The organism is Brevibacillus sp. FSL K6-6036 (genome assembly GCF_037964015.1).
GTDB classification, from domain to species: Bacteria; Bacillota; Bacilli; order Brevibacillales; family Brevibacillaceae; genus Brevibacillus; species Brevibacillus borstelensis.
The window spans coordinates 2,568,872-2,684,214 of record NZ_CP150173.1 but is presented as its reverse complement, the minus strand read 5'-3'; the positions used below and the strand labels follow the sequence as shown (position 1 = coordinate 2,684,214).

Below are 115,343 nucleotides of genomic sequence, written 5' to 3'. Positions count from 1 at the left end.
GCTCACATCAACTGGTCTCCATTTTATTTTCGGTTGTGGGCATCGGCTTCATTACCTTTACGGGCGGAGCGGCAAGCGTGGGCTGGGGCGCCATGTTTGGAAATCTCCTCGTATTTTTGGCCGTCATCTCGGAGGCCCTCTTTACGATCTTTGCCAAAAGGCTGTCGGAGAGTGTGACCCCCTTTCAGATGACGGCGGCGATCAATGTGATCAGTCTGATTTTGTTCCTCCCATTTGCGATTGCCGATCTGATCAAGACGGATTTGACTGCTGTACCGTTCCAGATCTGGCTGCTGATGATCTACTATGCCGTCACCGCAAGCGTCCTTTCTTTCGTCCTCTGGTACAGAGGCGTAGCGAAGGTGGCTGCTTCTACAGCCGGCTTGTTCACCGGCTTTATGCCGGTCAGCGCTGCGCTCGTGTCCGTTCTCTTTTTGGGTGAACAGTTCACGTGGGCTCACGGAATGGGCATGCTGTTTGTACTCGGGGCAGTTGTGGCTGGCACCAGAAGCGTCGAGGATCAGAAAGTGAGGGTGGAAAGGTAGCGCCAGCGGCCTGGAGATGGAGTTGTGAAGGTCGAGTCGAGGCGCAGAGAAGGCAACCAGCAAGGCTCACCAGAGCTTTCGAAAGATTCCAAACAAAATCGTCCAGAACCCACTGCAAATAATTTTTTACGGAAAGTCTGCGATTTCGCATCGCAGGCTTTTTTGGGGGCGATGTTTCACCGGCCTTGACAAAATAAGGCTCCACAAATATAATTAGCTAGGTAATTAATTTGTAAAATACGTTATAAATAGAGAACATTTTTGCTAACAGGAGAGGAGCATATACTGTTGAAAAGAGAGAAAACAGCAAAGGGGAAACTTCCGTTGTTTGCGGCCAAGCTGGTTCTGTTTTTACTCGGTTTGGTCGTTTTGTCGATGGGCGCCGTCAGTATGATGAAAGCGGCATTAGGCGCATCTTCTTGGGATGTCCTGCATATCGGCCTGTCGGGTTTGACCGGCTTGTCAGTCGGTTTATGGGTACAGATCGTTGGTATTCTGATGGTCGGAATCGCATGTATTCTGGATCGGCGTTTGCCGCAGATCGGGAGCGTCGCCAACATTTTGTTGATCGGCTTTTTTGTCAACATCTTCCTTGCGAGCAGTATCATTCCGGTTGTGACAGCGCAGTGGGCGCGGTTTGTCGAATTGGTTGTCGGGATTGTTCTGATGGGTATCGGGTCGGGGATGTATGTCGCGTCCCGCTTGGGAGCCGGTCCGCGGGATGGAATCACGCTGTCGCTCGTCCGTATCACCGGCCGATCTGTCCGCCTGGTCCGTACCTGCTTGGAAGGGACGGCGCTCTTTTTGGGCTGGATCGCGGGTGGACCGATATCGTTCGGCACATTCTTGTCAGTATTTCTGGTCGGACCTGTGATGCAGGCATCTCTTCGCTTTTGGACAGTCCAAGTCCGACGTTGGGAGCGCAGGCTGTTGCCTGCTGTCGACATGGATCAGCTTGAGCAGCCCGCGCAAATGGCTGAAAGGGTATCGTAACAGGAGAGTCGACGTGATTTGGCAAGAACTCTCGATTTATTTCGCAGTTGGAGGATGGCAGAAGAGCTTGATTTCTGTTCGAACCTGCATATCTGGAGCGACACGAAAAAAAGCGTCTTGGATGAGCATCCAAAACGCTTTTTTCTGTTTCCATTACCCTTGCAAATCGAGAACTCCTTGGTAAATCAGGGAGAACAGTTCGTCGATGTCTTCTTCTTCAATACAAGAGAAGGCAATGCGCAAGTCGGTCTTGCCCAAAGCGATCGTACCGACACCATATTTCTCAAGCAAATGGGTACGCAATGTTTCCGCATCTACATTCTTGAGCTTGAGACACATAAAGTATCCCGAGTTGAAAGGATAGTACGTCCACACGTCATCAAATTTGCCGCTGTCAAGCAACTGCTTGACCCGGTTGGCGCGACGTTTCATGATCTCGAACTTTTCTTGCTTTTCTTGGTTGAAAGTCGGTGAATTCAATGCGTGCAGGATAAAGGTTTGGGACGGGTGCGGTCCGCTGGAAATCGTCGCGCGGATCATTCCGAGCGTTTTCTGCTCCAGGGCAGCCAGCAGGGCATCGCTTTTTCCGCCGTAGGTGATAAAGCCTACACGGAAACCCCAGACGTATTCTTCCTTGGTCGCGCCGTCCACCTTGATCGGCAGAATTCGCGGATGCAGGTCGCAGAGCGCGCCGAACAGAGACTCCTGCAAGGAATCTTCAAAGAACAGACTGAAGTAGGCGTCATCGGTTACTGCGACGATGTTGATTCCCGCCTCGGCACCAGCCTTCAGCGCTTTGAGAATTTCTTCGGCTTCCTTTTGCCCAGGCGTATATCCGGTCGGGTTGTTCGGGAAGTTGAGGACGACGATCGCTTTGCCCTTCTCTTTTTGTGCCAGGATCGCATCCTTGAGACCTTCCGCGTTGAAAGTCATTTCATCGTTATAAAGCGGATAATAGACCATTTCCGCCCCGCGGCGAATGGAGAATGTCAATTCGTAGTTCTCCCAGTTTTTGTCGGGGATAATGACGCTGTCTCCCGGTCCTGCGTACAAGTCCGCCACGACACTCAGACCGTGCGTCAATGCATTCGTCACGATCGGATTGCTGAAGGTTTTATTTTCCAGAGAAGGATGCTCCTCCAGCATTTTTTTCCTCCAGGCGGCGCGCAGCTCCGGTTTGCCGGCAGGGGGAGCGTACTCGTAAAGGTCTTTTGGTGCATAAGCGGACAACGTGTCCTGGATCGATTTCAAATGCATCGGCTGGCCGTTTTCCAATGCAATCCCGATCGTGGCGTTGTACTTTTTGGCCTTTGATTTCGCTTCGGCAGATTGACTGAGGATGCCTTCCTTCGGGAAGTAAATCAGTCGGCCCAATTCAGAGAGCATGTCGAAAAAGTGCGGATTTTCACGTTGAATTGTCTCGTTGAGCTGAGATGCAAGTGGATGCATGGTTTCCTCCCTCTTCGTTTCCATCAACTTCATGTTTACCATTTAAGATAGCGTATATAAGCGTATTTGTCGATGAAAAAACAGGCGTTCAGCAAAGCGTTTGACGAAAGGGGACCGCTTTGTTACGTTGGATACAAATTGACTCGTTGTCGGGGAGGAGAAGCGAGATGGCTGAACGGATGATCGTGCAGCTGGGGGATCCGATTCTAAGGGAACGATCCAGGCCGGTGAGCCCGATTACGCAAAATGTGTGCAACATTCTGGATGACATGGCGGACACCATCTACGCGACCGAGGGAAGAGCAGGTCTTTCTGCGATTCAGATCGGGATACCCAAGCAGCTGGTCGTCATGGATTGCGGAACCGGCCTGATCGAACTGATCAATCCGGTAATCGTGGACAGCCGGGGTGAGCAAAAAGGAACCGAAGCCTGCCTGTCCATTCCCGGTGTCGTTGGCATAGTCACGCGGGCCCAATATGTAAAAGTAAAGACGCTAACGCGTGCGGGAGAAGAGGTCGTACTGGAGGCAGAAGGATTTTTGGCTCGGTGCGTGCAGCATGAAATCGACCATTTGCATGGCATCCTCTATATCGACTATGTAAATGAGCTGTACGATGGCCGGAAAGGCAAAAAGCTGAAGCCGGCAGACGCCAATCCCATCCTCGCTCATCGGCGTCGTTTGCCGCGTTAATTTGGCCGCAGACAGCGAATCTAGTACGGTACACAGCAAGGAGGAACTCGCAATGAAACGATACGACGTGGTCATCTCTGGATTTGGCTCGGTAGGCAGACAAGTCGCAAGATTGCTTCACGAGCGCAAGGAAAGATACCGGATGGTCTACGATGCCGATGTCAGGCTTGTCGGCGTCATGCGTTCGACCGCTGGCTGCTACGCGGATGAAGGACTGGCACTCGAACAAGTCCAGGCGTTTTCCGCAGAGAAAAGTATGGGAGATAAAAAGAAAACGGGAGCCGACTTCCTGGCAGCATGTCCATTTGACATCCTGATCGAAGCGGGTCCTTCTGATATTGTCACTGGCGGCATGGCCCTCTCCTACATGAGAACCGCCCTGTCCCGCGGCAAGCATGTCATCGCGATCTCCAAAGGGGCGCTGATAGCAGATTACCAGGGGCTCCATGAGGCGGCCAGACGACATGGGGCCATGCTCAAAGTAAGCGGAGCAACGGCTGCAGCTTTGCCGACGGTTGATTTGCTCCAGTACAATTTGGCCGGTTGTGAAGTGGCGCTGATCGAAGGAATATTTACCGGAACAGCCAATTTTGTGCTGAGTGCAATGATGGAAGAAGGCATCTCCATGGAGGAGGCGATTATCCGCGCCCAGCAGATGGGGATTGCCGAGCCTGATCCGCGCTTTGATCTCGAAGGCTGGGACACGGCCTGCAAGCTGACAATTATGGCCAATGCAGCTTTTCATGCAGGCATTCGCCTGTCGGATGTGGCACGGAAGGGCATCCAAGGCATCACACCGGAGCTAGTGCAGAAGTGGAAAGCAGACGGTCTTGTCCCCAAGCTGGTAGGCAGTCTGCGCAAAGTCGACGACACTCTCCAGGCCGCTGTGGACGTGCAGCTATTGTCCGAGACTCACCCGTTCGCCCAAGTCCGCGGGACGACCAAAGCGATTCGTCTGGAAACGGACACAATGGGGGAGCTGTTGGTGGTGGGAGGAAAATCCGACCCGGTGGCAGCCGCAGCTGCAGCCCTGAAAGACCTGGAGCACATCCTTCAGGCAAACCGGGCAAAAGGCTGAACGAATCCCTGAAGAACGAATAGCTTCACATCCCGGGTGCGTATACTAGGCACAGGTCGCACTCAGTGAGGAGGCTTCCCATGGACCAACAACAAAACAATGACAAAGATGTCAGTGTAGAGTTGCAGCAGGTGGGGGCATACCCGACCAAACAGACAATGCATGAAAAAGAGGTACCTTTGCTAGAGGAGCAGAAGTGTGACTGCTGTTCCACAGAGAGCTAAGAGCGTCGAAGCGAAGAGAACGCTTTGACGAGTACCTCTTGAATGTGAAAAGCCGGAGTGGTACCGTTCCGGCTTTTTGCTATTTCCCGCCCCGAAAGGGCTCACGCAAACGGAGACAGCTCATACGGCCCCTTGATCGCAAGCCTCATCAATTGCAGCGCCATGAAGCGGGGAGAATAGCTCATGCCGCCCTCCAGCCACCACATGATGACTCCTAAAAAGGCAGAGGCGGTATAGCGGACAATAATCTCTCGCTGTGCCGTGAGCTTGGTGTCATCGGGCTGGAATTCGTCCAGGCCTTGGGAGATGTAATCGGTGATGACTTCGATCAGGCGAGCAGCGAGTGGTGCCTGGTGATGGGACAGCATTACCTTGTAAAAGGTCGCATGGCGTGCAATCTGTTCAAACAGGCAGACGAACACGGGGTGCGGTTGATCTACGTGCAAGTCTGCTTTTTTCGCATGTTTGGTCGTTTCGCGCAGACTGTCCACCAGCTCCGAGAGGACTTCTTCTGTGCTTTGCCACATCAAATCCTGTTTGTCTCGATAGTGGAGGTAAAAGGTGGCCCTATTCAAAGTGGCACGCTCGGTAATGTCCTGTACGGTGATGGCCTCATACCCTTTTTCCTGTATGAGCGAGGTAAACGCGTCCTGAAGGAGCTGGCGTGTCCTCCTGACCCGCGGATCAATCTTCTTCGGTTTCATCGACATTCTTCCCATCCTTGTTGAACTTTTTCTATGTGATCCACACAACGTTGATCTTCTGTTGATTTATCGTCACTTCGGCGTTTTGTGTTGTTTGCCCATATAAGAAGGGCATTGATATAATTATTTACGACACAGTGTCGATAAAACAACTAGTTGTTTAAAATTTTTTTGAATTTCTTTTTCAGAAATGAAAAAGCGGGAGGATACGACTATGGGTCGTCTAACAGGAAAAGTCGCCATCATTACAGGTGCGGCAAGCGGTATGGGGGCACAAACAGCTCGTCTGTTTGCCCAGGAAGGCGCGAAAGTAATCGCGACGGACATGTCCGAAGACAAGCTGCAAGAAGTGGTGAATGAAATCAAGGCGGACGGCGGGGAAGCCATCGGGGTCAAACACAACGTCGTTTCCGAGGACGAATGGAAAAACGTCATCGCACAAGGTCTGGAGGCATTTGGCAACATTCACGTCCTGGTAAACAATGCGGGTATCAGTACAGATGCTACGATTGAGCAATTTACGATGGAAAACTGGAACAAGGTGATGGATGTAAACCTGACCGGCTGCGTGCTGGGAATGACGCTGGTTTACCCTGAGATGAAAAAGGCTGGAAGCGGTTCCATCATCAACATTTCGTCTACCGCAGGACTAGTTGCTCTGAACTTTACGAATGGTTACACCGCTTCCAAAGGGGCGTTGAGAGCTCTTACGAAAGCAGCAGCTGTCGAATGCGCGAAGGATTCCGTCCGCGTGAACTCCATTCACCCGGGCATTATCGAAACACCAATGACGCAAATGATCACGGCTCCAGAGGTTCGGGGCATTTTTCAGGCGCAAACGCCGCTGCCTCGTCTCGGCAAACCCGAGGATATCGCTTATGGTGCACTTTATCTCGCTTCGGACGAGTCTTCGTTTGTGAGCGGCCTTGAAATGGTCATCGACGGCGGCTGGTGCGCTCGTTAATGAGCCTCTGATCCGGGTGTCGCCATTTTCTCCTTTGATCACAAAAGCCTAGATCGATACCATGCCCACCAGCTTCAGGTGGGCTTTTTTTGCAAGCAGGGAAAAAACCGAAAAAACCGAGTCACTCTGTTGAGCAACTCGGTTCTTCTCTGCAGCCATCAAGGTTATCCGGTAAATTCTTGTACCCAGTAACCATTTTGGTAGCCTACGCCGATTTTCGTGAAATTCGGGTTCATGATGTTTTTGCGGTGACCGTCACTGTTCATCCATTGCTGCATCACTTCTTCAGCGCTGCGCTGACCCATGGCGATGTTTTCGCCGGCAGTCATGTACGATACGCCAAAGCGCTTCATCATGTCAAATGGAGAACCGTAGGTAGGGCTGTTGTGATCAAAGTAGTTGTTTTGATCCATGTCAGCCGCTTTTGCCAATGCTACCTTTTCCAATGCAGCATCGTAAGCAAGCGGAGCCAGACCAGCTTTTGCACGCTCTTGGTTTACCAGATTTGCCACTTCGCGAGCAAACTGGGAGGAAGCGTTGACAGTGTTGCTTGCCGGAGCTTTAGCCGGTTGTTGAACTGGCTTTTGTACCGGCTGCTGAACCGGTTTTTGTACCGGCTGTTGCATCGGAAGCTCTACCCATTGCATAGAGTTGGATGGAAATGCCCAGTTCCATTGGTTCCATTGGTTCGATGGTTGGGATTGTTGCGAAGGTTGGGAATTCATGAAATATGGGAGCCATTGCCCTTGATTAACAACATTTTTTACCGGGCATGTGGCAGCAAATGCTGAAGTGGACATCGAAGTAACAGCCAATCCCAAAGCAATAGCGATGATAGACTTGCCGAATGGTTTCATGTTCTCATCGTCTCCTTTTCTTCGCCTACGAGGTTAGTTGTCGGGTTCGGGCTGAGGATACAACCCTTCACAAGCGTGATTCACCCCAATGCAGAGTGGCTAACTCTACAAAAAGAAGTCCCCCGCACTTCCACTTCTTTGGAAGTTTCGGCTTGTTTGTTTGGCTTAACTAGGATAACAAATAGACTTGAGAGAATGGAACCTGTAAATAATGGCAGACCTTGTTGACGCTTGTTCAGAAAAGGAAATACCGCCGTGTATTTGTGGCATGATTTCCATGACAGGCGGCTGGAGGATTCAGCGGACGGGTGCATGTTGTTGATTTTTTTCTAAAAAATTTGTCGATATCAAAAAAATTGTATCATTTTATTCCGGGATCGTGATAGAATGAGAATATCGAGTGTTGATTAGAATTTTCAGAAAAGCGTGGTGGTACTTTTGTCATTTGTGGAAAAGAGACTTGAAGAGCTGGGGGTAAGTCTGCCCCCGAACCAACCGCCTTTGGCAACCTACGTATCCTGCGTGCGTTCGGGCTGCCTGGTTTTTACCTCAGGAGCCGGCTGCTTTGTCGATGGGAAACCGCTCTATACGGGCAGGCTGGGCAGGGAGCTTACTGTAGAACAAGGATATGAGGCGGCACAGATTACTGTCCTCAACCTGCTCAGCATGATCAAAGCGGAGATTGGCAATCTTGATAAGATTGAGCGGATTGTGAAAGTACTCGGACTGGTGAGCAGCGCAGACGATTTTTACGACCAGCCCCAGGTTATGAACGGGGCTTCCGATCTGCTGGTGAACGTTTTTGGCGACAGGGGGAAGCATGCCCGCTCTGCCTTGGGCACATCCGTTCTGCCCATGAATCTGCCTGTGGAGATTGAAATGGTCGTAGAAATCAGGGAAGAGGAGAGATAAACGCATGTTCGTTACATTGGAGCAAATCAGGCAAGCCAGGGCCAATCTCGCGGGTGTCATCTTGCCGACACCTATGCAGTATTCGCGCACTTTCAGCGAATGGTCAGGCAATACCATCTACGTAAAATGCGAGAATCTGCAAAAGACAGGGGCGTTCAAAATCCGCGGCGCGTACAACAAGATCGTGAGCCTGACAGACGAGGAAAAAAGACGGGGTGTCGTGGCCTTTTCTGCAGGCAATCACGGCGCAGGCACTGCCTACGCTGCCCAGATCCAAGGGATTGCAGCTACAGTGGTCATGCCGACCAATCCTGTACCGAGCAAGCAAAATGCGATCCTTCATTACGGCGCCAAAGTAGTAGATGGAGGGAGCACCTCCATTACCATGTATGAAAAAGCGCTGGAGCTTCACCAAAGCGAAGGTCTTGTACTGATCCATCCGTTTGAAGACATGCATATTATCGCAGGGCAAGGCACGATCGGCCTGGAGATTTTGGAAGAGCTTCCCGACGTTGACGTGGTCATCGTTCCGGTCAGCGGGGGAGGGTTGATATCGGGCGTGGCGGCTGCTTTGAAGGAGACAAAGCCGGCCGTGCGCGTGATCGGCGTGAATAGCGAGGGGGCCATGGCGATGTATGAATCGCTTCGGCACGGCTGCCCGTTTGAAGTGGAAAAGGTGGATACGATCGCGGATGGATTGATGGCCAAAAAGCCGGGAAAGATCACGTATGCACACACGACAAGATACGTCGACGAGATGGTATTGGTCTCCGAGGAAGAGATTGCAAGGACGGTGGTGAGCCTTGCGGAACGGGCCAAGATGGTAGTAGAGCCGTCCGGTGCGGCCGCTTTGGCAGCAATGATTCACCATCGGACTGCACTCAAGGGAAAAAAGGTAGTCGTGCTGGCTTCAGGCGGCAATGTAAACATGAAGCTGCTCGCTGAGCTGGTCGAAAAGTACACGCAACAAATCCCAGTATAAACAGGGTGGTGCTGACGTGAGGCGAAAAATATACAATGTAAGAATAATCGACGTTGTACATTTGCGGCAGATTGAAAGAGGAACGGTTGTCTTTGACGAATCCGGAATATTGCATGTCTCTGAGGCAGGCAATGCGGAAGTGGCAGACTGGGAGTTCGACGGAACGGGAATGACGCTTTTGCCCGGCTTGATCGACTGCCATGTGCATTTGGGCATGGACGCTTCACCTGATCCCTTCAGGCAAATCAGACTGGATTCCGCAGCGGACACGGCGTTTCGGGCTCATCAGCAAGGAAAACAGTTTCTCGAGGCTGGCATCACGACAGTACGGAATGTGGGTACACGATACAATGTAGATATTTCCTATCGAAATGCGGTTGAGCGAGGCTTTGTCGAGGGGCCGCGCGTCTACGCATCCGGCCAGCCCATCGTCATGACTGGCGGGCACTGCCATCCAATGGCGATTGAGGCTGATGGGGTTGACGAGGTGAGAAAGGCCGCCCGAAGCCAACTGAAAGCGGGAGCAGATCTCTTGAAGCTGATGGCCACGGGCGGTGTCCTAACAAAAGGAACAGAGCCGGGCTCCACGCAGCTTTCAGAGGCAGAGCTGCGCTGCGCTTGCGAGGAAGCTTCTCATGCCGGAAAAACAACTGCAGCTCATGCGATTGGTTTGGAAGGAATCAAAAACGCCATTCGTGCAGGCGTTACGACGGTCGAACACGGAACGGTACTCGATGACGAGGCCGTCCAATTGATGATCGAAAACGGAACGTTTCTGGTTCCGACCCTGATTGCTGCGACGCTGATCCTGCGCCAGCCGTCTGAGAGCGGAGTGCCTGAGGAGTTTGTCCGCAAGGCAGAGCCGTTTGTCCAGATCCATCGGGAAAGCTTCCGCAAAGCGCTTCGGCACGGAGTGAAGATTGCTGCAGGCACAGACGCCGGTACCCCTTTTAACATCCCAGGGTATTTGGCGGATGAATTGCAGCTCATGCACGAGGAAGGAATGCCAGCGATTGAGACGATTCGGGCCGCGACGCTGCAGGCAGCTGCATGCATGAAGCTGGAGGACAGAACGGGTTCCATTGAGGCAGGAAAATGGGCAGACCTGCTGCTTGTGGAGGGAAATCCGGTGGAAAACCTGCTTTCTCTCAAGCGAGTAAGGCAGGTGTATAAAGGGGGTAAGCTTTGCGTACACCACCGGTAAACAAGCAGGCCTCGTTGACGATTTGCCCAGGAGACGCAGCCGCATTCTCCCACATAAACACGCTAGGAAATGAGGTTTCACACATGAGTTCATTGCATCCCATTTTGGCCAGTTATATTCCTGTAGTTGAGGGCCTGGCTCGAACGATTGGCGACCACTGTGAAGTCGCCCTGCACGACATGACCAACCCCGAGGCTTCGATCATTGCCATTCACAACAGCCATGTAAGCGGCAGAAGCCCGGGAAGCCCGGTGACCAATCTCGGTCTGAAGCTGCTCCGTCAGGGCGAGCAAGGGCATGACTTCATTCTCAACTACAAGCACGAAGGGATTAAAGACAAAATCATCAAATCCAGCACGATTTTTATCAGGGACGAGCATCAAGCCATTATCGGTTGTATCTGTATCAATCTGGACGTGACCAGCCTTGTGATGGCCGAGTCTATTCTCAAAGGAATGGCTTCTTTTCAGCAGGAGCCAAGTGAAGAAAAAACGGAAGAACGCTTTGCTCCCACTATCTCCGAGTTGATGGACCAAATCATTGAGGAATGCATCCGCAAAATCGGCAAACCCGTCCCCTTTATGCAGAAGGAGGAGAAAATTGCCTTTATCGGTCTGCTCGATGAAATGGGGCTGTTTTTGATCAAAGGCGCTGTGCAGCACGTAGCCGACCTGCTGGATGTTTCCAAGTACACGATCTACAACTACGTGGAGAAAACGGGTAAGCAGCCTTCGTAAATTGAAAGGGAAGGGCGGGGAATATGATGGCGGCACCTGTTACGCAACAGACGAATGCAAGTAAAAAAGGATTCTTTTTGAAATTCCTTGACCGTGTGGAAGTGCTTGGCAATAAATTGCCGGATGTAGTCACACTGTTTCTCGTCATAATCGCCGCCATTTTGATCCTTTCCGCTATCGCTGCCGCACTCGGATGGTCGACGGTGAATCCCACCAATCATGAGCGGATCGCCGCAGTCAACCTGCTTAGCAAAGAGGGGATCGTCCGCATTCTGACCGAGATGGTCAACAACTTCACCTCATTCCCGCCGCTCGGCTTGGTTCTGTCGGTCATGCTTGGCGTCGGATTGGCAGAATCAACCGGCTTGATCGGCGCAGCGATGAGAAGGACTGTACTGGCCTCCCCGCGTTCGTTGATTTTGCCGATTATCGTCCTTGTCAGCATGTTGGGACACGCCGCCGGAGACGCGGCCTTCATCGTTATGCCACCGATCGCTGCGATGATTTTCACCATGCTCGGCCGGCATCCGATCGCAGGGCTTGCTGCCGCATACGCTGCTGTAGCCGGCGGCTTCAGTGCCAATCTGGTTGTTTCCGTATTGGATGTGACGTTGGCAAGCTTTACGCAGACAGGGGCTCAAATGATCGATGCGAGCTATATGTCCAGCCCTGCGATGAACTTCTATTTTATGGTGGCTTCCACTTTGATGCTCGTTCCTTTGACCGTATGGATCACTGTCAGGATTGTGGAGCCAAGGCTGGGAAGCTATACACCACAAGCTCAACAAAATGCTGTGGAAGCACAGGTGACACCGGAGGAAAAACGAGGATTGCGCTGGGCCGGTATTGCTTTGTTCGTCTGCGTGGTCATCCTGTCAGCCGTCACCATACCGAGCGGTTCGCTGCTTCGCGACCCTGATACCGACTCGCTGATTGTCTCTCCATTTATGAAGTCGCTCGTTCCCATTTTGCTCTTTTTGTTCGGGATTCCCGCTGTCGCCTACGGTATTGGAGCCGGTGTGATTCGCTCGGACAGAGATGTGGCCGAACATTTGGGAAAGACGATGTCCGGAATGGGCTATTACATCGTTCTGGCATTTGTCGCCTCGCAAATGATCGCGTATTTCAACTGGAGCAATCTCGGTCCGATTATTGCGATCGAGGGAGCTGCTTTTCTGCAAAACATCGGCTTGACAGGCCTTCCGCTGCTGATCCTGTTTATTCTGTTCGTCGCTCTTATCAATCTCCTCATTGCAAGCGCGACAGCGAAATGGGCAATTCTCGCGCCGGTCTTTGTCCCCATGTTTCTGCTGCTGGGGTACAGTCCCGCTTTCACCCAGGCTGCCTACCGCATCGGTGATTCGATCACCAATCCGATCACACCTATGCTGCCGTATTTTGCGATCTTGCTTACTTTTGCCAACAAATATCAGAAAAATCTGCAAATGGGAACCTTGATCTCAATCCTTCTGCCGTATTCGTTATTCTTCGGGATTTTTTGGCTGCTCCTGTTTGCGCTATGGTACCTGTTAGGCATGCCGCTTGGTCCGGGCCACTTTATCAAGGGATAAGAGTTTGGGAGGAAAGGTCCTCTCTGAGCAAGATGCCTCCGAACCAAACAGATTGGCAGCCGCCGTCAAGAAAAACAACCAGCGAGACAGTCTAGTCCGCTGGTTGCTTTGGTTCGTTTCCGCCATTCTCGTGATATTGTTTCCAGGCAGTCAGCCCGCCTTCGAGCGAGGTGGCATCGTAGCCTTTTTCGCGCAAGAGCTCAGCCGCTTTTCGCGCCTTGTTTCCGCTCGTACAGATCGTGATGATCTGTCTATCCGTTGGCAGTTCTTTCATTCTTTCCTGAATGTCTTCGTCCGGTTCGACCATCTTCAGATACGGGAGGTTCTCCGTCGGCACGCCGTAATCGTTCAAGCTTTCTGCACGATATTTGTCTTCATCACGCACATCGAGCAAGTATAGCCTCTCTTTGTTTGCAAGGCGGACAAGCAAGTCGCGGACCAGGATTTTTTGTTCCATGTATCAATCTCCTGTTCTTTGTTTGAAGTCTTTTGGCAAATCCTTCAGGCCATTCCATTTTACCATGCGGACGGCTTTATTTGTGACTTAACCCATAATGGGGGTGCATGAACATATCGTGTCTATTAGGTTGGAAGCAAAAATTCGTTTGTTTACAGTGGAAAGGGTTTAGATAGAACATGACTATATAGCTCACTGGCACAGAAGCGGAATGATCCAAAAGAAATCATGAATGTTTCGGGAATGATCTGCCGTAGGTATGAAAGGGAAACGGAAAAACAGGGGAATCCTGAAGTTGCTGCTGACGTGCCTCCATCCTACAATCGCCAAAGGCATTGAAGACTGTTTTCCAGACAGGAGGAAACAAGCGTGAGCTATGTAGAGCTTGCCAAGCAAGTGGCGAAAGAAGCGGGTACGATGATCAAAAACAGGCGCGAATCCCGATTTACGATAGAAGAAAAAGGCAATGCCTTCGATGTGGTCACAGAGCTTGACAAAGCATCAGAAAGCCTCATTCGCAAACGGATTTTGGAAGCGTACCCTGACCATGCATTTTTAGGGGAAGAAGAGTCCTTTGCAAACCACCATTCTTTTGTAAAATCGCTAGCAAAGGCAGACGAGACTCCTTTTCTTTGGATCGTCGACCCGATTGACGGAACCAGCAACTATGTGCAAAGAATTCCGGGCTTCACCGTTTCCATCGCCCTGACCAGCAAAGGAGAAGTGATTGTCGGCGTCGTTTACGACCCGAGCCAGGATGAATTGTTCTGGGCGGAAAAAGGAAAGGGAGCGTTTGTCAACGGGAAAGAGCTGAAGGTCGCCGGCACCGAGGATGTAGCCAGAAGCGTGATTGCGACGGGCTTTCCCTCAACACCGCTGATGCGTGAAGCGGTGTTGAAGGGGATAGGAGAGCTGGGACCGCGCTGCCAAACAATGAGGGTGCTGGGGTCCGCCGCTCTCCATCTCGCTTATGTCGCAGCGGGGCGCTTGACCGCTTTCTGGGAATATGGATTGAATGCTTGGGATGTGGCGGCAGGAACACTGCTGATCACGGAGGCAGGGGGACAGGTAACCGACATGGCAGGAAATTCCTACAAGGTCAGCACGCCTCATGTTGTAGGAAGCAATGGCCAGATTCACCGAGAGCTGTTGACGCATTTGCATCCGATAAGGTTGGATGTGTAGCAGAACAGATTGATCAAAGAGATGAGACCAGAGTTTGTTTCAAAGGAGAGCCGGAATCCTTGCGATTTGCTTTTTCATTCCAATTCAGTTACTATGAAGAGACTTGAATGAGCCTCTTTTGAATTTCTGATTCACACTGGCGCGGTCTACGGAGCCGCAAGGATGGAAGAGAGGTAGGGCTTTCGTCGTTTTGGATGTTTGAACAATAGACGAAACCTTTTTGGACCAAATATAGTAATGAAGGCTGTAATTCACCTTTTGGATAATTATTTCTTCATTGCTTTGTGTGCGTGTGATTTTCATGTACATGAAGGAGCTTGGATTGGCATATACTACTGTTGGAGGTTGGTTACAACAATGCAAACGATTGGAACAGTAAAATGGTTTAATGCAGAAAAAGGTTTCGGGTTTATTCAAGTAGAAGGCGGGGAAGACGTTTTCGTACATTACAGTGCGATCCAGGGAGAGGGCTTCAAATCCCTGGATGAAGGCCAGCGTGTCCAGTTCACTATTACCCAAGGGAATCGCGGACCTCAAGCTGAAAATGTAGTGAAAATATAAAAGCCCCACCCAAAAAAGCAACTGTCTTTGAGGCAGTTGCTTTTTTGCGTCTTTTTTCGTTCTTTGGTTCCTCTGCATCTAGGGCAAGAACTGTAGCTGTTTAGTCGGATGTGATGACGATGGTGAGAGGAATCTGAAAATAATTCCGAAAAAACGGAACAATTGGATACACGTTATGGTAAAATTCTCTTCCACAATGTTTGAAGAGGGGGTACTGGCACTGAGATGAACGATATTCTGCAAGCCTTTCGGGAGAACATTCCCGCACTCGCTCATGCGAGTGACATCCGCCGAATTGCCGAAGGGTTTTCACCTGATCAAAAATACGTGGTCAGCTATGACGACGGAACCAAATTGCTGTTGAGAACGGCCGACTTGAAGCAGTACGAGCGAAAATACGCGGAATACGGGATCATGGAAGCGATCCAAATGTACGGAGCGAAAAGCCCCCAGCCTATAGACATCGGCAGGCTTGAGCAATCAGAGTTGTGCTACTACTTGCTCAGCTATATCGACGGAGAAGATGCAAGAGGTGCCATTCCCGATTGCCCACCGGAGAAGCAATACCGGATCGGCTGGGACGCCGGGCAGGACCTTGCCAAATTGCATCAGCATCCCGCCCCCCATTCGATTTCCTCTTGGTATGAACGAGCGACGAGAAAGCACCATAACTATGTGAAGGCGTATAAGACCTGTGGAGTGAAAATGGAAAACGACGCCCGGATAATCCGCTTTATTGATGAACACCAGAAGCTCCTGAAAGCCCGGCCCAACAAGTTTCAACACGACGATTTTCATGTTGGCAACATGATTGTCCATGAAAAGCGGTATGCCGGAGTAATTGACTTCAACCGTTTCGATTGGGGCGATCCGATTCACGATTTCTATAAATTGGCACTCTTTAGCAAGGAATGCAGCATTCCCTTTTCGGTCGGACAAATAGAGGGGTATTTTTATGAAAGGGGAATACCGGCTGACTTTTGGACACTGTATGCAGTCTATGCCGCCATGTCAATCTTTTCCGCGATAGTCTGGACGGTCCGTGTAACCCCCGAAAAAGTAGACGAAATGGTCGAACGACTGCATAGCCTGTGCGAGGATCATCGCTATTTCGAGACCTGCAAGCCTGATTGGTTTAAGGAATAATCTCGTCTTGGCTGGATTTGGTTTGGGGTTCGGCATTGAAAAAATGTTTAGGTCCATGTTTCAACTCTCCCAAAAAGAGGTAAAGCTTACTATAGGATAAAAAGGACGTATAAGTTTCACGGTTTATGCCGAAAATTTACCTTGTCTATGTTATAGTAAAATGGGGGAAAGGAAAGAACGCCTTTTCCTTACAAGAGGATTGATCATGTGGAGACTAACGTACAAAGAGACCTGAGCAGTTATATCGGACGGGTTCTACGCGATCACTTTGGAAAAGGCCCCGAATCTGTCTTTGTCACCTTGGGACATACCTTTATTACCTGCTATTTGCGGAATTTCCTCTCGCCAATGGAGCGCGTCCTGCTCGAACAGGACCAGATCGTCACCATTCTGCAGACGAGAGATTTGCTTATGAAAAATTTGCTTCCGGAGATCACGGCGTACTTGAAAATAGCCACGGGCGTGGAGATTCGGGAAGTTTATTACGATTGGGGCTTACATAACAGGTCGGGTATCATTGTCGCGCTTACTTCGGAGCCGCTGCCGCACGCAGGCGAAATTGCGGAAGCGTTTACGGGTAAGGAGCAGTTGCATGAGGAAATCGAAAAGATAAGCATTCAAGTGGAAAAAATCCCGGAAGAGATGTTCTCATACAAACTGAATACGAGGACCATCCTCGTAGTCCGCAACGGTATTTTGGTGGCCATTGAAAAAGAGTTCATCCGGCTCGGCTTTTCGGAATCGCTGCGGATCGCCAAAAGGCAATTGGAAAAAGGTATGCTTCACAATGATCTCCATTTTGAGTCGATACTTGGGACCAAGGTTGTCGATTTATTTGTAGACTGGGATTTCGGAAGAGATAAAAGTGTCATCGTATTTATCGTCAATCCAACCTCATAATTCGGTGGAAATGAACTAGACATGACAAATGAGCTAGACATGAGCCGGAATGGCAGCTGCCCAGGCTGACTGTTCCGGCTCTTTTTTTAATTGAAAACTACCCTTTTAAAAGGAATGAAACGATGGAAAGCGTAGTTCAGCAAACAGAGATCAGCAGCTATATTGGGAAAATCCTTCGGGACAACTTTGGGAAGGGACCGGAATCCATTTTTGTATCGATCGGACATACTTTTATTACCGTCTATATCAAAAACTTCTTGTCTCCTATCGAACAGGTGTTGTTGGAACAAGGCCAGGAAACCACAGTTAACAGTATCAGAGACTCACTCATGCAAAAGCTGTTGCCGGAAATCAAAACGTACATAAATAAAATAACAGAAAGAGAGATTACCGAGTTTTATTACGACTGGAATTTCCATCGAAAGTCGGGGCTTTTTTTGGGGATTGCTTCCACGCCTTTTTCATACAATCCTTCCTTTTCAGAGCTTTATGAAGGAAAGGAAGCTTTGCATCGCGAGATATACCTGCACCATGAGCAAGTGCAGAGAAAACCGGAGAACCTCGTTTCCTACCAATTGCATGCGAGATTGATTCTGCTTATACAGCAGGGTGTATTTGTCCAGATCGAAAAAGAATTGATCCGGCTTGGACACGAAGGCATTGTCCTTTTGGCGAAGAAAAATGTGGAGAAGCAGTTTCTAGGCAAAAACAGCCATATTGAAAGTGTTCTGAACAGAAGGGTCATCGAATTGTTCGTTGCATCCAATGCAAGGATGGACAAGAGTATTATCGTGTTTATGCTGAGTGCTCCGTAAAGCGAAAGAGAGGAAGATGCAGCGGCTGGCCATCATGAAAACTCCGGGCAAATCAGAGGAAGGTTCTCGCAAATTGCTTGTCACAATCGAGATTTGGAAGGAGCGATATTCGTTGAAGTTTGGTGCTGATGTGGAGAACAAATCACTGTTTTTACAGACATTTACATATTCTTCGATTGGAATGGCTTTGGTCTCCTTGGATGGGCAATGGATGAAAGTAAATCAATCCTTCTGCGACCTGATCGGCTATACAGAGGAAGAGCTCTTGTCCCGAACCTTCCAGGATATTACCCATCCCGACGATCTCGCGGCAGACCTTGATTACATGCAACAGCTGCTGGAAGGGAAGATCGAATCCTATCAGATGAGAAAGCGCTACGTTTTGAAACAGGGTCGCGTGGTTTGGGTGCTGCTGAACGTCTCCATGGTCCGGGACGACTGCGGGCGCCCGCTCTATTTTCTCACACAAGTGCAGGATATTACCGCTTTGAAAAGATCGGAGGGTCTTTTGCTTGAAAACGAGCGAAAATTGACCGAGGAGCTTTTGCGAAATTCGGAAAAGCTGACGATAGCCGGCCAGCTAGCGGCGGGCATTGCACATGAAATCCGCAATCCATTGACATCGCTGAAAGGATTTTTACAGCTCATCAAAAAGGGACCAGACTATAAAACAGAGTATCTGGACATTATGGAAGCGGAGCTGGACCGGATCGAAGTCATTGTCAACGAGCTTTTGCTGCTGGCCAAGCCAACAGATCGAAAGTTTGAGGAGAAAGATGTTAAATCAATGCTGCAAAACGTCATTACATTATTGGAAACGCAGGCTCTTATCCATAATGTACAGATACTGACCGCGTTTACCCCCGGCGTCACCATTTACTGCGATGAAAATCAGATGAAGCAAGTGTTCATCAATCTGATGAAAAATGCGATTGAAGCAATGCCGGGCGGCGGGAAGCTCCTGATCCAGGTCAAGAAAAAACAGGAGCTTGCCGTTATCCGCTTTATCGACCAAGGGTGCGGGATTCCTAAAGAAAAGCTGAAGCAAATCGGTTCTCCGTTTTATTCCACCAAAGAGGACGGAAACGGACTCGGCCTGATGGTCAGCTATAACATTATCGAAAACCACCACGGGAAAATCCATATTGAAAGCGAGATCGGGGTAGGATCGACGTTCACCGTCAGTCTTCCTATCTATACGCCGTCGCGGCTCCATCCTGCGTTCCATTAAACTCGACTCTGTTTGCCTTTTCGGCGCTTCTTGAAACTCCCGCCCTTTTTTGCCTATAGCACAGAGCTATTTAACGTAGAGGCTGCCCTTCCCTAGAAATATCTACGGATAGGTCGGCCTCTTTCTTATGATGCCAATCATTGAAATGTATGGCTGAATCAAATCAACGAAAAGGACAGCAGTTCAACCTTCAAGTCGATCGGCATGGGATGGATTTAGACAACACCAATTTTCCAGTAACTCGCTGCAACTGTTCTGTAATGAGAAATCATCCTAGAAGGAATGTCTATCATGTAGCGGTTATTGATAATGTTTGTTACATAAAGCATAATATAGCAATAGTTGTTCGAGATGGAGAGAGATTTCAGAATTGTACGACAAACAATATACACCCTCAATTTCAAAGAGTGTTGAGTCAAATGGAAAAAGTACGAGCTTCTCGGCATTGACCAAGAAAGATGGCAAAGTGAACGCCCAAAACGATTTCTTCCGTTTACGGGGGCAAATTCGAATCCAATCTTTTGGCGGAAAAGGAGCTGGAAAACATGCAAGCATTGTTCCACTATAATTGGATGGTCAGAGATGAATGGCTGGAGCTGTTGAAGCAACTGCCCCGCGAAGAATTGCTGCGCAGCCGTGTGGGCGGAGCCGGCAGCATTCTGTACACGCTGTTTCACATCGTGGATGTGGAGTATAGCTGGATCATCTTCGGGATCCAAGGCAAACCGGACACTGAGCCGAATTTTGGCGACTACCAGTCACTTGATCGGGTGAAAGATTTTTCCGATTCATGCCGCAGTGAAATCGCATCCTTTCTGGAATCGTGGTCTGGTGAAAATGAACGAGAGAAAGTGACCGTTTCCTGGTCCGAAACAGCGTACACACAAGGAGAAATAGTAAGGCATGTGATCGCGCACGAGATCCACCATATGGGACAGCTGTCCATCTGGGCGAGAGAGCTTGGTCTGCAGCCGGTATCCGCCAATTTTATCGGCAGAGGATTATTGTAAAAGCACTCTGTTTTCCATAACCTTTTTTCCCATAACGAAAAGTGCTATACTTAATGTCGCAAGGGAAATATCCCCTTCGCCAGATTTGTTACGGGAGAGGTTACCAACATGATCATCCAATTCATTCGTTTACGGTAATGTAAGGTACAGATTATGTAATCTCAGTCAAAATGGCTGGGTTTATTTATCTGTGCCTTTTTCATTCACCGAAATACGAATGAATGGGGTGCTTTTTTGTGTCCAATAACAGCAAGAAGATCAAGTCTGCGGGTCTTATTTCAGCGAATAATGGCTTGTTTCGTTGTCCGCTTTGTTCAGGGGCCATGGAGCTGATTCTTGAGAAAAGCCTGCAATGTACGAATCATCATACCTTTGACCTTTCCAGACAGGGGTACGTGAATGTTCTGTCCCACGGCCTCAAAACGAAATACGATAAACAAATGTTCGAATCGAGAAGGAGTCTTTACAAGAGCGGAGTGTTTCAGCCGCTGGTCGATCAGATTGGCGGCAGGATCATCCGTGAGCACGAGTCGACACGCGAGCCGCTGAGGATATTGGATGCAGGATGTGGAGAAGGCTCGCATTTATTTGCTATCCGAGAAAAGATCGTGCAAAGCTCGCCTCACGAGTTGTTGGCAGTGGGGGCTGATATTGCCAAGGAGGGGATCTATCTCGCCTCCAGAGACTATCCGGATATGATCTGGTGTGTCGCCGATATTGCCAATTGCCCATTTGCCAGCCAGCAATTTCATTTCATTCTGGCGATCTTGTCGCCTTCGAATTACGCAGAGTGCCAACGTATGCTCAAAGACGATGGAATGGTGATCAAGGTAATCCCGGAAAGCGGATATCTCCAGGAGCTGCGGGCAATTTTCTATGAGCAAAGCGACAAGCAGTTGTACGCAAACGACAATACGGTCGCGAGATTTACAGAAGCGTTTGAGCTTGTAGAAAGTGAGCGGCTGAAATATAGTTGGAAGCTTGAAAAAGCGCTGGTCGAACCGTTGATTCGGATGACACCGTTATCGTGGGGATGCACGGAAGAGGACTTGCAGAAGGCAAAAGATATGGATATTTCCGAGATCACGATTGATCTGCGGATATTGTATGGGAAGAAAAAATAGTTTTGATCCCGCGGACCGCGGATTGACGCCTGAAAAGGTTGGTTCATGCGACCCGTGTGCGGGAAGTGACCTTGTTGCCATTCGTATATCCAAACATTACAAGCATTCCCGACAGTACTGTCTTTGTCGGTAAGCAATACGTTTGGCAAGGTGCCAATACACGTAAAGACGCTTTTTTCAAGCGTCTTTTTTTCGTTCTTGTTTTTTCAGCTGTTCATTTTGCTTGTTCCAAAAATCTGGCGGCACATATTCAATGAGCGAATAATCTATTTCGTCCCCGCTTGTGGTCGCCAACTGGACGAGCAGTGGCTCCGCTTTGTTTGCAGGCTCTAGATCCCCCGTTTTGATGGTGATCGCGACTGCTCCCGTCCTTTTCGGTTTTCCTACCACAACGACTTGATTTCCTTTTGTATAAACTTGGGTCACTTCTGTTTGAAAGGCAACGATTTACAAGTCCAGTGATTTTTCATTCTGAAACATGGGGATGGAAAGACCCATATTGTGCTCAAAATCGTACCAGCTGGAAAGTCCGATATCGTATGCAGTAAACAACCGATGGAGGGCATAGTGGATTCGGTTCGGCATATAACTCCAGCGCCCGACAGTGCTGTGCCAATGTTCCTCGTATGCAGGGCGCTGATAGGAGGGAAGGCTTACGATCGTTCGATAAGGGAGTTTTTTTCCTGTTTGCACGATCTCATTGATGGGCAGAACGACTGACGGAAAAGCTCCTTCAGGCAAAAAGGGAGGGTCTTGGAGTTTTACCGGTTCGGGTGGCTCCAGCCGTCTTAGGCGCTCTTTGCATGCATTCGCTCGTTGAGCTTCTTCGAGCTTTTTGTCAAACATCTTGATGTACCCTTCGCCGGATTCATTGGCGCTGGATGCAGTGGCAAAAGATATGCTTGCCAGGGACAGGCAAAACAGAAGACAAGTACATCTGCTTTTCATCGACATTGGCTCACCTCAAGCATAGTTTTGCCAATGAAGGAGAGAACACGGACATGTATTTTTTCAGCAAGCTTGTATGTTCCGTTATCTTACCAATGTCATAGCGTGTCTGGTGTCGCTTGCTACGGAATACAAATCGGTTAGTTTATTTTGTTTGCCATTGTTTATAAATTCCTTTACTCATTTCATCCCGATCTTCTCGGCAACATGAGCAGAAGCGGTATGGACGGTCGCCATATTTGTGCAAAGTCTTGGCAACTGGGGGTCATTGAATGCAAACGCTTTGCAGGCGGCAACCCCTTCTGTGAAACGCATGGTGACGGAGTCGGATAGGATTCTATGCAGGGGCGGAATGGCAGATAGTTCATACAGTTGTTAAACCAGTCTGTTTGTTTCAATCATGCGGACCACCTTTTTTCGTTTTCAGGTGTATTTTTTTGGGGGAGAAAAATGGTAACATATTTTGGATATATTTCACAGAAAACCAATACTATCCATGTTATTGCCTGGTTGTAAAAGCACAGTCTGCTAAAGCCTGGAAAAAGATTTCAACCTGGGAGAAAGCAAAGTCCAAGTAATGGAACTTGCTTTTGCGGAAGTGGTCAATGTCTTGAGGCGGACGGTCAGAGAGGGAGGAGAGACGTTTTGGATTTGTTAATCTTCTTGGGATTGTGTGTGGTTGTACTCTATATCGCCTATTTGCTCATTAAAACAGCCGTAAGAAATGGAATTGATGAGTCAACGAAAGTAGCTAAACTTGAGAAGCTTTTAGCCGAAGTTCGAAATGAGCTTCGGAAGAAAGAAACCGAACAGAAGCAAGAACAAGAGCAGAAGCAAGAACAAGAGCAGGAGCAAATGAATCAGCGGTTAAAACAATACGGCTCATAAACGCGCAGGCGACCGAAGCGGGGAGAATTTCTCACTGCTACTGGAAAATAAAAGGGAGGATACATAAACAAGATCAAAGGTCGACAAACTTACATACAAGAGTGCTGCCATATAAAAAACGACGGAACCGTTGGAATTGGACGATAGTTGGGATAAATCCCGGCCATTTTCACGATAGGGCATTGTTGACACGAAACCAAAAGGTTTTATATAATCAAAAGCGAAACCAATTGGTTTCATAAACCGGCAGAACAAAGGAGAACACATAATGGACTCGAATCAAAAAAACACCGTACCGGATATCAACAAGACGGTTGTGCTTAATGCCCCGATTCAAAAAGTATGGAATACAGTATCCACTGCAGAAGGCATTGCAGCCTGGTTTATGCCCAATGACTTTCAGCCAGTCGTGGGGCACGAGTTCCACCTGCAATCACCTTTTGGTCCCTCGCCGTGCAAAGTCCTGGAAATCGACGAGCCTCACCGCCTTTCTTTTTCATGGGATAAAGATGGTTGGGTCGTTTCTTTTACGTTAAAAGAGTTGGGCAACAAGACGGAATTTACCCTGGTTCACAGCGGATGGAAGCAGCCGGACGCAACTGTGCCGAAGGCCAACGAGGAAGCGGCAGTCATTCGCGACCGCATGAACAACGGATGGGAGTCCATTGTTCATGACAGATTGCGCCAAGCGGTTGAGGGTTAATGTCAGCCGTACAAAAACATGACGTATTTCAGGCGATTGCTGACCCGACTCGCAGAGAGATCTTAAAATTGCTTTCAGAAAAAGAACTGCCTATTTCTGAAATCACCTCCCACTTTCCGATGAGTCGAACAGCAGTTGCGAAACACCTGCAAATACTCTCGGAGGCCGAATTGGTTTGCGGACGCAAGGTAGGGAGGGAAAAGCGTTTCCGCCTTCATCCCGGACCGTTAAGCGAATTGAAAGAGTGGCTCTCTTATTACGAACAGTTTTGGACGAACAAATTGTCGATCCTTACACATGTGGTCGAGTCTCAGCCGGAGAGCGGAGACTGAATGGACGCCAGCGTAGCGCTGGTGTCTTTTTTTCGCTGGATGTTCGAAAACGTGAATCGGCCATGCCTTTCAGAGAATGGTTTTGTCAATTGACGCTCCAAGGCGGCTACCGGCAAAAATTAAAAAAATCCGTTTTACCGCATAAATGAATCCTTATCGAGGTAGCAGCTGTTCTGTTTTTCTCTTACCATCGAAACAAACATGCTGAGTAGAGGCTGTTTGCGGAAGGAGAAGGATGTTCAAATGTTGCGAATTCGATTCGGCATTTTCTTTAGCGTTTTTGTCGCGATGGTCGGCTTGATGATCATCGCCCCCGTCATGCCTCCGTTGATACGCGGGCTGGGGTTGAGCGAGACTCACTCAGGCTTGATCATTTCGCTGGGATCTATCGCGATGGCGGCAATGGCTCCGGTATGGGGAAACTGGAGCGATGTAAAAGGCAGAAAGCCCGTTATATTAATCGGCTTTCTCGGGATGCTGGCAAGCTATGTACTGTTCACAGCGACGATGTATGTCGGTCTGGCCGGGCTCGTCAGCGGCGGTTTTTTGGTTGTGATGCTGATCGTGGCACGAGGTCTGGTCGGGATGTTTATTCCTGCTGTTCCGTCGTCGGCGCAAGCGTATATGGCTGATATCACGGATGAAAAAGGCCGTTCGGCGGGAATGGCCGTAATCGGGGCAGCTAATGGAATGGGACTGGTACTTGGTCCGGCGATTGCCGGTGCTTTTGCACTCATCGATCTGATCTGGCCGCTCTATATCGGTTCGCTGTTGCCTTTGGTGGCATTTGGCGTGGTCCTGCTGATGATCCCGGCTCAAAAACCGGTGATTCGGGAAAAGCCGAAGAAGGTGAAACCGTTTCAAAAAGGCGTCCACCTGTATTTGTTTGCCGGATTGGCTACGATGCTCAGCATTATCACCTTGCAAGTCGTCGGCGGCTTTTATTTCCAGGATCAATTATCCCTGTCTACCCGGGAAACCGCACGAATGATCTCCATGGGACTGATGCTCAGCGGTGTTGCGATGATTGTTACGCAAGGCTTACAAATGAAAAACCCGAAATGGCAGCCCAAGCCGCTGATCCTGGCTGGCTCGCTGCTTCTGGTGAGCAGCATGGCGCTTTTTTTGTTCGTCATCAGCATGGCAGGTTATTACGCAGCGTTTTTCCTGTTCGGGATTGGGGCCGGGCTGATGATGCCGGGATTTATGACGGGAGCATCGCTTGCAGTTTCCCACGAGCAGCAGGGGGGAGTAGCAGGGCTTGTGGGAGCAGTTCAGGGCATATCTGCTGTGATCGCCCCTATTCTCAGCACGAGCCTTTACCCGCTAGACAAACATCTGCCTTTCGTCTTTGTGGCCCTATTCGTCATCATTATGGCTGTTACGCTGCTTGCTGTCCGAACGCAGACAGGGGCGGCAATCGAGACTACTGCTGCCCATCAGGACGTAAGCAAATAGCATCGAGTCTTTTTGCTTTGCGGTTTGAGCGGACATCCTGACAGCAAAAATCGATACTCAGCCACCATGTTTCCTTTTGGTGGCTTTTTTGTGTTCGGTGAATACCTAATAATTGGTAATAGGTCCTCTAGGATTGAACCAAAAATACAGGAGAAACACTTTCTATCGATGTTTTGCCAGTACCCGAATGATTGCACCCGATTGATAGATTCCCATCTTCAAATCTTCTAACGGCGCAAAGGCGTAAGTCAGGCGAAGATAATGGTTGGATTCTTGCCATAAATATTTGGAAGGTACGATACACTGCAAAGGTCGCTGCAGCCGCTTTTTACAATCTTTGTTGACAATGATTTTCATTATTATTTAAACTGTGAATAATAAGTTTGCTTGTTTCCCGTGGAAACTTCTTCTCCTCCAAGGTGGAACCGCTCGTATGGTCATTTTATCAAACAGGGGAGGGAGGGAGCTGGTTTGAAGCTTCAACTGGATACCCATGACTTGGGGTGCATGATCGAGGAGCTAAGCGATGTCACCGTCTCTCCTCAGCCTGAACAGCACTTTCAATCCATTCCGATATTGGGAGGGGCTGCTCAATTGCAGCGGATTTTGCTCCGAACAGGCATGGAGATCAATTTGTATGAGGGAAGCATTCACGAGCCTGTGACGTTGGACGTCGGGGTCCGTTATCCTCACCTGGAAATCGGTTATACGCTTTCAGGTCAAGGTTTCTGGGAAACGGCTGGCTCATCCCGGGGGTATTGTTTGGCACCTGGCGTTTCCCATCTCATCTATATTCAAGATTCGAAGCTGCGTTTCGAACTGCTTCCCGTGGAGAGGTACGTGCATCTGGAACTTCGGGTCGACGTTCGGTATTTCCGGGAACTGCTGCCCGAACTTTCCCGGATATCGGAGAAACCATCCTTTTGCAGGCAAACCGCCGGCTCGCCCCATCTTTCGCTTATCGCCGAGCAAATCAAACAGTGCCCTTATTCCGGCAAGCTCCAAAGGATGTTCCTCGAAGGAAAAGCGTATGAGCTCCTGGTCCATCATTTGGATGCGGCGGAAAAAGTGGAAAAACGGGTTCGTGCGGAATCCAAGCTGAATGCAGGTGATATCCAGTGCCTTCATTATGCGAGAGAGATTTTGACACGCACGTGGAGAGAGCCTCCCGGTTTGCTTGAGCTGGCCAGACTCGTCGGCCTTAACGACTACAAGCTCAAGCTCGGCTTTAAGCAATTGTTCGGCACAACGGTCTTCGGCTATGTCCGAGGCCTGCGAATGAGTGAAGCCCGTAAATTGCTGGAGCAAGGAAAGGCCAATGTCAGCGAGGCAGCTGTGATGGTCGGTTATCACAATATAAGCCATTTTGCTTCCCTGTTCCGCAAAACGTTCGGTTATAACCCAAGCGAAATCGCAAGAGCAAAGGAGTCGGGCCAAGGATGAAACACAACGTCACGATAGGGGAGGCAGAGATCTCCTCGGAGGAAAAGCTGGAGGTGTTCGTTGAGTCTGCATACGACGCTGGCGGGGAAGTGCTGCCTTCCGCTTTTCTGGCAAGCATCGTGTATGAAACAAAGAGCTAGTATTTCCGAAAAACAGTGAACGCTCAAAAAGATTGTTTCTTCGAACAAGAAAACGGGAATGCGGTGCTCCCCTCACTGAAGAAATGATCCGTACACTGAATCCGGAGAGAAATGTGAAAGAGGCAATGGAGGAAATACGTAACTGTGCTATTGACTGATGAAGGCCAAGTACGTTCCAACACGCCAAGACGGGCTTACCGCTCGGTATACGTGCACAAGAGTGCTCTATAAGGGCCGCTGCGTATGTCAAGGTATCAAAGGCTCGGTAGGCCACGCTCCCGATTCGGGCCTGGTTTCAATATAAAGGGCAATCTGCTTCAGAAGCTCCTGTTTTTTGGTCTCATCGATATGTGTGAGGATAGAGTGAACTACTTCGCCTTCCTGTACCTGAAATTTGCGAATCCGGGGGCAGGTGAGCGATGGGAGCCATTTGCGGTCGGCGAAAGGAATTCCGGTGCGATATCTGTCACGCTGACTCTGCCATTGCTATATTCCAAGAAGGCGTAATTATGAATCCCAACCTGTGGGGGAGTGCGTTTCACGATGTCTTCAGGTACGATAGAGATCAAACTGAGAGATGTGGTGATGCAAGCATGAGAATCAAACAAATCGAATGGGAACCTGCTGACCGGATTCCTTATGTAACGGCAATGCCGGGGAACCAGGGTATTTGCTTGCGCTGAACCAGATTTTACGGAAAAAGCCCGATGTGCTGTTGCTTCACCAGGGGCCCGAAGGAGTGAACTCCGGCCAGTTGGGACATGCCGGTATACGGACGGTATTGGAGGCTGGAGAGAGCACGCTGGTGTTCTGCGGGCATGTGCACTGGGAACAGCCTTATGCTGAGCTGCCGAATGGGACGCAAATATGCAACGCGGATGGCAAAGCGTTTATATTCTCAAGGTAGAACTCATCAACTACTATCGCTGCATATGTCAGAAACGCGGCTTTACGATCCGGATCTATGAACGGGTTTTTAGGATAAACATGTACATAATAGTAGTGCACGCATAGGTGAACAGACATTCTCTGTCGATTTTTCGCTAGGAAGGTCCACTTAACCAGAAAAGAGAGCTGATGCGAGGTATGAACAACCTGACAAAATTCAAGATAGAAAAACCGGCTAAAGAAGTGTTTGAGGCATTCGTAGACCCTTTGAAAATCGGGAATTTCTGGTTTTCGTCAAGCTCTGAAAGATGGGAACAAGGCAAGACGATCACACTGAAATACGATCTTTATGATGCAACAGCGGAGATTCACGTAATCGAAGTGGAGGTCGATAAAAAAATCGTGTTCAAATAGGGGCCCCCCGAAGAGGAACACGTGGTTGCCATTACCCTGACAGAGTTGGATCATTCCAGTACGATTATTGAAGTAAACGAAGAAGGCTTTAATGAGAATGATGAAGAGCTGATAAGCAAATTGGTGGACAACAAAGAAGGGTGGGTATTTATGCTGACCTGTCTGAAAGGGTATTTGGAGTTTGGTGTTCGCAATTTGAGAGGAGGATTAGTAAAGGAATAGAAAATGAGTCGGCGACAGGCGGAGTGAAACCCCATGGATTGCGGGTTTCACTCCATTTTTCTGGAGCCATTGCTGCCCTGTTTTCAAACCACCGGTTTCCGGCAAGCTTCCGCTTCTGCCAAAACGCTTGTCATGCCGCTTTCACAGGACAATCCTTATGTCCTCAATCAGCCGTGATTAACGATCTGCTTCGGTGTACCCCTGCCTTCCAGCATAATAAGGTTCTCCCGGATCGATATCGATAACGACGCGATGTGGGGCCGCGAGCGCATATTGGTGCTCGCAGCGCCAACGCATATCTTCGCTGAAACCGACAGTTTCCCCGTCAGCGATCACGTCTCCCTGGTGAAACAAATAATAGCCAATATTCATTAAATGATCGGCAACCTCAGAAGGGTCGAGATCATAAAAATGGCACTGAACATCGGGAATGCCAAGTGCAGCGAGACCGATCGAGTCCATCAGGCCTTCCGCCCGACCGCTTCCCGTCCCTTGCACGTTATAAAAGCGTATATTCATAGCTCCATATAAGATGGCACCTTCTTCGATGGCAGCCAAATAAGCCTGGGGCTCTACAAGCTTGTCACTCGCCCGAAAGTAGATCGCATCGCAAGGAGCTGCTTCCAGTACCGCTCGAAGGGCGCCGGTGAAAAGCTGCAATCTTGCTTGAGGCTCCAGCCCGGATGCCATCATATCGACCAAAAGGAGTGAATAGTTGCATTCGTTTAGCGTTTGAGCTGCTTCTTGCCAATGCCAGGACTGCTGAATCGCGGTCTCGTATTCTGCCGCAGGCCGGCTCTCGAAATTCAGTAAGCTGGTCTGAGCGGGCATTTCTCCTTCCGCGTACTGTACCATGTAGTTTAAATGGAAGAAGTGCATCAGCAGCTCCTTATCGGCTTCGTTGGCTTCCCAAACAGCAAGGGCAGGGTCATCTGTTTTTTCCCGGTCCGGCTGTTCGATTTTGCCCGTGTAGAGATTCATTTTTTCATAGAGGAGCGCCCGATCCAGTTTTGGCTGCTGCCTGTATTTCAGTTCAACCCCATAAACCCGTGCAAACCCAAAGTCTTTCTCCTGATCCAGAATATCCTTCTTTTCCATTTTTTCCTCCTTGGCCGAAGCGTTGATTGTAACCCGGTTCCGCGTTGTTTTTTTTGCCCTCAGCTTGCATACAGGGAGTATGTACGGTCGAAGCGTCCTTTCAGCAAATCCTGCTCCGGATAAAAAATGAGAGCTCGCTCGCCGTAATAGTCCTATTATATAAGGTGCTTCCATCTGCTTCCATCATATTTTTCACCTGAAACCGGATGCACACCAAACATAGACTGGAATCCAGCTAAGTATTGCGAGATTCCACATCGTTCAGGAGGGATCATTCCACTATGAGAGTAACGCCATATTAATAGCGGAAGGAGCTTTTTTGCGAAACGAGGAGGTTTAAGTAACGCTCGTCTCCAAACAGGCTATTTGATCAATGAGAGGGTAACCTCTACGGCATGATTGATAAAGGAGCGGTCCGGGCGAGATTTCATCATGACGGTGAGCCCGATGACCGACACGACAAGCGTTTGCGCAAGAGCTTTTGCATTCTTGACTGTCTTCAGTTCTCCCGTTTGTATCCCTCGTTCAAGCGTTTCCTGAAAAATCGCCGAAAGATACATCTGATGCTCCCTCGTAAGAACTTCAAACTTCTCATCGTGTGGTGCAAGCTCGACCATTGTGTTGATGCAGAAGCATCCCCGGGCCGGATTTTGGTCATAGTCCTCAGCGGTCAAGCTTTCAAAAAAAGACCGAAACGCGTCTTTCACAGACGGATGTTTTTGGAGTGCCGCCCGGGCACGGGAAGCGTGGAATCGTGTATATTTCCTCAGCGCTGCTTCGAACAACTCTTTTTTGTCCCCGAAAGCTGAATAGATGCTTGGCCGTTGGATGCCCATTTCAGCCGTCAAATCGCTGAGTGAAGTCGCTTCGTATCCCTTTTTCCAAAATACATGCATGGCTGCGTCCAATGCTTTTTCCACATCGAATTCTCGTGAGCGAGCCATCACAACAACCCCTTTTTATATCGAACGGTATGATATGATTTTATATTTCTGCCAGTATTGTGTCAAATCGAGAAGAGAATTTTGTTGACATATGAAGTTCGCGAGCTGTATAAATGGGAAAGGATAATTATGTACCGATCAGTATAAAATTTTTCTTCGCTATGAAACTGGAGGGTTGTAGCTTGAGTGGAGAGGGGCTTTCCCAAAAAACAGAAGTCGTTGTCGATCAAAAGGACGGAGCCATTGCGGACAGGGGGCAACCGGAGTCCGCTACTGCCTCTTGTATACCGGTCAGATCGATGTCTCGCTCTGTTGCACTGCTGTTCGCGGCCGCCTGCGGGATGGCTGTAGCCAGTATCTATTTCGCTCAACCGCTGCTCGACTCTTTGGCTCGGGAGTTCGGACTTCGTCATTCATCGATTGGCATTGTGATTACCGTTACCCAACTTTGTTATGGTCTTACCCCTGTCAAGTAGACAGACTTTAATAAGCCCTTTCATTTCAATGTTAGTTAAGCTGCTTGAGCTCGGTATTGTACCGGGCTCAGGTTGTTTAAGCGGGTCTGAAAACGTTTGTGATTGTAAAAACGAATGTAGTTATGAATGGCGTTCTGTACTTCTTCATCCGTTTTGAAGTTGTGTAAATACAGACACTCTGATTTCAGATGGCTGAAAAAGCTCTCGATACAAGCGTTGTCCAAACAATTTCCTTTTCTGGACATACTCGCCGTGATGTTATATTGTTGGAGTAGTTGGTTATATTGTCGGGATGTGTATTGGAATCCTTGGTCGCTATGCAACAGGACTCCGTTCACATCTCCTTTTTTTATGGCAGCCTTGACCGTATCGATCACCAGCCGCAGATCGTTTCTTTTGCTCAACTTGTAGGCAACAACTTCGTTGTTGAACAGATCGTAAATAACAGATAAATATAGTCGACGTCCGCTGAAAATTACGTAAGTAATATCGGTTACCCATTTTTCGTTCGGACGTGAAGCAGTAAATTCACGGTTCAGTTTATTTTCGGAAATCACGACCTTCTCTTTGTGGCCGAAATGTTTTCGCTTCTTCCGAATACAAGCCTGGATGCCTAGTTCTCTCATGAGCCGATACACCCGCTTATGATTCACGTGAATCCCATACTTTTGACGAAGCCACACCTTCACTCGCGGATAACCGTATATTTTGTTTACCTCTTGATGACACTCCAAAATCTTTGTCTTCAAATCCTCATCCTCCACCAACTTGCTAGACAGACTCTGTTGTCGGGCTACCCACTTGTAATAACCACTTCGCGAAACACCTGCGAGAGAGCACAACATAAGAATCGGATATCTTTCAGACAGTTCCTTTATAATGGCGTAGGCTTTGGCTTGTTCTCTTTGATTCTTCACCGCCTTTCGAGTCCGAGCCACTTTTTTAGATACTCATTTTCTGCTCGTAACCGAACATTTTCCTCTTCCAAACTCATGGGGTGTTTCCGCGGCCTTCCTTTCCGAAATCCTCTGGACTTGCCTCGTTTTTCTTCAAGCCCCTCCAGCCCTTCATTCTCAAAGTGTCTGACCCATCTCATCACGATTTTATGACTCGGTATACCAAGCTCTCTTGCGATTGTGGTGCTTCCAACTCCCTCTTCGAAATAGAGCCGAACAGCTTTTTCTTTGATTTCTTTGGAATAAGTCGTACGTATTTTCCCCATAGAAAAATCCCCTCCAAGTAAACAGTAAGGGACTTGCTTTTTCCTGTCTACTTAAAGGGGATAATATCATTATGCATTGGGGCTTTTTTTACTGGTGCCGCTTGGAGACTTGTTGAACAGACGCCGACTGATTCTGTGCCACATGCTTTTGTCCGTACTTGCGCTAACCGTAGTAGGTACTGCTCCTGCCGCTTCGATCCTGTTGGCAGGCATGGCTGTAATCGGCTTTTTGGCCGTTGTGACCCAGACGCTTGTCGCATATGCTTCAATTTTGGCTGCCCCATCCGAACGGGGGCGAATTGTCGGCCTGGTGACGAGCGGGGTGGTCATTGGCATATTGCTGGCGAGAACATTTGCAGGCATTTTGACCGACATTGCCGGCTGGCGCTCAGTTTATCTCGTCTCTGCAGCAATGATGCTGCTCATGGTCGCCGCTTTGGTCATAGTGCTGCCTCGCGAAGAAAGCGAAAAAACGTCGATGACATACTCGCAGCTGCTGGGCTCCGTTATTGACTTATTCGTGCAGGAGAGAATTCTGCGGATTCGGGCTGGGCTTGCTTTGTTGATTTTTGCTGCATTCAGCATATTATGGACTTCACTCGTCTTGCCGCTTAGCTCGCCGCCGCTTTCGCTATCCCATACCGCCATCGGGGCCTTCGGCTTTGCCGGAGTTGCTGGAGCATTGGCAGCAGCCAGAGCAGGCCGGCTCGCGGATCGAGGCTTCGGAGAGTGGACCACCGGTATCGCGCTCACATTGCTGATCGTGTCCTGGCTCCCGATCTCCTATGCTGAAAACTCGCTGCCTGTTTTGATTGTTGGCGTGGTTATCCTGGATTTGGCGGTGCAGGCCGTCCATGTGACCAATCAGAGCATTCTCTTTACCGTACGCCCCGAAGCGCGCAGCCGCCTGACCGCCGGCTACATGGTTTTTTATTCCATCGGAAGCGCGTCCGGTTCGATTGCTTCGACCAGCATGTACGCCTATGCGGGCTGGAGTGGCGTTTGCCTGCTTGGGGCAACAGTCAGCATAATGGCTCTACTGTTATGGACATTCACCCGGCGTCGGATTTCATGTTAGAGGAAGATGATGTCTGGTTCTGGAGCGATAATTCGCTATAATGGTTGTAGATGGTTTACAAGTTTTTGAGGCGAGGTGAACACACATGTCACTTGAAAGAAGTACAACCGTTCAAGTGGATGCGTCGGGCTCCGGGCAAACCAGCACGGAGATATAACAATGCTTTTGTTCGGAGCCGCCTTCCAAACCATATAGGCTGATATATCTTGTGCAGGCTTTGCTCACTATTTACACAAATCTGTAGATAGGAGCGGCGAGAATGAAGCACGAAAAAGCAAAAAATATTTTGCCAAAGCACGTGATCGAATGCATTCAACAATACATTGACGGCGCGTATGTGTATATTCCCAGAAAAGCTGAAAAACGCAAGGCGTGGGGCGAGCTGACCGGAGTTCGTGCTCAGCTCAAAATCCGAAATCAAAACATCTATAAAAGCTTCTTGCAAGGCGATTCCATTGCGGAGTTATCTCAGCGACATTATCTGACGGAGCAATCGATCCGCAGAATTATCCGGGAAGAAAAGAAGCGCGTGTAAAAGGGAGCGATATTTGATGTGATCCATCGAGATACTTCAAATATCGCTTTTTCTTATTGAAATGATTCTGTTTGATTCGGGTGCATGCATGCGCTTGAGAAGCATGAATAGAGATGGTAGGGTGGGAGACAAATGATGCAGCAAACAGAGGAGCGAGAGTGATGACTCAAAACATCTATGACAACGAGGAATTCTTCAAAGGGTATAGTCAATTGAGACGTTCCATAAGCGGGCTGGATGGTGCACCGGAATGGCCGACACTGCAGTCCATGCTCCCGGATTTGCACGGTGCCCATGTTCTTGATTTGGGATGCGGGTTCGGCTGGTTCTGCCGCTGGGCCAAAGAAAATGGCGCCTCAAGTGTAGTCGGGATCGACATTTCTGAGAACATGCTGACCAGAGCGAAACGGGAAACGCAGGATTCCCAGATTGCCTATCTGCGGGCAGACATGGAGAGCCTTGAATTAAAGCGAGACTCATATGATCTGGTGTACAGTTCGCTGGCATTTCACTATATCGAAAACGTGCAGGGCTTGTTAAAGGAAGCGTACGCATCTCTCAAACCAGGGGGGAGTCTGGTATGTTCAGTAGAACATCCGATTTATACGGCTTCTAGCGGGCCTGGATGGATCAAGCATCCTGACGGTCACAAGACGTGGCCAGTCGACAACTATCAATATGAGGGTGTACGGAAAACCGATTGGCTGGTCGAAGGAGTAGTCAAGCAGCATCGGACGATGGGCACATATTTGAATTTGCTGATTGGGCTTGGTTTTACAATAACCCGTGTAGTAGAGTGGGGACCCTCCAGTGAACAAGTTGCCTCCCATCCTGAGTGGGAAGAGGAGCTTCATCGCCCTATGTTTTTGCTGATTTCGGCTCGAAGATCCTAATCATCTTATAGCCAAGAGAAAGGAGATGTGGATAATGAATCACTGTCATTTGCTCCACATCGAGTTCGAGTACGATGGACATAAACAGAGCATCACGCCTGTTCTTCTTCAAGATGAGCAGGATCTTATTCTCGTCGATTGCGGCTATCCGAATTTTATCCCGCTTCTTGAAAAAGCGGCTCTCCAGAATGGCATCGCATTCGATTTGCTCACCAAAGTCATCGTGACACATCACGATATGGATCATATCGGTTCGCTGGCAGAGCTGAAACGGAAGTACCCCCAGATCGAAGTCATTGCCCACGAACGGGAGGTTCCCTACATCGAGGGTACGAAAAAATCGTTGCGGCTTGAACAGGCGGAATCGACCTACGATGCGTTGCCGGATGAAGCAAAGCCGCAAGCTGAACAGTTTATTCAGTTCCTTGCTTCTATTGAAACCGTTTCAGTAGAAAGAGCCGTTTCCAATGATGAGAGGCTGCCTTGGTGCGGCGGCATTGACATCGTCCACACACCAGGGCATATGCCAGGCCATATTTCGTTGTACCTTTCTTCCAGCAAAACGCTGATCGCGGGAGATGCAGTCGTAATGGAAGAAGGCAAGCTGAATATCGCAAATCCGCAGTATGCTTTGGACCTGGACGAGGCTGTTCGGTCCGTGCATCGATTGCTTTCCTGCGACATTGAGCGGCTCATCTGCTATCATGGAGGCTTGTTTCCTGGTGATGCCAAGAAAGCCTTGCTGGAACTCGCTCGTAAGTACGAGAGGTAAATCGTACCGGAGACTTGCCCTGAGCAGCGTATTGATACTTTTCTCATAACAGGATCATCCAAGACCTCCCGTTTCCAGGCGAACAGTAGATGGATTTGGCATAAATTAACATCCAACAGGTGGAATGGCCGCGTGAATCTACTATAATGGTAAAGAAAAGCAGAGGTTGAGATTTTACCTCGGTGCCAGATGATCTGTTTGGAGCTACAAAAAGAATGAGAATCGCAAAAATGGCGCGAAGGAGACGTTTGCACATGCGACAATTGCTAGAGGAAATCATAGAGCAGCTGCGATTCGATTTGCCTGGTCTAGCCGCATCCTTTAATCCCCCTGCAACAGAGGAGGAGCTTCGCAAGGCCGAGGAGGAACTGGGTTTTTCCCTTCCTGCTGAACTGCGGGAGCTTTACCAGATACACAATGGGCAAAGCGAGGATGGCCCCGGCTTCTTTTTTGGCCTTCCGTTTCTTTCGCTGGAAGACATGCTCGCAGAATGGAGAGTATGGGCGGAATTGGAGGAAGAGTACGCCATGGAAGGCGGGCATTATTCCGTTCCCGCCGCTTGGATCAAAGAAAGATACATAAACCGCTATTGGCTGCCGATCAGCAAAGACTGGGGCGGCAATCATTTAGGGATCGATCTGGATCCGGACGAGAAAGGTGTAAGCGGCCAAGTAATCAATTTCGGCCGCGACGAAGAGGTCAAGTATGTGGTAGCTCGTCGTCTCACCGATTTCCTGCAATGTATCCGAGATACGGCACGCGAGGGAAATTACAGTGTCGATCAAGAGGAAGACTACACCTCCTGGAGCTTTGGCCGGGAGGGAGAGGTACACTTTCTCGATGCCATTCGCGGGATGAATTTGCCCGTTCTCGAACCATTCCGCGCAGCTTCAGAAGTACCAGACGCAGACGTGTGGTTTGAAGGCCTCGACGACGAATGGAAGAAAAGGATACTCGAGTCAAGCAGTTCACCAGAGGCTTTTCTTCGCAGGAAAAAGCTGCTTTTTATACAGCAGGGACTTACTGATATCGCTCCGCTTGGTTCTTGCAGTGAGGTGCGCGAACTGATTCTTAGCGGAAACGAAATTCGTTCGATTGAGCCATTGAGCGGCTGCAAGCATCTGAAAAGATTGTATTTGGTGAAAAATCCGGTATCGGATCTGCGGCCATTGCGAGGTTTGGAGTATTTGCAGGAACTGAATCTTTCCGGTACGGCCGTCACGGATGTAACCCCTCTTGGCTGCTTGCCAAAATTGACAAACCTGGATATTCAGCATACACCTATTCGTGATTTTTCACCGTTATCATCGATCAAGGGTTTGCGTTTGTTGGAAGTTAGCGAGCCGGATGCGGAGCAGCTTCGAAGTCTGTCGGCGCTCACTCAGCTTACAGAGCTGACCCTTGCTGGACTCGGTCAAGTAAGCGAGAGCGATTTGAACGCGATCGGACAACTGGTAAACTTGCAAACGCTTCAGCTGGAAGGGGTTTCTTTGCCAGGTCTTGCGTTTCTGGGAAATTGCCGCAGGCTTCAAAAAATAGTGATAAAGGATTCGACGATTGGGGATGTTTCAGTCTTGGCCGGGCTTACTAAACTTCAGTCCCTGGAGCTGAACGGTTGTCCCGATATCGGGAAGCTGGAGGAGCTGGCCCGGTCGGCCTCTTTGAGGAAAATAACGGCTTCCTTCCAGCAATTCGCACGATTAAAGGATTGTTTTGACCGAAAAATCGACTTTTCCACGATGATCGGGGAAATGACAGACGAAGAAGAAGAGATCTGGCATCAATATTTGACAGACTAGGCAAACTTCCAGACAATGCGAAACAGGCTAGTGAAAGCACGTCTTCGTTCGCTGTTCAAAGGCCACCTACGAGGGGAACAGGTATAATAAAAGGGCGGAAGCGGACACTAAAAAGGGATGACTTTGCAATGTCTGGAACATAGATAACGATAAATAGGATACAATTCCAATGAAGAAAAACAGGAAGAAAAAGGAGCCAAGATGACAAAGGAAACAGCAAGCACAGAAGCAGGATGGAACTTTGACAACAGTTACGCACGTCTGCCGGAATTATTTTTTTCCAGCCAAGGTCCCACTCCTGTACGGGCACCGAAGCTCATCATTCTCAACGAGTCCCTGGCATCATCCTTGGGATTGAACACTCAAGCGCTGCGCAGTGAAGATGGCGTTTCGGCGTTTGCCGGAAACCGGATTCCCGAGGGCGCTTCCCCGCTCGCTCAAGCTTATGCGGGGCATCAATTTGGGCATTTCAACATGCTCGGGGACGGCCGGGCACTGCTGCTCGGCGAGCAAATTACTCCTGAAGGCGAAAGGGTAGATATCCAGCTCAAAGGCTCAGGCAGAACACCGTATTCCCGAGGCGGAGATGGCCGGGCGGCACTCGGACCGATGCTGCGCGAATACATCATCAGCGAAGCCATGCACGCTCTCGGGATTGCAACGACCCGCAGTCTGGCAGTAGTGACGACCGGTGAGTCCGTTATCCGTGAGACTGACCTGCCCGGTGCGATTCTCACGCGCGTGGCCGCCAGTCATTTGCGGGTCGGTACCTTTCAGTACGCAGCAAACTGGGGGACAGCCGAGGAGCTCCGGGCTCTGGCTGACTATGCGATAAAGCGGCACTATCCGGACATTGAAAACAGTGAAAATCGCTATCTGTCGCTGCTTCAGGAAGTGATCAGGCGTCAGGCGGAGCTCATTTCAAAATGGCAGCTAGTCGGCTTTATCCACGGCGTCATGAACACCGACAACATGACCATCAGCGGGGAAACGATCGATTACGGTCCTTGCGCCTTTATGGATACGTACGACCCGGAGACGGTATTCAGCTCGATTGATATCCAGGGCCGCTACGCCTATGGCAATCAGCCGTATATCGGCGGGTGGAATCTCGCCAGATTTGCCGAAGCCCTATTGCCGCTGCTGCATGACGACGAAAAGCAGGCGATTGAACTGGCCCAAAATGAGCTTTCCACATTTTCGAAGCTGTACTACCACAATTGGCTTGCGGGAATGAGAGCAAAGCTGGGAATAAGCAACGCGGAAGAACAGGATGAAGCCCTTATTGAAGACCTCCTCCGTATGATGCGAAATTATCGGGCGGACTATACCAATACCTTCCGTGCTTTGACTTTTGACAAGCCGGAGGACACACCGATGAACGGCACCCCGGAGTTTGCACAGTGGCATGAGCAGTGGCAGGCGAGACTTGGCAGGCAGAAGGAATCGAAAGCAGCCGCACAGCAGTTGATGCGCAGCAGCAATCCGGCTGTCATTCCACGCAATCACCGGGTAGAAGAAGCACTGGAAGCTGCGGTCAACGACGGGGACTACAGTGTAATGCATCGGTTGCTTGAGGTTCTTTCGAAGCCCTATGAGCATTCGCCTGAGCAGGATGAATACTGCACACTGCCGGCTGAATCAAACCGCCCGTACAGAACCTATTGCGGTACCTGATTAAAAACAACGGACTACCCCCACAATGCCAAAACAATACATTTCATCTGCATGACTACGGGTATGTATACCGTAGTCGATGGTGCAAGCGCCCTTTCCTGTATATTGCAAAATCCACAGGATATTCCGTGGATTTTCCTTTTTGGTTCGTTTGTTCTAATTTTGTCTAGGTCTCTTCGTTTTTGCAGCTCTTGTCAAAACCAGTTTTACAAAGGTAGCCAGCCCCAGGTACCCAAAGAGCGGATAAAGAAACAGAAGCAAATCGGAATAACCGATAAAGCAAAGCAGAAAGCTTACGGCAAATAAAGCAAGATAGACTCTCGTTTCCGGAATGTTCACGAGCTCCCGTACTTGCTGTCCGATCCCGAAGACGTTTGAGATGAGGGTCGTAAAAATTTCCGAGTAAAGGACAAAAACAAAGAACAGCTGCAGCCAGTCATTCCACTGTCCGGTGATGAAGATGATCGGTACTTCCAGATGGCGGATCTGTTCCCAATTGGCGAGCATGGCGATATGAGAGCTGAGCATCATGAATCCAAGACCGCAGCCGCCTATGATGCCGGCTCTTTTTAAGACTGCACGCTCCTTGATGGCGTAACCGATCGGGATGAGTACGGCTTGGGCCATCGCCAGATTAAAGGAGACGTACAAGACTGCCTGCCACAAAATTTCGAAGGAGTCCGGCGGAGGGAAGGGGAGCGGTGATGCTACGTCGCCATCGATCAGAATCAGAAAGGAAAAGAGCAGCATAGTGGGCACGACAATGGAGTTGATCGCGAGCAGCCGGTCCAACCCTTTTCGGAGGAGCAGAAAAGCTGCTATGGCTGTGGTGATAATCCCGAAGGTATAGGGGAAATTGAATTGCTGTTCCAGTACCGAACCTGCGCCGGCGAGCATCACAGTGGTCACGCCGAGCAAAGTCAAAAATACCAATACATTCATGATTCGTCCTGCAATAGAACCAAACAGCAACCGATTAAACGATTCGTATGAAGGTGTCCCAAGTTGCTGGGCAAGAAGCATCATCCGGTAAGCCAGCCACATGAACAGCCCAGTCGATACCCAGATGGCCCAGGTGCCTGCATCCCCATATGATGTAAAAAAAGCAACGATTTCCTGACCGCTGGCAAAACCAGCTCCGACAATCGTTCCGATGTAGGTGGCTGCCACCTGTACACTTTTGATCCACAGTTTCATAAGTGAGGCCCGACCTTTCCTCCAGCTTGCTTCTACCATTTTATGGAGGCTTGGTCAAAATCAGAAGAAATAATGAAGCATTGGCTGAGAAAGTGAAAAAAATCCTCCCGACATGATATTGGCGAATCATGAACGGAGGATTTTTCTTTTCGAGAGGCCGTCCTTTGGCTGTTTAGATGAGGAACATTGCGACGAGGGTCGTTACCAAAAGACCGATCACCACGGGATAAAGATTGCGTCTCGCCAGCTCGAACGGATCGACGCGGCAAATGGCTGCAGCGGGAATCAGCGCCCACGGTATAATCGTGCCGCCCCCGACCCAAATAGCGGAGATTTGCCCCAGTGCCGTCAAAGTAGCGGCTCCCGTTCCCAGAGCAGTGGCAAACAATTGGGCCAGCGACCCGGCGAGGGTAATTCCGGAGAAACCCGAACCATCCAGACCCGTGATGACCCCGATGGCCGTCAAGGCAAGCGCCGCCACTTCCTTGCTTAACGGAATCGTATGTGCCAAAGCAACCCCCAAGTCGTTTACAATCCCCTGCGACCCGGCAGGAAGCGTTTCGCCAAAGACCTTAACGAAACCGCTGTCGCCCATATAAAAGAAGGCAGCGATGGGGATGACCGGACCAAATACTTTAAAACCGAATTGAAAGCCGTGGATTAGGTGATTCGTGACTTTTTCCAGCCCCGCCTGCTTGTGAGCGATCAGTGTGACAGCGAGGAGAATAAACAGAGCAGTTCCTCCGACGAGGGCGGTGGCATCTCCGCCTTTTAGTTGGAGCATGAACATCGCATACACATCGAGGAGGAATAGCAGAATAACTGCGGCAGCAATCCAACCGCGCAAGCCAGCAGCAAGCAGTGTGGAGGCGCTTTTTTTGCCAGAGTCGGAATCTTCAATCTTTTTCAATGGTTCGGCGACAAGTCCGTTCTTCATATCTTTCCTCAAGTACCAAAATGCCGCGACTGTCGTAACCACTCCCATGACGATTACGAGAGGAACACTCGCCGAAATGACGTCTGCAACGGGGAGGCCGGCTGCTTTGGCTGTCAGAGTGGGCGCCCCCTGAATAATAAAATCGCCAGACAAGGCAATGCCGTGGCCGAACAGGTTCATCGCGACTGCGACACCAATCGCGGGAAGACCTACGCGGATGGCTGCTGGGAGGAGGACGGCTCCGACCAGCGCAACGGCAGGGGAAGGCCAGAAAAACCAGGAAATGGCCATCATCACAAGCCCGATCACCCAAAACGCCAGCGCAGGTGTGCGGATGAGCGAAGAGACGGGCTTGATCATCGTCTCATTAATCCCCGTCTCGGATAAAACCTGGCTCATCGCAACGATAATGGATATGACCAGTATCGTCGGCAACAGCTCCGTGATGGCATAAATAAAGCTGCCAAACAGTCCGCCAACCGCTGTTGTGACAGAGCCCGTAGCAGTGAGTCCGAGAACGGCGATCCCGATCATGCACAAAAGACTTGTGTCTCGTTTCATCACCATCGCCGCGATAATGATGAGGACAAACAGGACATATACGCCGTGCAGCCAGAACAATTCTGCACCCATGCCAATCCCCTCCTTGATCGAGTCAGGAGAATGCCTTTGCTGTCACACTATGCAAGGAAACAGGCATGGGTGAAGGCGGAATTTTCGTTTACACTTTGTTGTAGCGGATTGTTCGCCAGACTTCCCACATCCAGTGGTGGGTGACGTGGTCAAGTTCTTCGGTCCGGTTCAAAATTCTGTAGATACGCTCCATGAGCTGCTCGTATTCCTCTTCCGTCAACTGTACCTGGGGCATCCCAATCTTCCTCTCATTGTCATTATTATCCATTTTATCCCATCTTTGTTGATCGTTATACGGACGGTGAGCGGTTCTTGATGTGGTCGACAACTGGAAATGCTTCGCTGTTTATGCGAGGATAGATAAGGAAGCAATTTTTCACCAAGTAAGGGCAAAAGAGGGGGGACCGGCGCCTTTTGCGCCATTTACCATGCTGAATACCACGCAGCTTCAACAAAAAATAGATCAAGCGATCGAAGTACTGGAGCGCCGGTTTTTTGAGAGGAGCGAGCTGATCCGGCTGCTGATCCTCGGAATCATGAGCGGCGAGAACGCCCTTCTCGTCGGTCCTCCGGGGACAGCGAAATCGCAGCTTGCCCGCTCCATTTCCAAACTATTCGGGTCTGAGCATTGGTTTGATTATCTGCTCACCCGTTTTACGACACCAGATGAGATTTTTGGCCCGGTTTCGCTCCAGCAGCTCAAACAAGACCAATACGTACGGAAGACAGCCGGGTATTTGCCGTCGGCTCAATTCGCCTTTCTCGATGAAATCTTTAAGGCCAATAGCGCGATATTGAACTCTTTGCTGTCCATTTTGCATGAACGGATTTACTTTAACGGAAGAGAAAAAGAAGAAGTGCCGCTGCTCTTTCTCGTGGCCGCTTCCAATGAACTGCCCGACGAAGAAGAGCAGCTAACGGCCTTGTACGACCGGTTTCTCATCCGTTACGAGGTGGGATATCTGCAGCATGCCTCCAGCTATGAAAAGATGTTCGATCCGCCTGCAAAAGAGATACCCGTGGTCTTCTCATTGTACGATGTAAAGGATGTCCAGTCCGCCTCGAAGAAGGTTGCCATCTCGGAGGGCCTGATTTACTTTTTGTACAGCTTGAAAAAGGATCTCGAGGAAAAGGAGTTTGTCATCTCTGACAGGAGATGGAACAAGATCGTTCATGTGTGGAAAACCTCTGCTGTCCTCAACGGCCGGGACTATGTGTCGATTTGGGATACCGTCTTTACCCCGCACATGCTATGGGAGGTTCCAGAGGATTTGCCCGTCTTGCGTGAGCTGTTTGAAAAAAGGTTTACGGAGCAGGTGAAGGCAGAGCTCGAAGCTGAGCTTCCTTTGCGGAGATACCATCAGATTGCCCAACGTTGGCTGGAAAAAGAATCGGAGCTGCACGCCTTCCAGTTTAAAAAAGAGATCGGTCATAAGATGGGAGCCCAGAGGACGGAGGAGTACCGCTCCATGCTGGAGGAATGCCGGCTGGAGCTTGAAGAGACGGGCAGGGACCTTCGGAATCGTTTGCTCGGCTGGCAGCGGCGGGAGAAGGATATGAATGCCTACATCTATGAGAAAAACAGGCTCATCCATCAAGTAGATAAGTATACGGTCAAATACGTCCACCTGCGCGTCGAGGGGGAACGGATTCTACAGATGATACAAGGGGTATATCGGACGGTGTTCGATCGCGAAATTGCGGGTACCGAATATGATTACACCCTCTGAGGAGGCTGCCGGCGATCATGATTATTCGTGCCAGCAGGGTCGACCGTTATGTCTTCGACGGACTCTGCTATTCATCACGGACGGCAATGGAATGGATGGAGGAAGCAAAAAAACGGGCACCGTGGTTGTCCCGGGAGCTTCTGGCTGATTTTTTTCTCTGCTTTTTCCTCTCTGAGCCCGAAATCGATCAGACACAGGAAGCCACGCCGTTCCATCGTTGGATGGTCCAGACGCTCCGCAAACAGTACTTTTACCAGACTATACACCCGCGTACGATCGGGCAGGAGAGCGCTTCGTTCAAAACAGCGATCAAGGCTCTTATGTGGCTGGCGGAGAGCTTCGCGGAAGAAGTGAAGAAGCGAGAACGCGAGCAGCAAATGACGCCACTGGTTGCCGGGCTGAAACAGAAGCAGCACGGGGAGGGAAATGAGCAGGCCAAGCTTTCCGAGTTTCTTACAGAAAAACAGATTTCGCGGCTGCAGCTGGTGGGATATACGTTGCAGCAAGGAAAGCGGCTGGTTGAAGAGAAACAGGAAGTGCTCGATTCCCGGCCATTGGTGGAGGCCGAGATCCAGTCGCTCAAGGGACGAATAGAAGAACTGCGCGAAGATATGCGGGTGCAATTTACGAAGCGGTCCAAGCTGCAACAGAAGGTAAAAAAGCTGGAAAAGGAGCTCACGAAACGGGAAAAGCAGCATGAGCGCCTTACGCGCCAGGAGCGGGAAGCTATCGAGCGGTTCGAACAGGAGCTGGGACAATGGCTGGATCGTTCGTTGAAAGAGACGCTCTCCGGTGAGGAAAATGACACTCTGTTTATTCGCGAGCTGCTTGAGGCCAGCCAGCGCTTTGCAAATCGCCGCTGGGGAAACGATCTGGGAAAGCTCCGCAGGCAAGCGCTGGACCAGTACCTGCAATGGGTGGACAAGCTGAAGCGGCATCCTGATCTGCTTTCTTTTTTGGAGGAGGTGGGGCGCAACGTCCACCATTTTCGGATCAAAAAGAAGGAGAAGCGGACACGCCGGATGCCGGAGGAATACGACAACCTGAGGCAGTCCGGGGATATCGGACATATGCTCCCCAGTGAAGCGGTTCTTTTGGCTGATCCCGACTATGAAACGTATTTTTTGCTGAAATGGCTGGAGCAAAAGCTGATGACATACGATACGACAGGCTGGTATGAGGAGCCGCCGAAGGGCCCCGTTATTTTCATGCTGGACACCTCTCATTCGATGAAGGGCGGAAAGCTGCGACTAGCCCAAGTGTTTGTGATGACATTCGCGGCCCTTTGTCTGTTGGAAAAGCGAGATTTTATGCTGCTGTTGTTTGGAGCCAAGGGTGAACTGCTGGAGCGGGCCTTGTACCATAAAAGACCGGATTGGCCAGGATTCTATGCTTTGGCCCAGACAGCCTTCGGCGGGGGCACTCACTTTGATGCCCCCATGAAGCGCGCGATTCGCATCCTGGAGGATAACAACCGGTTTCAATCCGCTGATCTCGTCATGGCGACAGATGGCATCGGCGGGCTGTCTGCTTACGTGAGGGACATGCTTGCGCAGTTGGCCCAAAAGAAGCAGGTGCGGCTGCATACGCTGATCGTCGGCTCTGCCCGGCAGCATTTGGTACAACAATACGACATACTCGGGGTTTCCCATCGGGTGAGGTTTGCTTCAACCTGGGAGAGCCGAGGGGAGGAGCAGACCGGGCTCTTATTGGATGTATTTTCAACGAGACAACCATCGCAATAGCCGCATTCTGAAACGGATAAGCGGCAAAAAGACCATCTTGGCACTGGCAGCCAAAGATGGTCTTTTTACAATCCTGCCACTTTTGGAGGCACGGCTTTCTTGTTCAGGCTTTCTTGTTCAGGCTCTCTTGCTCAGCCCTTTCTTGCTCACGCCTTCACCCAAGGGTTTTTCAGCCCGGATGAAAGCCGTTCAACCGTTTTTTGGAGCCTGCTCGCCCTCGTTTCCTCCCGTTTTAGATGCTGTGAACGAACAACAGGACACAGTCCTTTGAATTGCTCCTGGTGTTGTCTTTCTTGTTGCTGAGGGGGCTCGCTCTGCATGGCTGCACCATCCGGCAGCGGGAGCAGCAGGTTTGTATAGCCCTCGGGGGAATTAAGCACCAAAACTTGATGACCTTCCTTGATCCTGAGCTTTTTGGCTAGTTCTCCCATGGCTCCTCCATTAGTTGATCCGGCTAAGCAGGCTGCGGCCAAATTCCAGCTCGTCAAATTTTTCACGTACACGAGTGCTTTCGTATTCCCATTTTGCTTGCTCCGGCTCAAAGGTGATCGGGACATCACAGATGATCGTCGCCAATTTTTGACTGAGATACACCTGGTCACGGTTTTCTTCCAGCTTGGCTCTCATTTTTGGCGTACAAGCCTCCAGCCGGCTGTACAGGTTGTCCAGACTTTGATGCTCTGTGATCAGCTTATGGGCTGTTTTCTCGCCAATACCGGGACAGCCGGGTATACAGTCGGAGGCATCACCCATCAGGGCCTTTACGTCGACCACCTGCTCTGGGGTGATGCCGCGCAGGTGGAGCAGACTGGCGGGCGTGTAATGCTCATGCTTGCCGCCGTTTTTCAATATCTTCACGCTGACTTTTTCTGACACGAGCTGAAGGCTGTCGTAGTCACCCGTTGCGATCACAACCTCATTACCGTCTGCAGCCAGCATCGTGCTGAGTGTCCCGAGTACATCGTCCCCCTCATAACCGGGGCATCCTATATTCGGTACAGAAAAAGCATCGGTTACTTCCTTTACCAAATCAAACTGCGGGATCAATTCATCGGGAGGAGCATTGCGGTTCGATTTATAGCCATCGTACCACTGGCTACGGATAAGGGTTTCCCTGGCTGCGACATCCCAGCCGACAGCGACGTGTGTGGGCTGGATCAAGTCGATGTAGTCCAGCATCATTTTGGTAAATCCATGCACAGCGTTGGTGTAAACGCCTTGAGACGTTTGTCGGTATCCGCCTGTCCAAGCGGAAGCGTAAAATGCGCGAAACAGAAAGCTCATTCCGTCAATGAGCAAAATTTTTTGCGGATTGTTCACAACGGCGACTCCTCTCATCGTCGAGACTATTCGCCTCATTATAGCACAAAACAGGACGAGCACTTTTCTTTGCGCCTGTCAGATTTTACATCGAGGAAAGGCGAATGCGGCTGGACAGTTGGAGGGAAGATAGTATCACAAGAGGTCAACAAGACTCTTTTCTCAACGTCTCTCGGTCTCAGTTGGAGAGGAGCAGCACGCTGACGGTTCGAATCCGTCCCGGGAGAAAAAAGCGATAGGAGGAATCACACATGGCGAACAACAACTCTGGCAACACCAACAATTTGTTAGTTCCTCAAGCAAATGCGGCCCTGGACCAACTGAAGTATGAAATTGCTGCAGAATTCGGTGTAAACCTGGGCGCAGATACCACTTCCCGCCAAAACGGTTCCGTCGGAGGAGAAATCACGAAACGTCTGGTTAGCTTTGCTGAACAACAACTGGCAGGCCGCGGATAAATCCGTGCAGCTACAAGTAAATATGTGAATGCAGGAAGGCCCCTCATAGAGGGGTCTTTCTTCTTGTCTCTACACAGGAGCCCTTTCTCTGCGGAGTGTGCGAATACACAATCCACATTCGCGGACTAGTCATATGGTGTAATGTAACGGAGGCATCCTATTCTTTGTGGGATAGAGAGGGGGGACGGCGGGCCGTGAAAAAGAAGGACATGAAACGCCTGTTTAAAGCCAACCCGGATTTTGAAGCATGGCTTATGCAGGACCCATCACGTGTGGCTGCGATTCGCGCCAACCCGGCGGCTGCAAGCGATTTGTTCAAGCGATGGAACGACAGAAAAAAAGGAATCATCGATTTTGACAACATTACACAGAAGACAAAACGGGCCAGCGAAATGCTGACAAACGTTCAATCAATTATGGAAATGATGTCGGATTATAGCAAAAAACAGTCGGAACGGTAGAAGGCTGAAGAATTTTAGCCTTCTTTTTCTTTTTCATTTCACGCTTTGATTTGTTATACTGGAAAATGGGAGGGAATACGCGATGATCCAGCAGATTTCCAGTCTGATGCTGATAGCCGCTTTGGTCTTTTCTGCGGGGACAAGCAGCATGGGGAAAGAAATAAAAGAGAGCGCCCAGACTGTCTTCGATCAACCATACCTGGCGATCGCACCCGTTCAAACACATCCGGGTGACGCAGTACTGGTGAAAAGCAAACAGGCTACGTCAGTCACCCTTTTTCAGAAAACGTACCGGCTTCAGCCTTCAAACGGCGAGTATGTCCGGTTTATTCCGGTTCCTTTTGACGCAAAGCCCGGGACCTATCCTATACAAACTGCGGATAACAAGCATAAAGCTGAATTGACGATCCTACCCAAACAGTTCGCGGTAGACAAGCTGACTGTTTCCAAGCAACTAAACCAAATGAGACAAGACACGGCAAGAATTGATGCCGATCAGAAGAAAATCAACGCTGCCCGCTCCAAGTCTGCGGAGACAGCGTATTTTGCCGACAAATTTCAATGGCCTGCAGAAGGCCGCATTACAACCCCATACGGATATCAACGAGTGGTTAACGGAGTACCGGCCAATCGACATGCAGCCATAGATATCGCCAACAAGACGGGCACGCCGATCGCGGCGACCAACCACGGAAAAGTCGTGCTCGCGGAGTCATTGTATTTGACCGGTAACACGGTAATCATTGACCACGGCCTCCAGGTATTTTCCATCTATGCACACATGTCCAAGATTGATGTAAAGACGGGTGATCTGGTGAAAGCCGGGCAACAAATCGGCCGCATCGGTAGCACGGGTTTCTCGACCGGGCCTCATCTTCACTTTGGCATGTTGATTGGAAATACGTATGTCAATCCGCAACCATTTCTGGATGCATCACCTTTCCTCTGGGAGTGACATGGAGGTGTTTTTTGCATGAAAAGCACACAAGTACCAAATCGGGTATTAAATAACCTTGTTCATTTTTTGGCACCTTATGAACAAGCGGTTGATGAATTGAAATTAAAGCTAAAAGGAATTAAGTACGGCTTTATGAAGCGGGGACGGTATTCCCCGATCGAGTTTGTAGTAGGTCGCGTCAAAAAAGTGGACAGCCTGGTGAAAAAGGCTCAGGAAAAAGGGATTGATTTTACGCAGAGTGATTGGGAAGCGGATCTCGCACGCGAGATTACGGATATTGCTGGATTGCGCGTGGTCTGCCGTTATGTTGATGATGTACGCGAGGTTCAGCAGCTGCTGCAGGAGCGGGAAGATATTGTCATCCATGACGTGAAGGACTATATTGCATCACCGAAAGACTCCGGGTATCGGAGCATTCACATGATTGCATCCTATACGGTGTATCATGGCAGCGAAAAAATTACATTGCTTTGTGAAATCCAGATCAGAACTCTCGGAATGAATTTCTGGGCAACCAATGAACATGAGCTCAGATACAAATATGCAGGGAACATCCCTCAGAATGTGATGGAGCAGCTCCATGAAGCTTCATTGATCACTCACCAGCTGGATGTGCTGATGAACAATTTGCGGCAGGAGATTTTAACGCCGCAAGCGGTCGATCCGACCTTGGAAGAAAAACTGGAAGAGATCTTCTCATTGTATGTGAAGCAAGATTTAGAATCGGCTGCCGCCCTGTATCGCGAGTACGTCAGCGGATTTGAACAGGCTTTTCAGGACAATCCGAAGTTTAAGATGATCTATGATTTGCTCGGAAAACGTCTCGGATAACAGATAAGCGCTACTTTTGGATGACAACTAGATCGAATAGCTATGAAAGGAACAAAAATAGCATGCGTTATTTACTCATCTGCCTGCTGGCCGTGGCATGTGTTTTTTCCACCACCGCGGTACAGCAGGTCAAGGCCCAGGAGGGATCTGCCGTCTTGTCGCCGGAACAAATTAGCGGGGAATCTGCTATCTTGATCGATGCAAAGACCGGTCAGGTTTTGTTCGAAAAAAATTCCCACGCCAAGCTGTATCCGGCAAGCATCACCAAGATCGCAACCGGAATTTACGCAATCGAGAATGGAAATCCGGATGACATCGTGACTGTTTCGAAAAGAGCTCGCTGGGAGGAAGGCACGCGTGTCTACCTTGCAGAAGGAGAGCAAGTAACGCTAAAAAAGCTGGAGTACGGACTGTTGATGAACTCCGGTAATGACGCGGCAACAGCGATCGCCGAACATTTGAGCGGTACCGTAGAGCAATTTGCCGAACGATTGAATGCCTATCTTGTCGAAAAAGTGGGCATTGAGGAAACCCACTTTACAAATGCCCATGGCTTGCATGATCCGAATCACTATACGACAGCAGCCGATATGGCAAAAATTGCCCAATACGCCATGCAGAATCCGATTTTCCGAGAAATCGTCGCAACAGAGCGGTTGCCATGGGACGGTCTGGAATGGCAAACCGTTTTGGTCAACCATAACAAGCTGCTCCGAAATTATGAGGGAGCTACCGGAATCAAAAACGGGTTTACCGACCAGGCACGCAATACCCTTGTCGGCTCGGCCAAACGGGGAGACACAGAATTTATCGCGGTTACGATGAAAGCGGGCTCGAGCAACCTTTCCTACAAGGATGTTACTGCCATGCTGGACTATGGCTTCGCTCATTTTGAGACAAAGCAAATCGCCCATGCTGGACAGGCCTTTACACGCGCTAAGCAGAGTATACAGCAGACTTCGCAGGAAGAAGCGCCGACCTATACGGCCGATTCCGATTTATATGCGACTGTCCCCTTGGGAACAACCCCCGAGACCGAGGTAACTGCTGATGGCCAGCTAATTGTCAGGGCTGGGGAGCTCTCGCGTACCTATGCCTTGAAACGAAAAGAGGAGCCGCGTGTAGCAGCCGCTGCAAGCACAAGCAAAGAAGAACCGGAGAGCGTGCCAACCGGTCCTCGATACGGAATCCTGTTTACCTGGCTTGGACTTAATCTTTTTCTGGTTACCTATACGGTAGCCCGTGCGAGAAAGCGTCGACGTCAGCGTATGCGCCAAATCCCAAGAAATTGGTCTCGCATGCAATAAAATAATTGCAGGTGTCAAAGCCGTCCCTTCTATGACAGGGACGGCTTATTGGCATTGGTTAGAAAAAGAATACATACGTGATGATCACAAACAAATACTGATAGAAAACGAAGAGTGGAAGTCAAGGAGTCAGGGGATAACAGCCGTGTCCATACTCGCGTGACCAACGTATGGTAAAAAGAAACCATCTTACCGGAAAGGGGGAAACGCGATGGACGACGATTTATCTGTCGCACCAAAAGTGTCGGTTATTATTCCTGCTCGCAATGAAGGCAAACGCATCGTCCGCGTCATCGAGGAAGTAAAAAAGGTATCCCCCTCGATTGAAATTCTTGTTGTATCAAACGGCACAACAGATGGAACTACAAAGCTTGCGTTTCATTCGGGTGCTCGTGTAATCGAAGGATATCAATCATTAGGATATGATGTAGGACGTGCGGTAGGTGCTTACTTTGCCAGAGGGGAAGTCTTGCTGTTTATCGACGCTGACTTCGTCATCCCTGCTCAAAAGCTGCGCGTTTACATCAATGCCATTCAGGCTGGCTGGGATATCGCCTTAAATGCATACTCCGGCTTCTGCACCAAGCGAAACATGCATCCAACCTCGCTCGCCAAGCGTCTCTTGAACCATATTACGGGCAGGCCGGACCTCGTCGGCAGTTCTTTGACCACCGTTCCACATGCCATGAGCCGAAAAGCAGTGAATCGGATCGGCTGGGAGGAGCTAGCTGTCCCACCGAAAGCACAGGTAAAGGCAATTCTCGAGGGACTGTCTATTACTCGTGTTTGTCCGATTAATACGGCCAAGGTCAATAAACGACGGACCGGACGAACGGAAAATGTAAAGGAACTGGTACTTGGAGACCACGCTGAGGCGATCGCGTACTTTATAAAAGCAAGGGGAGTTCGAGCGGGATTTCATGACCTGGATCGAAACCGCCAGCTGTTGAATGTTCCCGGACATCTTCATTTGCGTTCGGTCATGCACAAAGAGACGGCGCGAATAGAAGGGGGAGAAGGGCGTGATCATCTACAAACCTAAGAGAAAAGGCCAGGTAACGAAAAGAAAAGCCATGGTCAAGACCGGGAAGAGACCAGCTAAAAAGAAAGCGGCCCGAAGAAAAAGGCTCCCTTTGCTGGACAGCCTGCAAACAAGGCAAAACATGCAACGACTCTCGGTCATCATACCGGTTCGGGACGAGGAGCGGACGATCGGCAAAGTGCTCAAGCAAGTGGTGCGTTTGAGACCAAAGGAAATTATTGTGATTGCAAATGGCAGTCGGGACAGAACGATACAGATTGCGACCACATACAATGTCACTTGCCTTTCCTATCCGTTTCCATTGGGACACGATGTTGGGCGAGCGATCGGGGCCAAGGAAGCAAGCGGAGACGTGCTGTTGTTTCTTGATGGAGATATCGTGATTCCAGCTGAACGTCTCCAAAGATTTGTCAAAGCTTGCTACCTCGGAGCGGATATATCGCTGAATAACGTAAACCGATTTTTTAATAATACGGCAAGAATTGACGCTGTGAGCATGGCCAAATCATATTTGAATCGCCTGCTGCTGCGCCCTGATCTCGGTTTTTCCTCGATGACGGCAGTGCCTCATGCGATGAAACGATCTGTGGCGGCCTGGCTTGGGTATGACAGCCTGATGGTTCCCCCTTTGGCCCAAGCAAAGGCGATTTTGCAGGGAATGCGGGTCGTACAATCAGCTAGTGTGGATGTCTTGCGGACGAATCGGAAGAGAATCATCAATCAGAAGACGAACAATCTGGTGAAGGATCTGATTTTGGGCGATCATATGGAAGCTCTTTCCTTTTTGCAGTCCATGAAATCAGAGAGAGTGTTTTTTTTCGATCAGCTAAGAAGGAGACACATCTTTGGACATATAGGAAGAACGGCAAAGCTTGCTTCGAATCACTTCGTTCTTCCAAACGATGTCTAGGAACATAGAAAACCGTTGCCATCCTTTAAGATGACAACGGTTTTTGTTCTGTTTACAGCTGGCTGCCAGTTGTTCGTTATCGTTGCCGTCAGACTTGGCTTACCCGTTTAATTGTTTGTGAGCCTGGCTCAGACTGCTTGTGAATGCTGGGTCAGGTATCTGATAGTCAGACGGCAGATCACTTACTACCATGGACCATAAGCCAGGGTCGAACAATTGCTCCCGGTTTTGATAGAAAATAGACTCGATTCGCTGTGTATCGACACTTTGGGAGTGAATTTCTTCCGATAGAGGTGCAGGTGCGTTTATAACATCCGCTTCGATGGCAGGAAGGATTGGCGCAGTTGGGATGGGGGTCACCTCCGGAACGGTTGGGGGTGCTGGAAAAGCAAGTGTTCGCCTTGTCCATGCGGTTCGACGCTTTCGTGTTTTGGTCATGATACGGTTCGACCTGCGGGGACCTCTCATGAGCCCTGCTTGTTTATTTCCTGCACGGCGAAGTGGACGTTGCCTTGTTTTGGCGGCTGAACCGGAAACAGACGGTTTTCGTTCCCGCATGGCTTTCTGGACGGTGGACAGTGCCAAACGATACGGGACATTCTTTGCTTGCTGCATGGATATCGGAATGCCTCTTTTTAGTAGAATCTGCCGGTATGCTGCATACACTTTATCATTTTTGCTGGGGGTGGACCTATGAACCGATCTTGCTATCGTTTGCGGGCGCCTTCCCCTGTTCATTTTTGTGGACGGACCTCTCACTGCAGCGCCGCGATAAACCAGGGGGGCTTTCCGTTTTCGGCTGACGGGTCGAGATGAGCTCCTAAGCTTTTTTATGGCCATATCTTACTTCCTCACCTTCTCTAGTGCTGACAAATAAATCCCCATCGTATTTTTCAAGAGAGTAGACAGAGACCAGCGGTGCAATCCCCATCGATGTCCTTGAACTGCCACTTGCTTTGCAAGAGTGGGATGCGAGAGGACATAGTTGAGCTTGGAAGCGAGGTCATCGCTATTGCTCGAGGCGAAGATAAAGCCGGTCTTTTTATGGGAGACCATTTCCGGGATACCGCCTGCATTCGAAGCTACGACGAGCTTTCCAGCTACCTGTGCCTCCATGATGGAAAATGGGTGGTTGTCCTGTACAGAGGGAAGAACCAATATGTCACTTTGCCTAAGAAGCTGAGGAACATCGTCACGATCCCCGAAGAAATGGACCACGTCGGTTATGCCCAGGGAGCTTGCAAGAGACACCATTTCACTGTACAGGGGTCCGTTGCCGATCAGCCAGCAGACGAAGTCATTTCTTTTTTGTTTCAGCCTATAAATGGCTTCCAATAGATATCTGTGTCCTTTGACAGGGACGAGTCTGGCGGGGCAGATCAAGACGGTTTTTCCACTCTCAACCATCGGAACATAGGAGGACGGGGGAGCGTTGTATTTTCTCAAAAATTGCTGGATGTCCATGCCGTAGGGAACGGTGTGCAGGAGTTTAGGAGGTACACCATAGTCCGGCTCGCTCAGCTTCCGCTTTAGCCAGGAAGTCGGAACCATGGTTTTGGTGGCGGAGGTCGCTCCATAGTACTCTTCCTTGCAGACATACTTCCACGGAAGCGATTGTTTGCTGGTCACGTCCCCTGAGAGCATATGTTCGGTAGCCAAAAGACCGTGAATCGTGGCAACCAGTGGAACATTCGGTGGTTTTACCCTCGATAGCGCTCGCGTCGAAATAATGTCCTGCGTATGGATCAGATCGTACTGCTTCAAGTTGAATGAAATGGCTGCCAATTCAAAAGAGTACCGTTCAATCTCCCGCCAGCGGATCCAATCATCTACGTACGGCTGAGACGTTTCGAAGTACTTCAGTACATTGTCGTACACGACCTGCTTGATTTTTGCTTTCGTCAAGTACCGCCCTGAGTGGACAATGTAGTATTTCTGCATATCCGGGTGGTGGGCGAGTACATCGACCTGGTGACCTGCCGCCATCAGTTCTTTTCGGAGCACATTGACGTAGGTATTGACTCCTCCGACGTGCGGCAGATACCAGTACGTTGCGATGAGGATACGCACCTATGAATCTCTCCTTTTCTGTATCATCGCATACCGGCTCACTATGATATATGTCAAGCCACGGCTAAGCGGAAGAGGATGTTCAACTATTTTTTCGTGATATTCCACTACTCTTTCAAAAGATAGTATATCCGACCATATCGAAAGTATAGTCGTTCACATAACCTAAGATAGCCGTATACGAAGGGAGGAAACCTGGTTGACCGTGGACAAAGAAAATACGACACCTGTCGTAGCCATTATCGGGTTGGGGTATGTCGGGTTACCTCTTGCCATGCTGTTTGCTTCCAAACGGGTGTCTGTCATCGGAATAGACGTAGACACAGAAAAAATAGAAATGCTCCATTCAGGAAAAAGCTATTTGACCGACATACATGATCGTGAGGTTGCCGCATTGTTTGACACAGGTTGTTTTTCAGCGACCGATGATTTCTCGAAAATCCGTTCCGCCGAGGCTATCATCCTGTGTGTGCCTACACCGCTGCGCGATCATTCGTATCCAGATCTCAGCTATGTTCAGGCCGCAGCCAACTCACTAGTTCCGCATTTGCATGATGGACACTTGGTCGTGCTAGAAAGCTCCACATTTCCCGGAACGACAGAAGAAGTACTGCTGCCGATATTTTCTCGGAGCGGGTTGCAGGTAGGGAAAGACTTCTATCTCGGTTATTCGCCGGAGCGGATTGATCCTGGAAACAAACAGTATTCATTAGAAGATATACCAAAGGTAATCAGCGGGATATCGCCAAACTGCCTGCAAAAGGTGAAAGAGGTGTACGGTCTCGCTTTTCGTCATCTCATATCTGTCACCACACCGAAAGCAGCAGAAATGACGAAGCTTCTGGAGAACTGCCAACGGTTCGTAAATATCTCCTTCATGAATGAGTTCGCAATGATCTGCGCTGAAATGGGGATAGACGTGTGGGAGGTGATAGAGGCAGCAAAAACGAAGCCCTACGGTTTTACTGCTTACTATCCCGGTCCTGGCATCGGCGGACACTGCATCCCGGTCGATCCGCTCTATCTGCAGTGGAAAGCAAAGCAGTACGACATGGAAACACGTTTTATCCACCTCTCAAAAGTGATCAATGACCAGATGCCAGACTACATCATCAGCAGGATCATCAAGGCCATGGGAAACAAAAAACCCGTGACGCAGCAGCGAATTCTGCTTCTTGGCTTGACCTACAAAAAGGACGTCAACGATACACGTGAATCGCCTGCACTGGCCATCTATGAAAAATTGGACAGTATGGAGCTGAGTGTCTGCTACCATGATCCGCTGGTGCCCCAAGTGAAGGTCAACGGAAGAGAAGCGAAGAGTGTGGAGCTCTCCCCGGAAAGTCTGTCAGCCTTTGATTGTGTCGTACTGCTGACCGATCATACAGGGCTGCCTTACGAGATGATCGGGAAACACGCTAGACTGCTCTTTGATACCCGAAGAGTCTTTACCGAACAGCAAGATAATCTCATTTTACTCTAGGGAGGAGATTCAGCGTGAAAATTCTGGTGACGGGGGGAGCCGGCTTCATTGGCTCCCATTTAGTAGAGCGCTTATTACGCGAGCAGCACGAAGTGTGGGCGCTGGATGATCTGTCGACCGGCAAGCGAGCCTTTGTGACTCCCTTACAAGCACATCCGCACATGCACTTTGTACAGGGCAGTGTTCTGGACCGGGACCTGTTGCAAGAGTTGATGAAAAAAGTGGATGCCGTTTATCATCTGGCAGCGGTATTAGGTGTAAAAAATACTGTCGAGAATCCTTTGAAGGTGATCGAGGGAAATATTGATGGAACCAAGCTCGTTTTGGAGGCAGCGTTCCCGGATCGAAAAAAAGTGATCTTCGCCTCCACGTCCGAGGTGTATGGCAAGAATGCGGCGGTTCCCTTCCGCGAAGATGATGATCGGATACTCGGTTCCACAGCTACGCATCGCTGGTGCTATTCAACAGCCAAGGCTTTGGATGAGCATCTTTGTTTGGCTTACGCGTCACTGGGCTTGCCCGTCACGATTCTGCGGTATTTCAACACGTACGGGCCGAGGGCGACGTCTTCTGCATACGGCGGTGTGATTCCGCGATTCGTTACTGCCGCTATCAAGGGGGAACCGCTCTACGTCTATGGGACAGGGGAACAGACCCGCTGCTTTACCTTTATCCAGGATACTGTCGAAGGAACCTTCCAGGCATTGCAGCCACATGCCAATGGACGCGTTATCAATATTGGCAATGATCAACCGATGACGATTATGGAAACGGCCAAATTGGTTGTTCAGCTCGCCAACTCGACTTCGCCGATCATCACCCTCTCCTATGAAGAAGCGTACGGTCCCGGATATGAAGACATGCAAAGACGACAGCCGGATCTGCAGCGTGCCAAAGAGGTATTGAACTACAGTCCGCAGGTTTCTTTGACGGAGGGACTGAAGCTTACCATCGACTGGTACCGGGAGCATCTGCAAGTAACAGGAAGTGACTCCTGATGCGGGTATTAGTGACGGGCGGAGCGGGATTTATTGGCTCGCATATCGTCGAATTGCTAGTAGAGCGCGGGCATGACGTGACGGTAGTGGATAACCTCTCTACAGGGGACCGCTCCCGTCTTTCCCGTGATGTACTGTTGGTCGAGAAGGATATCCGCGAACATGACCTCGTCGATCTTTTCCGGTCTGTTCGTCCGGAAGCAGTGATTCATCAGGCTGCACAGGTAGACGTCGCGAAGTCTATGTCAGAACCGCTCTCAGACGGTACTGTCAACGTCATGGGGACACTGAATGTCGTGGATGCGGCCGTCAAGTGCGGTGCGGATAAGATCGTATTTGCTTCTTCCTGCGCTGTCTACGGGGAGACACAGGAGGAAAAGATAAAGGAGACACATCCGATTCAGCCAATCTCCCTTTATGGCGCATCCAAATGGCTTGGCGAGTGGTATCTTCACTGGTACTCCCGGTTTCACGCGATCGACGTAAGCGTACTCCGCTATTCCAACGTCTACGGTCCTCGCCAAGGCGTAAAGGGGGAGGGAGGCGTCGTTTCGATCTTTACACAGCAGCTGCTGGCAGGCAAAACACCGGTTATATTTGGAGATGGAAAGCAAACTCGTGATTTTGTCTACGTCAAAGATGTGGCAATGGCCAATGTACAGGCGTTGTCGTTTGGCTCCGGGACTATTTGCAACATCAGTACAGGCGTAACGACAACGGTTCAGAGGCTTTGCGAGCTACTGCAGATCGCCACGGGCAAACGAGGCAAGATCGACTATCAGGCAGAGAGGTCTGGCGACATCCGCCACAGCTGCCTGGACAACGAAAAGGCAAGAGAAGCTCTGAACTGGAAGCCTGTAACGACGCTTCGGCAGGGACTCGAGGAAACGGTCGCGTTCTTTGCCAATGAAAAGGAAATAGGAAAATAAAGCGGTACACGCCAGTCAATTTTCCATGCTGCCACGATGGAGGTTCATGGAAAATCGGCAAAGGAGTAACGGCAAGACTGTCTTTGCCGGATTGGATTGGAAAAAGCAAAAACAGAGCTTGGCTTTGTCATTTCATGGGATGAAACTGAGGTCCGCAGCTCTGTTTTTCATTTCTCTTTTCCTTCCGTTTATAGTACGATAACCTAGAAGGAAAATATGTACATAGAAAAGGGGCAGATTACATGAGCGTCCACATTGGAGCGAAACCAAACGACATTGCAGAAACCATTTTGTTGCCGGGCGATCCCCTGCGAGCCAAATACATAGCTGAAAACTTCCTGGAAGATGCGGTCTGCTATAATACTGTACGCAACATGCTCGGTTTTACCGGTACGTACAAAGGACAACGCGTATCTGTGCAGGGGACAGGCATGGGTGTGCCGTCCATCTCCATTTACATTCATGAACTGATGGAGTCGTATGGCGTACAAAACTTGATCCGCGTCGGCACTTGCGGTGCCATTCAAGAAGACATCAAAGTACGTGATGTTATCATCGCCATGTCTTCTTCCACAGATTCCCAAGTGAATCGTCTGCGATTCAACCAGGTCGACTTTGCTCCGACTGCCGACTTCGATCTGCTGCACAAAGCTTATCAGGCGGCGGTAGGGCGCGATCTGTCGGTAAAAGTGGGAAGTGTATTCACGAGCGATACTTTCTATCAGGAAAGCCTTGATTTGTACAAAAAACTGGCGAGTTATCAGGTCCTGGCAGTAGAGATGGAGACTACAGCTCTCTATACGCTTGCTGCTCAATTCAAGCGCAAAGCGCTCTCGATCCTGACCGTGAGCGACCATATCCTGACTGGAGAGGCTACCTCCGCGGATGAGCGCCAAACAACGTTCAATACCATGATCGAAGTCGCTCTGGAAGCCGCTACCCAGAAATAAGCTGACGATCGGTTGATGACCTGTACATTTTCGGATCATCGGAGTGCAGCTCATCATCGTTTGTCACGCCCGCAGCATGCATTCGCTGCGGGCGTTTCGTTTTTTGCGGAACGACGATCAATTTAGCTCAATCGGTTCTATCGCGGGTTTGCCTGATCTGTTTCCACTTTGAAATGACCAACACCGTTATAACAATCAGAGCCAAAAGGGAAAAGACGTATAGTCCATAGCGATGGATGTACGCCTTGACCAGATACCACTTTTCTCCCAGTCCAAAGCCCAACAAGAGAAATGTAATGCTCCAGATAAAGGCTCCGCAGTAGGCAAATGGGGCAAATCTGCGGAATTCCATGCCCGACATTCCCGCCATATAGGCTGTCAGATGCCTGACACCAGGAATGAAGTATCCGACAAGCAGCAAATAAGGGCCGAATGTTTGAAACAACCCGTTTGTGCGTTCGATCCTTTTATCCGTGATATGTAATTTGGGCCCTACTTTCCTTAAAAAAGGGAGTCCCAGCTTGTTGCCGATAAAGTAACTGACCGTGATGCCGGTTGAAGCGCCAGCACATGCACTTAGCAGAGAAAGCAGGAAGTGCAGGCTTCCTTGAAAGACGTTGTAGCCGATATAGGTTAACAGGATTTCATCGGGGATAGGCAATCCGACGATACCAAGAGCCAATGCAAGAAAGATTCCGGCATAGCCAAAGTGTATGATGAACCAGTTCAAGTGATGTTCCATTGCAAACCCTCGAATCAAAAGAATAGGTGGTTGCGGAAATGAGGCTGTAGAGCGGAGCGCATAGGGCCAATTGTTATTATTAGCAATTTGTTGCAAGTTTAGACCGTTGGGTTTTAGGAGGCAGGGAAGGGGAACAGGGAGAAACAGAGTGCCAGCGGTCGGGCACTCTTTGAGCGGTTATTTTTTTGTATTTTGCTGGAGATACTTCGCCAGGTTGTTTAAGGTATCTTCATATGTCCGTTGCGCCGGAGCAGCCGTTGGTTGGGGTTGATTGGTCAACAGTTTCATCTGATGTGCCTCCGAATAATTCAATTTAGTTATCTTTGAGTTTAGTATAAGTGAAATTACAGAAAATGTAAATATGGTTTTTTGAATTTTTTGATTTTGTTGTTGCCTATAGGAAATGCTGACTTCCAAGATGTCTATTTTAATAATACGATGAGATCTTTCGTCTGAATGCAATCGGTACTCGGGAGATGATCAGGAATATCATCCGGAATATGGCTGCGGTTGTGTTTTAGTGAGAGCTTTTTACGGACTGATTGGTGGCCTTAAAGCATGGAACCAAGTATGAAACTGAAAGCCATCGGTTAAATCCGGGTCTCATGTAGATTCGATTTGATAAAGGAACTTCATGGCCGCTACGGACATTGCACGTGTTTTTCTCATTTAGTTTTGACCGTGTGCTGTTTGAGTAGTTTTTATAACGATCACTCTTTATAACGAACAAATGATACATTTTGATGTTATGACTATCCGGTAGGGCCGTATATTCGCATAAATATTTTGAGTCCGATAATATATATTATGTAAACTGATAAAAACGAAGCTGAATATACCTATTGGACCTTGGTTCAGATGTCTGTTGAAGGAAATATTACTCCATTGGTATGTTAAAGCTTTTGTACCTAACTGCATATCACCAGAATGACAAAATGGTCCGTATCGATAATGTAAAATAAGGAGTAGCAAGAAGTAGCAATACCACGGTCCAGAAAGTAATTACACGTTTAACTTTGGGAGTCAGTCCTGGGCTTTGGGAGGAGACTGTTTTTTATGCGTAGGACGACCAATTATCAACGATTATGCCAGGTAGATGATTCTCTTAAGTAGATAATCATATTAAGTACCATCAGTTAGATCAAGGGAATGGCAGCAAGGAAAAATCTAATCGATCTGCGGGACAATAAAGTGTCTACCCAAAAAACTCAAAATTGTTGACAGACCCCGTTCGTTCGGAATTATTTCCTTGAATCACGCCGCTGTCTATACTCTTCTCGTGCCCTTACCCAAATTGAAACTAATTCGGCAAAGTACTTTGTTTCGATGGTTGACTCAAATTCCTCACCCGTATCTATTCCGGCTTTTAATTGTTCTTCTACATATGAGATGTATATCCGAGTATAATCTTTGCGAATTTCTGAACTGAACAAATTTCCAGTACCATCCGATACTTCTTCTTCGCCAGAACTGACTCTTGCAATTCTATCAAAAATCATTCTCTTATTTAATTCAGTGATGACCTCACTTTCTAGGTATTCTTCTACCAATGATAATCCTTCGGGTAGAGCAATTCTTAATTTACCAGTTCTTTCATCATAATAAATTTCATAGGGTATCATTGAAAAACCTCCTGCCCTTATGGTTTGTAAAACCGGTAGCTGTCTGTCGTAATTCTGCCCTCTCTATCGAGCCGCAATTCAATCTTAATTCCACTAGATCAAAGGGGCTGCATCGAATCCTTAAAGTTCGTCCCCCGATAGAGAGGAAGTTTATCATTTTTGTTTTGATTCGCTTTCAGTTCATGAAATTGATATTTCATGAACTGAATATAAATTATTAAAAACCCCTATATTTTATGGTTGAATTTTCATAAGAACAGTACTTTCAGACTATTAAGTATATTATCTGTATTAATTCATATACTCGGTTACTCGGTGTTTGCTATTCGATCTACATTCTGATTTCCCACTCTACATAGTTCCGGGTCGACGCTCTTCTTGCTCTTATAAAATCACTTCTTTGAGTTGCGATTTTTTCTATGCTCGTTTAGGGCGTCCATCCAAATCGTAAGCAGTTCGGCAAAATGTTTAGTCTCTATGAACGATTCCAACTCCTCACCAGTGTCAATACCCGCTTCCAGTTGCGCCTCAACGTATGAATTATAGATTCGGGTATCATCTTTTCTTATTTCGGAGCTGTATAAATTTCCAGTACCATCTGATACTTCCTCTTTCCCAGATACCACTCGTTGTATCCTGTCTAAGATTACGTCCTTCGCGAGGTCGGGATAGAATCTCGATCTCTAAAAATTCTTCTACCAACAATAAGTGATCAGGCAAGCGGATTCGCAGCTTATCCGCTTTATCATCAAAAACAATTTCGTAAGGGATCATAGGGATCCTCCTAGATTATGGTCCAAATATAAAGCTGTTTGATTGAATCAAGCGGCTTCGCTAAATTACGTTAATCGGAATTCCCCTCAAGGTCAATGATTTAAGAGTGTAGTACATCAATTTTTGCAGAAATATTGCTTCTTAGTATTGGCAATGTTTTGGTTAGAAAGTCGTCCTTTTTTTCAGTGAAACCAATACAATGATCGTACTCCTCTGTCTCATCAACAGTTACATAATATTCTTCTTGAAAGAGAACGTTGGAATATTGTTCAAAACGATTCCCCTTTTTCAGTGTTACACATCGAAAGAGAAAATCGATTCCAATGGCTTTTTTTATGTCTTGTTTCTCATTGGCGTAAAACCATATTAATTTTGGGGGAGTGTTATTTGGACCATCCCAATGGGGAATAGATTCTTCCCAAGGCAATGCCCAATTGGAATTGGTAAATATTTGCCTTTTAAGAATAAAATCCTTATCAGACTCATGAATGAAATCAATATTTCTTTCATAGAAGGAAAACAATAATTGTTCGTCTTCGCGAAGAAAGCATTTTAAAATATCAGCAATTCCATCGATCGATTCGTTATGCGCTAGTAGTCCATAGCCTGGTTTAAATTGTACCTCCATTTCTTTCATCCCCTAATCAACATCGAAATAATAGGATCTCCTGCCGTTGTACCTGTTTGAGGGTCACTATACTGGAATTGCTGGCTCTTTTTGTATTTTCAATCCAATAAAATGCTCTCTAATTCTTCAATTCTTCCCGGTTGAAAACCTTGTTCTCCTTAACTGAAACACCCACTTTTCATCAAAACGGAGCTTGTCCATCCGATGCCGAAACCAGATCAGAATGCACTGCTGTTCCCCTCGGGAATCCGCTCGTCTTTGCTCGCTTAGTCATCCTCTGTTATTCGATACATTCTTCTTCTTTCCTTTTGACATATAAGAAAGCCGGTTGCACCCTTAGCTGAACTGTGACCCATAAGATGGACACTTTAAAAAAGTGACCCTCTTGTGGGTCATTTTGTGTTTTAATCAACCTAATTCGAAAAGAGCGGGGGAAAATTTATGGGCAAAAAAAGGAGCAGTTCAAAGATTTTTTCGGAGCATGAAATAAAGCAACTGGAGTCGAATCCAAATGTCTTGCATGTAACGGATAAAAGTATTACGTATGCTCCAGCATTCAAACTAGCTGCCGTTAAAGCATACATTAGCGGGCGAACACCTATGGAGATCTTTCGTAACGCAGGTTTTAACGTAGATGTCATTGGTCATGACAAACCCCATCAGTGCTTAAAACGTTGGCGCAACACGTATTCAGCTCTTGGAGAGAACGGGCTTTTAGAGGAACAACGAGGGAAAGGCAGTACTGGCAGACCAACAGGAGAAAGGCTGTCTATGGAGGAAAAGCTAAAACGTGCCGAAGCTCGTATCAAGCTGCTCGAGGCGGAGAACGACTTTCTAAAAAAGCTCGATGCGCTCGAAACGCAGAAGATGCAGAGGAAACATTGACGCCTTCCGAGCGCTACCAATTGATTAACCAAACCATCCGTCAACACAACTTGCAGCGAATGACACGTTATCTGTGTAAGCTTGCTTGCGTGAGCGCGAGCGGTTATTATCGCTGGTGTACTGCCGAAGAGGTTCGCCAGCTCCGTGAGGATGCTGATCAACACGACTTCCGACTTATCAAAGAGCACTTTGATGCTCTGCGTGGCAAGGCAGGAGCTCTTGTGATTAAAATGCGGATTGAACGTGTAGATGGCATAATCATGAACCATAAAAAGATTCGTCGATTAATGCGTAAATATAATCTTACAGCTACAATTAGACGTGCTAATCCTTATCGCAAAATGGCGAAAGCAACACAACAGCATCAGACATGCCCTAATCTGTTGAATCGCCGGTTTGACCAAGGGGAGCCAGAGAAAGTACTGCTCACGGATATTACTTATATGCACTACGGTAATGGTCAATGTGCCTACCTCTCGGTAGTCAAAGATGGGACGACAAAACAGATCCTAGCTCACTATCTTTCTTCTTCCTTAGAACTTTCATTGGTAGAGCGTACACTAGAGAATCTGCTTGAACGACTTGATGGAAATATCCATCCAGATGCCATTCTCCACTCTGATCAAGGCATGCATTATACACATCCTAAATTCCGTCTCCTTGTTAGGAAAGCAGGTTTTAAGCAGTCGATGTCCCGTAAGGGAAACTGCTGGGATAATGCTTCGATGGAATCGTTTTTCGGTCATATGAAGGATGATCTGGATTACAAGGAGTGCCAGACGATACAAGAGTTACGGGACCAAATCGACGATTATATCACATATTACAACTCGGGTCGCTACCAATGGTCATTAAAAAAGATGACTCCTGATGAATTCAGAAGCCATCTTTTGACTGCCTAGCTAATGGACTTTTTAAACTGTCTACATTTAAGGTCACAGTTCAAGCCTGGTGACAACCGACTTTTTTATGTCATAAACGCTTTCCCTTTGTCATTTCGAGTTTTTCTGGCCCTACCCTATCTCGGTCTTGTTGCTTTTTCGAGACATTGCAAGATAATAGGCATACTCAATCGGCCGTCGGTGGACGATCGCGGTTAAACGGTCGTGATCAAAGTCCTCGTAAGTGTTTTGATGATCGGACACTCGTTTTTGGATGGTGTCGTACCAGAATAAGTTTTATGTTCCACCAGCTCCAATATGGCTTTAAACTTGTTCAATCGTTCAATGTTCTCATCAATTTCACGGATCTTTGCGGTTGCAAAATGGTACATTTCTTCGATAGGAAAATAGTCTTCTGTCTTGTAAATGGACAAGTGCTTCTTGGCTTGCTTTATGCCCAAATAAACTCTATCATAGATAAGTGAAGTCCATTATAAGAGGTGTCTTATGAAATTTTCACAAGCAACCGACTACGCTCTCCATGCGATGTTATATCTCATGGCTGAAACGCCAGACAAACCTGTGAGTGTTCAGATTCTAGCCGAGAAACTGGGTGTTTCCCAGACCTATCTTTCAAAAATGCTGACCAAACTGGTTAAAGCAGGGCTTATCACCTCCGTATCAGGCGCGAATGGCGGATACCGACTCAAACGCAACCGAGACGAGATTTCCTTTCTGGATGTTATCCATGCGATCGAAGGAACATCTTCTCTATTTGAATGCAGCTTTAATCATGGCAGCGAGTGCCTGATTCAGCAGGTGGTAATTGACGCCGAGCGGCAAATGGAGCAGGCCCTGAAAAACAAAAAAATTTCTGACCTGGTTAAACAGTTGAAAGGCTAGCAAAGATGCATATTACTTGTCCATGACAGAGCGTAAAGCGATTTGGTTCTTACACAGCCGATAATCGCTCCCACTACACACGCGGAAGATGCTGTCCTGCACAAAAAGGCAGCCAAAAATGGCCGCCTTGTCTATCGTTCGGTTTAGGATCGCTTTCGATTGTGTACCTTTTCAATCATCGTTTATTTCATCTGCGTGTACCATAAAGCCGCCTTCTCGACCTCGGATTGGGTCAAGCGGTGGCCAAAGCTTTCCCAATGAATCTCGACAACGGCACCAGCGCGTTCCAAGCTTTCGGCCAATTCCTTCGTCTCTTCCGGTTTGCAAATCGGGTCGTTTGTACCTGCTCCGATAAAGACCGGAGTACCCGACAAATCGGGCAACTCGATTCCGCGCCGAGGAACCATGGGATGAAATAAAATGGCGCCCTTTAATGCAGCTGCGTAGTGATAAAGAAGACTGCCCGCGATGTTTGCCCCGTTGGAATACCCCACGGCAATCACATGGTCGCGGTCGAAACCGTAGTTGCGCGCAGCTTCATCGAGAAAATCGTACAGCTCCTTCGTCCGGAAAACAAGGTCCTGTTCATCGAAAATCCCTTCAGCGATTCTTCGAAAAAATCGCGGCATCCCATTCTCCATTACATTTCCCCGCACCCCCAAAATCGAGGCGGTATCGTCAATCATTCCGGCTACCGGCAATAAGTCCGTCTCATCGCCTCCTGTGCCGTGCAACAAAAGCAGCGTCGGCTTGCTTGCATCTTTTCCCTCTTGAAAAATATGCTTCATGCTTGTTCCTCCTTCACTTCCCGCACGGCAATCGGCATGAGAAGATCTTCGATGATGCCCCGTTTTGGCTCGAGCCATTCAGGCAGCATGAGCTGTGCTCCCATGATGTCGGCCGGCTCGTCGCGATCAAAGCCAGGCGGGTCCGTCGCGATTTCGAACAGCAAGCCCCCTGTTTCACGGAAATAGATCGCGTTGAAATATTGGCGATCCACAATTTTGGTAGGGGAAAAACCGTGCTTCGCTACATGTTTTTGCCATTCTTGATGCTCCTCGAAATCCTTGGCCCGCCAGGCAATGTGGTGAACGGTACCTACCCCCATCTGGCCTTGGGGAATGTCTGTCAGTTTGATATCGATGACATTGCCAAGATCGCCTTTGGCCCGAAATCTTACGTAATCCCCTTCCTCGCCGACTTTTTCCAGGCCCATGACCCGCTCAAGCAAATCCGCGGTTTGCTGAGGAGCTGCACTGTACAGGATCGCGCCCCCAAACCCCTTGATCGCTTCTTGCTTCCGGATGCCATTGAATTCCCACTGGCTTTCGGGGCCTTCTTTGCGAGCGACAATCTCCAGCAAAAGACCATGAGGATCCGTAAACTGAAGGTAATCCTCACCGAATCGCTGTTCTCTTTTGACAGCAATATGAAAGGCAGAGAGCCGTTTTTCCCAGAAATCCAAGGCGTTCTCGGGAACAACGAAGGTCGTCACGCCGACTTGACCGGTGCCGATCTGTCCCGGGTAGGCTTCCGGCCAGGGAAAGAACGTCATAATGGTTCCCGGATGACCTCCCTTGTTTCCAAAATACAAATGATAGGTTCCGGGATCATCAAAATTTACCGTCTTTTTGACTAAGCGCAAGCCCAGAATACCTGCGTAAAAATCCACGTTTTCTTGCGGGTTTCCCACGATTGCAGTGATATGGTGAATACCTGCTGTTGTTTGATTGCCCATTGGTAAAACTCCTTTCAGATGAATTCATCACCAGTATTTCTCACACCATTCATCCATATATCTCGATTTTGAGATAATTGTTTAAAAAATGATTGGGCTTATAAAGATCGGCCCATGTTTGGAAAAGAACCAGGTTTTCTTTCCTAAGCGAGAAATATCTTGATTTTATATATTTTTAATTTGAGATTATTTTAAACCGAATTAGGCTGCTTGTCAAATCTTACATCCACTTTTACCTGTGTGAAAATCTTTGTTCTGTCAGCAGGTTGTGGGCCTAAAAAGTGCTTATGGCCCAGTCAATTGCTTTCAAACGAAGATTCAACCGGTTCCAGAGCCAAAACCGATTTGCAAGTAAGCAAAAGTGGCTATCGTGGATGGTCTCAATTGCAAGAGCAACCCCTGATAGCCATTTTTCCATGCGGCAGTTTTCAAGTCTGATTAGCGATGTGGAATTCTTCAAGCAAGAGTTCTTCTGTTTGCGGGATCGAGAGGCCGAGGTGCCAGCACCCTCCCCCTGTTAATTTGTATTCTTTAATCAAACGGTATTTTGCCAGGAGACTGCGGGGATCCTCGAACCATACCTCGTGGAGCGCACCCTGCTCATCTACATAACGGAACCATGGCGAAGAAGCTGCTTCGTCGTAATGAATCTGGCTTTCTTTGGTCATATAGATTTCGATGGCTCGCTGTACGGAATAAGCCGTCCCTTTTTTCGTGTCTCCCGATATCGTCCAGTCATATGCATAATTGGGCACACCAAGCATCAATTTGGAACGCGGGACGACGGATACGGCATAATCCAAAGTTGCCCGTACCCTGTTTATTGGCGCAATCGGGCCGGACGGGCCTCCGGGCCAATGCCAATCATAGGTCATCAGGAAGATTTTATCGACGTATTTGCCAAGTGTTTTATAATCGTATGCCGCTGCATAGGAAGGATTTTTGTCTCCCTCCAAAGGCGGGACGGCGATGAGAACTTCCATATTCGAAGGGTGAAGTTTATTGGCCAATTCCTTTATAAATTTATTCAGGTAGCGACGATCTTTTGGATACACTCGTTCAAAATCGATGCAGCTTGTCTGTACTCATCAATCGATGAGTAAGATCCGGATCGAAGCCCTTTGGACTGAGGTTCGTAATTGTTGCATAAGGCGGCTTGTTTTTCTTCCATGCCAGTTTCGCATGATTGTCCTGCTGAACGTTTGGTTCAGCTTGCAAATTCCCTTCATAGTCCGGCCGATACTCAAAAATGAACACACTTGAAATCGTTTTTTGATAATAGTTTAGAATCCATTCGTTGAAGTTTTTATTTTTCGGTATAAGAAACGGCCCTGTCCATAGCGTTGTTTTTGGCGGACGAGGGATTTGTAATTTCTGTCCCGGGACAAGAACCGCATTTTTCAAATGATTGCTTTTCATTAACACTTCTTCGGTAAGGGAATGACGCTTGGCAATCTCCCAGAGGCTATCGCCGGGTTGAACAATATAAGTCGATCCCGGAAGCAAAAGCGCCTGTCCAAGCACAAGACGGGCATTTCTCGCCAATCCGTTTAGCCTGGTAATCTCTCTCGCAGCCACTTTGTATTGCTGACTGATCTTGGTCAAGCTATCTCCATATCGCACTTCATGAATTACCTGTGCATGACCGGTTACTGGCATTGCAAACAGACAGATGATTACCCCTACGGTGATGAAAAAATGTTTGATCATGTTGTTGATTCCCCCGCTTTTCCCTTAAATAAGCAGTTATACACCTTTAATATTGGCGTAACGGATTTCTTTAATCTGGGAAGATGAGGGAATGATTGCCTGCCGATAAATGAGCCTCATCCCAGCCGTAATCCTGAGATGCAAGAGTTCTGTTTTGTTGTGATGAGCGCTCTCCTTGCCAAAAGAGCTCTGATTGGGTACAATTCCCAAAAGGAAACGCATAGGAGGAATACGCATGCACCCAAAGAAAGTCCCCCGTTAAGACCGTGGCCCTCCATTCATGTGCTCGTATCAACCCATCACAAAACAAAGGGAGATGCACGGAAATGAACATGAATGGACCTGTTGCCATTTCGAGAAGGGAAAGACTTCAAATCTGCGAGGAAATTGCTGCGAGACTGCATGAGGTTTTCGGAGAAAAAATCGCAGCGATCGGGGTCTACGGCTCGGTTTCCCGAGGGACAGACGGCCCTTTTTCGGATATTGAGATGTTTTGCGTGCTGAAGGAGTCAAGTGAACCAGTGGACTACAGCTATGAATGGTCGACAGGACCGTGGAAAGCTGAAGTTAATGTCTTGAGTGCGGATGTGCTGTTAAAAAACGCTTCTACAGTAGAAGGTCAATGGCCTTTGACCCATGGACCCTTCTTTTCCCCGCTCAGTCTGTATGATCCTGATGGTTTTTTTTCGACCCTCAGAAAAGCGGCTGAATCGCCGGCCAGGGAAGACTTCAAAAATGCAATCAATGAAGTCCTCGTTGGTGAAATGTGCGAATTCATTGGAAAGCTTAGAAATGCAAGTCGAAACGGGCCGCATACGTATTTGCCCTATTTGGCCATGCAATTTGCCGAATCCGGGGCCATGCTGATCGGCTTGCACAATCAAAGGCTTTTCTCGACGGGCTCTATGGTGCTTCCCGAATCGCTGCAACTGCCAAATCGTCCTGCAGGGTTCGACGATGTAGCCAGGTTGGTTATGTCCGGGGATTTGGCGGAACCAGCGAAGGTCGTTTCGGTGTGTGAAGCTTTCTGGAGCGGCCTTGTAGACTGGGCAGGTGAACACGGCTATGTATTGATTTCGAAGCGAATTCCTTTTTGAAATGGCAAATTGCCAATGCCAGTACGGCTGATTCGTGGATGAGATGGTGTTGTAGCGGCTCCATTTTGCACGTATCAATCATGGACCGAAACGATAAGACAGGCAGCATTGCGCCGCCTGTCTTTTTCATGCCTGCTCTTATTTCACACCTACAGCATCATAAGCAGCTATTACCGACCGTACTTGATCGGAATTCGCCCCGAACAGGTCGGTTGCCGCCTGGATCGCGGCACGGCGCATCGCCGAGAAGTTGGAATATGGAGTCAGGTAGTATGTCAGTGCGTGGTAGTAGATTTTAGCCGTATCCGTACGTCCGATGCCTTGGACGGTTACGCCGTAGTGGGTGCCGCCTTCCGCGAGCAGGTAGGCAGCCTTGTTGTTGATTCCGCTGTTGATGTGTACGCCGCCGTTGTCTTGGGAGCCTGTGTAGCGCTTGCTGTAATGGTCAGGGTCGCCGTACAGCGTCGGGTCCTCCAGGGAGCGAAGCGCGTCTCCCGGAGTTCCTGGGGTGTAAATATCCTCTCCCATCTGCCAATCATCGTCGTCGACCATAGCTCCAAAAATATCCGACATCGATTCATTCAGTGCCCCTGATTCATTTTGATAAATCAAGCCGGCTGTCCGTTCCGTAACGGCGTGTGTCAGCTCATGGGCTACGACATCAAGACCGCCCGAAAGAGAGATAAAGGTTCTGCCGTCACCATCGCCATACACCATTTGGGAACCGTTCCAGAAGGCATTGTTGTAATTGCGGGAGTAATGCACCGTTGAGCGAATTTTCGCGCCATTCCCGTCGAAGCTGTTGCGTCCGTGAGCATCTCTGAAGTAATCATAGGTTCGCTGAGCGTAAGCGTGGGCATCAACAGCCGCTCCATCTGTCCAGTGATTGTCACTGTCAGACATCAGCGTGCCAGGCAGGCTGGTTGCATTGCGGGCTGTGTAGGTTTCGATGCCGCTTCCTCTCGTCGTATCCCTCATGACATAGCTGGTGCTGCTTTGTCTTGTCGTCTCAAAGCTTTTTTCGTCTCCCAATACCCCTACGCCAGTGCCTGTCACCGTATCAATCGTGTTGTACTTGTTGATGATGTCCCCTGTGTGCGCGTCAACAAAGTACATCCAGCGGCCTGGCTCCGGCTCCAGGAAGTTAAACTCTATGGCATATGCCAAATAAGTTTCTCCATCGTGCACATAAATGTACTGTTCCGGCTGAGGCTCGACTTCGAACTCCTCTACTTCTCCCACTTCGTCCTCAAGGTCGGCCAGTGCCTTTTTCAGCGCCTTTTCTTCGTTGAGCTTTGCTTTTCTGCTCAGTTTTTTGTTTTCTTTCACATTCGGAACGAACTGTCCGAGAAACGACGTCACATTGCCATCTTCATCAACGTGAACGGTTTGCTGGTATCCGTAAATCGGAATGCCATTGTACATTTCCTGCAGACGGTAGTGGCGCGTATTCGTCTCCTCGTTTTCCACTTCTTCCAGCAGTTTGAAGTGCTCCTGGACATCTCCCTTGATCTGAAAATCCTTCTGATACGACTCCAAAAACGACCAGATCAGATCTTCTCCCTCCAAGCCGTCTGCTTCGAACGGTTCCGCGATGAATTCAGGTGTTTCAAACTCCTCGTGGTACTGAACGCCAGACGATTTAGCCATGGCGGACCAAGGGTGAGCCAGAGGAACTGCAGTCATGGTGGACAGGGCGACGGTCAACGCAAAGCCTTTTTTCCATACAGACTTTTTCATGTGAACATCTTACCTCCCAATAATTATAATATTTGGTAAAATTACACTATTCTTTATATTGGCCTTTCCCCTAAAAAATTCCTTTCCGATAGCAATATTTTTTATCGACATATTCTGCCTTATCGACAGCGGAAAATTCCCGGCCCGACACGCCTGATTCCCGCCTCCTTTTGAACATAAAAAAACGCCGGATTACACCGGCGCCAAGAAATTGCACGATTTTTCCCGAGAATTGTCGTCCATTCTCCTGCATTTCTCCACTTGTGCTATCATATAAATGCGGTGGCGTTCCGCGGCAAGTTTTGCACGCGCTTTAGATAATCCGTGACGCGCCGGTCTTCTTCAAGCGGGTATTCAAATTTCAAATGCCTCGCTACATCCTGGGCAGTTCTGCGGAACAAGGCCCCCATCGTGAACAGAGATCTCCAGACGCCCTCATAGGTACCGTTCTCGTATGTGGACATGAGCTCCTGCCAGGTTTTCTCGGACAGATATGTATCCAGGTATTTGCCGTTCTTGCCGACGCTGACTGAAAAATCAGTCTGGATACCGACTTGCCATTCCAGCATCTTGATCAGCATCGGTCTGACGAATTGGTTCAGGTGATCCTGGGCAAATAAAAATTCCTTTCTCCACAGCCCTTTGGCCACATACGTTGAAACCCACCAAAACTCATTGCAGCAGTCGTAAAAATACGCGGCTGACGGACGCTTTACCCAATAGTCTTCATCAGTGGGAGGCAGAACCTTGGGGAAGCAGTTGTCTTTGTCCATCAATACCATCATCAGCTTGTCTTCTTTGCAGTACTCGTCCTTCTCATCCAGTGGAATCAAAGTCAAATCGATCCGGTTCCCGTCCGTGAACAGCATCAGGTAAGAGAAACGCCTGCCCAACTCGGGTGGGAACATGGCCATGGCTTCAGGAGTCTGCATGATGATGCGCTCTCCGAACATATCGACCCAACCGGGATTTTGCAGAAAGGAATCCATTTCCGTGACATGAAAGCTGATGTCGTAGTCCTGAAAAAAATCCCTGGGGACGTTCGGGTTGGTTCTGGAGCCTTCCAACGTAACGACGCGAACACGTTCATCGTCCGCTGCAACTTTTAGAATGAAGTCCATCATTTCTTTTTCGGTTCTCATATTCGCTGCACCCTCCGTATTCTATGTGTTATTCGTAATGATTAGAATACGGGCTGGCGGCCCGCGAATACGAAAAGCATAAGGAAAAGTCAGACGGTAGTGTTACAATTTATCCAACATTTTTTTCACGATCAATAATTCCTCCTCGGAATGAATGTTGTCTTCTTGATCCTTTTATTATAAATGGTGATCTGCATCCGATACAATGAGCAGCCTCGGCTTCCATAATAGACACGATCCAGACTGTAAAAACGGCGAGACACCGGAAAGCAACGAAAATGCCGCTTCTATATAGAGAATAGAGCGGCATTTTTGTGTCCGTATGAGAAAGTCAATTCACAGCATTTTGTTTGAGATAACGTCTCTGCCAGACCATGGTTGTAAGCAATGTCAACACCAATAGAACGAGACCAAGCATGAACGGATATGTGATTTGAATGTCATACAGTGTGCCGGCAAGTGTAGGCCCAAGCACATTCCCGATGCTCATATAGGCGTTGTTCATCCCCATGGCGAACCCTTGTTCATCGCCCGCCAGCTTGGAAATGAGTGTATTTAAAACAGGACGAAGGATGGAGGTCGCAAGGAAGATCAACAGGGTAATGCCAAAGAACAGCGAATAGCTGGTTGCAAATAGGGAAAGGAGGAAACCGATCGCGGCTACTCCCAAAAAGATATTCAAGACGGTCCCTTCCCCAAAACGACGAACGACACGGTCGACGATGAAGAGCTGTACGATGACGCTGACGATACCGGTAGTTGTAACCATCAAGGCGATTTCTTGCGGTGTTGCGCCGTACTGATTGTCGACATAAAGTCCAAGGACAGACTCATAGGCCATCAACCCGAAGCTCATTACAAGCGTAATGACAAGCGGTATGAAGAATGGCATCTTCACGGAACGGAATATTTTTCTGATCATGGATTCATCGTCTTTGACCGCCCCTCTATCCCCCGAGGCGAGCTTGGCAGCACTTTCCTTCAGAACAGCAACGGAAAAAATGACGGCAACAAGCGATACGACGGCCGAGATGAGAAAGGGAGTCTTCAATCCATAATCCGCCAAAAATCCGCCGATCCCGGGTCCAATGACGATGCCCAGCGACATGGCAGCAGAGACGAGACTGTTGCCTTTTGCCCGTTGATCCAGAGTAGTAATGTCTGCGATGTAGGCAAAAATGGCCGGAATCAGCAGTGCCGCGCCTATGCCTCCGATAACGCGAGAAGCGTAAAGCCACCAAATCGAATCAAAACCGTAAAAAACGAACATGGAGAGCGTTAAGCCCGCTAGTCCATAAATGATCATTTTTCTTCGGCCATATTGATCAGCCCACTTCCCGGCGATCGGTGAAAAAACGAGCTGGGAGCCTGCAAAAATGGCGATCATCAGTCCTGCTGCAGTTCCGCCTTGATTGATCGACGCCAAATAGGCTGGCAAGATTGGAATGATGATGCCAAAGCTTCCAATCGCAATAAACATATTGATCATTAAAATGACCATCTTTTTTCGTTGATCTGCTGTCATCATGTATCCTCTCTTTCAGTAGCTGTCCGGATTTACGTAGTGAGAAAGCCGGTTTGCCTGTGCTGGATTGTGCTTCCGAGAAAACCGATTAGTTGGAGATACAGTAGCTTTGATCATCTACCCCTTTTTATATACGCAAAACCGTTTCATTCAGCAGGCTGCGGAGAATATCCAGTGCCGTCTCTGTTTGCTTGCGATCTGTGTTCAGCAGGCGAAAGGCCTCGTTTACTCTGGATTTATAATTGGGCGGCGCAATTTCTAAAGAGTCCACGAGATCTGCTGCCTCCATTTCATGTGGACCATACACTTCATTTAACGCAAACAATACTTGGTGCAAACAGGAAATGACTCGATAGCAATGGCCTGCCGTGTAGGAGAAGTCTTTTTTTGAAACGCTTTTGGCCGCTGCCTGCAGGGAATAGGACGCCTCCCACAAAAACCTTTCGATGATGAATTGCTTGAGTGCCGAAGGATACGGTTTGGTCCTTTCCTTCAGTACAGCCAGTTTGCCGCTTCGATCCCAAATGATTTCGCCAAGGGAGATTTCCCCCAGATAGATGACGTTGGTAAAACAGTGAGGATGGCCGATTTGATATTCAATGTTTACGATTCCCTGGTTGCACTCGTCAATGACATCAGAAAGCTTGCGTACATCTCTGAATAGAAATTTCACTGGGGATTGCTGTACGGAAACCGTAACTCCTAGGTTCATCCAGGGTCTCCACTCTCCCATCGATGTAAGCAGAAACTTTCCCTCCACATCATCCATCGTTGTTGCTAATTTGAAAATCTCATGAACAGCCATACCAGATTGACTGTCATAATAAATCACAAAAGTCGTACCGGAGCTTTGAGGCTGGTTCCCTCTCGCGTTTGCGCCGCCCAGCACGATTCCTTCTGTGCCAGGTACACCCTGAAGCCGTTCAACAACGTCTTCAATGAACAATTGTTCAGTCATATTGATCTCCTTTTTAGGAAGATTCAATTTCAAACTCCATTGGCCAGGTGAACGGAAAAAGGAGTTGCAGTGGCAACTCCTTCAAGTAACCTTTACAAATGAATAGCCAGTCGTATTCGTGCAAATCATCACGGTCCAGAATCAAACAAAAGCCAAGCTGAAGATCGTAGGCAGTTAAAAAAACTTGTCCTTTCCTGCGTTTCTATCAAGTCCAATCGACATAGAAATGTGGATCATTCGTGACTGAGGCTTTTGCTTACTTGACGAAGCACGTCCACGGCAGCACGCAAGCAATCAAGATCATGTTCTTCCCCTATCTTGTTTGCCCAAACCGCATGTTGCTCTTGTGTATAGTCAAGAGCTTTTCTTCCCTCTGGAGTCATGGCCATCAGCTTGGAACGACGGTGGTGCGGGTTCTCGAGAAACTCGATCAGCCCCTCCTTTTCCAAGGAATTGGCAGTTTGCTGTACACTTTGACGGGTCAATCCCATAATACGGGCGACATGAGCGACGGTTATCGGCCCATGTTCGACTACGCCAAGTATCTGCCAACGAGCACTGCTAAGGCCTACAGGCTGGGTCAGGCGATCTCCTGCCTCCAGCAAGCGGCCATTCAGGCGAAAGATTTCAAGAATAAGGTCGGTGAAAGCTTTTCCATTCGGGTTCAATTTCGTCATGTCAGTATTATTCCATTATGACAGGTCCTTGTCAATATGGAATGAAACTAATAGAAAAGAAGACTGCCTCATTATGTGTGATGCCCCCCTTGAAGCAAGCAGGCTGAACAAAATTACCTTTGCTGTGGGGAGAGCCATCATTGCGACAATGAGGCAGTCTGCGTTTTACTCAATTTCAAATTGCTCTTCCTGAGCAGTGTCTTGTGCCGAAGGATCGCTGTTTTCCACGGATTCTCCAAAACGCAGCGGCGCCCTGATTTCCACGAACGGAGCATCATTGGTCTCCTGAGTCGGACTCATTTCACTTGGGACTCCGATACTGCGCATAGCTTCCGGAAATTCTCTCTCTGGTGCCATAGACGCTTACACCTCCCATACAGCGTACTTTGTTTCTTCCTGAGTAGGATGCCCCTAAATGATTATTGAGGCACTTCTTCCATGACCTTATTGTTTCTCCGGAAGAAAAATCCGTTGTATTTGTTCAAGCCGTAGACAGCATTTGCCGCGGTACAAGCAACGACGTGGGGGCTCGTTTGCAAAGGATGCGCAAATGAAGACCGTTGCATCAACCTCCGAAGCCGATTGGCGGTCACCCCTTTTTTGGCCAGGGCTTCATCAAATTCTTTTTGAGCAGCCTGCTTGGCCTTGAACAGCATCATCTGAACGCGGCTATAAACGTTGATCGCTCCATCACCCGTCGTTTCGATAGGGAGAAAAATGGCGTCCGGGTATTTTTCCGTGATCAACGATTGCACCCCGTCAGAAACGCCGGAAGACGGCATGCAGCCAAACGGCTTGACCGAAATGGTCATGTTTACCTTCCGCTTCTTCACGTTGAGAATCAGCTTGCCTACTTCCATATGCCCTTCTCCGCCGCGGAGATGATTGTTGTAGTGGTCATGGGCAACGCGGGCAACCTCGTCCATGTCGGGCAGGTGATAATCATGGAGGCCGATCGCTTTGGCATAGGTCTGGAACATGACGCGCAGGACCCGGTCTGCAACCCAAAGCATCCGCAGGCGCTTGACGGGGTTCTTTCCTTCCAGTCCGTAACGCCCGGCATCTTCTCCCCGGAGCTTCATCCGCTTCATCGTATCGTAGCGCCCTTCCCAGATCAGATACAGCACCCAGGCTGTCAGCGATTGGACATCCACTTCAGCCCCTTCCTTTTCGAGAAAACGCTGGAGCTGATAATTTCCGTCTCCTTCGGTTGTCATCGCCCAAAATTCTCCGATAATGCTCACTTTCGGCTTGACACGCGTACGGTCTACCTGAATGCTCTCCAGTTCTTTTCGGCATTTGATCAACGCGGGAATCAGCCATTTTCGGTCACGCAAGGCATCATACAGGATCTTTTTGCAGCGCTCCATGACGGCATCGGTCGCGCCGGCTTCTACCTCGTAAGGGCGGATGCGGTAAGCCAGCGCGTTCAAAATATCCCCCAGCAAAAACGCTTTTACAAAGCTGATAAAGAACGAGGAATCCAGTTTCAGCGCGGATTCCCCGCCGGTTGCCTGTTTTAGGCCGCTCTGCTGCTGGAACAACAGCACGCGGAATCCGTCAAACCCGGCATCGCGGAGCGCTTTGCGGTATTCCGTGACATACGTGCCGAACCGGCATGGCCCGCAAGAACCGCTCGTCACGAACAGATAATTCCGGACGATTTCTTCTTTTGATTTGCCTTCTACATCTCGCAAATGAGTCAGGTATTTGATGAGATTGCCTACGGTGAAATACGTCGGATTGCACTGGCCGCGGTTGCCGAACTCCTTGCCGAAGCGCAGCGACTCATTATCCGGACAATCCATGTGCCGAACCGTGTAGCCGAGGCCCGCCAAAGCTCCTTCCACCAAATAGTCATGAGCCATGGTCAGTCCGCCGAATAGGATGGTCGTGCTTGCTTTATCCTTTGCCAAAAACTGACGGGGAACCGGATCAAACCACTGTGCTTTTTGTTCCTGCTGCAGCCCGAGTGCCAGAGCCTGCTCTTCCTGATAGCGAAGCAATTCATTTTCCAGAGAGTCTTTGGCCGCAGGTGTTTCCTTCGTCGTTGACATTGATGTTCGCCTCTTTCCTGTGGAAATCGTATTCTAGTTGCCTGCTTGCGAGAGGTTCTTCTCTTCATAGGATGTCTCTTTCGTCTGCAAACCAAGCAGTTCCAGCCGTTTTTTCTCCAAACGCTGCTGAAGCTCCGCTTTTTTCCGGGCCAAATCCTCCAGGCGTTCTTCATGCAGGCTCAGGCTGTGGGCATACGTTTTCACCCGAATCTTGATGGACCCGCTCGGTTTGTTCGCATCGATATCGTGCAAGGCGGAGTATGGAGTGCCCGCCGTCGAAATGATCGAGTCAATCAAGCCGTAGGTCGGCGCATCGTGCCCGCACTTGAAGCTGGACAGGTCCAATACGGCCACATTGGGGTGACGGGCGGCAAATTTGGCTGCCCACACCTTTTGCACGCTGTTGGAACTGAAGTTCTCTGGCCATACATCGCTTACTTCGAGCGCGTGCTGCACACGTCCGCTTTCCAGATCGGATCGGAAAAAGCGGCGCAGCCATTCTTCGTCCTTGGGGATCGAGCGCATGGAGAGAATGGGATAGCCCAGCACCTGGAATTCTTCCAATACAGAGTGATTGAGGCCGGGATCGGAATGGTAGGGACGGCCGATCATCAAAATGGCAAGGCGATTTTCCTTTTCCACCTGCTCCAGGATCATTTTTCCCCGCTCCTGCATCTCGGCGTCGAAAATATTCATCGCCCGCCAGCCCTGCTCCACGGCAAAATCGCTTTCGTCCTCCGTGATTTGCAGACAGTCCTGAAACGCCTCGAACAACTGCTTTTTCATCATGTGCCGCTCCGTAAACGTAACGGCCGGATCGAGATAAGCCACCCCTTTTGTCTCAAAGAAATTTACCTCTTTCGTAAAGGCGGCTTTGATCACGTTTGGCGCTCCCGCCACGATGGGACAGCTCGATGAATCCATCACATTTTGCAGATGGGTCGGGATATGAGTAATGCACGGAAAGAAGATATAGTCGAGCGGCTTTCGCTCATGGTGCTTGAACAATAAATTGTGAATATGCGCCTGTGCCACTTTCGACGGGTAACAGGGGTCGATCGAGCCGTATTTGCCCCCCTCCTGCCACATTTCCTCGCTCGTAAAGTCGCTGAAAACAATATTGTTCTTGTCGATGCCAAGCGTCTCGAAATAGGTCCGCCAGAAAGGTGCGGTCGACCAGATATTGAGAACGCGGGGAATCCCGATGCGAATCTGTTTTCGTCTCTCCGCCGTTTCCATCGATGATCGCTGGAAAGCTCGGCGGTATGCCGTTTTGCGCAAGCCCCCCAGACCGAGCCATGTGCGTTTGAGATGGACATCTTCTACGGTTGTATCGGTATCCGGCATAGGCTCTGGATCGTAGAAGTGCTGGTACATGCGCTGCGCCTCGTATTCCACCAGATTCGGAAAGTGTTTTTTCAGTTCTTGCCGCTTCCGGGTCAGCTGGATGACGGCTTCCTTGTCTTCCACCGTTCCTTTTTCGCAGCTGAATCCCGAAATATAGCGGGCGGTTTGCCCGTCCGGCGTCTGCGAGTCGATGAACGTTCGGCTGCAATGGTTGGGACAAAAATTGCAGCGGGTGGATTCGTCGTTTCGGGAGATATAGTGCAAATTGATCGCGGCATCCAGCCCTAAAAACGTGGAATACCCCCGTCGTTTCACCACGCGCAACGTTTCCATCGCTGCACCGATCGCTCCCGCTTCTCCCGGGTGGGGATTCACGTAAACTTCCGCATCAGGGACGCGCTGCTTGATGTAATCGACCTGTGCCTTGACGGCAGCGAGGTTGTACTGCGTGCCGCCTTGGAGCACAAACTTGCGTCCCAGCTCTGCCATACGCGGAATCTGAACCACGTACTGCCAGACGTTTTTCGGCAACACAAGCGCGAGACCGGCAAGCAATTCTTCTTTCGAATAGCCTTCCTTCTGAAAGTTGACACGGTCGGCATCCAAAAATACGGCGCAGCCATACGAATATTTGGGCGAGAGATCCGCCTTGAAAGCTGTTTCCGCATACTCTTGAACCGGTATGCCGAATTGATCTGCCATTGCCTGCAGGAGCATCCCGTTTCCTGCGGAGCATTGGTTTGAGAGTCTGAAGTTGCGGATGTCCCCGTTTTTCAAAAAGAGCACCTTAATATCCTGACCGCCGATATCGCAGATCACATCGATATCGCCAAACTCGTGCACAGCGCTCATCATATGGGCGACGGTTTCGACAATGTTGACATCCGCCTTGAGCGTTTTTTCCAGGACATCCGCTGCGTATCCTGTGGCGCCGAATCCGATAATCTCAAGCTCGGCTCCCTGCGACCTTACTCTGTCGTCGATGCGCTTTAACATTTCTTTGGTGTCTTCCAGCGGATTGCCTTTGGACAACTGGTACTCCTTCAGCAAAATCGTGCCGTTTTCATCTACGAGCACGGCTTTGGAGGAAGTCGAACCCCCGTCCAGGCCGATGACGGCTCGCACCTTTTGACCCGGTTCAAACGAAGCTGGCGTAAAGCGCGGAATACTGTACAACCGGCGGAACTCTTCCAATTCGTCCGCACTTTTTACGAGCGGCGGACCCGCATTTTCGCCCAATTTCGCCTTGCGTCCGTGCGCAATGAATTCCTTCAGGCCTTCCAGCCCGGTATATGTCCCGACGTCTGCCGGTTCGTGCATGCCGTACATGACAGCTCCATACGCTGCGTAGTACTGTGAATTTTCCGGTACGAAGATTAATTCGTCTATCGGCATGTCTTTGGGATAATCGTAGCCCCGCTCTTCCCAAGTCGCAGGAATGCGCTTTCGCCAGCATTCTTGCAGGAAAGGCAGGTATGTATTGGGACCTCCGAGCAAAAGCACGCGATGGCGCAGCGTATTGCCCCGGGTAAGAACAGACAGGTTTTGCATCACGATGGCATCCGCGAGAGAACACATGATCTCCGCCGAGGGAATGCCGCTTTTCACCAGATTCACGATGTCTGTTTCCGCAAAGACTCCGCACTTGGCAGCGACATGGTGCAATTTGCTGTCGTCAAAGTGAAGCTTGCCCACCTCCTCCATCGGCATCCCTACTTTAATCATGCACTTGTCGATGGTTGCTCCGGTGCCTGATGCACACTTGTCATTCATCGAAGTCAGCGCCTGCTTGTCCCCTGTTTCCTCATTGACCTTGAAAATAATGATTTTTGCATCCTGGCCGCCCAGCTCGATGACACTGCCCACGTCAGGGTGAAGCTGCTCCACTGCCATCGTGACTGCATTCACTTCCTGGACAAACTTGGCCCCGATGTGCTCCACAATAGGGCCGCCCCCCGAGCCAGTCACGAAAACGCGAATCTTATCCTGGTTTACATGGGCAAACTCATTCCCAATGGTGATCAAAAACTCCAGGACCTTTTCGGCTTGCTTCGTATGATGGCGCTGATAGTCTGACCATAGGATTTCTTTGTTTTTCGGGTTCACAACAGTCGCTTTGACGGTGGTTGAACCGACGTCAATCCCGATGATTAAGGAGTCCAAGTCTTCACTTTGCTGTTCCATGGAAATGCACCTCGCTCCACTTTATACATTCATTATCTTTTGGATAAAGATAGCAATATATACATAGTGGAAATGTTAAATTCCAATTCTTTGTCTTGATGGGACGGATTGAAGCAAAACAGGAGAGGTTGCCTTTTTACAAGGAATTGGAAGCAAAAAAAGCAGCCCTGCGATATGCAGGACTGCACTAATGATCACTTTGGCTATTTGATTGCTGACAAATTCGTAATGATTCTTCTTTATGCTTAAGGCGATAATCGAACCAAGCAATACTTTTGTGTGAGTAAGAGCGTTTGCTTTTTCATCGCTCTTGTACGTTTATCATGATCGATCAGGTTCTTTGTTGAGTGGATCATTGTTTTCTGTCGACTGTATCGGGTCAATGACATCAGGCTTTCGGCCATATGCTTTATTCGTGACCCAGATGGTAATCCAAATAATTAAAATGGACACAATGACCAGAGCTATCAGAAAACCGGTATTCATGAATGAGTTCCCCCATCGGTTTATACTTTTCCACTATTATAAATGTTTTTGGCATGTCCAAATCTGTCAAACTGGTGAACGATCGGTGGACCCGGATTTGTAATCAAACACAAGGACAAACAATGGAACAAAATACCCCATCGTCTGTCCTTTTAGAGCATTCTTCAATGAATCGTTTTACGTGTTGTTTTTGGGGAGGGAAGATGTCCTCGGCTATTGATTCCTGCTCCCCAGGGACAGCAGGTATTGAATCAGCGCATCCTGCTCTTCTTTCGTAAAGCCTGTCGATGAATCCACCCAGAATTCATGTCCGCTTCCGGCAATATGTACGTCTGCAAGCTCCTTCGCGCTTTTGTTTGCAGCGATGACTTTTTGCCGCAGATCTTTATCGATCAGAGCACGCAAACTATTGGCCGGATCGGGTGAAATCCCCTTCGCCAAAGTGCCGGGTACCCCCAATTGCGACAGGTTTGGTCCAACAGCAACTCCGCCATCGTGCAAATAAGGAGCAGTCCATCTTAAGCCGATCAGCCCTTTTACCTTGTATCCCCCAGGTGAATTGCCATGTGCAAACGCTATCTTTAGCTGTTCCGGGTCCAAATGGGCCGTTGGAATGGGAAGCACTTTTGCATCTGGCGGAATGGGAACAGGCGTATCTGGCGTATACAACGATGGCGGACCAAACAGGTTTTGGGTTTTCTTCAGAGCCATTCCGCGGGAAGGTTCCGTCCCAATCTGTTTGGAAGTAAGCACCCGGTTATTGGTAAAGGCTTCCCCCGCATGACAAGTAATGCAGGACGCCCTCTTGAATACATTCTCGCCTAAGACTGTTCGTTTAGAGTCGACTTTTTCCTTATGCTTCGGAGGGGTGATCGTATTCTGGTAGGCTGCCATCGCATTCAGTTGTTCCCCGACTTTGTAGCCTGGTGAACCAATCACCAATCCATCTGGAGCCACGACTGTCAACTTTGGAAAAGACGGAGGCTTGATCATCTCGTTTACACCAGGAACACCCGGCGTAGGGTCGACTTTGGCAAAAAACTCGGTTGGTTTCAGACCGCTTTTCGGGTCGTAACGGTATTTCGGGTCGGCAGCATTCTGCAATAGCGTCCCCAGATACACTTCTTTATCCAGCCCGAATAATGCCTGGCTGGCCTCGACTTGGGCGAGGGAATCGGAGTTTTGCGCATGAACGTTGTTGCTAAACGCACTTAACCCATGAAATGGCCCGGCAGCAGAAAAGCCGCTCCAGCCATATGGGTGATTTCCTTTTGTGAAGGAATCGGGAATTTGACAGGGATTGCTTGTTAAATCGATCGTCGAATCGATATTTCCCCGAGGCCATTTTACTAAATTTTCGTCCACTGCTTTTTCCAAGGCAGCGGGATCGGGCAAAGGGGACGTTTTCCCATCAGAGGTAGGCACGACACGATCCAATCCGCTCATGTATGCTTTTAGGTTGGCTACATCCGTGTGTGTAAAGAATGCGGTGGAATTCGTCGCCAAGGCGAGGAACAAACCGGCATTCAGATCGGAATTGGGAGCGCCTTCGATGACCATTTTCGTCTCGTGGTCAACGGTCGCATGACAGGCCATGCAACTGACCCCGACTTTCAATTTTCCTTCCGACCACTTAATGGGCAATCCCAGTGGCGCATAAGCTCCCTTGGGAACATCTATGCCGGTATCCACCTTTTCCCCTTTCTTAAAAGACCTTCCCCCTACGGTTACATCATAAGCAAGCTCAACCTGTAAATTTGTCGTTCCCTCCCCTTTTAACTGGAAAATAGCTTTCGCGATATTTGCGATCGTCAAAGGGCCGTCCACAATGCCCATGATATCCGTGAGAAACACTTCATTGCCGAATGTCTCCTGATACAATGTTGTTCGTCCCAATTGCAGCAGACGGCCGTTGACTTCTACAGCGCCATTTTGGGCAGAAAGTCTGCCTGTATGATCATTTGCTTTGTCTTGTACCGTAAACGTCTGTCCCCACAGGTCGTAATACATGACTCCCGTGTTCTGAAAACCATTTGCTTGCGCAGGACGCAAAACCTTGTCCGCAGGCGGAACATAAGCATACTCCGGTTCCCAGCCTAAAACGAAGACGCAACCGGTCGCGAGAAGGGCAATGAGTATGAATATAAGCTTCCCAAAGTGTTTTCTCATGACAGACTCCCTTTTCACATAACCCCACCAACATCGGAATCTCACACTCGCCTGATGGCTACGAACATAAACGGACGATTCACTGGGGGTATCTTATCGCCCCCGCGCATCCATACCCTTTATTTTGCCAACCGTTTCTTCGTCAAGCTTCTTGATCAGGCTGACGAGCAGCTTCACGGCATTGTCCAGATCATCGCGGTGCACGATGGACACATGGCTATGAATATAACGAGCCGGAACGCTGATCACCATGGACGGTACGCCATTGTGTGCCATATGTATTTTTCCGGCGTCTGTACCGCCGCCAGGCATGATATCCGTCTGGTAAGGAATCTTGTTTTCTTTGGCGGTGTCGATGACAAAATCCCGTAGGTTCAAATGCGGAATCATGCTGCTGTCATAAAAGCCAAGTAGCGGACCGGCCCCCAGTTTGGAATGCCCTTCCTTGTGGCTCATTCCGGGTGTGTCGCCTGCTACACCTACATCCAGGGCAAACGCAATGTCTGGAGAAACTTTGTGAGACAGGGTTACTGCTCCCCGCAGTCCTACTTCCTCCTGTACCGTAGCTCCGCAGAATACCGTATTGGGATGCGATTCTTGGCATATTTGCTTGAAAACCTGCAAAGTCACGAAACAGCCTGCGCGATTATCCCAAGCTTTTGCCAAGAGCATTTTGGGATTCGGCAAAACCTCGAACGGACAAATCGGGATGATCGGATCGCCTACCTCGACTCCGAATTCTTCAGCCTCTTCCTTGCTGGTAGCACCGATGTCTACAAACATATTGCTGATCTCCAGGACGTTTTTTCTCTCTTCGATCGATAAAATATGCGGGGCCTTTGAGCCGATCACGCCTGTGAGATCACCCTTGCGCGACAGAACCTTTACCCGCTGGGCCAGCATGACGTGCCCCCACCACCCGCCAAGCGGCTGCAGGCGGAGGAAGCCCTCTTTTGTAATATGTGTGACCATAAAGGCCACTTCGTCCATATGAGCAGCCAAAAGAATTTTTGGACCGGCATTCCCGTGTTGACCAGCGATGCTTCCCAAATTGTCAGTGATGATTTCTTGAGTCAATGCAGAGAGCTTTTCTTTCATCAAGCGATGTACTCTGACTTCAAAACCGGGAGGGCCTGCCGCCTCAGTCAGTTCCTTCATCAATTGCAGCTCTTTGTCCATTTGTTATCACTCCTCGTGGTAGAATGACCTCTTTTCCATTGAACCTGTCTATGTCCCGCATCACTCCGGCAAGCCAGGTCTACAGTCTGTCATCCTCCCACAGCTTCGCGTACGCTTCGTCCTTTTCATCTGCATTTTCTTTCAAGAAAAGCTCCTTGCCCGAGTATGTCTTTGCTTCCAGCGTTTCACCCGTCTCAGGAATCCGTACAGTTTGCACTTCCTGCTTGATTTCCTCAGCCATTGTTTCCTTCTTCCCCTCTGTTCAAATTCGTCATTATACTGTGCGTCATCTGTACTTGTTTTATGCCGGCCGCCCTGGCTTCTCCATTGATCTGAGGATCGACTTTACGCCAGTTTGGACCGTTTTTGCGGCATGCATAATTCCGCTCAAAGTCACCCAATTTAAGGATATCCGCGTAAAGGAGGGATACGATGAAGAACCGCAATGACGAATTGACCAACGCCGCAAACGAGATTGCCGACAAGACATACGAGCCATCTGATTACAGCAGCCGTGCCTTTTCTGAACAGGGATTGGCCATGACCCATGAACAGGTTAGCGATGATTATATGGAAGGTACGAATGATGGGAAAATGGACGAAAATGCTGGCGAGAAAAATCTCGATATTCCTCGGACCGGATACGAGAGTATGTTTGAGGAAGCAGACAGCAATTCCTGATCAAAGGCATTGGTTGCATCTTACATAGACAAATTCTTTCATGAATGAATGCCACTCTGCTCATGATAGAAAATGAGGGGAAATAGACTGCCCCTACGCCACAAATACGGGAGTGAGATTATGAACGACAAGGAACTTTTAGTCGAGAGGCTGAAGGCGGAAGGTTTTGCCAAGAGTGCTGAAAAAGTACAGAATGAACCGGAACAAAAGAATGCGGAAATGAAACGGACGACACCTGGGGTCTATAACACCCGGGAATCTGAATAAATTTGTAGTCTGACTGCCATGACTTCCGCAGCGCGCTGCTTGGGGAACGCACGTTCGTGCTGTTCGGCTGGAGCGCTGCCTGCTGCTTACTATTCAACGTCTCCTGTACTTACCACTATCTATTTTTCGTGGATGATGGTACGATAAAAGACTTGCCAACCGAAGGCAAGAATAAAATGTACAGGAGGTTGTATGGCAAAAACATCGATCATCGTCAAGCAACAGCGGACGCCGAAATTCAAGGTGCGGGCATATACTCGATGCCAGCGCTGCGGACGTCCACACTCTGTTCTTCGCAAATTTCAGCTTTGCCGTATTTGCTTCCGAGAGCTTGCTTACAAGGGGCAAATTCCAGGCGTGAAAAAGGCAAGCTGGTGAGGACTGGCTTTGCATAATGATAACGTTTCCTGCTGTCAGGAGACGTTATTTTTTTATTCGTCGTACAGGGAGCTTTCGCATAATCGTGAACCGCAGGTCATAATCGTATAATGCACTTTATTCTGATAAAACAGAGGGGAATTCTATGCCTGTCCTAAACAGTCTTTCTCTTGATCAAATGGTCCGGATCATTCACCACGGTCTGGAACGTTCAAATAAACCTCAAAGGGTATTGATTGCGGGAGCGGGCATGGCAGGACTAGTGGCCGGTTCCTTGTTAAAGGAGGCCGGACATGACGTAACCATTTTGGAAGCATCTCGGCGGGGTGGCGGACGCATTTTTACTGTACGTTCCCCTTTTTCAGAAGGTCACTATTTCGAGGCTGGCGCCATGAGAATCCCGCGCAGTCATTCTCTGACTTTGGCTTATATTCGAAAGTACAAACTGCCGGTAAACAAATTTATCAATCAAACCCCAAATGATTTGATCTATGTAAACGGCGTCAAGACTCGTCGAAGGATCTATGAAAGAAGCCCTGATATCCTGAACTTTCCCGTAGCAAAAAAAGAGAGCGGAAAGAAAGCTGAAGACCTAATCCGCCTGGTAGCCCAACCTGTTATAGACTTCATCAGGCAAGATCCTGAAAGAAACTGGCCCAGAATAATCGAGGCCTTGGATCGGTACTCCATGGAGACATTTCTTCGCTACAATCCTCTTGGCCCTTCTCTCACCGCCGAAGCTGTAGATATGATCAAGGTCCTGCTGGCGTTCGAAGGCTTTCCCGAGTTGAGTTTTCTCGAAGTGCTGCGAAACATCATCGCGATTGCACCAGAGTCAGAATTTTATGAGATTACGGGTGGGAATGATCAGCTTCCCAACGCTTTTTTCAATCAATTGAGCGATCACATTTTGTTTTCGATGAAGGTAACGTCCCTTTCGCTGAGCGGCAACTATCTTCGGCTAAGCGCAATCGATACGAACACAATGCAAAAACTGGAGTTCACAGCTGACCGCCTCATCTTGACGATCCCGTTTTCTCTCATGAACTTTATCGAGGTACAGCCCTACGATCTTTTTTCCTATTACAAATGGAAGGCCATTCACCAGCTTCACTACGTATCCTCTACGAAAATTGGCATTCAATTTTCACGTCGTTTTTGGGAAGACGCAGGCATGTTTGGAGGGCAAACGGTTACCGACTTGCCCATCCGTTTTGCCTACTATCCTAGCCATCGTTTCGGGGACGCAGAGGGCGTTGTGCTAGCCAGCTATACATGGGAGGATGATGCGTTGCCCTGGGTAAGCATGAGCAGGCAAGTGCAAGTGGAAGAAGCTCTGGGAGACCTGGCAGAAATTCACGGAGAACAGACAAAGCGATATTTTGTGTCCGGATTTGTCCAGAACTGGGCTTTGCACCCATACTCTGCAGGAGCTTTTTCGATGTTTAAACCGAACCAGGAGAAAGATCTTTCACCCTATATAGCGTTACCTGAAGGGAACATTCATTTTGCCGGGGAACACACTTCTCATTTTCGCAGTTGGATACAAGGAGCCATCGAATCCGGAATTCGGGCCGCTTACGAAGTGAATCAAGCAGACTGACAACTGCAAACAGCAATCTGCGTTGCGTAAAAAAACCAGGCTGATTTGACCTGGTTTTTCGTCTGTTGTTCCGTTTACCCTGTCCCCGCTCCTCCAGGGTGTTCAGGCGGTTGTACCTCCGTGTCCTTTTGCGCTTTGCTGGTTTGGAAGAGGTCGGTTGCTCCCGCTGCGTGAGTGCCCAGTACCTGCAGTTCTTCATTTCCGTTCGGCTTCTCGTCCGGTTTTTTCATCTCAAAACCTCCTTTCACTGTTGTTGTTGCGTATATCGGTTGTTCTTCTCATCAGGAAGCGTCACATGTGTCAATCATCAAAACAGTCTTCTTTCCGTCAGCTCATACTTTGCCTGCAAATGGAGAAACCAGTGTGTTTTGATAGCGCATCTCTACACACTGGCTGGCATTGTCTTATGAAAGTCTTCTTGCCGCGTTTTTTAAGCCAAGAATCCGCCTTCACGAGCGATATCTTGTCTTACTTGCTGCGGGTTGGTACCGGCAAAGCCTTGCTGGAACACTGCTTGGGCTCCGCCGAAAGCTGCCGGGGAAGCTTGCTGGGTGAAGCCGCCAGCGAAGCCAGCTTGACCGAATCCGCCTTCACGAGCGATGTCCTGTCTTACTTGCTGCGGGTTGGTGCCTGCAAAGCCCGGTTGGAAAATCGCTTGGGCTCCGCCGAATGCAGCCGGGGAAGCTTGCTGGGTGAAGCCGCCGGAGAAGCCAGCTTGTCCAAATCCGCCTTCACGAGCGATATCCTGTCTTACTTGCTGCGGGTTGGTGCCTGCAAAGCCTGGTTGGAATACAGCTTGGGCTCCGCCGAATGCAGCCGGGGAAGCTTGCTGGGTGAAGCCGCCGGAGAAGCCAGCTTGTCCAAATCCGCCTTCACGAGCGATATCCTGTCTTACTTGCTGCGGGTTGGTGCCTGCAAAGCCTGGTTGGAATACAGCTTGGGCTCCGCCGAATGCAGCCGGGGAAGCTTGCTGGGTGAAGCCGCCGGAGAAGCCAGCTTGTCCAAATCCGCCTTCACGAGCGATATCCTGTCTTACTTGCTGCGGGTTGGTGCCTGCAAAGCCTGGTTGGAATACAGCTTGGGCTCCGCCGAATGCAGCCGGGGAAGCTTGCTGGGTGAAGCCGCCGGAGAAGCCAGCTTGTCCAAATCCGCCTTCACGAGCGATATCCTGTCTTACTTGCTGCGGGTTGGTGCCTGCAAAGCCTGGTTGGAATACAGCTTGGGCTCCGCCGAATGCAGCCGGGGAAGCTTGCTGGGTGAAGCCGCCGGAGAAGCCAGCTTGTCCAAATCCGCCTTCACGGGCGATATCCTGTCTTACTTGCTGCGGGTTGGTCCCTGCAAAGCCAGGTTGGAAAATCGCTTGGGCTCCACCGAAGTTATTGGAGAGTGTTTGATTGGTAAACATGTTTGTGTTCCTCCTTTTTAATGTGGTTCATAACTTAAGCCATTGCTGGCTGTTGCTGGTAAGCATTGATCATCGTGTTCATCGTATGGTCTGCTAGCTGCGGCGTTTGGTAGAACCCTCTCATATTCATATACTGCCATGTTTCATAGGCCATTTGTTGGCACAGATTGGCTCCATTAACATGATATTGTCTGATTTGCGGGTCTACGCATTCACTAGCCCAGAGCATACCGATGGCGGAACCGGCCTTGTGCCAGTTGAGCATGATTGTTGCGATCGTCATATCAGAAAGGCGGGTTGGATGTGGATTTGGCGCCATCATCTGAGGCTGATTCAGCCCGACGGTCGCTGGCTCAGTCGTACGGATTTGAGCCAGTTGGGGAGTGGCTGCTACGTTTACACCCTTCCCCATCAACAGATTGATCCCTTGCTGATAGGCATTCATGATTTGGCGTTGGTGATTGAGAACCATGTTTTTCAGTTGCGGATCCTGTGCCATTTCGGCAAATAAGCCATGCATTTCGATCTCCGCATGCTTGGAGCGCAGCGCTTCTTGCGTTTCCAAAAATTCATGTGCGGCAAACCGTTGCATATATGCACCTCCTCTTCATATGGTTTGGTGTACATAGTACATCCCATCATAGACTTCCCGGGCAAATTTGCCTTTATGTATCTGCGGAGTAAGGAAATTCCACCCCGTATGATGGCTCTGGAGAAAAATAATTCATTCTGCTAGTGAAAAGTGGAAGGCTGTGTTTCTGCAAAGCGCTCTTCGGTCTGATCGAACACGGGTTTGGTTTCTTCGAAGAAACGATCTTGATTCTCGGGCGAAACGTACCCCAGCTGAATGCCGGTTGCTTTTGCGAGAAACGGGTCAAGCGTGCAAAGGTCAGCTTTGGAAATGTCGGATAAAGCGGTTTTTCCTGCTGATACAGCAACCAATTCCATTTCTGTCACACAAGCGTTGAGGTACCGAAACAAATTGGTCGACGCCTGGTCAATATCTAGCTGATCCGTCATTTTTCCCGTATAAACCAGCAAACTGGTGGGAGGTTCAAACGGAACCGACTTGACCATTTGTTCGCTCACGAGCGCCATGAGTGCTGCGGTGCCGATATAGACTGCATCTGCACCCAGTGCTATCGCTTTGAGCATTTGCCCCGGCGTTACAAGTCCGCCTGTGGCCAGTAGACTGACATCCCGGAAAACGCCTTTGCGGGCAAAAAATTCTGTTGCCCTCGTGATCGCAAAAAGAGTCGGCAGCCCCACATCATCCTGAAGCGTCGGCGCTCCTCCATGGGTTCCACCCTCTGCTCCATCCAGCGTAACGAAATCTACCCCGGCCTCTACCGCAATTTGCAGCTCTTTTTCCAGGTGATGGGTTGCTGCGATTTTGAGCCCGACCGGTACACCCGTCTCATCCCGAAGCCGCCTGACGAGCTGAATAAAATCTTCTTTTGTATTTACCCCCGGAAGACGCGAATGAATAAGCGCATCCTCCCCTTCGCGAAGCTCAAAAACCTTTCGGTAATCTTCACCGATGTTTTTTGCTGTTGTCCGCTGGTAGGCTGATCCCTGGGCGCCTTGTCCCAATTGAATCTCAATGGCATCCAGACGGTTGTACTTGTCAGGGGTATTCAACCAGCCGCCGCGATTGTATTGACCGATCAGCAAGCGAGCGGCTTCCCGCTCCTCCTCGAGCAGACCTGCTTCCCCTGTATTGGTCGCTGTCCCCGCAGCCGCAGCCGCCTTGGCCAACGCAATTTTTGTACTCTTGCTAAGCGCCCCTCCAAACGACATCGCTGCGATCATGATCGGCATGGAGATGGTCAATGGTTTTCGCGCGCGGTGGCCGATCGTGACAGAAGTCTTGATCCCTACATTTTCTGGTGTTGGAAAGCGGAATAAATGTACGGGATTAAACAAGATTTTCTCCCACGGGGAAAAGTGAAGGTGACTGCCAAGCGGACGAGGGACGGGTGTTCCCTGGGCAGCCCGCATCGCGATTTCCATAAGGTTGATCGGTCCAACCTTTTTCGTGGCAGGCACCATCTCAAACAGGTTTTCAATGTATTGATCCCTCATCATTCTCGTTACTGCTTTATCCACCGTTTCGTTAATAGCCGAACGGATGAAGTTTTCAATGAGTCTCAGCACGTTGCCCACTCTCCCCCGGTTCACCACCGTCTAGTGCGTTTATGAGCCCCTCTAATTTTTGGGTCATCGCCAAGCACATGTGCTTCATGGTGCCAAGCTGGCGGGCAGCATTCTGTTCTTCCACGGCAATATCGACCAGGTTTCGGTCATCGAAATTCGTGAGCTTTTTGTAATGGTCGTGCTCAATGGTAGACAGCGTTCCGGCCATCGTTTCGATCCGATTCAGCTCGGAATGGATATACGAAAGCGTGTTCTTCAGTTCTTGGTTGGCATTCATTGCATGGCACCTGCCCTTTCCATTTTGTTTATACATTAACCAATGTTTGTAAGTTCTATGCTTTTTTTGTCCTGAGCAAATAAAAAAACCGTCCCCTCTTTTGGTCAAGACCCCATTTAGTGGACAGTAAGAAAAAACCCGACCGTTAGACCGACAGCTGACGTCTGAATTCAACAGGCGTCAGCCTTTTTAATTTTCGTTGTGGTCGACTTTGGTTGTAGAATTGAATATATTCCTCAATTCGCCTTTGTGCCTCATCCACACTTCGGATATCATAAGGGTAGAGCCCTTCCGTTTTGAGATGCGAGAAGAAGCTCTCCATCGAGGCATTATCATAACAGTTGCCTCTCCGAGACATGCTGATTTGGGCGCCAACCTTCGGCAACATGTCGTGGTAAGCGTAGGACGTGTACTGGAATCCCTGATCGCTGTGAACGATCAGTCCAGTCACGTCTTTCGTCTTTTTAAAGGCTTTCTCAAAGGTCCGTAGGACCAACTGATTGTCGTTGCGAACTCCAATGTGGTAAGCCACAATCTCATTATTAAACAAATCCTTAATAGCAGACAGGTAGAGCCACGTATCCGCGACACGATACTGTGTGACATCGGTTACCCATTTTCGATTAGGTGCATCCGCTTTGAAATTCCGCTGCATCACATTCTCAGCGACTCGTCCACCTTCGGTTGAAGCATAGTGACCTCGATATTTGCGGCGTATTCGAGAACGGAGCTTCATTTCTTGCATCAGACGTAGTACCTTCTTATGGTTGACCCATACCCCGTGATCTCGTAAGAGAAACAGCTGGGTTTGTCGATACCCATATTTACCATCATACTTCTTATAAACTACTTTGATGAGGTCTTTCACGGGCTTGTCCCGGTCCGCTTGTTGCCGTTTCAAGTATGCATAGTATCCACTTCTTGAGACTCCAAACAGCTTGCAAAGTTCACTAGTCGTATACTCACCAGCTACTTGCTTGATCGCCTCATACTTATGGGCTGCACCTCCCGCATCCAGATTTTCAAACACTTTTTTAGCATCGAGTTCTCTCGTTTTAGCTTTTTAACATATCGATCTTGATCAACATATTCTTCACGTCTACCTCGTTGATCCATCAACCCAAATTCGCCTAACTGTTTATATTTTTTCATCCATACTTTAAGCCGGTGGCGGTCCGGAATCCCCAGATGCTCCATGATTCGACGGTATGTCCATCCTTCTTCGATATGCAGTCGTATGGCTTCCACCTTTAATTCGTGAGAATAACTTCTAAACGTTTGCCCCTTTTTCACCATAAAAAATGCACCCCTTAAATTTCATCGGATTTACCAGGGGTTTAATCCAATGTCCATTCTAAGGGGTGCACTTCATTTTGAAGGGACAGTTTTTCGATTCTTATATGAAATATCGAGTTGATTCAGTTGGCTTGCAAGGACGTCCCTATCGCCGGGACCGGCGCCAAGCATTTACTCCGCCAAATCTACATTGTGGTACACCTGCTGGACATCATCCAGATCTTCCAGTGCATCAATCAATTTTTCAAATTGAGCTTGCGCGTCTTCGGGAAGTGTCACTTCATTTTGCGCGAGCATGGTCAGCTCTGCAACGGTAAACTCAGTGACGCCGGCATTTTTGAACGCTTCCTGTACGGCGTGAAACTGGTCTGGCTCCGCGTAGACGATCACCGATCCGTCTTCGTCCAGAATGTCGCGTACGTCCACATCCGCTTCCATGAGCAATTCGAGAACTTCTTCCGCAGTTTTGCCTTCGACACCGATAACGGCAGTTGCATCGAACATATAGGCTACCGAACCGCTCACGCCCATGTTGCCGCCATTTTTATTAAAGGCTGCACGGACTTCGGAAGCAGTACGGTTTACGTTGTTGGTCAGTGCATCGACGATGATCATCGATCCATTTGGTCCGAAGCCTTCATAACGCAGCTCGTCGTAGCTTTCTTCGGAACCGCCTTTTGCTTTTTCGATGGCCCGGTCAATGATCGCTTTCGGTACGCTGTACGTTTTTGCGCGCTCAAGCACGACCTTCAGGGCGCGATTGGATTCCGGGTCCGGTTCTCCCTGTTTGGCTGCAACGTAAATTTCTTTACCGAACTTTGCATATATCCGACTGGTATTGGCATCCTTTGACGCTTTTTTTTCCTTGATATTGTTCCATTTACGACCCATAATGTCCCACTCTCTTTCGACGGTTTCAAATTAAGGCTGCTCCCCTCAAGAGGAGGTTCATAGCAACGAAATGATTGCTGACAAAAAAATACTAAATGAAAGATATCCAGTTCACAAGAGGAAATTATAAAACAATGCCGGAGCAGGGATGTTTATAAAACCGGATATGCCTGAAACTGAGCGGCGGAAAAAATGAAATGGCATACCTCCTGAATCTGCAGCCAATTCAAGAAAGACGGTACCTATTATAACATAAACAGAATGGCTCTCTCTATCAGAAGCCTCGATCGCTTTCCTTTCGGTTTACAGCAGATTGTTTTTCTCGCATTTCTAAAAAAATGCCCTCTGAATGAAGTCGATTTTCTCAGTACGAGCTATCATTTTCCGCGAATCCGGTTCATATTTTACGAGCAGCACCGGAATATGAGCATGCTGCACGACAGCTTGACCGCTTTTTCCAGTGCTTTTTTGGCTAACGCCGATCCATCGAAAGGCATCAAAATTTTGTTGCATAGCATGCCGATCACGGCCTTTCTCATTGCGTCTAGGAGCATCCTTTCTTTGCTATTCTACCATAGACATACCTTTACGTTTACGTTAACGTCAATAAAAAGATATGCTGTCACTACCGGTCTACTACTCAATAAAGAAACATAGAATAAAATCATATGGTGTTTTTCACCATACCATATTGACAAGGTAATTTCCACCTTATAAAATAAAGCCAAGACGATGCAGAAAGGAGGAGACAATTTTGAATTCTGCATCCGTTTCAAAGCCGGTCTTTCGTTCTCCGGACGGTCTGCCTACCGATATATGCATTTTTACAATCACATCCGAGCCCAGAAAAGATACAAAAAACAAGTCGCTTCCGGAGAGAAAGCTGAAGATCCTGCTCATCCAGCGCGATCCGAAAAGCGACCGGTTTCCAGGCTACTGGGCTTTTCCCGGCGGTTTTTCCAATGAACACGAGACTCTCGACGCTTGTGCCGAGCGGGAATTGAGAGAAGAAACCCACATCCTGAACGAAAACGTCCATATCGAACAACTGAAAGCCTACTACACTCCGGGAAGAGATCCGGGAGGCTGGATTCCCACGGTCGCCTACTACGCTCTGGTGAACGAGAAAAGCCTTTCCGGTTTTAAAGCGGATGACGACGCAGTTGATGCTCGCTTGTTTACAGTGGAAGAAGCCTTGTCGATGAAGCTTGCTTTTGACCATAACAGGATATTGGAGGATGCGCTCAAACGCATCCAGGAAAAAATGCTGCAAACCAACATCGCCAAGGAATTCCTGCCGGAAGAATTCACGTTATCCGAGCTGCTCCAGGTCATCGAAACGGTAGTGCCGACATATACAGTGGATAGATCAAACTTTGAGAAAAAATTAGTGGGCACCAAAACGAGAAAAGGGATCATTGAAGTCGCCCGGGACTCGCAAGACCGGATCAAATATTCGAATGAATACTCGCAAAACAAGGCGAAACTGTACCGTTTTACGGACTACGTCCCCTTTTTAACGATCTATTAGTCCATCTTTTTTTAAGTAACGATAAGGTTATTTTGACAATATCAAAAATACATTTTGATTTTCGGGAGGTCATGATGATGAGCAAAAAAGCGTTGATTGTCATCGATTATACGAATGATTTCGTTGCTGCAGACGGTGCCCTGACTTGCGGAGAACCCGGACAAAACATCGAGAAGCGGATTTGCGAGCTAACCAATGAGTTTCTGCAAAATGGAGATTATGTCGTCATGGCTGTGGATGGCCACAAAGAAAACGATCCTTACCATCCGGAAACCGCCCTCTATCCCCCGCACAATATCATGGGCACAAAGGGACGCCATCTATATGGAGCGCTGCACGATCTCTACCTGGAAAATGAAGCGGCGATTTACTGGATGGACAAAACGAGATACAGCTCCTTTGAGGGAACAGATTTGGCTCTCCAGCTTCAGGCGCGGGGCATCCGGGAAATCCATCTTGTCGGCGTTTGCACGGATATTTGTGTTCTCCATACTGCCGTTTCGGCCTGGTATCTCGGGTACGAGGTAGTCATTCACGAGGATGCCGTGGCAAGCTTCAATCCTGCCGGTCACGAATGGGCATTGGGTCACTTTAAAAACCAGATGGGCATGAAGGTTGTATCGAAAGCTTGACCAGGGGAGCCTCCTCTCCCCTCTCTTACAACTCCCTTTGCCGGAGCAGAAAGGATTGGGAACGGATGAAAAGGACCATTTTTGATGCGATTGATCCGAAAGTATATCGTTTTGTCCATATTTGCAATTCCTGCAAGCAACCAAATTTTCGCATCTCGGATCAGGTGAATCCCTGCTCTGCGTGCGGCCAGACGGCAGACTTCGAGATTCTGCCCTTCTTCGATCCTTCCAGAGATTACGGTCTCGACGTAGACGAATACGCGATCAACATGATGTATGCCCTGTACAAGAAGGGCTTGCACCGAACGCCTGTCGTTTTCGACGACTTCTACCGCAAGGCGCCTTTTGTAAAACCGGTTGGCGACCATACGGGAGAGCTTGGCGGATACGTCGCCTTTTGCGGACTTCACCAGCTGATCGACATCGTAGAAAATCTCTACTTCAACGAGAGCGACATCGAATACCTCCGCAGCAAGCAACTGTACGATGAAGAATTTCTCGCTGAACTGCGCTCGCTGCGATTCACTGGTCAGCTTTATGCCATGGAAGAAGGCCAGATCGTTTTTCCGAACACGCCCTATATCCGGATTGTGGCCCCGATCATGGAATGCGTCTGGATTGAAGCCCAGCTTCTGAATACCGTGAACAGCGAGTCTCTGCTCATGACCAAGGCTTCGCGGATTATGACTGCGGCCGAAGGTCAGACGGTCATCGAAATGGGCAAAAGAAGAGCCCAAGGACGTGACGCCTCCGTACAAGGAGCCCGTGCCGCCTATATAGCGGGATTCGATTACTCTTCCAACATGAAGGCAGGCAAACAATACGGTGTCCCGACAACCGGAACCCATGCCCATCTGTTCGTGCAGTTTTTCCCGAATGAACTGGAAGCGTTCCTTGCATTTGCAGAGGTGTTTCCGGCGAAAAGCATTTTGCTGGTCGATACCTTCGATGTGCTCGGGTCGGGTATTCCAAATGCGATCAAGGTCGGCAAGATCATGCAGGAACGCGGTCACAAGCTGAGCGGGATTCGCCTGGACAGCGGGGACCTCGCCTTCTTTTCCAAAAGAGCCCGGAAAATGCTCGATAATGCCGGCTTGCACGATGTCAAGATAGCCGCATCCAGCGATCTGGACGAGTACACGATCACTTCCCTCAAATATCAGGGAGCCAAAATCGACATATGGGGCATCGGCACCAAGTACATCACCGCTTACGACAGCCCGGCACTCGGCGGCGTCCACAAAATCGTGGCCCGCAAGACGGAAAAGGATTGGATGGCATTGATCAAAATCTCCGAAAATATCGACAAGATCCTGAATCCGGGCATTAAAAAAGTGTATCGGCTGTACGATCAGGACGGAATGGCCAAGGGCGACTACATTTGCCTGGAGCATGAAGAAATCGGGCATGTCAAAGAAATTGTGCTGAAGCATCCGACGAACCCGTTAAAGAGCAAACGCGTGGTCAATTTTCGGGCTGTCCCCTTGCTCGTCCCGATCTTTGAACACGGAAAGCGGGTTTACAAAACTCCGACACTCGAACAATCCCGCCGTTTCCATCTGGCACAGAAGAATACGTTTTGGGAGGAGTATTTGCGCCTCGACAACCCGGAGGTGTACCCGGTATCGTTGTCTGACGAATTGAAAGAGTTGAAAGAGAAGCTGATCCACGAAAAAAGGCAATTTGCTCTTATGGAATAAGGGAGGATTCGACCATGCGACGAATCGGTATATACGGCAGCAGCTTTGACCCCATTACGTATTCCCACATGTTTACGGCAGCTGCGGTAGCGAGCCGCAAGCGCCTCGATAAGGTGTACTTTACCCCCTGCTCCTCCATGCGCAGAGACAAGATTCTGCAAACGGAAGACCGGCATCGCGTCAAAATGCTCGAGCTTGCTTTGGGAGCCTGCAAAAACAAAACCAACCGATTCGGGGAGCCTTTGTTCGAAATCTCTTTGGTTGAAATGAATGCGCTCCCTGGCGAAACCTATACCTATGACACCATGGAGCACTTTCGCAAGCAGTTTCCGGACGACGAGATTTTCTTCATCATGGGCGCCGACCTGTTGGAAGGATTGTCCCGCTGGGGAAATGCAGAGAAATTGGTGAAAAACCACAAGTTTATTGTCATGTCTCGGGAAGGCTATCACATGGATGACTTGATCGCAAAGGACCCGCTGCTCAGAAACAATGACGAAAACTTCCTCACGATGTCAAAAGGCATCAGTATGGGCATCAGCTCCAGCTATATCCGCGGAGAAATTCGCAATGGCGGCGATCCGAGCTTCCTGCTTCCCGACCTGGTACTCGACTACATTTACAAGAATCAGTTGTACACGAAAGAGGTTGGCCGCTAATGAACAGGAACTTGACAAAGCAAGAGAAAATCATAGAGAGCTTGCATGTTCGGGCAACGATCGACGCAGAGGAAGAGCTGCGCTTTCGGGTGGATTTTTTAAAAGAATACCTGTTGAAAACAGGTGCAAAAGGATATGTGGTGGGGATCAGCGGCGGGGTTGATTCTACGCTGACCGGCTATATGGCCCGGGTTGCCTGCGATGAAGCAGCCAAGGAGACGGGCAAGGAATACCGATTTGTCGCTGTCCGCCTCCCCTACGGCCAGCAGTTGGATGAAGATGATGCTCAAAAAGCAATAAGATTCATTCGTCCACATAACACGATTACGGTAAACATCAAGCCCGCCGTCGATGCTTCCATGGAGCAATTCCAGCTGGCGACCGGTGCGGCTCTCTCCGATTTCCACAAAGGGAACACAAAAGCGCGTGAACGCATGAAGGTCCAATATGACATAGCTGGCCATTTCGGCCTCCTCGTCCTGGGCACAGATCAGGCGCCGGAAGCCGCTACAGGGTTTTTCACGAAATTCGGAGACGGTGCAGCCGATGTCGCCCCCATCACCGGGTTGACGAAAGGCCAAGTGCGTCAACTACTCCAATACGTGGGCGCACCGGAGCATCTCTATATGAAAACCCCTACTGCCGATCTCGAAGACAACCGGCCGCTGCTGCCCGATGAGGTCGCACTTGGATTCTCTTACGACGATTTGGATAAATACTTGACGAATCAAGCTGTATCAGCCGAAGTGAAAGAAAAGATCGAACGACAATATGACGTGACCATGCACAAGCGCAGCCTCCCTGTGACTCCTTTTGACAGATGGTGGAAATGAGCAGGAACCTCCGGAGATAATGCGAAGCCGGAGGTTCTTTTTTGTAAGCCGTCTCGCTGTGGGCAGTTATCTGCAAAGTACGCAAGATTATGATTGAGATCATGCTTCCGAGTGAGGTAGAATTTGGAATGAAATAAAATTGGCGGTCCGAAAGATTACAGAAGAGAATTGAATGGATCAAAAACGGTTATTCTTGACTGTCAGCTCAACGAGAAATTGATGAGGGGTGCTCCTTGATGGCAAATAGCAAATTGAATCCTAAGGTTGACGAATTCGTAAGCAAAGCGGAAAAGTGGAAGGCAGAATATGAAAAGCTGAGAAATATTGTTCTTGACTGTGAGCTGACAGAAGAATGGAAGTGGATGCATCCTTGCTACACGTATGAGAATAAAAACATAGTGTTAATACACGGATTTAAAGAATACTGCGCACTTCTGTTTCACAAAGGTGCCTTGCTACAGGATACCCATGGGATTCTCGTTCAACAAACGGAGAATGTACAGGCGGCTCGCCAGATTCGGTTCACCAATGTTGAAGAAATCATTGAACTGGAAACCGTCTTGAAAGCCTATATTCATGAAGCGATTGAAGTTGAAAAAGCCGGTTTGGAAGTGGATTTTAAAAAGCATACGGACTACAGCGTTGCGGAAGAATTTCAAATGAAACTAGATGAAAACCCTGCCTTGAAAACTGCTTTTGAAGCATTGACGCCGGGACGGCAAAGAGCCTACCTTCTTTATTTTTCATCACCCAAACAATCCAAAACGCGAGCGTCAAGGGTAGAAAAATGTATACCGCAAATTCTCGATGGAAAAGGATTGAATGATTAACGACTACAATCGTCCGTTTATTTCGATTCTCATACGGTGAAAAGGCTTGGCAGCATGCACCAAGCCCTTTCACCGCAACCGTTTCTACTATTTTCAGTGCTTCTGGTTTTTTGTTTGGTTCCACTGCTTGATTTGCTCAATGATTCCCCGGATCTGGTCGCGCGCTTCGAAATGTTCCGGCTCGCTCGCCCAATGTTGAACCAGCGGCGGCATCGCTTTTGACATATGTGTATAGAGGCACCAGATCTTTACCATTTCCACGCGCTCTGGCGTTGCTTCTCCCGTCAACAGTTCAGTGAATTTGTAGAGGAGCTCATCAAGCTCTGGAACGAGCGGCGTTTTTTTATCGTCCATGCAGTTACCCTCGCTTTCGGCATTCATCGTTTATTCCTTCGCTTTATTTTACGAAATATTGCTCCCTGGGAAAAGGTTATTCCGGACGTGGGTAAAGATCTGTATGACACATGCTCTCCCCTGCCTCTGATTAAAACGGAGCAAAGCCCTTTTGACTTACGAAAACCTGATGATCGGGAAAAACCCGTCTCATTCTATCGTAGACGATTCGATAAGCGGACGGGTCGTACCATTCTTCCATCCCAAGTTCTTCGTACAATGCGCGAATCCCCAATCTTCCCGTGCGTCTCCCGCCGCTGCCGTCCCCCATAAAATAATCATCGACGCAGACACGGCTGACCAAAGACTTCAGCTTTACGGGGAAGTCTTCGCTGCTGGGAAGTAGCGGTGCAATCGTCGCCTGCGTCGGCACACCGGCATCTGCTAGTTCCTGCAGCGCTTTTAATCTTGCTGCAATGGGCGGAGCGCCCGGTGTAAAGTGCTTGCGTATTTCCTCCAGGTCCGTTTCTACGGTCATGCTTACCCGAACACGATCCTTGAGCTGCAATAACAAATCGACATCTCTGGAAACAAGCGGACTGCGGGTTTGCACAAAAAGAAAATCAGGCGGCTCCTCTGTCATGACCTCGAGCAGGGATCTCGTCACTTTTTCCCGATACTCGACAGGCTGATAAGGATCGGTGCTCGAGGACATGAATATCGTTACCTCGCCTTTGGCCTTGGCTTTGCGAAGCTCCTTGTGCAAAAGCTCCGCAGCTTCCTTTTTCACATCCACCCAGGTTCCCCATTCAGCGCCGCGAAACGTCGAGACGGGCATCTGACGCACGTAACAGTATGAGCATCCAAAAGCACAGCCAGTATAGGGATTGAGAGAGTGGCTGTAATCGGATAGAAACCCTGTCCCTTTGTTAAGCAGCGATTTGGGGTACTTGTAGAATAACTCGCTTTTCATGAAGACTCTCCCCTATTCCTGATACGCCTCCTCCTTTTATCATACACGATACGTTGTGTTTACTTGGCATCGTGAAAAATGATCCCGAGACTGTACCTCGTTCCCGAGGCAACCGTGCTGACTCCGTGCCGAAGCGTAGTCTTGTAGTACCCGCGCGTTCCCGGGACTGGACGGTGGCTCGTCGGGAAAATAAGTCCCGCGCCCTGCTCCAGGCTGATCGCGTGACCTCTGCTTTGCGCTCTTGGCCGCTGCTCTACCAGGAGGAACTCTCCTCCCTTGTAGTCCAGCTCTTTTTGATTCAAGGCGAGCACGACCTGAAACGGGAAGAATACTTCTCCGTATAAATCCTGGTGTAGACAGTTGTATCCGCCTGCCTCATATTTCAGAATCAGCGGCGTTGACCGCACTTGCCCCTGCTGATGGCAGTAGTCGAGAAACTCGAACAGCGTGTCCGGATACACGATGTCGCGACCAAGCTGCTCGTGCCAGCGATTCGCAGTTTTCGCAAGCTCAGGATAAAAGCCGTGGCGAAGTGTTTGCAGCAAATCGGGAAGAGGAGCTTGGTAGTACTTGTACTCTCCGATCCCAAACCGATATCTGGCCATATTGATTGTGCTGCGGAAATGGCTCTCTACCGTATAGGTTTCGATGATTTCCCTGCATTGTTCTTTCGTTAAGATGCCGGGAACTACAGCATAGCCCTGCTCGTCCAGCGTCTGTTGCAGCGTGTCCCAATCCAGAGCAGAAATTCGCTGTGCGAGGCGATCAGGCATATGTCGGACTCCCTTCGGATTTTTCCAGCTGCAGCAGCTTCGTTTTCACATCCAAACCGCCCCGGTAGCCGGTAAGCGATCCATTTTTTCCGATCACCCGATGACACGGTACGGTGAATAGCACCGGATTTGCGCCAATCGCTGCCCCGACCGCCCGGACTGCTGCCGGTTTTTGGATACGCAATGCAATATCTGAATAGGTGCTGGTCTGCCCGTAAGGAATTTCGCGGAGCGCGTTCCATACAGCGAGCTGAAACGGCGTGCCAGAAACATCAAAAGGGATGGAAAACCTTTTGCGGATGCCCTGAAAATACTCGATCAGTTCTGTTGCATACGGTTGAACTTTTTCATCGTCTTGCACCAGTGGGCTCCCGGAAAAATGCTTTTCCACCCACTCTCTCATTTCCTCCAAAGGCTGATTCGGTGTCCCCACAAAGCAAAGTCCCCTGGATGTCGCGGCCAGGTATATTCTCCAGTTTTCATGAACCAACAAGGTCCAGTAAATCGTCTGATCAGTTTTCGCGTTCATAGTGCAACCTCCCCGTTTCCGATGCTTGTTTATGCCGGTGCCGATACTCGGTAGGCGTCGTCCCGGTCATTTTCTTGAACAGTGTTACGAAATAAGGCGTACTGGACATACCTACAGCAAAAGCAATATCCGTTATCGTTTTATCCGTATCGGCCAGAAGCTGCTTGGCCATGTTCATGCGCAACTGCTGAACGTATTCGCCGGGCGTCATTCCTTTTACCCGCTTGAAGGTGCGGCGCAAATGATACGGACTGCCGTGGCACATTTCCGCCAAGATTTCCAGTGTTACATTTTCACTGAAATGGCTGTCAATGAAATGCGTAATTTGATCGACCCACTCGCTGTCGGGCAAACGCTGTCCAGTCGGCTTGCATCGCTTGCATGGGCGAAAATGGGCTGCCAGGGCTTGCTGCGCGTTTTGAAAGATCCGGACATTTTGTTTATTCGGAGGCCTGGATTTGCAAGACGGCCTGCAAAAAATACAGGTCGTTTTGACGGCGTAAAAAAACTGAAAATCGTAGGAAGCATCGTTGTTTATGATGGCTTGCCATCTTTCGTCTGTTAGCTGTCCCTCGTCGGCAGCTATTTTTGCATCATCCGCCATTGGAATGGAATGATGCTTTGGTTCATGTCCGCCTATGTTTGCCATCAGCTTCACCTCCACCATCAGTATAACCTCGCCGATTGTCGTCTGTACGCAATTCCGAATGGAAAAGCAAGATATTGAAATCGTTCCAGCCTGCAGCGGCAGTGTACTTACTCCATCCAATAAAAAGCAAAAGCATCTCTGTCCCCCTCTGCATGGACTGTCCAAACAGACGGGTGAGATGCATTCCCCTTCAGACGAGACGAGCATTGCTTGTTCAGACTTGCGGGCAGGCTAGATACAGTCTACATGACTACATGACCTCCTGCCGCTTTCCTTCGTGTGTTTTGACTCCCTCTTCTTCTATCCGCTTATGATGATTCTCTTCAAAGCGCAGACTTACCCTGGCCAGGGCGAAAGAAACGATCACGGAAAAAATGACGATGCCGTAAAAGCCCGCACCGATTCCGATCCCGATGCCACCCGCAAAGAAAATCATCGCAGCAGACGTCAGTCCCTTTACCTGCAAGCCGTTTTTCAGAATCACGCCTGCGCCCAAAAAGCCCAAGCCAGTCACGATCTGAGCGGCCAGACGCATCGGATCCATCATTGTCCCGCTGTTCGGGGAGCTGTACAGCTTTGTGCTGTAAATGGAGACCAGTGTGATCAGCGTGCAAGCGACGGATACATACATATACGTCTTTAACCCGGCAGGCTTGTTCTTATGGGAGCGGTCCCACCCGATAAACATTCCCAGAACCGCACTGATGATGACACGCAGATACATCTCCAGATTCATGATGACATGCTGCTCATAAATAACCTGCAGATATTCCATGTTCACACCTTCTTTTTTGCTATTCAGGCATTTGCTCAAAGGCAATACCTTATCCTTATGATTCGGAGCCCTGTCATATGAAGACCATCGCGTTCTATTGGAAGAATGGGCAGGACAGGGGTAAATATACTGAATTTTTCGTTTATTATATCACAGGGTATGCTTGTTTTGTTGTTTTTATTTGGGATAAATCATTTGTTTTAAAAAAATATGTGTTTTTTATTCTGTTTCCACGTAAACAAAGGACAAAAAAATAAAATACACAATACATTTACAATTAAAAACAACACAAAACCCAAGCGGTGTGCTATACTAAAAATCAGACAGGCAAAAGAATTACTATTCAGATAAAGAGGAGGCTTCGTCATGAAGGTACTGTGTTTAGGTGGGGCAGGACGAATTTGCCGGGAGTCCATTCTCGATCTGGTGCAATACTCCAGCTTCGAGAAAATCACAGTGGCGGATTTCAACGAGGAAGAAGGCAGAAAAGTCGTTGAATGGCTGAATGATCCCCGTGTCGATTTTGTCAAAATCAACGTTTTGGATCATGAAGACACCGTAAACAAAATGAAAGGCTACGACATCGTGATGGATGGCACCACCATCACCCTGAACGGCCTCTCCACTGCCTGCATCGCAGAAGCGGGGTGCCACGGAATCAATCTAAACGGCTTCGGTGCCGAAGATGAATCCGACGAGGTGTTTAGGCGAAATGGCAAGACCTGCGTACCGGGCTTTGGCATGACCCCCGGGGTTACGCAAATGATGGCCATGCATGCAGCCAATCAGCTCGACACAGTCGACTCGGTCCGTGTCAGCCACGGTGCATTTCGCCCCATCGCCTTTTCCCGTTCGATCACAGAGACGACGACCTATGAATACGACCCTCACCTTCCAGGCCGCGTCGTCTACGAAAACGGCGAATTCGTGCAAGTGCCTCCGTTCGCCAGACCACGCGAAATTCAATTGCCTGAACCGTACGGAAAAACTGTCCAGTACATCATCCCGCACGCAGAGACAAAAACGTTGGCCAAAGCACTGGCAGACAAGCAAGTGAGGCTCATCGAGGTACGTGGAACGTGGCCGGCGAAAAACATGCAGCTCGTGCGGGCGATGTACGACTGGGGCATTATGCGAAATGACAAAATTACTGTCAACGGCGCAGAGATCGGAATTCTTGACTGCATTGGCGAATATTTGTTCCATTCCAAAGAAGGTCAGGAGACAGAGCTGTACGGCTACTCTTTGCATGTTGAAGTGATCGGAACGAAGGATGGCAAAAAAGTACAGCATGTCCTCTATCACACCCACCCTGCTTCTGACGGCTCTGTTCCCGGTTGGGAAAAACTGCGCGCCTACACCCGCAACGTCGGCATTCCGATGGCGATTGCCACCGAGTTGATCGCGAAAGGAAGGGTAAAAGGAACGGGTGTACTGATTCCGGAAGAAGCGTTCAACCCTGCAGAGATTTTCGCCGAGCTGGAAAAACGGGGCATCCACATGCACGAGGAAGTAACACAACTGGGTGCGGAAAACGAATCTATGTCTGTGATCCTGTAGCATGAGCCTGTAAAAAGACAGAGCACTCCCTGGAGCTGCAGTTCCGCCTTGGACTGCAGTTCCTGGGCACAGTTCCTTCTTGGACAGCAGCTCCTCCTTTAGGCTGCACCTCGTCCCCGTGGTTTCAAAGCGGCAAAACAAAAGCAGGTACTCCCAAAATTCTCGGGGGTACCTGTTTTTACTTGGGAGTTTGGCTCTTGCTTTTTCGAGGGACAGACATCGTCAGCTCAGCTTGATAATGAGGACGCCGCTAAGAATCATGGTGATCGACACCCATTTCACGATACTGACCTGCTCTTTCAGCCAAATGACGCCGATGAGAGTGGCAAAGACGATGCTGATCTCCCGTACAGATGCCACGTACGTGACCGGCGTTGTTTGCATGGCGTAGACCGCGAGCGAATTGGAGATGAACACAAACAGCCCGCCCGCTGCTGTTTGGACCGGATACCGTTTCACCAGTGACAAGTAATCGGTTTTCGTCTCTGTTCTTTTGTCGATCATCCATTTCCCCGCGAACATGCCGATGAAGACGACATATTTGAACAGCAAGCCAGACATCATGGCGGCTCCCATCCCGTCGATCATGCTGCTGCAGGCCGAAAAAGCGCCTGCCAGAAAGACCCATTTCATCCTGCTCCAGTCCGTCAGCAGGCTGCCCAGTTCTTTTGGCGAAAAGCTCTTTTGATTCATCATGAGCACCCCCACGACAATCACGGCAATTCCGATTACCCCTGTCCAAGCGATCGTGGCCCCGAAGAACAAAAAGCTGAGGATCGTGGTGACAATAGGCGCAGTGCCTCGCAATACCGGGTAGGCATGGCTCAGGTTGTTTGTCTGATAAGCTTTGGCCAGCGCGACAAAATATAGAACTTCCGAACAAGTGCTGAGCAATAGCCATTTGACCGCTGCAGGAGGAAAGGGCGATGTGGAGAAAAGATACACAGCCAATGGCAAGTAAAGGATGACAGAGACGCCCAAGATCAAGGTAAAAAAAGAATCGCGTTCTTCAATCTGCTTGGAAACCGCGTTCCAGACCGCGTGGCACAGAGCGGCAAACAACAGAACGAGCAAAATGGTGGTGGACATCCTTCTCCCAGCTCTCTTTTTCAGATTGCCGAAGCAAATAAGCACAGGTGCAGCCTGTGGAGACTACACCTGAAAAGCCGTTACCCTTCTTGCACTTCATAGGAGTCGACGATCCCCACGATGACGGCATCGATGGGGACATTTTTATGGGCAAAGATGTTTTTCGCCGGAGTGCCGCGCGATACGATGACCCGCTCGCCCATTCCGGCTCCGATGCGATCGGCCGCGATCACCGTTGGCCCGCCCTCGTTTTCCTTCCAGTCTATGGGTTGGACAATCAGCAGCTTCAGATTCTCCATGCCCTCTTCTTTTTGCGTAGACCAGACGCTGCCAATCACTTTTCCCAGAAACATGGCGGTCACCCTTTACCGACATAGTGAACAGCGATCCCTCTTTCCTTGAGCAGATCCATTGCCAAGGGAGAAACAATTGCTCCCTGTTCCAGGATCAATCTGTTTTCAGGGAAGTCTGGCTGCGACTTTACCCATTCGGCTGAGATCAGCTTTCCACTGCCCGGCAGCAGCTTGCGCAACCCACCGGGGAGCTGATCCGACTCTTTTAAAGCTTCTGCCTGTCTTTTTGACGTCCATTTTCTTACAGCCGCATTGGCCAATTCTCGTTGCGGGAAAAATTCGACGCCCAGATCCTTCATCTCGCTCACGTGCCGCTCAAACAGCTTTTGGTACGCGGCCGGCAGTGACAGTGTCTTCAGGCAGCGGCGGTCCGAGCGCTTGATTCCAGGCACGTCTTCCCCGACCAGCACGAATTTTCCCAAGACGAGCGCGGAAAAGATGATCTCTGCCTTGATGGTGCCCTTCAATCCGGCGGCGACCCGGGCCGCGTTGTCCAGATCGATTTCCGGGACGATCACACCGTCGTATTCTTTCGGCAATTCCAATGGGGCTGGCGCGTACTCGTCCGCAGCGATGATTTTGCCTGCGCCTCCGCATTCAATGCGATGCATGCCAAGCCAGGACGAGGTTTCCCCGTCGAGAAACAGGATGTCGTGGCAAATCCCGTGATTCTGCAGCGCTATAAACTGGTCGGCAAACGTCTCATGTGCCGTGCTGTCGCAAAAGATGAACAGCAGCTTATGCTTCTGCAGCTTTTCCTTCTCGGCTTGCATCGATGCCAGGAGCTCGCGTGTGATCGATTCGACCAGCTTTCTGACCTCCATTTGCTTCACCTCCCTGTAGAGGACAGGAGCTTGCCGTTTTTACCGATGACCTCCATCTCGTCTCCCGTCCGCAGGTTGGCCGCATTCGCCTCGTCCTGGTCGATGTGCAGGTCGAGGGCGAACGCCGGATCGATGCGTACGGCTACATCCGGAAAAATGATGGAGCGTTCACCACTGAGCCGCAGAATCAGGCTGTCGCCCTGTTTTACATCGAATGCAGCGGCGTCATCGGATGACATGTGCACGTGGCGTTTGGCAACGATGACGCCTTGTTTCAGCACGACACATCCGGCAGGGCCGATGAGCGTAATGCCAGGCGTCCCGTCAATCGACCCTGAAAGCCGGATAGGAGGATGGACACCCAACTGATACCCATCTGTCTTTGATATTTCCACCTGGCTTGCTCCCCGAGCCGGTCCGAGTATGCGCACGCCCCTGATCAATCCCTTGGGGCCGAGCAATGTCACTGTTTCTTCTGCGGCAAACTGACCGGGCTGGGACAAAGGACGCATCGGCGTCAGTTGATAGTCAGGGCCAAACAGTTGTTCCACGTCTTCCTGCGAAAGGTGGACGTGACGGTTTGATACGCCTACAGGAATAACCAGCCGATTTTCCGGCCCCCGTGAAAATGAATCCGGCGACTTGCAAGGCTCCAATTTGATCCCTCTCCCCTTTAGAAAGTCAACAGCGGCCGGGGTCAGCTTGTCGTTTTCATGCAATGGATAAGGGTTGGGAATACCCGTACGCAGCATGGCCCGAAGCGTCGCTTCCGTAATAAAGGCCATAGGCTATGTCATCACCCTTCGCCCTTCGGGAGGATCAGCTCAATGTCGGTATGCGGCCGGGGGATGACGTGTACGGAGATGAGCTGCCCTACTTTTTCTACGGCAGCCGCCCCCGCATCCGTCGAAGCTTTTACGGCACCGACATCTCCCCGAACCATAACGGTAACCAGCCCTCCTCCGACATGGACTTTTCCGATCAGCTTTACATTTGCCGCTTTGACCATTGCATCAGCTGCTTCGATCGCCCCGACCAAACCTTTTGTTTCTACCATTCCGAGCGCTGCCATTTCTCCTGCCATCCTTTACGCCTCCTTACCTGCCGGTTGTCTGCAGCTCCAGCAGTACGCTTTTGATAATCTCCGCTATTTCTTCCCTCGTGATGGCGGCAGGAGGGGCCGCAGAGACAGCGGATGTTTGCGCTGAACCGGACGCTGTATCCAGCTTCATTTCACGGATGCCAAACGCTACCCGTTTTACATTGAGCAAATGCTGAGGGCCGATATTGTCAGATGTGACATTGTTGCCAAGGGAACCGCAGCCTAGTGTAAGCGACGGCATGATGCCTGTCGTAGCTCCGATTCCGCCAAACGTCGTCCCCGAATTGACGACAATCCGCGATGCAGGCTGTCCGAGAGCAAACCTCTCGATCACTTGCTGCTCCTGGCAGTGAATGCCCAGCGTATGCCCCAGTCCGCCAAGCGCTAGCAGACGGCTGCACAGGCGGCTGGCTTCCTGCCAATCCTCAACGGTATACAGCGCTAAAATAGGGGCCAGCTTTTCGACAGAGAACGGATATTCTCTCCCGACCTCGCTTTCTTCGGCGACGAGCAGCTTGGCCTCCGGCGGCACCAGGATACCGGCGAGTTCGGCAATGGCCTGAGGCGGCTTGCCGACGATGGCCGGGTTCAGACCGTTTCCTGCCAGGATGACGGATGCAACTTTTTTTGTTTCATGTTCATCAAGAAAATATGCGCCCTGCTTTTTCAGTTCGGCTACAACCTTTCGCTTGATCGCTTTATCGGCCACCAAGGCCTGCTCGGAGGCACAGATCGTGCCGTAGTCAAACGTTTTGCTTTGGACGATATGGCGAACCGCGACAGGAATGTCGGCACTCGTGTGAAGGTATACAGGGACATTGCCCGGGCCGACGCCAAATGCCGGCTTCCCCGAACTGTATGCAGCCTTGACCATCCCCGTACCGCCTGTCGCCAGGATGACGTCGGTGAGGCTGTGGCGCATCAACTCTAGCGAGGACGCCATGGTCGGCTGGCTCACGCAGCTGATGAGTCCTGCCGGAGCACCCGCCCTCTCTGCGGCGGCCTGCATGAGCTTTGCCGTCTCTGACGAGCATTTTGCTGCTGATGGATGAGGACTAAAGACAATCGCATTGCCTGACTTCACCGCGATCAACGACTTGTAAATCAGTGTCGAGGTCGGATTGGTTGATGGCAAAATGCCTGCAATGACTCCGACAGGCAGGGCCGCCTCCCAAACCTGATTTTGTTCGTCCCGCCGAATGATCCCAACCGTTTTCATATCTTTGATCGCCTGGTAAACATCGTTTGCGGCGAACAGGTTTTTTACTGTTTTGTCAGCCGCTTTGCCGTATCCCGTTTCTTCCACAGCCAGGGCTGCCAGTCTGCCCGCCTCCGCCTTTGCCGCTTCGGCCATGCTTTCTACGATCTGATCGATTTGACTCTGCGACATGCCAGCCACCAGTTGCTGTGCCGCTTTGGCCTTTTCCAAACAGTGCCGCGCTTCCTGGACCGATTGCAAATCAACGTCTAGCATCACGTGTACCGTCACCTCTTTTCAGCCGTTTGCAAATCTCTCGCTTTTCAGAAAAAAATTGTTCGTTATCCTTCCAGCTTGGGCAGGATCAGCTCAATATCGGAGTGCGGACGCGGGATCACGTGCACCGAAACCAGCTCGCCGACTTTTTCCGCCGCGGCAGCACCTGCGTCTGTCGATGCTTTCACTGCCCCCACATCACCGCGAACCATAACCGTTACGAGTCCGCCACCTACATGAACCTTGCCGATCAGCTTGACGTTTGCCGCTTTGACCATTGCATCGGCCGCCTCTACAGCACCGACCAATCCCTTTGTCTCCACCATTCCCAATGCGTCACCCATGATTCATTCCTCCTTGCCGGTTTCATTTGGATTTTCCTTTTTGCGTTGTTCTGTTTATCGGCCGTCTCTTTGCTCGTCGACCTTCCTGCTGGTTTGGCGCCCGCTGGTCCCTTCTTTTTGTCCAACCGCTGTAAAACCATCTGCAATACTGTCTGATCAGGCCGCGGAATCACTTGGGAGTGACGTAGCTGGCCAATCCGTCTCGCTTCCGCTTCTCCAACAGTCACGGCTGCTGAGACCGATGCAACATCGCCGACAATGTAAATCGTGACAATTCCCGCGTCTGCCCCCTGATACGTGACACAGCGGACATCTGCCGCTTTGGCCGCGGCATCTGCGGCGGCGACTAGCGCAGGAAAACCGACCGTCTCGATCATTCCGAGAGCGTATCCACCACTGAGCATACCTTCACCCCGCTTTTTTCCATCATCACTCTAACCGAATGGTGAAGCGGCATCATACCCTCCGCTCACTCACCGACAATCCAATTGACGCCTCTTTGATCCAGCTCGTGCCGCCACTCTTTGGGTGCAGGAACGTCACTGATCACACTGTCAATCTCCTTGAGATCGGCCACTTTATAAAACGTACTGATTCCGATTTTGGAGTGATCCGTCAAGACGATGATCTCCTGAGAATGTTCGATAAACCGCCTCCCCAGCATTGCTTTGTCGGCATCATAGCTGGTAATCCCTTTGTGAGCCAGAATCCCGTCGATCGAGATAAAAGCCTTGTCGACAAAAAAGTTTTGCATCATTTTTTCCGCAAGCGTTCCGACTGTTCGAAAATGCTTTGACTGTACCTTTCCGCCGATAAAGTATACCTCTCCGGTGAACAGCTCCCGGTTCAGATAATCCATCAGAACATTCAATGCCGGTACGGAGATGGTGAGAATTTTGAGATTCTTCTTATTGATTAAATAGCTCAACATATGCAGCGTTGTCGTACCGTCATCGATCACGATTGCGTCGTTGTCCTGCACCAGTTTGGCTGCCGCCCGGCCGATCTTTTTCTTTTCCTCGGCGTGCGACACCTCTCTCGTCAGGTGGGACGGCTCCTCCCGGTCGTAGTTGATCTTGACCGCCCCGCCGTAAACACGTTTCAGCTTTTTTTCGCTTTCCAGCTCTTCGAGATACCGCCTGATCGTCTCCGAGGATACTTGCAGCTTTTCCACTAGTTCGTTCGTTCGCACTTTTCCGGCGTAGTTCAGTAGATGGATGATGACTTCTTTGCGCTCTTCACCCACCAGAGACATGGATAAAGTCCTCCTGTCTGCATGAGCAATTTTCCAATTGGTAAGGATTGTTGGTTTGATCCGGGTTCAGTCCTTCGAGCTTGGTTAAAGCAACAGAAATATAGGAAAATACATATTCCATGCATGTGTTATATTGTTTTTACTTGGTCCTATGGGTGAAAAATAAGCCTCTTCGCTGTTCACCAAGAGGGCCTGTTACCAAAATCGGTTTTTATCGATCGCTTCTACCAGCCGCTTCATGTCATGCGGATACACCTCGCCAATATTGCCGATGCGGAATGTGTCTGCCAACGAAATTTTTCCTGGATAAATCACAAAGCCTTCCTTTTTCAAGCGCTCATAAAAGCCGTGAAAGGTAAACGCTGCGCTCTCCGGATAGTAAAAGGAGGTAATGATCGGCGACTGGCTTGATCTTGGCAAAAGTGTCCGAAAGCCGATCTGCTCCATTCCATCAACCAATGTGCGTTGGTTTTCCCTGTACCGGATCTCCCGCGCTTTTACGCCACCTTCCTCCTCCAGCTCCAGCATGGCCTGGTAAAAGGCGCGGACCACATGCGTCGGAGATGTATACCGCCACTTGCCATTGTACGTTTCCATGGTCTCCCACTGATCGTACAGGTCAAGCGAAAGGGAACGGGCCCGCCCTTTGCATTTTTTCAATTCCTCCGTCTTCGCGAGGATAAAACCAAAGCCAGGCACTCCCTGGATGCACTTGTTGGCGCTTGAGATCAAAAAGTCGATTTCCAGTTCAGCGGCATCAATCTCAACCCCGCCAAAGCTGCTCATGGCGTCCACAATGAGCACCTTGCCGAATGCTTTTGCGATCTTGCCCACTTCAGCGATCGGGTTGAGCATCCCGGTCGTCGTCTCGCAATGAACGACGGCTACGTGCGTAATCTCCGGATCGCCCTCCAGCACTTCCTGCAGCTTCTCGGGCTGCGTCTGCGACACTTCGCCAAAATCGATCACCAGCGTGTTGACCTTGAGCACCCGGGCAATCTGGACGATCCTGTTTCCGTATGCGCCGTTGGTCAATATGAGCAGCTTGCCATCGTCCGGGACGGCGGAACCGATGACCGCTTCCACGGAAAATGTTCCGCTCCCCTGCATCAGCACAGACGTGTAGTCGTCGTGGTTATTGCCAGCCAGTCTCACCAGCTTTCGCCTGATTTCCTGCACCAGATCGTTGTATTCGTCATCCCATGTGCACCAGTCCCGCAGCATCGCGGCCTTTACTCCTTTTGACGTGGAAAGCGGTCCCGGTGTGAGCAGCAGATACGGGTTATCCGGCAACTGAGTGATCTTCATGGTCATCTCTCCTTTTGCGCAAGGCGCAGATTGATTTTGGGAATCAGCGTATCCAGCTCGCCGATGCTGTCTATGACGTAATCGGCTCCGGCCTCCTTGAAACGCTTGGCTACGGCTTCCATCCTGTCTGCCAAAAGATCGGGGTCGCACTCCAGGACTTCCCTCTCCGTCATTCCGAGTTCACTGCTTCCTTTGATAACTCCGACTGCCCAGGCGCCGGCATTGACTGCCTCCCTGATGTCACTGGTCGTATCGCCTACCTTGATCACGTGCTTCATCGGAAACACGCCGAGGTTGATCGCATTTTGATAGCACATCCACGGGTATGGCCGCCCCGCAGGCATTTCGGTGGGCGTGACCAAGGAATCGGGCGCGTATCCGCGTTTTTTCGCTTCCGGCGCGACGATGGCCATCATTTCTGCGGTATAGCCTGTAGTTGAACCGATTTTGATGCCTGCCCGCCGCAAGCGGTCCACCAGCTCCAGCACACCGGGAATCGGCGTCGTATAGTTTCTCAGGATGGAGAAAAGCATCGGTTCGAAATCGGCGTAAAGCATGTCGACATCCTTTTTCTCCGGGTATCTGCCGTACTTCTCTTTCCATAAGCCCGCAATCCGCTCCATCTGGCACATCGTGTTGATGTGGTCCCACTTGAGCATGCCCATCGGCTCCCGAGCCTCTTCATGCGTCACCTCGATTCCCTTCTTTTTGAACACCTCCAGAAAGACGTCCAGTGGCGCAAAACATCCGTAGTCAACCGTAGTTCCAGCCCAGTCAAAAATTACTGCTTGAATCATTTCCTCTCTCCCACCTTTATCTTTTTTGCCATGCCTCCGTTTTCTTTCTCACCTTTCGGGTGCCGATTTCGTAGACGATCCGGACGACGATGTTGGTCGCCACGATCAAGACGGACATCGCAGCCGCTGCGGCAACATCACCGGCGTCATCCATGTTGACAATGGAGACGGAAGCCAGCTTGAAGTCGGCGGAGTAGAGAAAGACGACGGCAGAAATAGTAACCATGGAGTTGATGAAGTAGTAGACGGCAATCTCCAAAATGGCTGGCAGCGACATGGGGACTGTCACCCGCAAAAAAGTGATATAGAATGGCACGCCCATCGATTCGGATGCGAGTTCAAATTCCTTGTCCAGCTTTTTCAGCGCAGTCGTCGCCGTGATGAACGGAAC

At 49.4% G+C, this 115,343-nt stretch carries 117 protein-coding genes, 5 pseudogenes and 1 riboswitch (2 of these 123 running past the window's edge); of the genes and pseudogenes, 62 read left to right on the top strand and 60 right to left on the bottom strand.

What is annotated here, in order from left to right; genetic code table 11:
• Positions 1-545, top strand: the 3' portion of a protein-coding gene (locus NST37_RS13430) for a DMT family transporter (RefSeq protein ID WP_311068431.1). It extends 355 nt beyond the left edge of the window; 545 of the gene's 900 nt are visible here — the last part of the coding sequence; its start codon lies off the left edge, out of view; the stop codon is at positions 543-545.
• 288 nt (positions 546-833) lie between these two features.
• On the top strand, positions 834-1,538 hold the full coding sequence (locus tag NST37_RS13425; RefSeq protein ID WP_003390465.1) for a membrane protein: 705 nt from the start codon (positions 834-836) through the stop codon (positions 1,536-1,538).
• A 153-nt stretch (positions 1,539-1,691) separates the two neighbouring features.
• Here the strand turns inward: NST37_RS13425 and NST37_RS13420 are convergent, their stop codons facing one another.
• Positions 1,692-2,987, bottom strand: a complete 1,296-nt coding sequence (locus tag NST37_RS13420; RefSeq protein WP_003390464.1) for an aminotransferase class I/II-fold pyridoxal phosphate-dependent enzyme — start codon at positions 2,985-2,987, stop codon at positions 1,692-1,694.
• Positions 2,988-3,154: 167 nt separating this feature from the next.
• On the opposite strand from NST37_RS13420, the gene def reads away from it, so the two are divergent.
• From def to NST37_RS13405, 3 genes are all read left to right on the top strand, one after another.
• Positions 3,155-3,679, top strand: coding sequence for a peptide deformylase (def, locus tag NST37_RS13415; protein WP_031933070.1), 525 nt, complete (start codon positions 3,155-3,157; stop codon positions 3,677-3,679).
• 52 nt (positions 3,680-3,731) lie between these two features.
• Positions 3,732-4,757, top strand: coding sequence for a homoserine dehydrogenase (locus NST37_RS13410; protein WP_339185507.1), 1,026 nt, complete (start codon positions 3,732-3,734; stop codon positions 4,755-4,757).
• An 80-nt stretch (positions 4,758-4,837) separates the two neighbouring features.
• The gene (locus NST37_RS13405) at positions 4,838-4,981 is read left to right on the top strand and encodes a hypothetical protein (RefSeq protein WP_170208386.1); all 144 of its coding nucleotides are present in this window, start codon (positions 4,838-4,840) and stop codon (positions 4,979-4,981) included.
• 101 nt (positions 4,982-5,082) lie between these two features.
• Here NST37_RS13405 and NST37_RS13400 read toward each other — a convergent pair whose 3' ends face one another.
• Positions 5,083-5,685 carry a TetR/AcrR family transcriptional regulator gene (locus tag NST37_RS13400; RefSeq protein WP_003390461.1) on the bottom strand — a complete coding sequence of 201 codons (603 nt, stop codon included), beginning with the start codon at positions 5,683-5,685 and terminating at the stop codon, positions 5,083-5,085.
• Positions 5,686-5,899: 214 nt separating this feature from the next.
• On the opposite strand from NST37_RS13400, the gene NST37_RS13395 reads away from it, so the two are divergent.
• Entirely contained in the window at positions 5,900-6,649 is a 750-nt protein-coding gene (locus tag NST37_RS13395; protein ID WP_339185506.1) for a glucose 1-dehydrogenase, read from the top strand.
• Between the two features lie 164 nt (positions 6,650-6,813).
• Here the strand turns inward: NST37_RS13395 and NST37_RS13390 are convergent, their stop codons facing one another.
• Positions 6,814-7,506, bottom strand: coding sequence for a CAP domain-containing protein (locus tag NST37_RS13390; protein WP_003390458.1), 693 nt, complete (start codon positions 7,504-7,506; stop codon positions 6,814-6,816).
• 7 nt (positions 7,507-7,513) lie between these two features.
• Positions 7,514-7,669, bottom strand: a riboswitch (cyclic di-AMP (ydaO/yuaA leader).
• A gap of 275 nt (positions 7,670-7,944) precedes the next feature.
• On the opposite strand from NST37_RS13390, the gene NST37_RS13385 reads away from it, so the two are divergent.
• From NST37_RS13385 to NST37_RS13365, 5 genes are all read left to right on the top strand, one after another.
• Positions 7,945-8,418, top strand: a complete 474-nt coding sequence (locus tag NST37_RS13385) for a RidA family protein (RefSeq protein WP_122959046.1) — start codon at positions 7,945-7,947, stop codon at positions 8,416-8,418.
• A gap of 4 nt (positions 8,419-8,422) precedes the next feature.
• Positions 8,423-9,400 carry a threonine ammonia-lyase gene (gene ilvA / locus NST37_RS13380; protein ID WP_243014187.1) on the top strand — a complete coding sequence of 326 codons (978 nt, stop codon included), beginning with the start codon at positions 8,423-8,425 and terminating at the stop codon, positions 9,398-9,400.
• 16 nt (positions 9,401-9,416) lie between these two features.
• Complete coding sequence (locus NST37_RS13375) at positions 9,417-10,604, top strand: amidohydrolase family protein (protein ID WP_122959047.1); 1,188 nt, start codon at positions 9,417-9,419, stop codon at positions 10,602-10,604.
• Positions 10,605-10,687: 83 nt separating this feature from the next.
• Positions 10,688-11,341, top strand: coding sequence for a PAS domain-containing protein (locus NST37_RS13370; protein WP_003390453.1), 654 nt, complete (start codon positions 10,688-10,690; stop codon positions 11,339-11,341).
• 26 nt (positions 11,342-11,367) lie between these two features.
• Positions 11,368-12,912, top strand: coding sequence for an AbgT family transporter (locus NST37_RS13365; protein WP_122959052.1), 1,545 nt, complete (start codon positions 11,368-11,370; stop codon positions 12,910-12,912).
• Between the two features lie 91 nt (positions 12,913-13,003).
• On the opposite strand, the gene NST37_RS13360 is transcribed toward NST37_RS13365, so the two are convergent.
• Positions 13,004-13,369: a rhodanese-like domain-containing protein gene (locus NST37_RS13360; RefSeq protein ID WP_003390451.1), complete on the bottom strand. Its 366-nt coding sequence runs from the start codon at positions 13,367-13,369 to the stop codon at positions 13,004-13,006.
• Between the two features lie 369 nt (positions 13,370-13,738).
• Between NST37_RS13360 and NST37_RS13355 the strand changes: the two genes are divergently transcribed.
• The 8 genes from NST37_RS13355 (at position 13,739) to NST37_RS13320 (ending at position 21,341) form a co-directional block, all read left to right on the top strand.
• Positions 13,739-14,554 (top strand): inositol monophosphatase family protein, encoded by an 816-nt coding sequence (locus tag NST37_RS13355; protein WP_003390450.1) that lies wholly within the window; start codon positions 13,739-13,741, stop codon positions 14,552-14,554.
• A 357-nt stretch (positions 14,555-14,911) separates the two neighbouring features.
• A complete protein-coding gene (locus NST37_RS13350) occupies positions 14,912-15,115 on the top strand; it encodes a cold-shock protein (protein WP_003390449.1) in 204 nt (67 codons plus the stop codon).
• 225 nt (positions 15,116-15,340) lie between these two features.
• Positions 15,341-16,261 (top strand): aminoglycoside phosphotransferase family protein, encoded by a 921-nt coding sequence (locus NST37_RS13345; RefSeq protein ID WP_003390448.1) that lies wholly within the window; start codon positions 15,341-15,343, stop codon positions 16,259-16,261.
• Positions 16,262-16,468: 207 nt separating this feature from the next.
• A complete protein-coding gene (locus NST37_RS13340) occupies positions 16,469-17,161 on the top strand; it encodes a Na-translocating system protein MpsC family protein (RefSeq protein WP_122959048.1) in 693 nt (230 codons plus the stop codon).
• Between the two features lie 122 nt (positions 17,162-17,283).
• Positions 17,284-17,976: a Na-translocating system protein MpsC family protein gene (locus NST37_RS13335; RefSeq protein ID WP_122959087.1), complete on the top strand. Its 693-nt coding sequence runs from the start codon at positions 17,284-17,286 to the stop codon at positions 17,974-17,976.
• A gap of 16 nt (positions 17,977-17,992) precedes the next feature.
• Positions 17,993-19,207, top strand: coding sequence for a PAS domain S-box protein (locus NST37_RS13330; RefSeq protein WP_003390444.1), 1,215 nt, complete (start codon positions 17,993-17,995; stop codon positions 19,205-19,207).
• A 545-nt stretch (positions 19,208-19,752) separates the two neighbouring features.
• Positions 19,753-20,217 (top strand): DinB family protein, encoded by a 465-nt coding sequence (locus NST37_RS13325; RefSeq protein ID WP_024983608.1) that lies wholly within the window; start codon positions 19,753-19,755, stop codon positions 20,215-20,217.
• Between the two features lie 221 nt (positions 20,218-20,438).
• A complete protein-coding gene (locus tag NST37_RS13320) occupies positions 20,439-21,341 on the top strand; it encodes a putative RNA methyltransferase (RefSeq protein ID WP_152562248.1) in 903 nt (300 codons plus the stop codon).
• Positions 21,342-21,518: 177 nt separating this feature from the next.
• Here the strand turns inward: NST37_RS13320 and NST37_RS13315 are convergent, their stop codons facing one another.
• Together NST37_RS13315 and NST37_RS13310 are read right to left on the bottom strand one after the other, a co-directional pair.
• On the bottom strand, positions 21,519-21,731 hold the full coding sequence (locus NST37_RS13315; RefSeq protein ID WP_339185505.1) for a hypothetical protein: 213 nt from the start codon (positions 21,729-21,731) through the stop codon (positions 21,519-21,521).
• A gap of 57 nt (positions 21,732-21,788) precedes the next feature.
• Positions 21,789-22,289, bottom strand: coding sequence for a hypothetical protein (locus NST37_RS13310; protein WP_339185504.1), 501 nt, complete (start codon positions 22,287-22,289; stop codon positions 21,789-21,791).
• 645 nt (positions 22,290-22,934) lie between these two features.
• Between NST37_RS13310 and NST37_RS13305 the strand changes: the two genes are divergently transcribed.
• The 8 genes and pseudogenes from NST37_RS13305 (at position 22,935) to NST37_RS13270 (ending at position 28,954) form a co-directional block, all read left to right on the top strand.
• The gene (locus NST37_RS13305) at positions 22,935-23,177 is read left to right on the top strand and encodes a hypothetical protein (RefSeq protein WP_003390439.1); all 243 of its coding nucleotides are present in this window, start codon (positions 22,935-22,937) and stop codon (positions 23,175-23,177) included.
• Between the two features lie 268 nt (positions 23,178-23,445).
• Positions 23,446-23,880 (top strand): SRPBCC domain-containing protein, encoded by a 435-nt coding sequence (locus NST37_RS13300; protein WP_003390438.1) that lies wholly within the window; start codon positions 23,446-23,448, stop codon positions 23,878-23,880.
• A complete protein-coding gene (locus tag NST37_RS13295; RefSeq protein ID WP_003390437.1) occupies positions 23,880-24,212 on the top strand; it encodes a metalloregulator ArsR/SmtB family transcription factor in 333 nt (110 codons plus the stop codon). Before NST37_RS13300 ends, NST37_RS13295 begins: the two co-directional genes overlap by 1 nt.
• Positions 24,213-24,455: 243 nt before the next feature.
• Positions 24,456-25,670: an MFS transporter gene (locus tag NST37_RS13290; protein WP_327956702.1), complete on the top strand. Its 1,215-nt coding sequence runs from the start codon at positions 24,456-24,458 to the stop codon at positions 25,668-25,670.
• Positions 25,671-26,141: 471 nt separating this feature from the next.
• The gene (locus tag NST37_RS13285; protein WP_003390435.1) at positions 26,142-27,113 is read left to right on the top strand and encodes an AraC family transcriptional regulator; all 972 of its coding nucleotides are present in this window, start codon (positions 26,142-26,144) and stop codon (positions 27,111-27,113) included.
• Positions 27,110-27,253: a hypothetical protein gene (locus NST37_RS13280; RefSeq protein ID WP_155808006.1), complete on the top strand. Its 144-nt coding sequence runs from the start codon at positions 27,110-27,112 to the stop codon at positions 27,251-27,253. Before NST37_RS13285 ends, NST37_RS13280 begins: the two co-directional genes overlap by 4 nt.
• A 1,086-nt stretch (positions 27,254-28,339) precedes the next feature.
• Positions 28,340-28,777: pseudogene (locus NST37_RS13275) on the top strand (SRPBCC family protein).
• A 33-nt stretch (positions 28,778-28,810) separates the two neighbouring features.
• Positions 28,811-28,954, top strand: a complete 144-nt coding sequence (locus NST37_RS13270) for a hypothetical protein (RefSeq protein WP_155808007.1) — start codon at positions 28,811-28,813, stop codon at positions 28,952-28,954.
• Here NST37_RS13270 and NST37_RS13265 read toward each other — a convergent pair whose 3' ends face one another.
• Positions 28,955-29,875, bottom strand: a complete 921-nt coding sequence (locus NST37_RS13265) for a DUF4261 domain-containing protein (RefSeq protein ID WP_003390431.1) — start codon at positions 29,873-29,875, stop codon at positions 28,955-28,957. It abuts the gene before it with no gap.
• 362 nt (positions 29,876-30,237) lie between these two features.
• Positions 30,238-30,819: a TetR/AcrR family transcriptional regulator gene (locus tag NST37_RS13260; protein ID WP_339185501.1), complete on the bottom strand. Its 582-nt coding sequence runs from the start codon at positions 30,817-30,819 to the stop codon at positions 30,238-30,240.
• Between the two features lie 182 nt (positions 30,820-31,001).
• Between NST37_RS13260 and NST37_RS13255 the strand changes: the two are divergent.
• Positions 31,002-31,274 (top strand): annotated as a pseudogene (locus NST37_RS13255) (MFS transporter); the annotation flags it as partial.
• 56 nt (positions 31,275-31,330) lie between these two features.
• On the opposite strand, the gene NST37_RS13250 reads toward NST37_RS13255, so the two are convergent.
• Both NST37_RS13250 and NST37_RS13245 read right to left on the bottom strand, forming a co-directional pair.
• The gene (locus tag NST37_RS13250) at positions 31,331-32,212 is read right to left on the bottom strand and encodes an IS3 family transposase (RefSeq protein WP_339185500.1); all 882 of its coding nucleotides are present in this window, start codon (positions 32,210-32,212) and stop codon (positions 31,331-31,333) included.
• Positions 32,209-32,517, bottom strand: a complete 309-nt coding sequence (locus tag NST37_RS13245; RefSeq protein ID WP_339185498.1) for a transposase — start codon at positions 32,515-32,517, stop codon at positions 32,209-32,211. The genes NST37_RS13250 and NST37_RS13245 overlap by 4 nt, the downstream gene beginning before the upstream one ends.
• Before the next feature lie 70 nt (positions 32,518-32,587).
• On the opposite strand from NST37_RS13245, the pseudogene NST37_RS13240 reads away from it, so the two are divergent.
• The 6 genes and pseudogenes from NST37_RS13240 to NST37_RS13215 form a co-directional block, all read left to right on the top strand.
• Positions 32,588-33,595 (top strand): annotated as a pseudogene (locus NST37_RS13240) (MFS transporter); the annotation flags it as partial.
• 259 nt (positions 33,596-33,854) lie between these two features.
• Entirely contained in the window at positions 33,855-34,130 is a 276-nt protein-coding gene (locus NST37_RS13235) for a CD3324 family protein (RefSeq protein ID WP_024984651.1), read from the top strand.
• A gap of 161 nt (positions 34,131-34,291) precedes the next feature.
• Positions 34,292-35,023: a class I SAM-dependent methyltransferase gene (locus NST37_RS13230; RefSeq protein ID WP_172920250.1), complete on the top strand. Its 732-nt coding sequence runs from the start codon at positions 34,292-34,294 to the stop codon at positions 35,021-35,023.
• A 34-nt stretch (positions 35,024-35,057) separates the two neighbouring features.
• Complete coding sequence (locus NST37_RS13225) at positions 35,058-35,795, top strand: MBL fold metallo-hydrolase (protein ID WP_024984653.1); 738 nt, start codon at positions 35,058-35,060, stop codon at positions 35,793-35,795.
• A gap of 254 nt (positions 35,796-36,049) precedes the next feature.
• Positions 36,050-37,594 carry an SMI1/KNR4 family protein gene (locus NST37_RS13220; protein ID WP_339185496.1) on the top strand — a complete coding sequence of 515 codons (1,545 nt, stop codon included), beginning with the start codon at positions 36,050-36,052 and terminating at the stop codon, positions 37,592-37,594.
• A gap of 201 nt (positions 37,595-37,795) precedes the next feature.
• On the top strand, positions 37,796-39,271 hold the full coding sequence (locus NST37_RS13215; protein WP_003390421.1) for a YdiU family protein: 1,476 nt from the start codon (positions 37,796-37,798) through the stop codon (positions 39,269-39,271).
• Between the two features lie 156 nt (positions 39,272-39,427).
• Here the strand turns inward: NST37_RS13215 and NST37_RS13210 are convergent, their stop codons facing one another.
• From NST37_RS13210 to NST37_RS13200, 3 genes are all read right to left on the bottom strand, one after another.
• On the bottom strand, positions 39,428-40,468 hold the full coding sequence (locus NST37_RS13210; protein WP_024984656.1) for a membrane protein: 1,041 nt from the start codon (positions 40,466-40,468) through the stop codon (positions 39,428-39,430).
• A 172-nt stretch (positions 40,469-40,640) separates the two neighbouring features.
• Positions 40,641-42,038 (bottom strand): hypothetical protein, encoded by a 1,398-nt coding sequence (locus NST37_RS13205; protein WP_024984657.1) that lies wholly within the window; start codon positions 42,036-42,038, stop codon positions 40,641-40,643.
• A gap of 88 nt (positions 42,039-42,126) precedes the next feature.
• Complete coding sequence (locus tag NST37_RS13200; protein ID WP_170208400.1) at positions 42,127-42,273, bottom strand: hypothetical protein; 147 nt, start codon at positions 42,271-42,273, stop codon at positions 42,127-42,129.
• A 193-nt stretch (positions 42,274-42,466) separates the two neighbouring features.
• On the opposite strand from NST37_RS13200, the gene NST37_RS13195 reads away from it, so the two are divergent.
• Together NST37_RS13195 and NST37_RS13190 are read left to right on the top strand one after the other, a co-directional pair.
• Complete coding sequence (locus NST37_RS13195) at positions 42,467-43,768, top strand: AAA family ATPase (protein ID WP_024984658.1); 1,302 nt, start codon at positions 42,467-42,469, stop codon at positions 43,766-43,768.
• Positions 43,769-43,785: 17 nt separating this feature from the next.
• Positions 43,786-45,513 (top strand): hypothetical protein, encoded by a 1,728-nt coding sequence (locus NST37_RS13190; RefSeq protein WP_339185495.1) that lies wholly within the window; start codon positions 43,786-43,788, stop codon positions 45,511-45,513.
• Positions 45,514-45,659: 146 nt separating this feature from the next.
• Here the strand turns inward: NST37_RS13190 and NST37_RS13185 are convergent, their stop codons facing one another.
• On the bottom strand, positions 45,660-45,944 hold the full coding sequence (locus NST37_RS13185) for a YdeI/OmpD-associated family protein (protein WP_003390415.1): 285 nt from the start codon (positions 45,942-45,944) through the stop codon (positions 45,660-45,662).
• 10 nt (positions 45,945-45,954) lie between these two features.
• Positions 45,955-46,833, bottom strand: a complete 879-nt coding sequence (locus NST37_RS13180) for a 5'-3' exonuclease H3TH domain-containing protein (RefSeq protein ID WP_003390414.1) — start codon at positions 46,831-46,833, stop codon at positions 45,955-45,957.
• 251 nt (positions 46,834-47,084) lie between these two features.
• Here NST37_RS13180 and NST37_RS13175 point away from each other — a divergent pair, with 251 nt between their 5' ends.
• The 7 genes from NST37_RS13175 (at position 47,085) to NST37_RS13145 (ending at position 52,800) form a co-directional block, all read left to right on the top strand.
• On the top strand, positions 47,085-47,291 hold the full coding sequence (locus NST37_RS13175; protein ID WP_003390413.1) for an alpha/beta-type small acid-soluble spore protein: 207 nt from the start codon (positions 47,085-47,087) through the stop codon (positions 47,289-47,291).
• A gap of 194 nt (positions 47,292-47,485) precedes the next feature.
• A complete protein-coding gene (locus tag NST37_RS13170) occupies positions 47,486-47,752 on the top strand; it encodes a hypothetical protein (protein WP_003390412.1) in 267 nt (88 codons plus the stop codon).
• 82 nt (positions 47,753-47,834) lie between these two features.
• Positions 47,835-48,707 (top strand): M23 family metallopeptidase, encoded by an 873-nt coding sequence (locus NST37_RS13165; RefSeq protein ID WP_003390410.1) that lies wholly within the window; start codon positions 47,835-47,837, stop codon positions 48,705-48,707.
• 18 nt (positions 48,708-48,725) lie between these two features.
• Entirely contained in the window at positions 48,726-49,541 is an 816-nt protein-coding gene (locus tag NST37_RS13160) for a GTP pyrophosphokinase family protein (RefSeq protein WP_003390409.1), read from the top strand.
• Positions 49,542-49,603: 62 nt separating this feature from the next.
• Positions 49,604-50,848 (top strand): D-alanyl-D-alanine carboxypeptidase family protein, encoded by a 1,245-nt coding sequence (locus NST37_RS13155; protein ID WP_024984662.1) that lies wholly within the window; start codon positions 49,604-49,606, stop codon positions 50,846-50,848.
• A gap of 211 nt (positions 50,849-51,059) precedes the next feature.
• Positions 51,060-51,890, top strand: a complete 831-nt coding sequence (locus NST37_RS13150) for a glycosyltransferase (RefSeq protein ID WP_003390407.1) — start codon at positions 51,060-51,062, stop codon at positions 51,888-51,890.
• Positions 51,871-52,800: a glycosyltransferase gene (locus NST37_RS13145; RefSeq protein ID WP_003390406.1), complete on the top strand. Its 930-nt coding sequence runs from the start codon at positions 51,871-51,873 to the stop codon at positions 52,798-52,800. Before NST37_RS13150 ends, NST37_RS13145 begins: the two co-directional genes overlap by 20 nt.
• Before the next feature lie 843 nt (positions 52,801-53,643).
• On the opposite strand, the gene NST37_RS13140 is transcribed toward NST37_RS13145, so the two are convergent.
• Positions 53,644-54,870 (bottom strand): glycosyltransferase family 4 protein, encoded by a 1,227-nt coding sequence (locus NST37_RS13140; RefSeq protein WP_003390404.1) that lies wholly within the window; start codon positions 54,868-54,870, stop codon positions 53,644-53,646.
• A gap of 205 nt (positions 54,871-55,075) precedes the next feature.
• Here NST37_RS13140 and NST37_RS13135 point away from each other — a divergent pair, with 205 nt between their 5' ends.
• From NST37_RS13135 to deoD, 4 genes are all read left to right on the top strand, one after another.
• Complete coding sequence (locus tag NST37_RS13135; RefSeq protein WP_031933092.1) at positions 55,076-56,353, top strand: nucleotide sugar dehydrogenase; 1,278 nt, start codon at positions 55,076-55,078, stop codon at positions 56,351-56,353.
• Positions 56,354-56,367: 14 nt separating this feature from the next.
• A complete protein-coding gene (locus NST37_RS13130) occupies positions 56,368-57,351 on the top strand; it encodes an NAD-dependent epimerase/dehydratase family protein (protein ID WP_003390402.1) in 984 nt (327 codons plus the stop codon).
• Positions 57,351-58,280, top strand: a complete 930-nt coding sequence (locus NST37_RS13125; protein ID WP_339185493.1) for an NAD-dependent epimerase/dehydratase family protein — start codon at positions 57,351-57,353, stop codon at positions 58,278-58,280. Before NST37_RS13130 ends, NST37_RS13125 begins: the two co-directional genes overlap by 1 nt.
• Positions 58,281-58,522: 242 nt before the next feature.
• The gene (gene deoD, locus NST37_RS13120; protein ID WP_003390400.1) at positions 58,523-59,230 is read left to right on the top strand and encodes a purine-nucleoside phosphorylase; all 708 of its coding nucleotides are present in this window, start codon (positions 58,523-58,525) and stop codon (positions 59,228-59,230) included.
• A 127-nt stretch (positions 59,231-59,357) separates the two neighbouring features.
• On the opposite strand, the gene NST37_RS13115 is transcribed toward deoD, so the two are convergent.
• The 3 genes from NST37_RS13115 to NST37_RS13105 all read right to left on the bottom strand — a co-directional run bounded on the left by NST37_RS13115 (position 59,358) and on the right by NST37_RS13105 (position 62,996).
• Positions 59,358-59,972, bottom strand: a complete 615-nt coding sequence (locus NST37_RS13115; protein WP_031933095.1) for a DedA family protein — start codon at positions 59,970-59,972, stop codon at positions 59,358-59,360.
• Between the two features lie 1,241 nt (positions 59,973-61,213).
• Positions 61,214-61,594, bottom strand: a complete 381-nt coding sequence (locus tag NST37_RS13110) for a hypothetical protein (protein ID WP_122958836.1) — start codon at positions 61,592-61,594, stop codon at positions 61,214-61,216.
• A gap of 874 nt (positions 61,595-62,468) precedes the next feature.
• Positions 62,469-62,996 (bottom strand): hypothetical protein, encoded by a 528-nt coding sequence (locus NST37_RS13105; RefSeq protein ID WP_327927425.1) that lies wholly within the window; start codon positions 62,994-62,996, stop codon positions 62,469-62,471.
• Positions 62,997-63,437: 441 nt separating this feature from the next.
• Between NST37_RS13105 and NST37_RS13100 the strand changes: the two are divergent.
• The 3 genes and pseudogenes from NST37_RS13100 to NST37_RS13090 all read left to right on the top strand — a co-directional run.
• Positions 63,438-63,797 (top strand): annotated as a pseudogene (locus NST37_RS13100) (helix-turn-helix domain-containing protein); the annotation flags it as partial.
• Positions 63,746-64,783, top strand: a pseudogene (locus NST37_RS13095) (IS3 family transposase); the annotation flags it as partial. The pseudogenes NST37_RS13100 and NST37_RS13095, both read left to right, overlap by 52 nt.
• A gap of 486 nt (positions 64,784-65,269) precedes the next feature.
• Positions 65,270-65,665, top strand: coding sequence for an Rrf2 family transcriptional regulator (locus tag NST37_RS13090; protein WP_003390388.1), 396 nt, complete (start codon positions 65,270-65,272; stop codon positions 65,663-65,665).
• A gap of 182 nt (positions 65,666-65,847) precedes the next feature.
• Here NST37_RS13090 and NST37_RS13085 read toward each other — a convergent pair whose 3' ends face one another.
• The 4 genes from NST37_RS13085 to NST37_RS13070 all read right to left on the bottom strand — a co-directional run bounded on the left by NST37_RS13085 (position 65,848) and on the right by NST37_RS13070 (position 69,113).
• The gene (locus tag NST37_RS13085; RefSeq protein WP_024984667.1) at positions 65,848-66,453 is read right to left on the bottom strand and encodes an alpha/beta hydrolase; all 606 of its coding nucleotides are present in this window, start codon (positions 66,451-66,453) and stop codon (positions 65,848-65,850) included.
• The gene (locus NST37_RS13080) at positions 66,450-67,403 is read right to left on the bottom strand and encodes a ring-cleaving dioxygenase (protein WP_003390386.1); all 954 of its coding nucleotides are present in this window, start codon (positions 67,401-67,403) and stop codon (positions 66,450-66,452) included. The genes NST37_RS13085 and NST37_RS13080 overlap by 4 nt, the downstream gene beginning before the upstream one ends.
• A 428-nt stretch (positions 67,404-67,831) precedes the next feature.
• Complete coding sequence (locus tag NST37_RS13075) at positions 67,832-68,458, bottom strand: glycosyl hydrolase family 18 protein (protein WP_339185491.1); 627 nt, start codon at positions 68,456-68,458, stop codon at positions 67,832-67,834.
• 4 nt (positions 68,459-68,462) lie between these two features.
• Positions 68,463-69,113 carry a LysM peptidoglycan-binding domain-containing protein gene (locus NST37_RS13070; protein WP_339185490.1) on the bottom strand — a complete coding sequence of 217 codons (651 nt, stop codon included), beginning with the start codon at positions 69,111-69,113 and terminating at the stop codon, positions 68,463-68,465.
• Between the two features lie 326 nt (positions 69,114-69,439).
• Here NST37_RS13070 and NST37_RS13065 point away from each other — a divergent pair, with 326 nt between their 5' ends.
• Complete coding sequence (locus NST37_RS13065; RefSeq protein ID WP_031933004.1) at positions 69,440-70,210, top strand: ANT(4')-I family aminoglycoside nucleotidyltransferase; 771 nt, start codon at positions 69,440-69,442, stop codon at positions 70,208-70,210.
• Between the two features lie 138 nt (positions 70,211-70,348).
• Here the strand turns inward: NST37_RS13065 and NST37_RS13060 are convergent, their stop codons facing one another.
• The 11 genes from NST37_RS13060 to NST37_RS13010 all read right to left on the bottom strand — a co-directional run bounded on the left by NST37_RS13060 (position 70,349) and on the right by NST37_RS13010 (position 85,915).
• Positions 70,349-71,950: a M4 family metallopeptidase gene (locus tag NST37_RS13060; RefSeq protein WP_003390383.1), complete on the bottom strand. Its 1,602-nt coding sequence runs from the start codon at positions 71,948-71,950 to the stop codon at positions 70,349-70,351.
• Positions 71,951-72,219: 269 nt separating this feature from the next.
• Positions 72,220-73,092: an aminoglycoside 6-adenylyltransferase gene (locus NST37_RS13055; protein ID WP_024984672.1), complete on the bottom strand. Its 873-nt coding sequence runs from the start codon at positions 73,090-73,092 to the stop codon at positions 72,220-72,222.
• A 331-nt stretch (positions 73,093-73,423) separates the two neighbouring features.
• Positions 73,424-74,617: a tetracycline resistance MFS efflux pump gene (locus tag NST37_RS13050; protein WP_003390380.1), complete on the bottom strand. Its 1,194-nt coding sequence runs from the start codon at positions 74,615-74,617 to the stop codon at positions 73,424-73,426.
• Between the two features lie 127 nt (positions 74,618-74,744).
• The gene (locus NST37_RS13045; protein WP_031933007.1) at positions 74,745-75,575 is read right to left on the bottom strand and encodes a DUF4037 domain-containing protein; all 831 of its coding nucleotides are present in this window, start codon (positions 75,573-75,575) and stop codon (positions 74,745-74,747) included.
• A 233-nt stretch (positions 75,576-75,808) separates the two neighbouring features.
• A complete protein-coding gene (locus NST37_RS13040) occupies positions 75,809-76,252 on the bottom strand; it encodes a helix-turn-helix domain-containing protein (protein ID WP_024984675.1) in 444 nt (147 codons plus the stop codon).
• A gap of 165 nt (positions 76,253-76,417) precedes the next feature.
• A complete protein-coding gene (locus NST37_RS13035; RefSeq protein ID WP_003390376.1) occupies positions 76,418-76,609 on the bottom strand; it encodes a hypothetical protein in 192 nt (63 codons plus the stop codon).
• Positions 76,610-76,671: 62 nt separating this feature from the next.
• Complete coding sequence (locus NST37_RS13030) at positions 76,672-78,309, bottom strand: 2-hydroxyglutaryl-CoA dehydratase (protein WP_339185489.1); 1,638 nt, start codon at positions 78,307-78,309, stop codon at positions 76,672-76,674.
• Between the two features lie 33 nt (positions 78,310-78,342).
• A complete protein-coding gene (locus tag NST37_RS13025; protein ID WP_031933008.1) occupies positions 78,343-81,840 on the bottom strand; it encodes a BadF/BadG/BcrA/BcrD ATPase family protein in 3,498 nt (1,165 codons plus the stop codon).
• Between the two features lie 699 nt (positions 81,841-82,539).
• On the bottom strand, positions 82,540-84,495 hold the full coding sequence (locus tag NST37_RS13020; RefSeq protein ID WP_339185487.1) for an electron transport protein: 1,956 nt from the start codon (positions 84,493-84,495) through the stop codon (positions 82,540-82,542).
• 93 nt (positions 84,496-84,588) lie between these two features.
• The gene (locus NST37_RS13015) at positions 84,589-85,674 is read right to left on the bottom strand and encodes a M42 family metallopeptidase (RefSeq protein WP_339185486.1); all 1,086 of its coding nucleotides are present in this window, start codon (positions 85,672-85,674) and stop codon (positions 84,589-84,591) included.
• A gap of 79 nt (positions 85,675-85,753) precedes the next feature.
• A complete protein-coding gene (locus NST37_RS13010; protein ID WP_243014196.1) occupies positions 85,754-85,915 on the bottom strand; it encodes a hypothetical protein in 162 nt (53 codons plus the stop codon).
• Positions 85,916-86,106: 191 nt separating this feature from the next.
• On the opposite strand from NST37_RS13010, the gene NST37_RS13005 reads away from it, so the two are divergent.
• The 4 genes from NST37_RS13005 to NST37_RS12990 all read left to right on the top strand — a co-directional run bounded on the left by NST37_RS13005 (position 86,107) and on the right by NST37_RS12990 (position 88,603).
• Positions 86,107-86,355 carry a YozQ family protein gene (locus tag NST37_RS13005; protein WP_243014197.1) on the top strand — a complete coding sequence of 83 codons (249 nt, stop codon included), beginning with the start codon at positions 86,107-86,109 and terminating at the stop codon, positions 86,353-86,355.
• 120 nt (positions 86,356-86,475) lie between these two features.
• Positions 86,476-86,622 (top strand): hypothetical protein, encoded by a 147-nt coding sequence (locus NST37_RS13000; RefSeq protein ID WP_155808015.1) that lies wholly within the window; start codon positions 86,476-86,478, stop codon positions 86,620-86,622.
• 192 nt (positions 86,623-86,814) lie between these two features.
• Complete coding sequence (locus NST37_RS12995; RefSeq protein WP_003390369.1) at positions 86,815-87,000, top strand: type Z 30S ribosomal protein S14; 186 nt, start codon at positions 86,815-86,817, stop codon at positions 86,998-87,000.
• Between the two features lie 145 nt (positions 87,001-87,145).
• Positions 87,146-88,603 (top strand): flavin monoamine oxidase family protein, encoded by a 1,458-nt coding sequence (locus NST37_RS12990; RefSeq protein ID WP_339185485.1) that lies wholly within the window; start codon positions 87,146-87,148, stop codon positions 88,601-88,603.
• A 74-nt stretch (positions 88,604-88,677) separates the two neighbouring features.
• Here the strand turns inward: NST37_RS12990 and NST37_RS12985 are convergent, their stop codons facing one another.
• The 8 genes from NST37_RS12985 to NST37_RS12950 all read right to left on the bottom strand — a co-directional run bounded on the left by NST37_RS12985 (position 88,678) and on the right by NST37_RS12950 (position 94,629).
• A complete protein-coding gene (locus NST37_RS12985) occupies positions 88,678-88,833 on the bottom strand; it encodes a hypothetical protein (RefSeq protein WP_003390366.1) in 156 nt (51 codons plus the stop codon).
• A gap of 200 nt (positions 88,834-89,033) precedes the next feature.
• Positions 89,034-90,008: a hypothetical protein gene (locus tag NST37_RS12980; protein WP_339185483.1), complete on the bottom strand. Its 975-nt coding sequence runs from the start codon at positions 90,006-90,008 to the stop codon at positions 89,034-89,036.
• A gap of 34 nt (positions 90,009-90,042) precedes the next feature.
• Entirely contained in the window at positions 90,043-90,600 is a 558-nt protein-coding gene (locus tag NST37_RS12975; RefSeq protein ID WP_039071237.1) for a spore coat protein, read from the bottom strand.
• A gap of 140 nt (positions 90,601-90,740) precedes the next feature.
• The gene (locus NST37_RS12970) at positions 90,741-92,165 is read right to left on the bottom strand and encodes an FMN-binding glutamate synthase family protein (protein ID WP_003386743.1); all 1,425 of its coding nucleotides are present in this window, start codon (positions 92,163-92,165) and stop codon (positions 90,741-90,743) included.
• Entirely contained in the window at positions 92,149-92,442 is a 294-nt protein-coding gene (locus NST37_RS12965; protein ID WP_024984873.1) for a hypothetical protein, read from the bottom strand. Before NST37_RS12965 ends, NST37_RS12970 begins: the two co-directional genes overlap by 17 nt.
• Positions 92,443-92,587: 145 nt before the next feature.
• Positions 92,588-93,472, bottom strand: coding sequence for an IS3 family transposase (locus tag NST37_RS12960; RefSeq protein WP_155808033.1), 885 nt, complete (start codon positions 93,470-93,472; stop codon positions 92,588-92,590).
• The gene (locus NST37_RS12955) at positions 93,412-93,738 is read right to left on the bottom strand and encodes a helix-turn-helix domain-containing protein (RefSeq protein ID WP_024985204.1); all 327 of its coding nucleotides are present in this window, start codon (positions 93,736-93,738) and stop codon (positions 93,412-93,414) included. Before NST37_RS12955 ends, NST37_RS12960 begins: the two co-directional genes overlap by 61 nt.
• Positions 93,739-93,909: 171 nt before the next feature.
• On the bottom strand, positions 93,910-94,629 hold the full coding sequence (locus NST37_RS12950; RefSeq protein WP_024984872.1) for a YebC/PmpR family DNA-binding transcriptional regulator: 720 nt from the start codon (positions 94,627-94,629) through the stop codon (positions 93,910-93,912).
• A 754-nt stretch (positions 94,630-95,383) separates the two neighbouring features.
• Here NST37_RS12950 and NST37_RS12945 point away from each other — a divergent pair.
• The 6 genes from NST37_RS12945 to NST37_RS12920 all read left to right on the top strand — a co-directional run bounded on the left by NST37_RS12945 (position 95,384) and on the right by NST37_RS12920 (position 100,814).
• The gene (locus tag NST37_RS12945) at positions 95,384-96,160 is read left to right on the top strand and encodes an NUDIX domain-containing protein (protein WP_024984870.1); all 777 of its coding nucleotides are present in this window, start codon (positions 95,384-95,386) and stop codon (positions 96,158-96,160) included.
• A 77-nt stretch (positions 96,161-96,237) separates the two neighbouring features.
• Positions 96,238-96,792: an isochorismatase family cysteine hydrolase gene (locus tag NST37_RS12940; protein WP_122958550.1), complete on the top strand. Its 555-nt coding sequence runs from the start codon at positions 96,238-96,240 to the stop codon at positions 96,790-96,792.
• A 65-nt stretch (positions 96,793-96,857) separates the two neighbouring features.
• Positions 96,858-98,492, top strand: a complete 1,635-nt coding sequence (locus tag NST37_RS12935) for a nicotinate phosphoribosyltransferase (protein WP_279041927.1) — start codon at positions 96,858-96,860, stop codon at positions 98,490-98,492.
• 14 nt (positions 98,493-98,506) lie between these two features.
• Complete coding sequence (nadD, locus tag NST37_RS12930; protein WP_024984868.1) at positions 98,507-99,151, top strand: nicotinate (nicotinamide) nucleotide adenylyltransferase; 645 nt, start codon at positions 98,507-98,509, stop codon at positions 99,149-99,151.
• Positions 99,151-99,984 carry an ammonia-dependent NAD(+) synthetase gene (nadE, locus tag NST37_RS12925; protein ID WP_031933015.1) on the top strand — a complete coding sequence of 278 codons (834 nt, stop codon included), beginning with the start codon at positions 99,151-99,153 and terminating at the stop codon, positions 99,982-99,984. The genes nadD and nadE overlap by 1 nt, the downstream gene beginning before the upstream one ends.
• A gap of 236 nt (positions 99,985-100,220) precedes the next feature.
• Positions 100,221-100,814 (top strand): YdeI family protein, encoded by a 594-nt coding sequence (locus NST37_RS12920; protein ID WP_003386753.1) that lies wholly within the window; start codon positions 100,221-100,223, stop codon positions 100,812-100,814.
• Between the two features lie 93 nt (positions 100,815-100,907).
• Here the strand turns inward: NST37_RS12920 and NST37_RS12915 are convergent, their stop codons facing one another.
• The 6 genes from NST37_RS12915 to NST37_RS12890 form a co-directional block, all read right to left on the bottom strand.
• The gene (locus tag NST37_RS12915; protein WP_003386754.1) at positions 100,908-101,168 is read right to left on the bottom strand and encodes a DUF2573 family protein; all 261 of its coding nucleotides are present in this window, start codon (positions 101,166-101,168) and stop codon (positions 100,908-100,910) included.
• Between the two features lie 130 nt (positions 101,169-101,298).
• Entirely contained in the window at positions 101,299-102,120 is an 822-nt protein-coding gene (locus tag NST37_RS12910; RefSeq protein WP_122958548.1) for a spore photoproduct lyase family protein, read from the bottom strand.
• Positions 102,121-102,179: 59 nt separating this feature from the next.
• Positions 102,180-102,893, bottom strand: a complete 714-nt coding sequence (locus NST37_RS12905) for a 2OG-Fe(II) oxygenase (protein ID WP_339185482.1) — start codon at positions 102,891-102,893, stop codon at positions 102,180-102,182.
• Positions 102,886-103,422, bottom strand: a complete 537-nt coding sequence (locus tag NST37_RS12900) for a methylated-DNA--[protein]-cysteine S-methyltransferase (protein ID WP_339185481.1) — start codon at positions 103,420-103,422, stop codon at positions 102,886-102,888. The genes NST37_RS12905 and NST37_RS12900 overlap by 8 nt, the downstream gene beginning before the upstream one ends.
• Entirely contained in the window at positions 103,406-104,026 is a 621-nt protein-coding gene (locus tag NST37_RS12895) for a bifunctional transcriptional activator/DNA repair enzyme AdaA (RefSeq protein WP_339186789.1), read from the bottom strand. Before NST37_RS12895 ends, NST37_RS12900 begins: the two co-directional genes overlap by 17 nt.
• A gap of 295 nt (positions 104,027-104,321) precedes the next feature.
• Positions 104,322-104,846: an MgtC/SapB family protein gene (locus NST37_RS12890; RefSeq protein ID WP_003386759.1), complete on the bottom strand. Its 525-nt coding sequence runs from the start codon at positions 104,844-104,846 to the stop codon at positions 104,322-104,324.
• 366 nt (positions 104,847-105,212) lie between these two features.
• Here NST37_RS12890 and NST37_RS12885 point away from each other — a divergent pair, with 366 nt between their 5' ends.
• On the top strand, positions 105,213-106,406 hold the full coding sequence (locus NST37_RS12885) for a saccharopine dehydrogenase C-terminal domain-containing protein (RefSeq protein ID WP_003386761.1): 1,194 nt from the start codon (positions 105,213-105,215) through the stop codon (positions 106,404-106,406).
• Between the two features lie 222 nt (positions 106,407-106,628).
• On the opposite strand, the gene NST37_RS12880 is transcribed toward NST37_RS12885, so the two are convergent.
• The 12 genes from NST37_RS12880 to NST37_RS12825 all read right to left on the bottom strand — a co-directional run.
• Complete coding sequence (locus tag NST37_RS12880) at positions 106,629-107,495, bottom strand: SMR family transporter (RefSeq protein ID WP_003386763.1); 867 nt, start codon at positions 107,493-107,495, stop codon at positions 106,629-106,631.
• Between the two features lie 80 nt (positions 107,496-107,575).
• Positions 107,576-107,848 carry a EutN/CcmL family microcompartment protein gene (locus tag NST37_RS12875; RefSeq protein ID WP_003386764.1) on the bottom strand — a complete coding sequence of 91 codons (273 nt, stop codon included), beginning with the start codon at positions 107,846-107,848 and terminating at the stop codon, positions 107,576-107,578.
• 5 nt (positions 107,849-107,853) lie between these two features.
• A complete protein-coding gene (locus NST37_RS12870; protein WP_003386765.1) occupies positions 107,854-108,672 on the bottom strand; it encodes a hypothetical protein in 819 nt (272 codons plus the stop codon).
• A gap of 5 nt (positions 108,673-108,677) precedes the next feature.
• Positions 108,678-109,457 (bottom strand): phosphate propanoyltransferase, encoded by a 780-nt coding sequence (locus tag NST37_RS12865; RefSeq protein WP_031933021.1) that lies wholly within the window; start codon positions 109,455-109,457, stop codon positions 108,678-108,680.
• A gap of 11 nt (positions 109,458-109,468) precedes the next feature.
• Positions 109,469-109,756: a BMC domain-containing protein gene (locus NST37_RS12860; protein WP_003386767.1), complete on the bottom strand. Its 288-nt coding sequence runs from the start codon at positions 109,754-109,756 to the stop codon at positions 109,469-109,471.
• 13 nt (positions 109,757-109,769) lie between these two features.
• Positions 109,770-111,251 (bottom strand): acetaldehyde dehydrogenase (acetylating), encoded by a 1,482-nt coding sequence (locus NST37_RS12855; protein ID WP_339186750.1) that lies wholly within the window; start codon positions 111,249-111,251, stop codon positions 109,770-109,772.
• A gap of 62 nt (positions 111,252-111,313) precedes the next feature.
• Positions 111,314-111,592, bottom strand: coding sequence for a BMC domain-containing protein (locus NST37_RS12850; protein WP_003386769.1), 279 nt, complete (start codon positions 111,590-111,592; stop codon positions 111,314-111,316).
• Entirely contained in the window at positions 111,541-111,996 is a 456-nt protein-coding gene (locus tag NST37_RS12845) for a BMC domain-containing protein (RefSeq protein ID WP_339186749.1), read from the bottom strand. Before NST37_RS12845 ends, NST37_RS12850 begins: the two co-directional genes overlap by 52 nt.
• Before the next feature lie 65 nt (positions 111,997-112,061).
• On the bottom strand, positions 112,062-112,847 hold the full coding sequence (locus NST37_RS12840) for a DeoR/GlpR family DNA-binding transcription regulator (RefSeq protein ID WP_003386771.1): 786 nt from the start codon (positions 112,845-112,847) through the stop codon (positions 112,062-112,064).
• Positions 112,848-113,042: 195 nt separating this feature from the next.
• Entirely contained in the window at positions 113,043-114,155 is a 1,113-nt protein-coding gene (gene phnW, locus NST37_RS12835) for a 2-aminoethylphosphonate--pyruvate transaminase (RefSeq protein WP_003386773.1), read from the bottom strand.
• Positions 114,156-114,157: 2 nt separating this feature from the next.
• On the bottom strand, positions 114,158-114,952 hold the full coding sequence (gene phnX / locus NST37_RS12830) for a phosphonoacetaldehyde hydrolase (protein WP_003386775.1): 795 nt from the start codon (positions 114,950-114,952) through the stop codon (positions 114,158-114,160).
• 16 nt (positions 114,953-114,968) lie between these two features.
• Positions 114,969-115,343, bottom strand: partial view of a putative 2-aminoethylphosphonate ABC transporter permease subunit gene (locus NST37_RS12825; RefSeq protein ID WP_339186747.1) — the 3' portion only. The gene runs 1,326 nt beyond the window's last position; only the last 375 of its 1,701 coding nucleotides appear in the window; the start codon falls outside the window, past its right edge; it ends in the stop codon at positions 114,969-114,971.

Coding starts and splice junctions, on each gene's coding strand:
- NST37_RS12985 (WP_003390366.1), bottom strand. CDS start 88,833: ATGAAAAAACCGGACGAGAAGCCGAACGGAAATGAAGAACTGCAGGTA.
- nadD (WP_024984868.1), top strand. CDS start 98,507: ATGCGACGAATCGGTATATACGGCAGCAGCTTTGACCCCATTACGTAT.
- NST37_RS13085 (WP_024984667.1), bottom strand. CDS start 66,453: ATGAAGCATATTTTTCAAGAGGGAAAAGATGCAAGCAAGCCGACGCTG.
- NST37_RS13390 (WP_003390458.1), bottom strand. CDS start 7,506: ATGAAACCATTCGGCAAGTCTATCATCGCTATTGCTTTGGGATTGGCT.
- NST37_RS13350 (WP_003390449.1), top strand. CDS start 14,912: ATGCAAACGATTGGAACAGTAAAATGGTTTAATGCAGAAAAAGGTTTC.
- NST37_RS13040 (WP_024984675.1), bottom strand. CDS start 76,252: ATGACGAAATTGAACCCGAATGGAAAAGCTTTCACCGACCTTATTCTT.
- NST37_RS13125 (WP_339185493.1), top strand. CDS start 57,351: ATGCGGGTATTAGTGACGGGCGGAGCGGGATTTATTGGCTCGCATATC.
- NST37_RS13325 (WP_024983608.1), top strand. CDS start 19,753: ATGCAAGCATTGTTCCACTATAATTGGATGGTCAGAGATGAATGGCTG.
- NST37_RS12880 (WP_003386763.1), bottom strand. CDS start 107,495: ATGTCCACCACCATTTTGCTCGTTCTGTTGTTTGCCGCTCTGTGCCAC.
- NST37_RS13205 (WP_024984657.1), bottom strand. CDS start 42,038: ATGGGTGCAGAATTGTTCTGGCTGCACGGCGTATATGTCCTGTTTGTC.
- NST37_RS12935 (WP_279041927.1), top strand. CDS start 96,858: ATGAAAAGGACCATTTTTGATGCGATTGATCCGAAAGTATATCGTTTT.
- ilvA (WP_243014187.1), top strand. CDS start 8,423: ATGTTCGTTACATTGGAGCAAATCAGGCAAGCCAGGGCCAATCTCGCG.
- NST37_RS13155 (WP_024984662.1), top strand. CDS start 49,604: ATGCGTTATTTACTCATCTGCCTGCTGGCCGTGGCATGTGTTTTTTCC.
- NST37_RS12860 (WP_003386767.1), bottom strand. CDS start 109,756: ATGGCAGGAGAAATGGCAGCGCTCGGAATGGTAGAAACAAAAGGTTTG.
- NST37_RS13265 (WP_003390431.1), bottom strand. CDS start 29,875: ATGGAAAAGAAGGATATTCTGGATCAGGAGAAAGACTTTGGGTTTGCA.
- NST37_RS12840 (WP_003386771.1), bottom strand. CDS start 112,847: ATGTCTCTGGTGGGTGAAGAGCGCAAAGAAGTCATCATCCATCTACTG.
- NST37_RS13245 (WP_339185498.1), bottom strand. CDS start 32,517: ATGGGGAAAATACGTACGACTTATTCCAAAGAAATCAAAGAAAAAGCT.
- NST37_RS13015 (WP_339185486.1), bottom strand. CDS start 85,674: ATGGACAAAGAGCTGCAATTGATGAAGGAACTGACTGAGGCGGCAGGC.
- NST37_RS13030 (WP_339185489.1), bottom strand. CDS start 78,309: ATGTCAACGACGAAGGAAACACCTGCGGCCAAAGACTCTCTGGAAAAT.
- nadE (WP_031933015.1), top strand. CDS start 99,151: ATGAACAGGAACTTGACAAAGCAAGAGAAAATCATAGAGAGCTTGCAT.
- NST37_RS13050 (WP_003390380.1), bottom strand. CDS start 74,617: ATGACAGCAGATCAACGAAAAAAGATGGTCATTTTAATGATCAATATG.
- NST37_RS12845 (WP_339186749.1), bottom strand. CDS start 111,996: ATGCTCAGTGGTGGATACGCTCTCGGAATGATCGAGACGGTCGGTTTT.
- deoD (WP_003390400.1), top strand. CDS start 58,523: ATGAGCGTCCACATTGGAGCGAAACCAAACGACATTGCAGAAACCATT.
- NST37_RS12890 (WP_003386759.1), bottom strand. CDS start 104,846: ATGGAATATCTGCAGGTTATTTATGAGCAGCATGTCATCATGAATCTG.
- NST37_RS12915 (WP_003386754.1), bottom strand. CDS start 101,168: ATGGACGATAAAAAAACGCCGCTCGTTCCAGAGCTTGATGAGCTCCTC.
- NST37_RS12950 (WP_024984872.1), bottom strand. CDS start 94,629: ATGGGTCGTAAATGGAACAATATCAAGGAAAAAAAAGCGTCAAAGGAT.
- NST37_RS13195 (WP_024984658.1), top strand. CDS start 42,467: ATGCTGAATACCACGCAGCTTCAACAAAAAATAGATCAAGCGATCGAA.
- NST37_RS13080 (WP_003390386.1), bottom strand. CDS start 67,403: ATGGGCAATCAAACAACAGCAGGTATTCACCATATCACTGCAATCGTG.
- NST37_RS12875 (WP_003386764.1), bottom strand. CDS start 107,848: ATGTTTCTGGGAAAAGTGATTGGCAGCGTCTGGTCTACGCAAAAAGAA.
- NST37_RS13395 (WP_339185506.1), top strand. CDS start 5,900: ATGGGTCGTCTAACAGGAAAAGTCGCCATCATTACAGGTGCGGCAAGC.
- NST37_RS13190 (WP_339185495.1), top strand. CDS start 43,786: ATGATTATTCGTGCCAGCAGGGTCGACCGTTATGTCTTCGACGGACTC.
- NST37_RS12885 (WP_003386761.1), top strand. CDS start 105,213: ATGAAGGTACTGTGTTTAGGTGGGGCAGGACGAATTTGCCGGGAGTCC.
- NST37_RS12910 (WP_122958548.1), bottom strand. CDS start 102,120: ATGAAAAGCGAGTTATTCTACAAGTACCCCAAATCGCTGCTTAACAAA.
- NST37_RS12895 (WP_339186789.1), bottom strand. CDS start 104,026: ATGGCGGATGATGCAAAAATAGCTGCCGACGAGGGACAGCTAACAGAC.
- NST37_RS12995 (WP_003390369.1), top strand. CDS start 86,815: ATGGCAAAAACATCGATCATCGTCAAGCAACAGCGGACGCCGAAATTC.
- NST37_RS13260 (WP_339185501.1), bottom strand. CDS start 30,819: ATGGCTCGCTCACGAGAATTCGATGTGGAAAAAGCATTGGACGCAGCC.
- def (WP_031933070.1), top strand. CDS start 3,155: ATGGCTGAACGGATGATCGTGCAGCTGGGGGATCCGATTCTAAGGGAA.
- phnW (WP_003386773.1), bottom strand. CDS start 114,155: ATGAAGATCACTCAGTTGCCGGATAACCCGTATCTGCTGCTCACACCG.
- NST37_RS12965 (WP_024984873.1), bottom strand. CDS start 92,442: ATGAATGCCAACCAAGAACTGAAGAACACGCTTTCGTATATCCATTCC.
- NST37_RS13105 (WP_327927425.1), bottom strand. CDS start 62,996: ATGGAGGTACAATTTAAACCAGGCTATGGACTACTAGCGCATAACGAA.
- NST37_RS12990 (WP_339185485.1), top strand. CDS start 87,146: ATGCCTGTCCTAAACAGTCTTTCTCTTGATCAAATGGTCCGGATCATT.
- NST37_RS13270 (WP_155808007.1), top strand. CDS start 28,811: ATGGATTGCGGGTTTCACTCCATTTTTCTGGAGCCATTGCTGCCCTGT.
- NST37_RS12920 (WP_003386753.1), top strand. CDS start 100,221: ATGGCAAATAGCAAATTGAATCCTAAGGTTGACGAATTCGTAAGCAAA.
- NST37_RS13220 (WP_339185496.1), top strand. CDS start 36,050: ATGCGACAATTGCTAGAGGAAATCATAGAGCAGCTGCGATTCGATTTG.
- NST37_RS13405 (WP_170208386.1), top strand. CDS start 4,838: ATGGACCAACAACAAAACAATGACAAAGATGTCAGTGTAGAGTTGCAG.
- NST37_RS13420 (WP_003390464.1), bottom strand. CDS start 2,987: ATGCATCCACTTGCATCTCAGCTCAACGAGACAATTCAACGTGAAAAT.
- NST37_RS12865 (WP_031933021.1), bottom strand. CDS start 109,457: ATGGCCTTTATTACGGAAGCGACGCTTCGGGCCATGCTGCGTACGGGT.
- NST37_RS12975 (WP_039071237.1), bottom strand. CDS start 90,600: ATGCAACGGTTTGCCGCACATGAATTTTTGGAAACGCAAGAAGCGCTG.
- NST37_RS13025 (WP_031933008.1), bottom strand. CDS start 81,840: ATGGAACAGCAAAGTGAAGACTTGGACTCCTTAATCATCGGGATTGAC.
- NST37_RS13320 (WP_152562248.1), top strand. CDS start 20,439: ATGGGGTGCTTTTTTGTGTCCAATAACAGCAAGAAGATCAAGTCTGCG.
- NST37_RS13090 (WP_003390388.1), top strand. CDS start 65,270: ATGAAATTTTCACAAGCAACCGACTACGCTCTCCATGCGATGTTATAT.
- NST37_RS13065 (WP_031933004.1), top strand. CDS start 69,440: ATGAACATGAATGGACCTGTTGCCATTTCGAGAAGGGAAAGACTTCAA.
- NST37_RS13115 (WP_031933095.1), bottom strand. CDS start 59,972: ATGGAACATCACTTGAACTGGTTCATCATACACTTTGGCTATGCCGGA.
- NST37_RS13175 (WP_003390413.1), top strand. CDS start 47,085: ATGGCGAACAACAACTCTGGCAACACCAACAATTTGTTAGTTCCTCAA.
- NST37_RS13070 (WP_339185490.1), bottom strand. CDS start 69,113: ATGATCAAACATTTTTTCATCACCGTAGGGGTAATCATCTGTCTGTTT.
- NST37_RS13000 (WP_155808015.1), top strand. CDS start 86,476: ATGAACGACAAGGAACTTTTAGTCGAGAGGCTGAAGGCGGAAGGTTTT.
- NST37_RS13215 (WP_003390421.1), top strand. CDS start 37,796: ATGACAAAGGAAACAGCAAGCACAGAAGCAGGATGGAACTTTGACAAC.
- NST37_RS13400 (WP_003390461.1), bottom strand. CDS start 5,685: ATGAAACCGAAGAAGATTGATCCGCGGGTCAGGAGGACACGCCAGCTC.
- NST37_RS13330 (WP_003390444.1), top strand. CDS start 17,993: ATGCAGCGGCTGGCCATCATGAAAACTCCGGGCAAATCAGAGGAAGGT.
- NST37_RS13045 (WP_031933007.1), bottom strand. CDS start 75,575: ATGACTGAACAATTGTTCATTGAAGACGTTGTTGAACGGCTTCAGGGT.
- NST37_RS12870 (WP_003386765.1), bottom strand. CDS start 108,672: ATGGAGGTCAGAAAGCTGGTCGAATCGATCACACGCGAGCTCCTGGCA.
- NST37_RS13055 (WP_024984672.1), bottom strand. CDS start 73,092: ATGAGAACCGAAAAAGAAATGATGGACTTCATTCTAAAAGTTGCAGCG.
- NST37_RS12850 (WP_003386769.1), bottom strand. CDS start 111,592: ATGGGTGACGCATTGGGAATGGTGGAGACAAAGGGATTGGTCGGTGCT.
- NST37_RS13035 (WP_003390376.1), bottom strand. CDS start 76,609: ATGGCACCAGAGAGAGAATTTCCGGAAGCTATGCGCAGTATCGGAGTC.
- NST37_RS13200 (WP_170208400.1), bottom strand. CDS start 42,273: ATGCCCCAGGTACAGTTGACGGAAGAGGAATACGAGCAGCTCATGGAG.
- NST37_RS13290 (WP_327956702.1), top strand. CDS start 24,456: ATGTTGCGAATTCGATTCGGCATTTTCTTTAGCGTTTTTGTCGCGATG.
- NST37_RS13020 (WP_339185487.1), bottom strand. CDS start 84,495: ATGAGAAAACACTTTGGGAAGCTTATATTCATACTCATTGCCCTTCTC.
- NST37_RS13235 (WP_024984651.1), top strand. CDS start 33,855: ATGAAGCACGAAAAAGCAAAAAATATTTTGCCAAAGCACGTGATCGAA.
- NST37_RS13165 (WP_003390410.1), top strand. CDS start 47,835: ATGATCCAGCAGATTTCCAGTCTGATGCTGATAGCCGCTTTGGTCTTT.
- NST37_RS13230 (WP_172920250.1), top strand. CDS start 34,292: ATGACTCAAAACATCTATGACAACGAGGAATTCTTCAAAGGGTATAGT.
- NST37_RS12900 (WP_339185481.1), bottom strand. CDS start 103,422: ATGAACGCGAAAACTGATCAGACGATTTACTGGACCTTGTTGGTTCAT.
- NST37_RS13310 (WP_339185504.1), bottom strand. CDS start 22,289: ATGAAAAGCAGATGTACTTGTCTTCTGTTTTGCCTGTCCCTGGCAAGC.
- NST37_RS12955 (WP_024985204.1), bottom strand. CDS start 93,738: ATGGTGAAAAAGGGGCAAACGTTTAGAAGTTATTCTCACGAATTAAAG.
- NST37_RS13210 (WP_024984656.1), bottom strand. CDS start 40,468: ATGAAACTGTGGATCAAAAGTGTACAGGTGGCAGCCACCTACATCGGA.
- NST37_RS13345 (WP_003390448.1), top strand. CDS start 15,341: ATGAACGATATTCTGCAAGCCTTTCGGGAGAACATTCCCGCACTCGCT.
- NST37_RS13150 (WP_003390407.1), top strand. CDS start 51,060: ATGGACGACGATTTATCTGTCGCACCAAAAGTGTCGGTTATTATTCCT.
- NST37_RS13295 (WP_003390437.1), top strand. CDS start 23,880: ATGTCAGCCGTACAAAAACATGACGTATTTCAGGCGATTGCTGACCCG.
- NST37_RS13160 (WP_003390409.1), top strand. CDS start 48,726: ATGAAAAGCACACAAGTACCAAATCGGGTATTAAATAACCTTGTTCAT.
- NST37_RS13370 (WP_003390453.1), top strand. CDS start 10,688: ATGAGTTCATTGCATCCCATTTTGGCCAGTTATATTCCTGTAGTTGAG.
- NST37_RS12940 (WP_122958550.1), top strand. CDS start 96,238: ATGAGCAAAAAAGCGTTGATTGTCATCGATTATACGAATGATTTCGTT.
- phnX (WP_003386775.1), bottom strand. CDS start 114,952: ATGATTCAAGCAGTAATTTTTGACTGGGCTGGAACTACGGTTGACTAC.
- NST37_RS13335 (WP_122959087.1), top strand. CDS start 17,284: ATGGAAAGCGTAGTTCAGCAAACAGAGATCAGCAGCTATATTGGGAAA.
- NST37_RS12980 (WP_339185483.1), bottom strand. CDS start 90,008: ATGTTTACCAATCAAACACTCTCCAATAACTTCGGTGGAGCCCAAGCG.
- NST37_RS13365 (WP_122959052.1), top strand. CDS start 11,368: ATGGCGGCACCTGTTACGCAACAGACGAATGCAAGTAAAAAAGGATTC.
- NST37_RS13110 (WP_122958836.1), bottom strand. CDS start 61,594: ATGATACCCTATGAAATTTATTATGATGAAAGAACTGGTAAATTAAGA.
- NST37_RS13010 (WP_243014196.1), bottom strand. CDS start 85,915: ATGGCTGAGGAAATCAAGCAGGAAGTGCAAACTGTACGGATTCCTGAG.
- NST37_RS13410 (WP_339185507.1), top strand. CDS start 3,732: ATGAAACGATACGACGTGGTCATCTCTGGATTTGGCTCGGTAGGCAGA.
- NST37_RS13280 (WP_155808006.1), top strand. CDS start 27,110: ATGAAACACAACGTCACGATAGGGGAGGCAGAGATCTCCTCGGAGGAA.
- NST37_RS13225 (WP_024984653.1), top strand. CDS start 35,058: ATGAATCACTGTCATTTGCTCCACATCGAGTTCGAGTACGATGGACAT.
- NST37_RS13185 (WP_003390415.1), bottom strand. CDS start 45,944: ATGGGAGAACTAGCCAAAAAGCTCAGGATCAAGGAAGGTCATCAAGTT.
- NST37_RS13060 (WP_003390383.1), bottom strand. CDS start 71,950: ATGAAAAAGTCTGTATGGAAAAAAGGCTTTGCGTTGACCGTCGCCCTG.
- NST37_RS13360 (WP_003390451.1), bottom strand. CDS start 13,369: ATGGAACAAAAAATCCTGGTCCGCGACTTGCTTGTCCGCCTTGCAAAC.
- NST37_RS12905 (WP_339185482.1), bottom strand. CDS start 102,893: ATGCCTGATCGCCTCGCACAGCGAATTTCTGCTCTGGATTGGGACACG.
- NST37_RS13300 (WP_003390438.1), top strand. CDS start 23,446: ATGGACTCGAATCAAAAAAACACCGTACCGGATATCAACAAGACGGTT.
- NST37_RS13005 (WP_243014197.1), top strand. CDS start 86,107: ATGAAGAACCGCAATGACGAATTGACCAACGCCGCAAACGAGATTGCC.